80 protein-coding genes and 1 pseudogene are annotated in these 107,196 nt (G+C 53.2%); 39 read left to right on the forward strand and 42 right to left on the reverse strand.

Features of this window, described 5'->3' with window-relative positions; genetic code table 11:
* Positions 1-139 precede the first annotated feature (139 nt).
* Complete coding sequence (locus GW579_RS16870; RefSeq protein WP_420821548.1) at positions 140-8,683, reverse strand: GH36-type glycosyl hydrolase domain-containing protein; 8,544 nt, start codon at positions 8,681-8,683, stop codon at positions 140-142.
* Positions 8,684-8,991: 308 nt separating this feature from the next.
* On the opposite strand from GW579_RS16870, the gene GW579_RS16875 reads away from it, so the two are divergent.
* A complete protein-coding gene (locus GW579_RS16875; RefSeq protein WP_165060401.1) occupies positions 8,992-10,197 on the forward strand; it encodes a CynX/NimT family MFS transporter in 1,206 nt (401 codons plus the stop codon).
* Positions 10,198-10,282: 85 nt separating this feature from the next.
* On the opposite strand, the gene GW579_RS16880 is transcribed toward GW579_RS16875, so the two are convergent.
* Together GW579_RS16880 and GW579_RS16885 are read right to left on the reverse strand one after the other, a co-directional pair.
* Entirely contained in the window at positions 10,283-11,719 is a 1,437-nt protein-coding gene (locus tag GW579_RS16880) for a glycoside hydrolase family 1 protein (protein WP_165060403.1), read from the reverse strand.
* 19 nt (positions 11,720-11,738) lie between these two features.
* Complete coding sequence (locus tag GW579_RS16885) at positions 11,739-12,668, reverse strand: nucleoside recognition domain-containing protein (protein ID WP_152323912.1); 930 nt, start codon at positions 12,666-12,668, stop codon at positions 11,739-11,741.
* A 179-nt stretch (positions 12,669-12,847) separates the two neighbouring features.
* Between GW579_RS16885 and GW579_RS16890 the strand changes: the two genes are divergently transcribed.
* Together GW579_RS16890 and GW579_RS16895 are read left to right on the forward strand one after the other, a co-directional pair.
* Complete coding sequence (locus GW579_RS16890; RefSeq protein ID WP_165060405.1) at positions 12,848-13,252, forward strand: GFA family protein; 405 nt, start codon at positions 12,848-12,850, stop codon at positions 13,250-13,252.
* Positions 13,253-13,523: 271 nt separating this feature from the next.
* Positions 13,524-14,555, forward strand: a complete 1,032-nt coding sequence (locus GW579_RS16895) for a methyltransferase (RefSeq protein WP_307803488.1) — start codon at positions 13,524-13,526, stop codon at positions 14,553-14,555.
* 102 nt (positions 14,556-14,657) lie between these two features.
* Here the strand turns inward: GW579_RS16895 and GW579_RS16900 are convergent, their stop codons facing one another.
* Positions 14,658-15,032 carry a YebG family protein gene (locus GW579_RS16900; RefSeq protein ID WP_152323914.1) on the reverse strand — a complete coding sequence of 125 codons (375 nt, stop codon included), beginning with the start codon at positions 15,030-15,032 and terminating at the stop codon, positions 14,658-14,660.
* Between the two features lie 160 nt (positions 15,033-15,192).
* On the opposite strand from GW579_RS16900, the gene GW579_RS16905 reads away from it, so the two are divergent.
* Positions 15,193-15,669, forward strand: coding sequence for a GNAT family N-acetyltransferase (locus GW579_RS16905; RefSeq protein ID WP_165060407.1), 477 nt, complete (start codon positions 15,193-15,195; stop codon positions 15,667-15,669).
* A gap of 8 nt (positions 15,670-15,677) precedes the next feature.
* On the opposite strand, the gene GW579_RS16910 is transcribed toward GW579_RS16905, so the two are convergent.
* The 14 genes from GW579_RS16910 to GW579_RS16975 all read right to left on the reverse strand — a co-directional run bounded on the left by GW579_RS16910 (position 15,678) and on the right by GW579_RS16975 (position 34,060).
* Positions 15,678-16,160 (reverse strand): DUF1003 domain-containing protein, encoded by a 483-nt coding sequence (locus tag GW579_RS16910; RefSeq protein ID WP_165060409.1) that lies wholly within the window; start codon positions 16,158-16,160, stop codon positions 15,678-15,680.
* A gap of 147 nt (positions 16,161-16,307) precedes the next feature.
* On the reverse strand, positions 16,308-17,933 hold the full coding sequence (locus tag GW579_RS16915) for an alpha,alpha-trehalase (protein WP_165060411.1): 1,626 nt from the start codon (positions 17,931-17,933) through the stop codon (positions 16,308-16,310).
* A 72-nt stretch (positions 17,934-18,005) separates the two neighbouring features.
* Positions 18,006-19,412 carry an alpha,alpha-trehalose-phosphate synthase gene (gene otsA / locus GW579_RS16920; protein WP_152323918.1) on the reverse strand — a complete coding sequence of 469 codons (1,407 nt, stop codon included), beginning with the start codon at positions 19,410-19,412 and terminating at the stop codon, positions 18,006-18,008.
* The gene (gene otsB, locus GW579_RS16925) at positions 19,409-20,194 is read right to left on the reverse strand and encodes a trehalose-phosphatase (protein WP_420821553.1); all 786 of its coding nucleotides are present in this window, start codon (positions 20,192-20,194) and stop codon (positions 19,409-19,411) included. The genes otsA and otsB overlap by 4 nt, the downstream gene beginning before the upstream one ends.
* A gap of 206 nt (positions 20,195-20,400) precedes the next feature.
* Positions 20,401-20,754, reverse strand: a complete 354-nt coding sequence (locus tag GW579_RS16930) for an SLOG family protein (protein WP_152323920.1) — start codon at positions 20,752-20,754, stop codon at positions 20,401-20,403.
* Between the two features lie 30 nt (positions 20,755-20,784).
* Positions 20,785-22,452, reverse strand: coding sequence for a Na/Pi cotransporter family protein (locus tag GW579_RS16935; RefSeq protein ID WP_165060415.1), 1,668 nt, complete (start codon positions 22,450-22,452; stop codon positions 20,785-20,787).
* Between the two features lie 113 nt (positions 22,453-22,565).
* On the reverse strand, positions 22,566-25,271 hold the full coding sequence (gene mgtA, locus GW579_RS16940; protein WP_165060418.1) for a magnesium-translocating P-type ATPase: 2,706 nt from the start codon (positions 25,269-25,271) through the stop codon (positions 22,566-22,568).
* A 319-nt stretch (positions 25,272-25,590) separates the two neighbouring features.
* Positions 25,591-25,836 carry a hypothetical protein gene (locus GW579_RS16945; RefSeq protein ID WP_152323923.1) on the reverse strand — a complete coding sequence of 82 codons (246 nt, stop codon included), beginning with the start codon at positions 25,834-25,836 and terminating at the stop codon, positions 25,591-25,593.
* Positions 25,837-26,158: 322 nt separating this feature from the next.
* The gene (locus GW579_RS16950; RefSeq protein WP_165060421.1) at positions 26,159-27,379 is read right to left on the reverse strand and encodes a glycoside hydrolase family 5 protein; all 1,221 of its coding nucleotides are present in this window, start codon (positions 27,377-27,379) and stop codon (positions 26,159-26,161) included.
* 194 nt (positions 27,380-27,573) lie between these two features.
* Positions 27,574-28,254 carry an oligogalacturonate-specific porin KdgM family protein gene (locus GW579_RS16955; RefSeq protein ID WP_165060424.1) on the reverse strand — a complete coding sequence of 227 codons (681 nt, stop codon included), beginning with the start codon at positions 28,252-28,254 and terminating at the stop codon, positions 27,574-27,576.
* A 66-nt stretch (positions 28,255-28,320) separates the two neighbouring features.
* On the reverse strand, positions 28,321-30,489 hold the full coding sequence (locus GW579_RS16960) for a right-handed parallel beta-helix repeat-containing protein (protein ID WP_165060427.1): 2,169 nt from the start codon (positions 30,487-30,489) through the stop codon (positions 28,321-28,323).
* A gap of 86 nt (positions 30,490-30,575) precedes the next feature.
* Positions 30,576-32,141, reverse strand: a complete 1,566-nt coding sequence (locus GW579_RS16965; RefSeq protein ID WP_152323927.1) for an MFS transporter — start codon at positions 32,139-32,141, stop codon at positions 30,576-30,578.
* A gap of 389 nt (positions 32,142-32,530) precedes the next feature.
* A complete protein-coding gene (locus tag GW579_RS16970) occupies positions 32,531-33,511 on the reverse strand; it encodes a VirK/YbjX family protein (RefSeq protein WP_165060429.1) in 981 nt (326 codons plus the stop codon).
* A gap of 195 nt (positions 33,512-33,706) precedes the next feature.
* Entirely contained in the window at positions 33,707-34,060 is a 354-nt protein-coding gene (locus tag GW579_RS16975; protein ID WP_152323929.1) for a winged helix-turn-helix transcriptional regulator, read from the reverse strand.
* 122 nt (positions 34,061-34,182) lie between these two features.
* Here GW579_RS16975 and GW579_RS16980 point away from each other — a divergent pair, with 122 nt between their 5' ends.
* Positions 34,183-34,725, forward strand: a complete 543-nt coding sequence (locus tag GW579_RS16980; RefSeq protein WP_165060432.1) for an NAD(P)H-dependent oxidoreductase — start codon at positions 34,183-34,185, stop codon at positions 34,723-34,725.
* A 73-nt stretch (positions 34,726-34,798) separates the two neighbouring features.
* On the opposite strand, the gene GW579_RS16985 is transcribed toward GW579_RS16980, so the two are convergent.
* Entirely contained in the window at positions 34,799-35,881 is a 1,083-nt protein-coding gene (locus GW579_RS16985) for an oxidoreductase (RefSeq protein WP_165060435.1), read from the reverse strand.
* Positions 35,882-36,104: 223 nt separating this feature from the next.
* On the opposite strand from GW579_RS16985, the gene GW579_RS16990 reads away from it, so the two are divergent.
* Together GW579_RS16990 and GW579_RS16995 are read left to right on the forward strand one after the other, a co-directional pair.
* Positions 36,105-37,172: a sugar ABC transporter substrate-binding protein gene (locus GW579_RS16990; RefSeq protein ID WP_165060438.1), complete on the forward strand. Its 1,068-nt coding sequence runs from the start codon at positions 36,105-36,107 to the stop codon at positions 37,170-37,172.
* 9 nt (positions 37,173-37,181) lie between these two features.
* Positions 37,182-38,429 (forward strand): LVIVD repeat-containing protein, encoded by a 1,248-nt coding sequence (locus GW579_RS16995; RefSeq protein ID WP_165060441.1) that lies wholly within the window; start codon positions 37,182-37,184, stop codon positions 38,427-38,429.
* Positions 38,430-38,456: 27 nt separating this feature from the next.
* Here the strand turns inward: GW579_RS16995 and GW579_RS17000 are convergent, their stop codons facing one another.
* A complete protein-coding gene (locus GW579_RS17000) occupies positions 38,457-39,368 on the reverse strand; it encodes a DMT family transporter (RefSeq protein ID WP_152323934.1) in 912 nt (303 codons plus the stop codon).
* 350 nt (positions 39,369-39,718) lie between these two features.
* Here GW579_RS17000 and GW579_RS17005 point away from each other — a divergent pair, with 350 nt between their 5' ends.
* The 8 genes from GW579_RS17005 (at position 39,719) to yjiA (ending at position 52,699) form a co-directional block, all read left to right on the forward strand.
* Positions 39,719-41,164: a DHA2 family efflux MFS transporter permease subunit gene (locus tag GW579_RS17005; protein ID WP_165060444.1), complete on the forward strand. Its 1,446-nt coding sequence runs from the start codon at positions 39,719-39,721 to the stop codon at positions 41,162-41,164.
* A gap of 50 nt (positions 41,165-41,214) precedes the next feature.
* Complete coding sequence (locus GW579_RS17010) at positions 41,215-42,108, forward strand: dihydrodipicolinate synthase family protein (RefSeq protein ID WP_165060447.1); 894 nt, start codon at positions 41,215-41,217, stop codon at positions 42,106-42,108.
* A 181-nt stretch (positions 42,109-42,289) separates the two neighbouring features.
* Entirely contained in the window at positions 42,290-43,642 is a 1,353-nt protein-coding gene (locus GW579_RS17015) for an SrfA family protein (RefSeq protein ID WP_152323937.1), read from the forward strand.
* Positions 43,643-43,646: 4 nt separating this feature from the next.
* The gene (locus tag GW579_RS17020; RefSeq protein ID WP_165060449.1) at positions 43,647-46,634 is read left to right on the forward strand and encodes a virulence factor SrfB; all 2,988 of its coding nucleotides are present in this window, start codon (positions 43,647-43,649) and stop codon (positions 46,632-46,634) included.
* Positions 46,631-49,012 (forward strand): virulence factor SrfC family protein, encoded by a 2,382-nt coding sequence (locus GW579_RS17025; protein ID WP_165060452.1) that lies wholly within the window; start codon positions 46,631-46,633, stop codon positions 49,010-49,012. Before GW579_RS17020 ends, GW579_RS17025 begins: the two co-directional genes overlap by 4 nt.
* A gap of 274 nt (positions 49,013-49,286) precedes the next feature.
* Positions 49,287-51,437 (forward strand): carbon starvation CstA family protein, encoded by a 2,151-nt coding sequence (locus GW579_RS17030; protein ID WP_165060455.1) that lies wholly within the window; start codon positions 49,287-49,289, stop codon positions 51,435-51,437.
* A 79-nt stretch (positions 51,438-51,516) separates the two neighbouring features.
* Positions 51,517-51,720 (forward strand): CstA-like transporter-associated (seleno)protein, encoded by a 204-nt coding sequence (locus GW579_RS17035; RefSeq protein ID WP_165060457.1) that lies wholly within the window; start codon positions 51,517-51,519, stop codon positions 51,718-51,720.
* A 13-nt stretch (positions 51,721-51,733) separates the two neighbouring features.
* Positions 51,734-52,699, forward strand: a complete 966-nt coding sequence (gene yjiA, locus GW579_RS17040) for a GTPase (RefSeq protein WP_165060460.1) — start codon at positions 51,734-51,736, stop codon at positions 52,697-52,699.
* A gap of 17 nt (positions 52,700-52,716) precedes the next feature.
* On the opposite strand, the gene btsR is transcribed toward yjiA, so the two are convergent.
* Positions 52,717-53,436 carry a two-component system response regulator BtsR gene (gene btsR / locus GW579_RS17045; RefSeq protein WP_152323942.1) on the reverse strand — a complete coding sequence of 240 codons (720 nt, stop codon included), beginning with the start codon at positions 53,434-53,436 and terminating at the stop codon, positions 52,717-52,719.
* Complete coding sequence (locus GW579_RS17050) at positions 53,430-55,118, reverse strand: sensor histidine kinase (RefSeq protein ID WP_152323943.1); 1,689 nt, start codon at positions 55,116-55,118, stop codon at positions 53,430-53,432. The genes btsR and GW579_RS17050 overlap by 7 nt, the downstream gene beginning before the upstream one ends.
* Positions 55,119-55,355: 237 nt before the next feature.
* Here GW579_RS17050 and fbaB point away from each other — a divergent pair, with 237 nt between their 5' ends.
* The 4 genes from fbaB to GW579_RS17070 all read left to right on the forward strand — a co-directional run bounded on the left by fbaB (position 55,356) and on the right by GW579_RS17070 (position 60,785).
* Entirely contained in the window at positions 55,356-56,405 is a 1,050-nt protein-coding gene (gene fbaB / locus GW579_RS17055) for a class I fructose-bisphosphate aldolase (RefSeq protein WP_152323944.1), read from the forward strand.
* 108 nt (positions 56,406-56,513) lie between these two features.
* Positions 56,514-58,199, forward strand: coding sequence for an Hsp70 family protein (locus GW579_RS17060; protein WP_165060463.1), 1,686 nt, complete (start codon positions 56,514-56,516; stop codon positions 58,197-58,199).
* Between the two features lie 4 nt (positions 58,200-58,203).
* Positions 58,204-59,466, forward strand: a complete 1,263-nt coding sequence (locus GW579_RS23770) for a hypothetical protein (protein WP_206738951.1) — start codon at positions 58,204-58,206, stop codon at positions 59,464-59,466.
* Complete coding sequence (locus GW579_RS17070) at positions 59,397-60,785, forward strand: hypothetical protein (protein ID WP_235937409.1); 1,389 nt, start codon at positions 59,397-59,399, stop codon at positions 60,783-60,785. Before GW579_RS23770 ends, GW579_RS17070 begins: the two co-directional genes overlap by 70 nt.
* A gap of 36 nt (positions 60,786-60,821) precedes the next feature.
* Here the strand turns inward: GW579_RS17070 and amyA are convergent, their stop codons facing one another.
* Together amyA and proP are read right to left on the reverse strand one after the other, a co-directional pair.
* Positions 60,822-62,303 (reverse strand): alpha-amylase, encoded by a 1,482-nt coding sequence (gene amyA / locus GW579_RS17075; RefSeq protein WP_165060466.1) that lies wholly within the window; start codon positions 62,301-62,303, stop codon positions 60,822-60,824.
* Between the two features lie 123 nt (positions 62,304-62,426).
* The gene (proP, locus tag GW579_RS17080) at positions 62,427-63,929 is read right to left on the reverse strand and encodes a glycine betaine/L-proline transporter ProP (RefSeq protein WP_152328060.1); all 1,503 of its coding nucleotides are present in this window, start codon (positions 63,927-63,929) and stop codon (positions 62,427-62,429) included.
* 293 nt (positions 63,930-64,222) lie between these two features.
* Here proP and GW579_RS17085 point away from each other — a divergent pair, with 293 nt between their 5' ends.
* Both GW579_RS17085 and GW579_RS17090 read left to right on the forward strand, forming a co-directional pair.
* Complete coding sequence (locus GW579_RS17085) at positions 64,223-65,404, forward strand: oligogalacturonate lyase family protein (protein WP_165060469.1); 1,182 nt, start codon at positions 64,223-64,225, stop codon at positions 65,402-65,404.
* Between the two features lie 6 nt (positions 65,405-65,410).
* A complete protein-coding gene (locus GW579_RS17090) occupies positions 65,411-65,731 on the forward strand; it encodes a cupin domain-containing protein (protein ID WP_152328058.1) in 321 nt (106 codons plus the stop codon).
* A 106-nt stretch (positions 65,732-65,837) separates the two neighbouring features.
* Here GW579_RS17090 and GW579_RS17095 read toward each other — a convergent pair whose 3' ends face one another.
* From GW579_RS17095 to GW579_RS17105, 3 genes are all read right to left on the reverse strand, one after another.
* Positions 65,838-66,476, reverse strand: a complete 639-nt coding sequence (locus GW579_RS17095; RefSeq protein WP_120508856.1) for an RpiB/LacA/LacB family sugar-phosphate isomerase — start codon at positions 66,474-66,476, stop codon at positions 65,838-65,840.
* A gap of 58 nt (positions 66,477-66,534) precedes the next feature.
* On the reverse strand, positions 66,535-67,296 hold the full coding sequence (gene kduD, locus GW579_RS17100; protein ID WP_152328057.1) for a 2-dehydro-3-deoxy-D-gluconate 5-dehydrogenase KduD: 762 nt from the start codon (positions 67,294-67,296) through the stop codon (positions 66,535-66,537).
* A gap of 360 nt (positions 67,297-67,656) precedes the next feature.
* Positions 67,657-68,553, reverse strand: a complete 897-nt coding sequence (locus tag GW579_RS17105; protein WP_054888144.1) for a LysR family transcriptional regulator — start codon at positions 68,551-68,553, stop codon at positions 67,657-67,659.
* Between the two features lie 132 nt (positions 68,554-68,685).
* Here GW579_RS17105 and GW579_RS17110 point away from each other — a divergent pair, with 132 nt between their 5' ends.
* The 4 genes from GW579_RS17110 to GW579_RS17125 all read left to right on the forward strand — a co-directional run bounded on the left by GW579_RS17110 (position 68,686) and on the right by GW579_RS17125 (position 71,790).
* Positions 68,686-69,666: an aldo/keto reductase gene (locus GW579_RS17110; RefSeq protein WP_054888143.1), complete on the forward strand. Its 981-nt coding sequence runs from the start codon at positions 68,686-68,688 to the stop codon at positions 69,664-69,666.
* A gap of 70 nt (positions 69,667-69,736) precedes the next feature.
* On the forward strand, positions 69,737-70,510 hold the full coding sequence (locus GW579_RS17115; protein WP_054888142.1) for an SDR family NAD(P)-dependent oxidoreductase: 774 nt from the start codon (positions 69,737-69,739) through the stop codon (positions 70,508-70,510).
* 10 nt (positions 70,511-70,520) lie between these two features.
* Positions 70,521-70,832 (forward strand): putative quinol monooxygenase, encoded by a 312-nt coding sequence (locus GW579_RS17120; RefSeq protein WP_054888141.1) that lies wholly within the window; start codon positions 70,521-70,523, stop codon positions 70,830-70,832.
* Positions 70,833-70,905: 73 nt separating this feature from the next.
* On the forward strand, positions 70,906-71,790 hold the full coding sequence (locus GW579_RS17125; protein ID WP_054888140.1) for an aldo/keto reductase: 885 nt from the start codon (positions 70,906-70,908) through the stop codon (positions 71,788-71,790).
* Between the two features lie 44 nt (positions 71,791-71,834).
* Here the strand turns inward: GW579_RS17125 and GW579_RS17130 are convergent, their stop codons facing one another.
* Entirely contained in the window at positions 71,835-72,185 is a 351-nt protein-coding gene (locus tag GW579_RS17130; protein ID WP_338105858.1) for a LysR substrate-binding domain-containing protein, read from the reverse strand.
* A 185-nt stretch (positions 72,186-72,370) separates the two neighbouring features.
* Here GW579_RS17130 and GW579_RS17135 point away from each other — a divergent pair, with 185 nt between their 5' ends.
* The gene (locus GW579_RS17135) at positions 72,371-73,807 is read left to right on the forward strand and encodes a cation:proton antiporter (protein WP_165060472.1); all 1,437 of its coding nucleotides are present in this window, start codon (positions 72,371-72,373) and stop codon (positions 73,805-73,807) included.
* A gap of 115 nt (positions 73,808-73,922) precedes the next feature.
* On the opposite strand, the gene GW579_RS17140 is transcribed toward GW579_RS17135, so the two are convergent.
* Positions 73,923-74,570, reverse strand: a complete 648-nt coding sequence (locus tag GW579_RS17140) for a recombinase family protein (protein WP_165060475.1) — start codon at positions 74,568-74,570, stop codon at positions 73,923-73,925.
* A gap of 167 nt (positions 74,571-74,737) precedes the next feature.
* On the opposite strand from GW579_RS17140, the pseudogene GW579_RS17145 reads away from it, so the two are divergent.
* Positions 74,738-77,724, forward strand: a pseudogene (locus tag GW579_RS17145) (Tn3 family transposase).
* Positions 77,725-77,909: 185 nt separating this feature from the next.
* Here the strand turns inward: GW579_RS17145 and GW579_RS17150 are convergent.
* The gene (locus GW579_RS17150; RefSeq protein WP_095925761.1) at positions 77,910-78,266 is read right to left on the reverse strand and encodes a helix-turn-helix domain-containing protein; all 357 of its coding nucleotides are present in this window, start codon (positions 78,264-78,266) and stop codon (positions 77,910-77,912) included.
* Positions 78,267-78,677: 411 nt separating this feature from the next.
* On the opposite strand from GW579_RS17150, the gene GW579_RS17155 reads away from it, so the two are divergent.
* Positions 78,678-79,850, forward strand: coding sequence for an efflux RND transporter periplasmic adaptor subunit (locus GW579_RS17155; RefSeq protein ID WP_165060596.1), 1,173 nt, complete (start codon positions 78,678-78,680; stop codon positions 79,848-79,850).
* 16 nt (positions 79,851-79,866) lie between these two features.
* Positions 79,867-83,019 (forward strand): efflux RND transporter permease subunit, encoded by a 3,153-nt coding sequence (locus GW579_RS17160; RefSeq protein WP_152328056.1) that lies wholly within the window; start codon positions 79,867-79,869, stop codon positions 83,017-83,019.
* Positions 83,020-83,115: 96 nt separating this feature from the next.
* On the opposite strand, the gene GW579_RS17165 is transcribed toward GW579_RS17160, so the two are convergent.
* Positions 83,116-83,601, reverse strand: coding sequence for an RrF2 family transcriptional regulator (locus GW579_RS17165; protein WP_165060477.1), 486 nt, complete (start codon positions 83,599-83,601; stop codon positions 83,116-83,118).
* 400 nt (positions 83,602-84,001) lie between these two features.
* Here GW579_RS17165 and GW579_RS17170 point away from each other — a divergent pair, with 400 nt between their 5' ends.
* Complete coding sequence (locus GW579_RS17170) at positions 84,002-84,271, forward strand: DUF3761 domain-containing protein (protein WP_165060480.1); 270 nt, start codon at positions 84,002-84,004, stop codon at positions 84,269-84,271.
* Between the two features lie 86 nt (positions 84,272-84,357).
* On the opposite strand, the gene ompC is transcribed toward GW579_RS17170, so the two are convergent.
* From ompC to GW579_RS17185, 3 genes are all read right to left on the reverse strand, one after another.
* On the reverse strand, positions 84,358-85,467 hold the full coding sequence (ompC, locus tag GW579_RS17175) for a porin OmpC (protein WP_165060483.1): 1,110 nt from the start codon (positions 85,465-85,467) through the stop codon (positions 84,358-84,360).
* 615 nt (positions 85,468-86,082) lie between these two features.
* Entirely contained in the window at positions 86,083-86,271 is a 189-nt protein-coding gene (locus tag GW579_RS17180) for a hypothetical protein (protein WP_152328052.1), read from the reverse strand.
* Between the two features lie 153 nt (positions 86,272-86,424).
* Entirely contained in the window at positions 86,425-86,835 is a 411-nt protein-coding gene (locus GW579_RS17185) for a hypothetical protein (protein ID WP_165060486.1), read from the reverse strand.
* Between the two features lie 228 nt (positions 86,836-87,063).
* Between GW579_RS17185 and GW579_RS17190 the strand changes: the two genes are divergently transcribed.
* Complete coding sequence (locus tag GW579_RS17190) at positions 87,064-87,843, forward strand: (S)-acetoin forming diacetyl reductase (RefSeq protein WP_152328050.1); 780 nt, start codon at positions 87,064-87,066, stop codon at positions 87,841-87,843.
* Positions 87,844-87,907: 64 nt separating this feature from the next.
* On the opposite strand, the gene GW579_RS17195 is transcribed toward GW579_RS17190, so the two are convergent.
* From GW579_RS17195 to GW579_RS17210, 4 genes are all read right to left on the reverse strand, one after another.
* A complete protein-coding gene (locus GW579_RS17195) occupies positions 87,908-88,774 on the reverse strand; it encodes a helix-turn-helix domain-containing protein (RefSeq protein WP_165060489.1) in 867 nt (288 codons plus the stop codon).
* Between the two features lie 35 nt (positions 88,775-88,809).
* Positions 88,810-89,145 carry an SMR family transporter gene (locus GW579_RS17200; protein ID WP_152328048.1) on the reverse strand — a complete coding sequence of 112 codons (336 nt, stop codon included), beginning with the start codon at positions 89,143-89,145 and terminating at the stop codon, positions 88,810-88,812.
* Entirely contained in the window at positions 89,138-89,836 is a 699-nt protein-coding gene (locus GW579_RS17205; RefSeq protein ID WP_206738953.1) for a TetR family transcriptional regulator, read from the reverse strand. Before GW579_RS17205 ends, GW579_RS17200 begins: the two co-directional genes overlap by 8 nt.
* Positions 89,837-89,928: 92 nt before the next feature.
* Positions 89,929-91,527: a tannase/feruloyl esterase family alpha/beta hydrolase gene (locus tag GW579_RS17210; RefSeq protein WP_235937410.1), complete on the reverse strand. Its 1,599-nt coding sequence runs from the start codon at positions 91,525-91,527 to the stop codon at positions 89,929-89,931.
* A gap of 313 nt (positions 91,528-91,840) precedes the next feature.
* Here GW579_RS17210 and GW579_RS17215 point away from each other — a divergent pair, with 313 nt between their 5' ends.
* The gene (locus GW579_RS17215; protein ID WP_152328047.1) at positions 91,841-92,008 is read left to right on the forward strand and encodes a YhfL family protein; all 168 of its coding nucleotides are present in this window, start codon (positions 91,841-91,843) and stop codon (positions 92,006-92,008) included.
* Between the two features lie 209 nt (positions 92,009-92,217).
* On the opposite strand, the gene ovoA is transcribed toward GW579_RS17215, so the two are convergent.
* Positions 92,218-94,359 carry a 5-histidylcysteine sulfoxide synthase gene (gene ovoA / locus GW579_RS17220; RefSeq protein ID WP_165060600.1) on the reverse strand — a complete coding sequence of 714 codons (2,142 nt, stop codon included), beginning with the start codon at positions 94,357-94,359 and terminating at the stop codon, positions 92,218-92,220.
* Between the two features lie 145 nt (positions 94,360-94,504).
* Complete coding sequence (locus tag GW579_RS17225; protein WP_420821549.1) at positions 94,505-95,620, reverse strand: tyrosine-type recombinase/integrase; 1,116 nt, start codon at positions 95,618-95,620, stop codon at positions 94,505-94,507.
* 390 nt (positions 95,621-96,010) lie between these two features.
* On the opposite strand from GW579_RS17225, the gene GW579_RS17230 reads away from it, so the two are divergent.
* The gene (locus GW579_RS17230; RefSeq protein WP_165060491.1) at positions 96,011-97,558 is read left to right on the forward strand and encodes a methyl-accepting chemotaxis protein; all 1,548 of its coding nucleotides are present in this window, start codon (positions 96,011-96,013) and stop codon (positions 97,556-97,558) included.
* A 62-nt stretch (positions 97,559-97,620) separates the two neighbouring features.
* Here the strand turns inward: GW579_RS17230 and GW579_RS17235 are convergent, their stop codons facing one another.
* Positions 97,621-98,169 carry a GNAT family N-acetyltransferase gene (locus GW579_RS17235; protein ID WP_165060494.1) on the reverse strand — a complete coding sequence of 183 codons (549 nt, stop codon included), beginning with the start codon at positions 98,167-98,169 and terminating at the stop codon, positions 97,621-97,623.
* Between the two features lie 150 nt (positions 98,170-98,319).
* A complete protein-coding gene (locus tag GW579_RS17240; protein ID WP_165060497.1) occupies positions 98,320-99,867 on the reverse strand; it encodes a methyl-accepting chemotaxis protein in 1,548 nt (515 codons plus the stop codon).
* 867 nt (positions 99,868-100,734) lie between these two features.
* On the opposite strand from GW579_RS17240, the gene tssB reads away from it, so the two are divergent.
* Genes tssB through hcp form a run of 6 tightly spaced genes read left to right on the forward strand, consistent with a single transcriptional unit; the run spans position 100,735 to position 107,071 of the window.
* Positions 100,735-101,232 carry a type VI secretion system contractile sheath small subunit gene (gene tssB, locus GW579_RS17245; RefSeq protein WP_152328043.1) on the forward strand — a complete coding sequence of 166 codons (498 nt, stop codon included), beginning with the start codon at positions 100,735-100,737 and terminating at the stop codon, positions 101,230-101,232.
* Positions 101,233-101,260: 28 nt separating this feature from the next.
* Positions 101,261-102,805 carry a type VI secretion system contractile sheath large subunit gene (gene tssC, locus GW579_RS17250; RefSeq protein WP_152328042.1) on the forward strand — a complete coding sequence of 515 codons (1,545 nt, stop codon included), beginning with the start codon at positions 101,261-101,263 and terminating at the stop codon, positions 102,803-102,805.
* A gap of 15 nt (positions 102,806-102,820) precedes the next feature.
* A complete protein-coding gene (tssK, locus tag GW579_RS17255) occupies positions 102,821-104,173 on the forward strand; it encodes a type VI secretion system baseplate subunit TssK (protein ID WP_165060500.1) in 1,353 nt (450 codons plus the stop codon).
* A complete protein-coding gene (tssL, locus tag GW579_RS17260) occupies positions 104,170-104,859 on the forward strand; it encodes a type VI secretion system protein TssL, short form (RefSeq protein WP_165060503.1) in 690 nt (229 codons plus the stop codon). Before tssK ends, tssL begins: the two co-directional genes overlap by 4 nt.
* A complete protein-coding gene (locus tag GW579_RS17265) occupies positions 104,856-106,547 on the forward strand; it encodes an OmpA family protein (RefSeq protein WP_165060506.1) in 1,692 nt (563 codons plus the stop codon). Before tssL ends, GW579_RS17265 begins: the two co-directional genes overlap by 4 nt.
* A gap of 32 nt (positions 106,548-106,579) precedes the next feature.
* Positions 106,580-107,071: a type VI secretion system effector Hcp gene (hcp, locus tag GW579_RS17270; RefSeq protein WP_101079103.1), complete on the forward strand. Its 492-nt coding sequence runs from the start codon at positions 106,580-106,582 to the stop codon at positions 107,069-107,071.
* Positions 107,072-107,196 lie beyond the last annotated feature (125 nt).

The following is a 107,196-nucleotide window of genomic DNA, read 5'->3' on the forward strand; positions in this document are numbered from 1 at the left end:
AAAATTTAAATCATTGATATGAGCGTGATCAGGCCCGTAAAAATTATTCTAAGACAGGATTTGTGTTTGTACAAAAAAGCCCCGCTAAATCCGGCAACAAGGCGGTGCCTGTTGCCGGACATTTATTCAGACCGCAGATTTATTCGTTTTTAGCCCCCCTTCCCAGTTCAACGTCAACGTGATGATCCTGCCCGTCATCGGTGAGCGGGATCTCATCATTCGCCAGCAAGTTGCCGTCCAGCGTCACGCGATATTCTTCCGTACTTTTGCGCACGGTAATCAGATAACGGCTGCTGCCTTGCTGGTATGCGACGCTGATTTCCGGCCAGTTTTCCGGAAGCTGGCTGTGAATGGAAATGGTGTCGCCTTTGCGCGTGATCCCCAGCAATGATTCGGTGATCAGGCGGTACGTCCACCCGGCGGAACCGGTATACCAGCTCCAGCCACCGCGTCCGCTGTGCGGCGCGACCGAATAGATATCAGCGGAAATAACGTAAGGCTCGGCTTTGTACCGGCCAACCGCCTCTGCGGTCAGGCTGTGATTGATCGGGTTGATCTTCGCCATCAGTTCCCAGGCACGCTCAATATTGCCCTGTTTCGCAAAGGCCATGACTGCCCAGATAGCGCCGTGCGTGTACTGGCCTCCGTTCTCGCGGACACCCGGCAGATAGCCGCGAATATAACCGGGGTTCGGGCCGTTGCCGTCGAAAGGCGGCGTCAGCAGTTTGATTAAACCAGCGTCATTGTCGACCAGGTATTTATCTACTGACTGCATGGCGCTGGCGGTGCGGTCAGGCGTTCCCGCACCGGAAAGCACCGACCAGCTTTGGGCGATGGCGTCGATCTGACATTCGTTATTCAGATGCGAACCCAGCGTTTGTCCGTCGTCAAAATAGCCGCGCAAATACCAGTCGCCGTCCCAGGCGTGATCGTTGAGATTTTGTCTGAGCCGCGCAGAGTGTTCACGGCAAAGCGTGGCGACCTCTGCGTCCTGACGCTCTTCCGCCAGCGCGCCATAACGTTGCAGAACGTCATAGAGGAAGAAGCCCAGCCAGACACTTTCGCCGCGTCCGCCCAGCCCGACCAGATTCATGCCGTCATTCCAGTCGCCTGCGCCCATCAGCGGCAGGCCGTGGTCACCCAGCTTCAGCCCGTATTTCAGCGCGCGGACGCCGTGCGCCCACAGGGTTTCCTGCGTGTTGCTGACCAAAGGTTGTTCATAGAAAGATTCCTCGCCGGGAGCCAGCAGACGCGATTCGAGGTATGGCACGATTTCTTTTGCCACCGCGCCATCATCGGTCACGGCAATATAATGACTGATTGCCAGCGGCAGCCACAGATAATCGTCCGAGCAGCGCGTGCGGACGCCATTGCCGGTCGGTGGATGCCACCAGTGCTGGACGTCGCCTTCAATAAACTGCCGCGAGGCGCACAGCAGGATCTGCTCGCGCATACGTTGTGGCGCGGCATGCGTCAGCGCCAGCGTATCCTGCAACTGATCGCGGAAACCAAACGCGCCGCCGGACTGATAATACCCGCTGCGCGCCAGTATACGGCTGGCGAGGGTCTGATAAATCAGCCAGCCGTTAGTCAGTAAATCGACGGATTTATCCGGCGTGGTGATCTGAATTTTATCCAGCACCTGATGCCAGTGATGATGAACGCGATCCAGCTCAGCCTGTGCTGCGCCTTCCTGGAAGAACTGATGGATCAGCGCTTCGGCGTCTCCGGCGTTTTGCCCCAGACCCAGCGCAAAAGTAAAGGTGCGCTGATCGCCGTCAATCAGCGTGGTCGCTGACTGTACCGCGCCGCAAGGATCAAGCATTGCGCCGGTTTTATCCGACAGGCGCTGCGTCTTCATTGCTGCGGGTGATGCGGCGGAACCTGTTCTTCCGAGGAATTCACGGCGGTCGCCGCTCACGGAACAATGTGCGCCGGTCACGGCAAAAAAGGCCGTGCGCGGTGAGCCGTTGCTGGTGTAATGATTGGTCGCCAGCACGCCGCAGCCCTGCACAACGTGTGCCGCCGAGGTGACAATATGCATGGCTGATTTCACCCGCAGATCGGCCATCACCCACTCGACGTAACCGGTCACCGAAAGCCTGCGCGGCCTGCCGGAAACGTTGGTCAGCGTCAGCATGATCAGTTTGACCGGTGCGTGCTCAGCGACCAGCACCGTCATTTCGCTGCTGATCCCCCGTTCGGTATGCTCGAAAACGCTGTAACCAAAACCGTGTCGCGTCACGTAGCCGCCGGGTCCGCGCACGGGCAATGGTGCCGGAGACCATACGCTGCCGGTCTCTTCATCGCGCAGATAAAACGCTTCGCCGGAACTGTCGCTGACCGGGTCGTTTTCCCACGGTGTCAGGCGGTATTCATGGGCATTTTCATACCAGGTATAAGCCTGACCACTTTCCGAAATCACCGAGCCAAATTCCGCATTCGCAAGCACGTTCGACCATGGCGCAGGGGTATTTGCTCCGTCGTTGAGGACTATCTGATATTCACGCCCGTCCGGTGAGAATCCACCCAGTCCGTTGAAGTAACTGAGGTCACGTGGAGGAGCCGTGACCGGCTGATTGTCGTTTAGCGTGCGTACCGGCAGCAAAGCGGGCAGTGAAACATGCGGTGGCTGCATGCGCTGATTCAGCTGATCTGCCAGCGACCCGCGGCGGTCGTCGATCACTACGCGGGCGACGCTTATCAGCAGTGTGCGGTCGTCCTGCGTCATCTGTTCGCCATTACGGACAAAAATGCCGCCCGGAATATCGGTCTGGCTGGAACCCGCGCCGGACGCGACCAGGCTGAGGATCTGGTTTTGCAACGCCTGCTGGTAGCCGCCGGAATCATTACACAGAATCACCAGATCGACTTTCAGCCCTTTCAACCGCCAGTAATGGTGCGCACGTATCAGCAACGTCACCAGCCCGATATTTTCATTGCTGGTCATTGTCAGCAGAACCACCGGCAAATCGCCGGAAAGCGATTGCCCCCACAGGCCGGATTGCCCGCGACGGTTAGCGCTGACCGCCTGCGCATCGCCGCGCATTTCCTGACTGGCGAACAGAATGGCACCGGCCAGCCGGTTAAACAGTCCTGCGTCTTCCTCGGTGGCATTCAGCTGACGCAGCACCACCTGACTGTGCGACCAGGTGATTTCAAATACCCGATCAGCAATATGGTGATCGCGGTATTTTTCCAGCAACGCCAGACTTTGCAGGCGGGTGTCGGCAATCCCGTAAACCATATCGATGATGACCGGTACACCGGGTTTCAGGCGGATGCGCTGACGGATTGCCATCACCGGATCCAGCACCGCTCCGGCGCTGTTACTGAGTGCCCCGGCACGGCGTAATGCCTGCGGATTGGAGGCCGTATTGCCGCGCCCGATAAACTGCGCGCGGTCAGTTTCAAATGACGTTTCCCGCTCGACGGAACCGTGGATCGCCATCATGTGGAACATCCACGGGCACTGTTCTTCCGGCTCGCGCGGGCGGCGATGGCACAGAATCCCTTCCTGCGCGGGCATCAGTTCAGTCTGCACAAACAGATTGCTGAATGCCGGATGCGCCGCGTCATTAGCCGCTGGTGCCAGTACGACTTCGGCATAAGTGGTAATTTCCAGCTCACGGGCATGGCGGCCATGATGCGTGACCGTCATCCGGCGGATTTCGACATCATCTTCCGGTGAAACCACGATATGCGTCTGCATTGTCAGCGAACCGTGAGTGCGGCGGAACTCGGCACCGGCATCGGTCAGTACGGCGTGATACGTGCCCTTTTGTTTGCCGAGCGGCTGCCATGTATTGCTGGTGACCGTGCCGGATTCCGGATCACTCAGATAACAGAATATCCCCCGGTCATCGCGCGTCGCATCTTCCCGCCAGCGGGTCAGCGTCAGGTCTTTCCAGCGGCTGACGCTGCCGCCCGCCTGCGTCACCATCAGATGATAATTCGTATTGGAAAGCAGCTGAACTTCCGGCGCCGGGCTGTCGGCGTTGCTGAATTCGCGCAGCTCGATATTTACTTTTTGCAGCGTGCTGTCGTGGGATTCGAAATGACGGCGCGGGCTGTAAAGCTCCACGGCGTCCGGTACGCGTTCCTGCAAAAGCAGGCGCGCAGACTGGAATGCCGCATTCGCCGCAAAGCGCGCGTTCATGGGCGCATCGAGCAGCACATTCGCCAGCGCCAGAAAACCCATGCCCTGATGGTGAGCCATGTACGAGCGCACCACGATGTAAATCTGCCCGCGGATCAGGCGAGACGGCGTGTAGTCGAGCGCGTCATAAAAACCGTATTCGCCGCGTGCGCCGCGATTTTCCAGCTCAGCCAGATTGAGGCAGGCTTCCTGTGGCCGGATCATCAGCGCCATCAGCGTGGCGTAAGGCGCGACGACCATGTCTTCGGCGAGCCCGCGTTTCAGCCCGAGGCCGGGCACGCCAAACGCGTGATACTGATAATTCTGGTTGAGATCAAACGCGGCATACGCGGACTCCGAAATCCCCCACGGAACCTTGTTCTCTCTGCCCCAGGCAATTTGCCGGTCAACGGCGGTCTGGCACATCTGCACCAGCAGCGTGTCCGGATACGCAGGCATGACCAGCTGCGGCATCAGGTATTCAAACATCGAGCCGCTCCACGACATCAGCGACGGTTGCTTGTCGATCACCGTGAATAACCGGCCCAGCGCGAACCAGCTTTTTTGCGGCAACTGATTGGTGGCAATGGTGACGTAATTGGTGAGGCGGATTTCCGACGGCAGCAGATCGTATTTCCCGCTGTCCATTTTATGCGCGTCGCAGTTATAGCCGACGGTCAGCAGATGAGTGTTTTTGTCGTAGAGGAACTGGAAATCCATGCGCGCATGGTCGTTCAGGCGTTTCTCCAGCTCACGGATGATGTCAAGCCGCTGACGCGCCAGCCCGATCGCGCGGGATAAATCCGGCTGCGTTCGTGCATCCTGTTGCGCCAGCCATTGCAATGAAGGCAGGACGCCGCTTTGCACTTCCGGCGAAAACGCACCATAAAACTCAGTCCACTCTTCCAGACCGGCGTCAATTTGTGCGGCCAGACGTTGCAGCCAGACGCCATCTGCAGGCGTGATCAGCGCGTGCATTTCCCGCAAAGGATCCAGCGCCTGCACGTTTGCCGCAGTCTGCGGCATCAGCTGGCGGAGTTTGTTCAGCACCGGCATTGGCGTCTGCTTTTCGGCCATTTGCAAGGTATCTTCCAGCCCGGTCAGCCACCGTCCGATATCCATCGCAGGCTGCGTGCGCCACAACCGTATACCGGTGCTGAGCGTCAGTAAATGCCCGGCCAGATTGCCGCTGTCCACGCTCGAAATGTAGCGCGGATTCAGCGGTTCAAGCGTGCGCGTGTCGTACCAGTTATACAGATGACCGCGATAATGCTCGAGTTTGTCGAGCGTATCCAGCGTCAGGCTGGTGCGTTCCAGCACCTCTTTTTGCGTGAGGTAGCCGAAATCCCACGCGGTAATATTGGCCAGCAAAGAAAGGCCGATATTGGTGGGTGACGTGCGGTGTGCAATGGTGGGCTGCGGGATTTCCTGGAAGTTATCCGGCGGCAGCCAGTTTTCAGTTTCCGTGACGAAATCTTCGAAGAAAGCCCAGGTCTGGCGCGCAGTCTGGCGCAGGAAAGCGTGTTGCAGAACATTGAGATCCGGCATCTCACGTTTTGCAGGCTGACTGAGCCAGCACAGAATGCGCGGCGCCAGAAACCACAGAATGCCCAGCGGCAGTGCGAATGCCAGCAGCGGCAGATGGGAATACGCCGCCACTAAAATTACCGCCACACCGGCCAGCGGGTTGGCCCACATCCGGCGATAAAAATATTCCGGAGAATGCGCCCGGCTTTGTGCGCCAATACTCACGCTCGCCCATTCGTGCAGTTTGCGATGGCTGACGTTCAGCCGCCACAGCGTCAGCAAAATTGCCTGTACGGAGTAAACCGCTTCGTGCGGCAAAGTCATCAGGTGCAGAAAAATACGCGAGACCCGGCTGACGGTGGCAGAAAATACGCTTTTCAGATGCGGGATCAGCGCGCGTCGCGGGCCTTTATTGAACAAATCCAGCACCAGCGCAACCCCTGCGGGGAACAGCAACATAAAGCTGATAAAACCGAACCAGTAAAGCTTGTTGGGCACCAGAATCAGTGTGCTGAAAATGAGGATTAATAAGGCGGGCGCGACCAGACTGCGGCGCAGGTTATCAAACAGTTTCCAGCGTGAAAGCAGGGTCAGCGGATTGCGGGCGCGCTGGCCGTCTTCCTGGGTCACCCGCAAACCCAGCCAGTTCAGAAGCTGCCAGTCACCGCGGATCCAGCGGGTTTTACGCGCCACATCCGCCAGATAATGGTCAGGATATTGCTCGTATAACACCACATCGCTGAGCATCCCGGAGCGGGCGTAACAGCCTTCCAGTAAATCATGGCTGAGCACCAGATTTTCCGGGCAGGTATTTTCCGTGGCCTGAATAAAGACATCCACGTCGTAAATGCCTTTCCCGACAAATGAGCCTTCGCCGAATAAATCCTGATAGATATCGGACGACATGGACGAGTACGGATCGTTTCCCGGCACGCTGCTGCATAACGCGGCGTAACGTCCCTGCCCGTTTTCCGGGATTTCTTCCGCCAGCCGTGGCTGGAGAATGGCGTAACCGGAAACCACCCGCTGAAGCTTTTCGTTGTAGACCGGATGATTCAGCGGATGCGCCATCGCAGCCACCAGCTGATGCGCCGTCGCGCGCGGCAGAACCGTATCGCTGTCGAGCGTAATCACGTATTTCACCTGCCGCAAATGTTCCTGCGTGCTGCCTTCAATCAGCGAGAACGGCTGGCCCTCATCGCGCAGCCAGCGGTTCAGCGCGTTCAGTTTACCGCGCTTACGCTCATACCCCATCCACACGCCCTGCGCCGTATTCAGTTCACTGTCGCGATGCAACAGCGAAAACCGTGCGCCCTGCGTGGCGGGATAACGGCGGTTCAGGGACTGGATCTGGCGGGTGGCGTAAATCAGCAGCGCGTCATTTTCAGGATTATCGCGTTGAGTGCTGTCATGGAAATCACTCAGCAGCGCGAAATTCAGGTGCGCGAGCATGTTGCCGATGTAACACACCTCGAGGCTGTTAATCAGCGCATCAATATTTTTCTGGCTGCCCAGCAGACAGGGAATGACCACCAGCGTACTGGCGTTTTCAGGAATACCCCCGGCGAATTCCAGACGCGGCAACGGTTGCGGCGTGCGGCTACGGGTGGTGATTTCACTGAGAAGATTAAGCGCAAACTGGCTGGCGACCAGCACCACCGGGATCAGCAGCGCCCACCAAAGCCAGTGCAGCGCCGGATGTGCTGAGCGGTAAAGCGCATCGGCGGTAACGGCCGTGGTCAGCAACAACAGACTGCCGAGCCACGAAAGCAGTGGCGTCTGGCTCAGTCTGGCGCGTATACGGGTGATCAGGGAAGAACGGGCGTTGAGATCTTTCTCTAACGTTTTTCTCCCGGCATCAATCAGATAGTAGCCGACGTGTTGTTGCTGATAAGAACCCGTTGCCTCGCGGGCCAGAGCTACGGCGCGGGCGGCGACAAAGGCTTCGTCATGACGGGAATTGCGTGAGAGACGTTCAATCTGATGGCGGTAATTATCGCGGGTATCAAAATGCATCAGCGGATAAATCCCGGCCGGGTCGCCGTGCAACGTCTGCTCCACCACGCTGAGATTTTCGGCAAAATCAGCCCAGTCCATTTCGGTCAGCTGGCGTAAACCCATAATGCTGTTGCTGACAGAAAGCTGATTAGCGGCCAGCTGCTGGTTAAATTTGTCGATCACTTCACGTTGCGTCAGCCCGACTTCGCTAAGGCGTTGTTCCACCCAGGTCAGCGGCAGCGCCAGCATCGAGCCATGCCCTTGTAAGCGGCGCACCAGTTCGGCGACAAACGCGCTGGTGCGCGGCGGATTGGTGCGCGCCATATCGGCGATAATAATGATCTGACCGGACGGATCGTTTTCAGCGCTGTCTTGCAATTTATTGACCCAGTAATCGGCCAGATTGCGTTCCTGCTGGGCATTCGCCACTTCAATGCTGACGCGGCGCAGATTCTCAATCAGCGCCAGCCGCAGCATGCCGGGAAATGCCCACAGCTCGCCGAGCGTCAGCGGTTTGACGCTCTGATAGGTGGTAAAAAATCGGGTGAGCGTGGTGACATCCAGAAGCCCGTCACTGTGGCTGACGACTTCCGTGGCGATGTCATATATACGCGGGCAGAAATGTGGAGCGCCGAGCGACGGCAGGCCTTTGCCGAAGTTTTTCGGCAGCAACTGACGTACCAGGCGGATTTGTTCTTCAATCAGATAAAAGTTATCGAGCAGCCATTCACCGGCCGGCGTGATGCTCGCTTTCTCTCCGTTGCTTAAAATCAGACAACTTCGGGTCAGGACTTTTTCATTATCATCGAGGCGTTTAAGCAGGTAATACGGGAGTTTTTTACCGGAGAGCTTGTGCGAGAGCGCCAGTTTCCCGCCGTAGCGTTCCATCTGATCTGCCGAAAAAAGCTCCGTGCGGATCGGCACCGGTTGCTCCAGCGCGCTGGCCCGGTGACGCCGCGTGATTGAAATAACAGGCGGTGCGCGTTTGCTTTTGAACCAGTTAATGACAGTCTTTTTCACATCTTCATACCATACGCGGACCCAAGAAGGCAGTTGCCTGAGCTGCGATTAGAGTTCACATAAAAAGGAGAGAGGGTAAAGGTCAGGGAGGCAGAACGGGTTTATCACCCGCAGCGGGCAATACTTTTCATACTAGTCTTTTTAGTGGTAGTCAGTGGGTTTATTTTCCACATCACAACATATTTACAGAGCGGACATCTCTGTGTAATATCGCCGCCAGACATCAGGGTGCCCGCCCTTTTGCGTAAGCGTTAACGTCAACCAACGCACTTTCTGCAGGATAATCCTGCTCATTGTGCGGTGTATTTATGACTCAGCCTCAGACGTCGTCGGCGCGTCCTTCGTTTATTGCCAATTCTGCTTTTTTCCTGTTTCTTATCCTGCTCACGGCAGCGAATTTACGTTCCCCGATCACCGCAACCGGTCCGGTTCTGGCAGATATTTGCGCGACGTTTGGACTGAGTGCTTCAGCCGCCGGGCTGCTCAATTTTATCCCTTTGATCCTGTTTGCGGCTATTGCGCCGCTGGCTTCCTGGTGCGGAAATAAAACCGGACTGGAGAAAAGTTTATGGGTCGCGGTTTGCCTCATCACGCTGGGCTCTGTGGTGCGCGTGATGCCGTATGCCAGCGGATTGTGGGCCGGCACCGTGATCCTCAGCACCGGGATTGCTGCGGCAAACGTGCTGCTTCCGCCGTTAATTAAGCGCGATTTTAAACTCCATACGACCAAATATATTGGCCTGTATGCCTCAACCATGGCGATTACTGCCAGTCTTGCCTCCGGCATCGCGGCTCCTTTGCAGCACACCAGTGGTTTTGGCTGGAGATTGTCGCTCGGCATCTGGATTGTTCCTGCCCTTATCGCCACCGTCGCCTGGCTGCCTCTGTTGAAAAATACGCAACCGCGTGAATTATCGCGTCAGCAGGCGGCGCCTGGCCGGTTGAAATCACCGTGGAAATCCATGCTGGGCTGGCAGGTTTCTTTGTTTATGGCGCTTCAGTCGATGGTTTTTTACACCCTGATAGACTGGTTCACGCCTTACGCCAGTTCACACGGCATCAGCCAGGAAAGCGCGGGCTGGATGTTATTTGTCTATCAGGCGGTGGCGATCGTGGCCAATCTGGTCTGCATGACGGCGCTGAAAAAATACCGGGATCAGCGCGGGATCAGTTTTATCGCCTCACTGGCCATTTTCACCGGATTAGCCGGGCTGCTGATCTTCCCTGCTTTGCCCTTGTTGTGGCTGGTTATTGCCGGTCTTGGCGCTGGCGCTTCCATGGTGATTTGCCTGTCGTTATTTAATCTGCGGGCGACAGACCACCGCCAGGCAGCGGCACTTTCCGGGATGGCGCAATGCGTGGGGTATGGCGTGGCGGCGCTGGGGCCGTTAGTTTTTGGCATGCTGCACGAAGTCAGCCACAGCTGGACGGTGCCTTTGATTGTGCTGACGGCAGTTAACGCGCTACAGCTGGTGATTGCCCCGCTTGCAGGTCGCGCTAAACATATCGGGTAAACGGACGTCACTTTTAAAATTTGTTGTTAAAAAATTCAGGCGGATTTCTCCGCCCGTTTTTTTCGTAATTTGTCACATCATCGTTTTAGCTGATATCTGCGCCGTTGGTGGCGATCACTTTCTGATACCAGTGGAAAGATTTCTTCTTGTAACGGTTGCCGGTGCCGGAGATTTTGTCATCGAGATCGACATAAATCAGGCCGTAGCGTTTGCTCATCTCGCCGGTGGACATACTCACCAAATCGATACAACCCCATGGCGTGTAACCCATCAGATCCACGCCGTCTTCAATGGCTTCTGCCATCGCAGCGATATGCTGGCGCAGGTAGTTGATACGGTAATCATCGGCGATAAAGTGGTTTTCATCCGGCTTATCGACGGCACCTAACCCATTCTCAACAATAAACAGCGGCTTTTCATAGCGGTCGTAAAGCTGGTTCAGCGCGATGCGCAGGCCCACCGGATCGATTTCCCAGCCCCAGTCGCTGGCTTCGAGGAACGGGTTACGCGCGCCACCGAGCAGGTTGCCTTGCGCGGACACCGCCTCGGGATTGGTTTTGTTGATGGTTGAAGACATGTAATAGCTAAAACCAATGTAATCCACCGTGTGCTGTTTAATCAGCGCCAGATCGTCCGGCTGAATGTCCAGCACGACGCCCTGCGATTCCCATAAACGTTTGGCGTAGTACGGATATTTACCGCCCGCCTGCACGTCCGCGCAGTAGAAGTTAAACGCCTGTGTCTCTTTCAGGGTTTCCAGCTGGTTCACCGGATTGCAGTCATAGGCGTAATGGGTGGCGAACAGGATCATGCAGCCGATCTGAATCTGAGCATTCGTTTCGCGGGCAATTTTGACCGCCAGGCTGCTGGCCACGAACTGGTTATGCCATGCCTGGAATTTGGCCTGAGCTTCCAGCGCGCCGGTTTTGACCGTCAGCCCCTGGCTCATGATCGGGAAATGCGCCGCACTGTTGATCTCGTTGAAGGTCATCCAGTATTTCACTTTATGACCAAATCGCGTCAGCACCGTGCGGGCAAAACGCTCGAAGTGGCCGATCAGTTCACGGTTTTTCCAGCCACCGAATTCGGTCGCCAGATGCAGCGGCATTTCGTAGTGGGAAAGGGTAATTACCGGCTCGATACCGTGCGTGATACAGGCGTCAATCACCTTGTCATAGTGCGCCAGACCGGCTTCGTTCGGCTGTTGTTCAATGCCATCTGGATAGATGCGTGTCCAGGCGATAGAGAAGCGGTAACATTTGAAACCCATTTCCGCAAACAGGGCAATATCTTCCTCAAAACGATGATAGTGATCGATGCCCATGTGGTTCGGATAGGTGTATTTTTCGGTATCCAGCGTGAAATCAAATTCTGCTGAAGAAACAATGCGTAACCGGTCTTTACCGCCGGGAATGGCATCAACAATCGACAGCCCTTTGCCGTCCTGATCGTACGCCCCTTCAACCTGATTGGCCGCTGTCGCGCCGCCCCACATAAAGCCTTGCGGAAACTTCTCTTTCATAAAAAACTCCCTTGAACAGTCAAAATACCAATGCATGAATAGTGCTGCGAATGAGGATGCCGATGATCGCGCCCGGTAGCGCAAAGCGGAACAGCCGGACGAAGCGGCTGGCGATCCCCAGAAAAATACCGATACCGGGTAAATCGAGCGTCTGGATCAGAAAACCACTGGAAGCATTGACCTGCTGCGGGGAAAAAAGCCCGCGATGAATCAGGTCAGACACCACGCCGTAATAGGCGGTGCCGCCCGCAAGCATTTTGGTCAGCGCGGGCAGAACGTACACGTCTGAAATACTGAAATATCCCAGCACTGGCCCGAGCAGACGGGTCAGAAACTCAATCGCCCCGGCTTCTTTTAAAATACCGACGACGGTCAGCGAGAGGATCAGCATCGGCACAGAACCCAGCGCCAGACGGATTGCATCCGACCCCGCGCCGTTAATGATGGCGATCAGCCCTTTGCCGGCCTTGTCTTCCAGCGGATTACCTTCACGTTCCGGTGCGGTGGCCGAAAGACGACGGCCAAACAGATAGTAGGTCGCACTGGCTGCGCCGAGTCCACCGACAATAGAAATGATAATCGCCGCGCCCCAGTGCAGGCCGTAAGGAATAAGCGGATAAAACACATTGCCCTGCCCCATGGCAAAAAGCATGGCCAGCGTGGCGGCGAGATGGCGGTCGGACGTCCCTCTCTTTTCCATCAGCGCCAGTGACGCCAGCGGTGCCGCGAAACTCACAAAATTCAGCTGGATCAGGGCAAATACTGCCATACCCGTGACGCCAAAAGGGCGTAAAACCGGCGTCACCAGCCGGACAATCCCGTCGAGAACGCCACGAACTTCCAGGTACTTCATGATGATCAGCATGACCACCATGATTGGGATCAGCGTGTAAAGCGCCACGTTAACTGAGGCTTTCCCCGCCGAGAGAATGATCCCGATAATGTCCATTACCCGCTCCGCAAAAATAAATTGCCAGTAACATAGCGCCAACCTGACGTGTTGTCATGCGGTTGAGCAATGATAAAAAAGCGGCTAACGTAACTGAACGCCTGTCAGCTTCTATGAAAACAGTCAACACGGTAAACCGGCTAACCCGCTCATTTGCCGGACGATCTCAGGAGATTTCCATGTCAGATAAAGTGTCCGCCCAATGTCATTGCGGTTCGGTTGTCTTCAGCGCCGTACTGACTGATGGCTATAACAACGTGCTCCGCTGCAATTGTTCGTTCTGCCGTATGCGCGGGGCGGTCGTCGTCCCGGCTCAGGAAGTGGATGTGATCAAGGGCAAGGACTTGCTTACCGAATACCGGTTCAACACCGGCGAAGCAGCCCATTTCTTCTGCTCAGTTTGCGGGATTTACACCTTCCACCAGCGCCGTTCCAATCCTGAATTCTATGGCGTTAATGTCGCCTGTATCGAAGGCGTATCGCCGTTTGATTTCCCGGTGGTCAGCGTCAGCGACGGCATTAATCATCCAAAAGACGGCGGTAAAGGCGGCGTGGCTGGATATATTCGTTACGAGCCGAAATAAATACGAGACGAAGTAATCTGGCTCTGAAAACTAACAAAAATGGCGTCCCGGTAACGCCATTTTTATTTTATCAAATAAAGTCGCGTCCCGTTTAAATGACAGCGGCCCGTTATCTTTACGGGTTTATCTTTTCTGAATTTACCCTGACATTGTTGTTTCTCTTTTTCTGTCCTAATGTTTTTCCCGAGAATAATTTCTCTCTATGGACAAATAAAATTGCAGCGTAGTTTTGCAAATTTATTCGCATTTCAATTTTGCGTGGAGAATTATTGTGACTAACACAACTGTTGCTATTTCAGAAAGTGATTCAGCGGCTTTGCATTTATTAGAGCAGGCAATGGGATATACCTTTCAGGCGTCACTGCGCGCCGTGGCGGAGTTATGCGTTGCTGATTGTCTGGTCAAAGGCCCTAAAACGCCCGATGTACTGGGCAAAGAACTGGGCGTCAACCCGCGGCAACTCTACCGTGTAATGCGGATGGTGGCGTCTAAGAATATCTTTAAGGAACATGAAAACGGTGAGTTTTCCCTGACGCCTTCCGCCGAATTCTTACGTTCAGACGTCCCCGGTTCCCTGCGTGCGGCAGTATTAATGCTGACGCATGAAACACTCTGGCTTCCGCTCGGAAATGTTATAGAAAATATTCGCGGCGAATCCGCCTTTAAAAATCGTTACGGTATGAATTTCTACGAGTATTGGGCTCAGGAAAGTGCGCATGACGGTATTAATGATTTTGACCGGGGAATGTCGTCCATGTCTTCGATTGAAAATAACTTCATCGTTCGGAGTTATCATTTCCCTGATAAATCAACCGTCGTGGATATTGCCGGTGGCATGGGCGGATTATTATTAAAAGTGTTGCAACATAATCCGACGCTGCACGGTATTTTATTCGATCAGCCGCAGGTCTTGCCTAAAAACCGTCTCAGCGAGCTGGGCGATGATTCCCGCTGGGAATTGCATCCCGGCAGTTTCTTTGAATCCTGCCCGACGGCGGATTTTTATATGTTGAAATACATCACGATGGACTGGCCGGAAGAACAGGCGCGCAAAATACTACGCACCTGCCGCAATGCCATGCACGCCGGTTCGAAGCTGCTTATCATGGAACCGGTCATTCCGCGCGGAAACGCCTGGCACGGCGGCAAGGAAGTCGATCTGCTTTTGCTGGCAAGTTTTGATGGCGGGCAAACGCGTTCCGAAGATGAAATCAAAGCGTTGCTGGCGGATGCCGATCTCAAACTGAACCGCATTATTGATACAGGTTGCTACGTCTCGATTGTTGAAGCGGAAATTCGCTGATTTCTGGCGGGAGAACGTTGCGCAAATGCAGTGATAAAGGGGCACGCGGGATATTGCCAGTGTGTGCCCCTTCTGTTTCCGTCGCTCTTTATGGCAAAAAAGTCAGGCGGCTTTCACTGCGCGGGCTTTTTTCGGTGCAGGTGCTGCTTTTTCTTCCGTTTCTGCATCCGCTTCGACGTGTTCCACGGCTACAGGCTCTGCGGTTTCTTCAGTGGTCTCGTCAGCAACGACCGCTACGGTTTCCGGTAATTTACTGGTGCGCAGGATATGCTGAACGGCATCTTTTTGCTCAGCGAGGTGCAGCGCGATATTTTCCGCCAGCACTTCGTCAATCTCAAGCCCGCTCTGCGATAACCACTCGGTGAAGGTATCTGCCATATCGAGCATCTTGTCGTAAGCGTCTGCATCTTTTTTATTGGCAAATGTCATTTTCTCTTCACCTTTTCTGACGACAACAAATTTTGTTTCAACAGCCATGACTCGCTCCTTATACTGTAATTATATACAGCATATTAATGATGAGTGCAGGATACAGCATTCAGCCAGCTTTTTACAGCCCGACTGTATGAAATCTCGACCGGCCTGCGCTACATTCGTACGGTGATCATTAAAACAACCGAAACTCGCGGAGAATACAGTGACAGCAACCGACGTATGCCAGTGGACAAAAGGCGCATTCCATATCACCACGGATAAAACCGCGCAGGATATTCCGGCGATCCATCGTTACCTGACCCGCTCAACGTGGGCTGCCGGAATTGACGAGCAAACCGTGCGCGATTCCGTTGAAAACAGTCTCAACTTTGGTCTGTTTGAAGGCGAAAAACAAATCGGTTTCGCCCGCTTTATCACTGATTACGCCACCTTTGCTTACCTGTGCGACGTCTATGTGCTGGAAGACTATCAGGGTAACAACCTCGGCGGCTGGCTGGTCGAATGCTGCCAGTCGCATCCGGTTTCCGCGCGCCTGCGCCGCATGGTGTTGTTCACCACCACCGCGCCCTGGTTGTATGAAAAATTCGGTTACGAACCGGTAAACAGGCCGGATTATGCGTGGGCGATAACCCGGCCTGATATTTATCGAAAGAAAAGTGACTTGAATGAGGACGTGTAGCGTTTTGTTTACCGGCTGGCCAGCTGCGTTGTCAGGGTTTCAATCCGCTCGGCCAGCTCTTTGGTCAGCGAGGTCAACTCTATGTTCTGCTGGACTAAAACCAGTAACTGGGCGGAATTTTCTTCAGCCACAGTCTGACGTTTTGCCATCGCATCATCCAGATCTTCACGGTGCTGAGCATCCGTCAGCGCGTGTGCCTGGTCGCGTTCGGCCTGACGGGTCTGCGCCAGTAAAATCAGCGGTGCCGCGTAAGCTGCCTGCAAACTGAAGGCCAGATTAAGAAGAATAAACGGATAGGGGTCGAATTTGGATAGCCCGGAGATGTTCAGGTAGATCCAGACTGCCACAATCACTGTCTGCGCGATGAGGAACGTCGGCGTGCCAAAGAACCGGGCGAATGCTTCGGCTTTGAGAGCGAACCATTGTTCACCAAACGTGTGACTGTGACCTTTCAGCGGGCGATAAAAACGGAATTTTTTGACGGGCTGCATCGTGTTGACTCTCATGTTTCGGTGAAAACGGCTTACGACGGGGCTTAACTCTATCGCTATTTTGCCGCTTCCCAAAGCAGTGAGAGTCCTGGCAGTATTAACATACCGTCAATGAAACGGTTGTTCCTGCACTGGCGCGTCAGACCTTTACTCGTAATTCTCGCCATACAGCCCGATCAGGCGGCGGACAACGCCGTTGGTCCAGCCGAAACCGTCCTGAAGCGGATATTCGCCGCCGCCCCCTTCGCGCGCGGCGCTGCCGGAAATGTGGTATTTCTCAATCAGCTTGTGATGTTTCTGATAAAACTGATTCACCGTTCGCAGCCAGCTGCGGGCGATTTCGTCGCCCAGCGCGTCATTGCCGTACAGCTTGAAGCCCTGGATCGCCATCCATTGCAGCGGTGCCCAGCCGTTCGGTTTGTCCCATTGTTCGCCGGTTTCAAACTCCGTGGCCAGCAAACCGCCGGAAGTCAGCAGCCGTTCGCGTACCACGGCGGCGACCCTTTCGGCCTGTCCGTGCGTCGCGAGCCCGACAAACAGCGGCACCACGCTGGCGGCAGAAAACAGCGCCAGTTGCTGACGATGCCAGTCGTAATCGCGGAAGCATCCGTCTTCGTCATCCCACAGATAGCGGGTAATGGCGTCGCGGCGGATCTCCGCTTTCTGCCGGAACAGCGCCTGCGTCTCCCGGTTGCCTTTCAGGCCGGAGATATTCGAAATTGCGTTTTCCAGTTTGTAGAGGAACGCGTTCAGGTCGACCGGAATGAATTGTGTGGTGCGGATACTCGCCAGTCTGTCCGGATCGCGCAGCCAGCGTGAGGAATAATCCCAGCCGGACGCCGCACCGGCGCGCAGATCACGGTAAACTTCATTAGCCGGGCGGCTGGAATGTTTCGCCGTCTCCACGTCTTCGCGCCACGATTCATCACGCGGCGTATCCCTGTCGTCCCAGTAGCGGTTCAGCAGCGTGCCGTCTGGCAGGCAAACCACGTGACGGTATGCCTGATTGGGCATCAGTGATTCCGCGCCGTCCATCCAGAATTCGTACTCTTTCAGCAGATGATCCAGATAACGCCGCGCACCGCGCACGCCGTCCTCCTCGAACAGTTCGACCATCAGGGCAAATACCGGCGGCTGTGAGCGGCTGAGATAATACGTCCTGTTGCCGTTGGGAATATGCCCGTACATCTCAATCATCCAGGCAAAGTTGTCTGCCATGGTGCGCAGCAGATCATTGCGGCCGCTTTCTGCCAGCCCAAGCATGGTGAAGTAAGAATCCCAGTAATAGGTTTCGCTGAAACGCCCGCCCGGCACGATATACGCCTGCGGCAGCGGCAACAGCGATGACCACGGCACATGGTCTTCCGGCTGGCGCGTCAGCACCGGCCAGAGTTTATCGATGTGCTCTTTCAGGGAGTCACCCGGATCGCTGACGTATTCATCGCCGTGATGTGCCGGTAGCGAAAAATGCGCATCAACAAAGCGTTGCAGATTAAAACCGGGATGATTTTTTATCCGGCGGTAGCGCAGCAGAATGTCCAGCGGATCCATTTTCGGCGGGCAGTCCGGGAAGGTTTTGCTGTCTTCAAACAGGTGCGAAGACTGCACGGCGGTAAACAGTTCCATGTAGCGATCCGCCGGGGTCAAAGCATCAGATGGCGGCAGGCCTTCGATCATTTCCGGTTCCGGTTCGGCATCCATCATCCGGTCCAGGATCAGCTCAATCGGTTCCAGGTCAGGGAATTCGTTGGTCTGTAATTTAGCGTTTTGCATATGCGACAAGCCTCTGCATTGCGTTAAAAATGACACAGCCCTTATTCAGGGCTGTGTTTAGAGAAGTTTTTCTCAGGCGACGGCGTTGTGCGCAACGTCATGGGGGGAAATGGCCAGCAAATCCTGCAAATAGCTTTCACCCCAGTGCGTAATATCGTTTTTACGCAGTACTTCCATCATGTCGTTGTAGCGTTCACGGCGCTCTTCCAGCGGCATTGTCAGTGCCTTATCGAGCGCGGCGGCCACGTCATCACGGTCATACGGGTTGACAATCAGTGCCGCCGTCAGTTCATTCGCCGCACCGGCAAACTGCGACAACACCAGCACGCCCGGGTCTTGCGGATCCTGCGCCGCGACATACTCTTTCGCCACCAGATTCATGCCGTCGCGCAATGGTGTGACCAGCCCGACGTCGGTCAGGCGGAACAGTTTCATCAGCAAACTGCGCTGGAAATGCTGATTGAGATAGAACAGCGGCGTCTGGTTCAGGCTGCCGTATTTCCCGTTGATGCGTCCGACTTCGGTTTCAAGCTGATGACGCAAATCCTGATACGCCTGCACATCGCCGCGCGACGTCGGTGCTATTTGGGAATACCGCACTTTGCCGCGATGCTGAGGGAATTTCTCCAGCAGTGCCTCGAACGCCAGAAAACGCTCCGGCAGCCCCTTGGTGTAATCCAGACGTTCGCAGGAAATAATGTTTTTCGCCTCGCGCAGCTCGCGTTCCATGGCGGCCATTTTCGGTGGCAGCGGCCCTTCCGCCATTTTGCGGATGCTGTCCGGCGCAATGCTGATCGGATAAACCCCGGTCTGGAAGGTGTTGCCGAACGCCTGATGCAGACAGGTATCGGAGGGCTGCAAAGTCGTCAGTTCGCCGAGATTATCCAGAAACGCCTGGCGGTCGCCTTCGGTCTGGAAGCCCAGCAAATCGAAATGCGACATCATCTCCAGCAGTTCGTTATGCGTCGGCACGGCATTAAAAATTTCGGGTGTAGGGAACGGAATATGCAGGAAAAAGCCGATGCGGTTTTTTACGCCAAGTTTGCGCAGCGCGGCGGCAAAAGGAAGCAAATGGTAGTCATGGATCCACAGAATATCGTCAGGTTTTATCAGTGGCTGCAATCTTCTCGCCAGCAGATCATTGACGCGGCAGTAGCCTTCCCAGGCTTCACGCTGGAAATCCACCAGGTCGATGCGGTAATGAAGCGCTGGCCAGAGTACGGCATTCGAAAACTGGCAGTAATACAGATCATAATCGTTTTGATTGAGCGGAACCGAGGCGTAGGTGATGCCATCCTCTTCCACCAGACTGAGATCATCTTCCTCTTCGCCGGAGATTTCACTGATTTCTCCGTTCCAGCCAAACCACAGCCCGGACGTGTTTTTCAACGCATCCATAATACCGACGGCAAGCCCACCCGCGGATTTCGACCCGTCAGGAATAGCAATACGGTTAGATACGACAACCAGGCGGCTCATAATGTTGTCTCCTTATTATTAGTGATGGTTAAGTGACGTTGTAACGCTTCCAGCCACTGATACACATCGCTGACGCGTCCCAGACGGTAGCGTGCATGGCTGGAACCCTCTCCGACTTTCACGGAAATACCCTTCATGGCATTGACGACCTGGAAGCCCTTTTCATCGGTCAGGTCATCGCCGACAAACACCGGAATACGCCCGGCGAACGGCGCCTGCTGCATAAACGTCGTGATTGCGGAGCCTTTATCGTTGCCGCGCGGCTTAATTTCCGCCACGCATTTTCCGCGCTGAAGCATCAGGTCGGGATACGCAGCGACTGCCGATTCGGCCAGTTGCAGAACCTGCTGCTGAAAAGCCGGTGCCTGACGATAATGCAGGGCAAACGCCATGCCTTTGGCTTCAAGCAGCGTTCCCGGCATTACGGCCATTCCCTTTTCAAGCTGCTTTTGCAAGGCATGCGCCACATCCTCAGGCAACGTCACGCGGTGCAGATTCCCTGCGGCGTCGCGCAGTTCGGCGCCATGCACGCCCGCAGCCGGTAACCGGAGCGGCGCGGAAAGCTGGTCAAGCTGTTCAACCGGACGCCCGGAGATCAGCGCCAGTGCGCCTGAAGTGGCCGCAGCCAGCGTTTTCAGGTTATCGCGAACGGAAGCGGGAATGGAGACGTCGTCCGGCTCGGCGCAGATTTCGGCGAGCGTGCCGTCAACATCAAAAAAGAAAGCATATTTCCCGCCACTGAGGGCGGGGATCGGGGGCGTCTCTGTGGTGGTATCCTTCAGTTCTGTGGTCAATTTTATTCTCCTGTATACGTAGCCGGTTGCGCTGAATCGTTGTCACTGTTAACAGAAACAGCGCGGCGCAACCTCTCTACAATTGAATAAATATAACCTCTTATAAAGCATTTGCCGGGACTATCAGAATAATCCAGAAACCGGTTTCCCGAACATTGGGGAAAAATTGCGCGCCTGCTCCGGTGTTTTTGACGTTACAGATACTGTTCAATTTCAATCACTTTAATTCCTTTGCTTTTCGCCAGCCCGATGCAATCGGCGGTATCCTCTCCGCCAGAAAATGCCAGCATAATATCCGGGCGGCTGTCTTCTAACATGAAAATATTCCGGCGGATTTCTGCATATTTACCGTGCGCCGCCCAGTTGGCGGGATAGCGCACGATATGAACGCCCGCATCCCGCGCCCAGCGCTCGATTGCGCCGCCGGAGGACTGATGCCCGCCGTGGATCAGTACATGGATATTTTGCGATTGCGAATATAAATCCAGCACCCGCGTTAGTGTACTGATACCCGCATAAAAACGGCCTGAACAAATAAGCACTCTCATAAAACTTTCCTGTTGTTTTTATTATGGGATTTACACGTCTGCGTTATTTTCAACCCTGGCCCGTAATTCATCTCCGCGCCGGTCAATAACCGGATAAGCCACGGCGGCAATATGATGATGTACGCGCCGGTAATCGCGTAACACACGCTGGAAAATATCGCCGGATTCCGCCCACGCATTTTTATCATCGCGCAGCTTTTTAAAATGCTCACGGCTGGCGGTGGCTTCAATCTGGCGAATCACCTCTTTTCGCGCCACCAGCTGATGCGCGGCGCCGTGGTCTTCGCCCAGAAATGCGGTCACGGCCAGACGCTGGCTGGTGAGGATTTCCGTATGCAGCAGCGCAATATTGTTGCGCTCAAACTCACTGAACGTCTCGCCGCGCCGCGTCCTGCGGGCAGCCAGTTCCGCCAGGCTGCTGGAGAGAATGTCACCCGCATGTTCGACGTTAATTACAAACATCAAAATTTCCTGAGCACGGTCGGCATCGGCGTCGCTCAGTCCGTCGTGCGCCAGATCGGCCAGATACGCCCGGATCGCCGCACTCAGCATATCCAGAGAGTGATCCAGCTGACGTATTTCCGTGCGGCTGCCCTTCTCCGGGGTCTGAAACAGTACCTGCAACCGGTCGAGCATTATGTTGAGCATGTCGGCTGCGCGCAGGGATTCACGCACGGAATTGGATAAACCGATGTACGCGATATCCAGCCCGGTTTCGTCAAGGTACACGGGCATACCCGGATCACCGGCACGCGCCTCTTCCGGGAAAAGCCGCTCAAGCAGGCGGGCGACCGGCGCGGTCAGGCCGATAAATACCAGCGCCAGCACGGCGCTGAACGCGGTATGAAACCACACCACCAGCTGCGGCAGGGGCAGCGCTAAGTGGTCTGCAAGGCGCGCCAGCAGAGGCATTAGGGCCAGTGCTGCCACGCAACCGGCGCAGCGGATCAGCAGATTGCCCACGGGCAGACGGCGGGCGACGGCTTTGCCGGCATTCAGCACCGGCGGCAGCGCACCACCGATGTTCGCGCCGAGCACCAACACCATGGCGGTTACCGGCGTCATGACGCCCGTCGCTGCCAGAGAGGCGATCAGCAAAATCACCGCCACGCTCGAATGGCAAACTAACGTGAGGATCACCGCCACGGACAGCGCGATCAGCGTATCGCCCTGTAACCCGGACATCACGGCGCGGAATACCGGCGTGGATTCGATGTGTCCGAGCGTTGCGCCCAGCAGGCTCAGCGCCAGCAGCATCAGCCCGAGGCCAATCATCGCGCAACCGGCGCTTTCAAAGCCGGTATGGTCGCGCATTTTAAAGACGATAAATCCGCTCAGCATCAGCAACGGCACCGCGATCGCGGTGTTGAAACTCATCAGCTGAACCACCAGCGTCGAACCGACGTTGGCACCGAGCATCACGGCCAGTGCAGGCGCGAGGCTCAGCGTTCCGGCGGCGGTAAACGAGGTGGCCATCAGGCTGACCGCGGTGCTGCTTTGCAACAGGCAGGTAATGCCCGCGCCGGACAGCAACGCCATCCCGCGATGTTTAAGATGACGCCCCATCCAGTGGCGTAACGGTGTCCCGAATCCGCGTTGCAGCGCGGAGGAAATCATGTGGGAACCCCACAGCAGCAGGGCAATTGCGCCTGCCAGGTTGATCAGTAAGGTGGTGCCAGATTGGGTTGTTGCAAACATAATCGCTCCCCTTTTTCAGGGTTGTCATTGTGAAGCGTGGTGCTATTTTCAGTCTTAAAACGGTGCCGCAAAACGCTGCGGCACCGGTCAGGTTTTAATGAAAAATCAGGACATCAGAACCACTGTTTAAAACGACGGATGTAGAACGTTTTCATGCCCTGTGCGACGCAGCAGTAGGCCAGCAGCGTACCGGCCAGCCACGGGAAGTATTGCCACGGCAGCGCCTGTAACCCGACGATCGGCCCCAGCGGAGAGAACGGCACGTAGATACCCACGGCCATCACCAGCCCGGTCATCAGCATCACCGGCCACGCCGCCGTGCTCTGGATGAACGGGATTTTCTGGGTACGCAGCATATGCACCACCAGCGTCTGGGACAGCAGCCCTTCCACAAACCAGCCGGACTGGAACAGCGTCTGCATATGTTCACTGTTGGCGCTGAACACGTACCACATCAGGGCAAACGTCGTCATGTCGAAAATGGACGATGTCGGGCCAATCCACACCATGAAACGGCCAATGTTTTTGGCATCCCATTTACGCGGTTTTTTCAGGAACTCCTTGTCAATTTTGTCCCACGGCAGCGCCAGCTGGGAGATGTCGTACATCAGGTTTTGCAGCAACAGCTGAATCGCCAGCATCGGCAGGAACGGGATAAACGCACTGGCAACCAGGACGGAAAACACGTTGCCGAAGTTGGAACTGGCGGTCATGTTCAGGTATTTCATGATATTCCCGAACGTCTCGCGCCCTTTCAGCACGCCCTCTTCCAGCACCATCAGGCTTTTTTCCAGCAGGATAATATCGGCAGATTCTTTGGCAATATCCGTACCGCTGTCGACGGAAATCCCGACGTCCGCGTCACGCAATGCCGGTGCATCGTTGATACCGTCACCGAGGAATCCGACCGTGTGGCCGTTGGCCTGCAACGCTTTCAGCACCCGCGATTTTTGCAGCGGCGTCAGTTTTGCAAACACCGTGCGCTCTTCCACCAGCTCACGCAGCGTGGCGTCATCGAGGCGTTCAATCTGCGGCCCGAGCAGCGGTTCACCCGGTTCTAATCCCACCTGATGACAGATGCGGCTGGTCACGACGGCGTTATCACCGGTCAGCACTTTTACGCCCACGCCGATATCACGCAGCGCCGCAATGGCCGGGCCGGCAGATTCTTTCGGCGGATCAAGGAAGGTCAGGAACCCCTGCAGGATCAGGTCGTGCTCATCGGTTGTGCCGTACTGTTTTTTCGCCTCACTTTTGCGGATGTCGCGGGTCGCCACCACCAGCACGCGGAACCCTTCCTGGTTGTAGTCATTCGCCAGCGCCAGCAGTGCCTCACGGCGTGCCGGAGTCAGTTCCACCACCGCGCCGTTTTCCTGCATGTGGGTGGAAATACTCAGCATCTCTTCTACCGCACCTTTACAGATCAGCAGATGATTTTCCTTCGCATCCTTCACCACAATCGACAGACGGCGGCGGACGAAATCGAACGGCATTTCATCCACTTTGCTGTAACCCTGAGGCCGCGTGAATGGTGAAACGCCATTCTCGGAGAAGTGCAGAACCGCCTGGTCCATCAGGTTTTTGATGCCGCTCTGGTGATAACTGTTCAGCCACGCCAGCGCCAGCACGGATTCGTCTTTTGCTCCTTTTGTGTCGATGTGGTGCTCAAGAATGATTTTGTCCTGCGTCAGCGTGCCGGTTTTATCGGTACACAGAATGTCCATCGCGCCGAGGTTCTGAATGGCGTTCAGACGTTTGACGACCACTTTGCGTTTTGCCATCGCCATCGCGCCCTTCGCCAGATTGGCGCTGACGATCATTGGCAGCATTTCCGGCGTCAGCCCGACGGCGACCGCGACAGCAAACAGCAGCGCGTCCCACCATTCGCCTTTCATGATGCCGTTGATCAGGAAGACCACCGGTACCATCACCAGCATGAAGCGGATCAGTAGCCCGCTGACGCTGTTCACGCCGCGATCAAACGCCGTCTGCACGCGGGTGCCGACAATGGCTTTCGCCAGCGAGCCAAAATACGTTCTTGCCCCGGTCGCCACGACAACGGCCTGCGCCGTGCCGCTGACTACGTTGGTGCCCATGAAACAAATGTTGGGAATATCCAGCAGGTTTTCATTTTCCGCACTCACGTCGCTGGCCGATTTTTGCGCCACGTCGCCCAGCGTGTCGTACTTTTCAACCGGCAACGCTTCACCGGTCAGCACGGCCTGGCTGATGAACAGATCCCGCGATTCAATCAGACGGACATCCGCCGGGATCATATCGCCCGCATAAAGCTGCACGATGTCGCCGACGACCAGTTCGCGCATCGGGATTTCACGCAGCGAACCGGCTTTTCCCATGCGGTCACGGCGCAGCACCGTGGCCGTGGTTCTGACCATGGCTTTCAGCGCTTCAGCCGATTTCGCCGAGCGATATTCCTGCCAGAAACGGACAAGCCCGCTCAGCACCACCATCGTGCCGATGATGTAAACCCCGGTAAGATCGGTTTCTTCTCCGGCGCGCAGCGGGAACCAGAAATCGGTGAAGAAGCTGATGACGGCCAGCACAGCTAACACATAGATGAACGGGTTGTTAAAGGCTTTCACCATCTGAATCAACGCGTGAGGCGGCTTGTCGTGGGCGACTTCGTTGTAACCTTCTTTCTCCAGACGTGTGGCGGCACTGGCTTCCGTCAGGCCGTCGCGTGTGGCGTTAACATTAATCAGCGTAACCGCGACGCCGTTTTTCGCTTCCTGCGCGGCACGCATGGAGAGCGTCTGTTGTTTCTTTTTTTCTTGTGTGGTGTTGTTTTGTACAGTCATGGTGGTGCTCCTGTCGCGCAACAATAGGGGCGTAATATCTGTAAGCCTTATTTCAGGCCGCAGAATATTGCCCGTATCGTCGAAACGATCGGTATTTTCATTTATTTTATGCAGGGCTGTTCGCTGTTTATTTTAAGATAAACAGAACAAGCCTTATTGTGTGTCTATTATTTCTGCTTCAGGTTTCGCCGGGCGGAATTATTCTCTGAAATAATTTAGTCGAACCCGTTCAACGGAATTAAATCAGCGATATTCCTGCCGGGAAACGATCAGGCAGTAATAAGGACGAGATCCAGCGCGGGATAAACCACGGGCTAAATCAGGCGGGGGAAAACCGACTTTGAGGTTCTTCGCTGTCAGCCATGATGCAACGCTGTTCGAGCTGGCCGGTCACAGGACTGACGCGCCAGGTGGTCACGCGAAGATTCATGTTACTGATTTTAGAAGAAAAAATTGAATGCGAGTCTTTGCCACGCGCAGACAGAACCCTGTCTCGGGACGGACGGACGCGCAGAAGTGATGTCAGGGTTTTGACATCGGGATAAAGGATTGATTTGAAGTTCATAACACACCCCGGGACCGTAAACACTCAGGTTGAGGTGAGGTAACACAAGAGCATCAGGCTCTGGCGAGGCGCACCCAAACGATGAAATGATCACAGTCGATTTCATGTTTAATATTCCGAAGCGCCGGTTCAGCGTCATTCGGGAAGCTACTAGATACAGTGTCCATTAGTCTCTTATGTTAAGTGAGGAAAGGCCGCAACTTCCGGCAGGTGCAATTTACGCATGCTGTATATTATTGTCAACCCGTAAACCGCTATTAAAAGTGTTCGTTTATATTTGGGCGAGGTTACGGCGAAATATAAACGAACATCAACAACCTTATTATTTCGTCGATGGCAGACTTTCTGCCAGCCTGCGGCTGATCGGTTCGAACTCCGGCGTTGCGCGGCGTTTCAGATTGTCTGGTTTATTTTGTTCAATCGCCTGCCAGTATGACCACGGGACTTTGCCTTTACCCAGTTCGTAATCCATCGCGTCCCAGCTGTCTTCGCGAAAACTGTAAAACGCCCAGTGCGCCTGATTTTTATCGAGCACGGAAAGAACGTCATTCAGATACTGACGGCAATCGTTCAGCATCCTCACGCAACCAAACTCACCGGCGACCATGCGGCTGGCAGAAATGCCCCGCTGTTTAGCCCAGTCGAAAGGTTGCTGAAGATAATCCGCCACGCGTTTTGCATCCCATCTTTCAGGCTTCCCGCTGAAAGGAACGTCGCCCGGATACGTAAAAGGCCGGTCGCGTTTGAGATTGGGTCCGCTGGTGGCTTCATAGGGTTCATACATGTGGAAACTGTACAGCACGCGCGCATCTTTGAGTGGTCCCGGCCAGTAACCGAAACTGTCGGCGGCAGCGTACCAGCCGCTGTCCACCATCACCGGTGTGACCGGATCCACCTCGCGAATGGCCTGAATCAGCAGGGTATAAAACGCCGGTAAATCACGCGCGGTGCCCTGATGCTGCTGATACCAGCGCTGCATATCGGCCTGTGACGCATGTTCCTTCACCCCGCCATTTTTCTCCGGGGCAGGTTCGTTGATGAGATTATAGGCCGCTACGCCGGGCGTATCTTTCAGCGCCCTGGCAAGGTCACGCCAGAAATCCGCGCTCTGCTGCCAGTATTTTTTATCCTGCCAAAGCCGTCCGTCAAATTTGTTGCCGTTGTTCTGCGACCAGCGCATCCCCGGCAGCGACAGCGGCGTGATCACCACTTTCAGCCCGGCGGCGTGTGCACGTTTGAGCGCAGTTTTCAACGTGGCCAGATCTTCCGGCACCAGCCCCTGATAATGGTCGGCGTCTCCCAGCAGGAAATCACGCTGTGCGGGTTTCCATTTGTCGTAAGACAGGCGCACCCAGCTTGCGCCATAGCCCCGCAACGCCGAAAAATACGCGTCGTCCGGCGGCAGGCGGTTGAAACTGTTGCCGCCATATTCAGGCGTATTCCAGAAAGCGATTTCATCGGCGGCGCGGGCTGGGGTTGAAACCAGGATGCTGAGCAACAAGGCGGCTAAGGACAGTTTTGCAGGTTTAATTTTCAGGGTCATAAATTCCGTTTCATCAGTCAGTTTTTTGATCCGTAGTGACGTCATCATCTACGTGAATGCGACACACTAGCGAAATCATGGCAAAACCGCATGCTCCCTCACCGGAAATTTGAACGGGCGCACGGAGTGAAACGAAAAATGCCGGTCAGCGCAAACTGACCGGCGGCATATTCAGGCATTAATTCCGGTATTTATCAGAATGAATATTGAATCCCTAAACGGAAACGCGTCTGACGTTCATCGGTGGTTTTTCTGACAGAAACATCACCGACCTGAACATACGGCGTCCAGTTTTTATTGATATTGTAAGCGACCTTCAGATCCTGCTCATAATCCCATTTATCGTTGTCATATAAAATCTGGTCGCTGTGCTTATAAATATAGTTATATTCAAATCGCCAGCCGGCAAGACGATATCCCAGCCAGATTTCACCGCGATTGGTTTTACGGTCTTCGGTATTTTCTTTGGTATAACGGGTATATTCGTAACGATAGCGCGCATTAAAGTAAATGCCGCTGTCGAAGGTATATCCGGCAGTTAAAAACGGTTTGTAGATGCTGCTGTCAGAGCTGGATTCGAGCGTAAATCCCGGTTGCAGGAAGAACGCTGGCGTCACTTTATACTGATAGCTGATGGTGCTTTCAGTGCCGTTATCCACCAGATTATTAAAGGGTTTGTTCGGATTGTCACCGCCGGATTTCCACTTGGCTTCCAGTGAGAAACCGAAGCCATTGGCGAACCGGTGTGAGACTAACGCCCTGTCTTTATGTTGTTTACTGTCATCGAGCCATTCATGGCGAAGGTCGATCGTCACGGCCTGGCTGCTGGCGCTGGCCAGCAGCAGACCGCAGATCAGCAGTCTGTTATTTTTCATTTTTAAAGTCCCAGAGATATTGAGTTTTTTATTTTATAAGTAATGCTTGTTATTCATTACGCCGCTTTATTTTTGTTTCAAAAAGTCAGCGTAATTAAATCCGCCGTCAGAAAAACGGGTAACCGGATCCGGCAGCCTGAGAGAAATAAACTCTCCCGGCGTAATTTCTTTACTCAGCGTATTCACGCTTTTGTTATTCAGATAAAAATAATTACTCTCATCGATATTACCGCTGACAGAATCGTCATATTTGCCCGGCCTGGTGCGCACCGATATGTTGTCTTTGAATACGCCCTGCTTATCCGCGGTGGTGTACGGCGACGGACGGAACAGGAAATTGAAGCGTTTGTTGTCCACTGCGCGGTTGCCTTCCACGTAAAGCGCGCCGGGGTTGAAGTTGTCGGTGAAGCCGTCCATTCCGTTTTCCACCGCCACGCTGTTCAGCACGCGGTGCGCCACCGGCAGGCCTTCTCCGCCGAGCTTAAATCCGTTACTGCCGTTGTGAACCGACAAGCTGTTTTCGATCGTGACGCTGCCGTTCGGGCCGTCCTCGATTTTATTGAACAGGTCGAATCCGTCATCCACGTTGTCATGTGAATAGCAGTTCACCAGCCGGTTGCCCTCGCCCACGCGCATTTTCACTGCAAAACCGTCGGCATTTTTACGCCCCGGATCCTGATTTCCCCAGGATTCAGAATTGCTGATGAGGTTATGGCTGGCCCACAACGCCCGGCCAATACCGTCCGGCGAAGCCACCCAGATGCCGGTATCGTCGGCATGATGGGCTTTAACGCGGTCAATATGATTATGACTTCCGGCAATATGAAAACTTTTCTGCGTGACCGTAATGCCCTGCACGTTCCAGAAACTGGCCTCGAGTTTTAATCCGTTAAACACCGCATTTTCGCCCAGCGGACGCAGCGTTTTCTGTTTTGCCAGAGTGCCGCTGGCGGTGGCCGGGATCACACTGGCCGGATAGTCACCGTCCGCCAGCCACAGGGTTCCGCCTGGCGCTAACAGATTCACCGCGCTGGCGAAATCCAGCGGATGCGCCTGCGAACCGTCGTTTTCAGCCGTTCCCTGCGGCGAGACATAAAGTGCATCAGGATTGCTGACCAGCGCCATACGAACCGCAAATTCCTGCGTCAGCGGTTTTCCGTTTTCCGGCGTAAACGTCACTTTCAGTGTGGTGGAAGGCTGCCCTGCGTGGAACGGCACGACAACCACTTTGCCGCCCTGAACGGTTTTCTGCCGTAACAGCGGTTTATTCGCTTCATCTATCTGCAATAGTCCGTCGCTGTTGGTGCGCAGCTGAAATACGCTGTCGCGGCGCGCGACGACCGGCGAGGACATGAATTCAATGCGCGGTTTCAGTGACGGTGTCACGTAAGCCGCCGAAGGCAAGGAATGCGCTTCGCTGAGTGTCAGCTTAGCGTGACTGACCGTGATCCTGGCATTGCGAGAAGCGAAGAAACCGACGTAATACCCGGTTTTATCGAGCTGCGTGACCCGGTCTGCGCCTTCAACGGATTTTACCGTCCACTGGTCGCTGCCCTGTGGCGCATAGGCGACATCAAAACCGCTGTCCGTTCGCGTCAGCCGCAGTGAGAAATGTGCGGGCGTGGTCAGCGGATGGTATTCCTCGCGCACAATGCCGATCCCGGTATTTCCCCACGGCTGTTTGACGCCCTGCCGTGCAATCAGTACCACGACCGGCGGTTTATCGCCCACTGCCATCACGCTGTTCATCACCATATTTGAGGCTGCCGGTAACTCCTCAATGCCCGGTTTGGTGACGGGCTCGCGCGGTGCGCCGAGAATGTCGCGCACCAGTAATCCCGCACCTTCCTGACCCGCCGGTTTTGCACCGTTTTCCGGGCCAAACTGATCGAGCGTGATATCGGCTTCCAGCTGGAAATTCGACTCGGCGGGCAGACGCGTATAAAAATAGGTCAGGCCGTCGTGGCTGTTCCCCACTTTTCCGCCGCGACTTTCCAGCGTGAACGGCGTGGTCAGCGGAACACCCGTTTCGGGAACGGGCTTGTTATCCGCCAGACGCACTTCGTTCATGCCGATTTTTTCCGGCAATACGTTGGTGGCGAAATTGACGTCTGTGGACTGACCAAAAGTGATGCTGTGCCAGCGCAGATTTCCCGGTTCAGGCAATGCGGCGGCTACGCTGTGTGCGCTGATCCCGAAGGAGAGCGCGACCACAGCCAGTTTGTATTCCCACATAGATTTTCTCATCCTTAAAAAATACGGGGTTGCTGGCCGGTTATCCCGGCCAGCCGGTGAGTTCAAAATACAGGGTGACGCTGAGATTACGGCTGTTGCGTGGTGCCGGTCAGCGGTTTAGGCACGTCCACACTGACGGCGGGCGTGTTGAAGATTTTGCGGCACACAGCGCTGTTGCCCCAGCATTCCTCATACGGATGGCCGATCAGATCTTCCATGACCGCACGTGCGTCTGGCTTGATATGGCCGATGGCGCCACCCGCTTTGATACGCGCCACTTCGCCGAGCACCACCAGATGCGTTTTACGGTTCAGTTTCATTTGTTTACTGAACACCATCGCCATCAGCGCAAGGCCAATTACGCCAATGCAGAACACCAGCGCAATCGCCATCACCGCGCTTTCGGGCTGGGTATGTGATTTGGACTGGAAGCCGTAGAAGCTCAGGATGGCGCCCATCACAAACACAATCACCGAGCGCATCAGCTTGCCGGAGAAGGTCATCGCACCCGCGTAGATCCCTTCGCGACGACGGCCGGTAAAGGCTTCATCCACATCGGCCAGGAAGGTGTATACCGTCCACGGAATGTAGTAAACGCCGCCGGTGCCGATACCGAAAATCACGGTAATGGTCAGCATCGCCACGGTTGCGTACTGCTGCGGCAGGTGCAGGAAATGCAGCAGGCTGTAGCAAAGGACGGAGAACACCACAATTCCCAGCGCCAGAATATAAGGCTTGCTGAAACCGTGTTTCACACAGATACCAATGAAAATCGCGGTAGAGAACAGTTGCAGTATAGAGTTCAGGCTGCTCAGCCCGGCGACCATGGCCGGGTCATATTGCAGCACGAAAATGATGAAGTAGGTAAAGACCGACGCGAACAGCCATTCCGCACCAAATCCGCACAGATACATGCCCAGATGTTTACGGAATACGCGCAGGTGGAACGTCGATTTCATATCACGCACCAGCGTCAGCATGGTTTTGCCGAGGCTCATTTTGGTGTCGTCAACCGGCGTAGTCTCTTCCACCGGGCGTTCCCAGGAAGACAAATACAGCAGGCCGATGGCAACGAACAGGATCACCCCATACGTCAGCGCCGTGAAGAAGAATGGCTGCGCGGAGTCTTTGCCGTAAATCAGGATGAACTGGCCGGGAATGAAAGCCGCAAGGAAGTTTGCCACTTTACCGAAAATCGCCTTGTAGCCGGTCAGTTTCGAACGGGCTGAAAAGTCGGTGGTCATTTCAGTGGCGAGCGTTTCATACGGTACCATGACCGAGGTATAAATCAGCTCGAACAGCACGTACGTAGACAGGTAATACCAGAATCCGAAGCCTTCGACCCACAGGAGCGGATAGAACATCATCAGCGGTACGCCGAGCAAAATGAAGAAACGGCGGCGGCCAAAGCGTTTGCCGAGGCGCGTTTTACCAAAGTTATCCGAGAGGTAACCCATCAGCGGGTTACTGATGGCGTCAATAATGCTGGCAACCGAGAAGATGGCTGAAGCCTGAAGCAGCGTCAGGCCGCAAAAGGTGGTGTAGAAATAAAGCAGCCAGATCCCGGCAATCGCCAGTGCCCCGCTGCCCAGCAGATTTCCACCGCCATACGCCAGCTGATGTTTAAATAAAATGGGTTTTTCTGTGTTCATGTGTCGTTCCGCCAGAGAGTTTATAAATATGAACCGCTGTTTCGTTTTTATAGAGATAGCGTTTTATATAGGCGGAATGAATGAATTGATGTGAATCAGTTCACATTTGAAAGCGCGGCGGGTGATTTGTCAGGCAATTTTGCGATACGTGTAACATTCCCGTCCATCAAAACATCACAATTCGCGAGAACGTTCATTTTGCATTAGTTTGGAGTGGAATGGTTTGCTGACTATTATTAATTAAAATCAGGCTGTTAACTGGTGAAAAATCTGAGGATTTCTTTTCACCTTAAAGTGAAAGGTCATGCATGAAAGGAATAAAACAGGCCAGTCCCTGGCCATATTGCCTGCTACAGCGGGTCATTCTGATTCATAAATCGCCTGGAAAATCAGGCTTTCAGCAGTGACGCTGTGCTTTCACCGAGTTCATCCAGCAAGGTATAGCGTTTACGGTATTCAGAACGTTTTTTGCTCGGGAGTTCTTCCATGGTTTTGCGGGGCAGTTCGAGCGGAACGTCATATAACGCGGATGAATACACCGTCGCGCTGATGGAATCCCAGAATTCGTTATAGCTGGCGACAAACACATTTTTCTTCCGGTGACGATAACGCAGGCTGCGGAAAACATGTCCGGTATCGCTGACGGCAAGAATGCGTTTCACACCGGTAATTTCTGCAATGCGTTGCAGGCTTTCGAGTAACAGACGTTTTGGAAACAGTCCGTAGCAGGATTTGGTCGCCTGTTTAATCACTTCATGCGGCGTTGAACGGTGCGCGCCCTGGAAACCTCCTACTACGATCGTCGGCCCTTCCGGGCGTTGCACCACACTGAACGTCAGTGCCGCAAGGCGGGTTTCATTCATGTACAGGAACATGTTGGCTTCACCTTCACGTTCTGATTTGCCGATGGAACCCAGCACAACACGGAAATTTTCGCCGTCTTTGCCTGTAAATTGCGTGACGGTGTAACCGCCAACGCTCAGCAAAGCATTTTTTAGCGTCGTATTGCTGAGGCTTTTAACAAATTCGTAGTGATCGACCAGCGCATCCGCACGCCCGGCGGACGGCAAACCGAGATACAGATAGGGCTTGTGAATTTTGTTGGGCAATTTTGTCTGTACGCTCAGCGCTTCCTGCCAGACCGGCTCTGCGGCCATCTTGTCGAGCACCTTCAATGTATCCAGCGGGTGCAACAAGGTTCGTACGGCGTATTTCACGCGAAACATACGGTTTTTCCACAACGCATCCGGGGTCCGCGCGCCACTCAGCAGATCCATAAACAGACTGAATCCACTGGTTTTTTTAATGTTTTTTCCAGCGGAGTAACTTCCACTGAGGGATTCTGTTTCGTTAAGGGGTGAGTGTTCCATGATTGATTTCCGGTGCCTGAAATAATCACGGTATCACCTGATTTTTAAACAATTTTACAACGTGGATTTAAAGAAGACCGGGGGTTTGGGAATATGTGCTGACCGTTTAGCTGCGGTTTACTTTACGCTTTCTTTACACAGCAACCCGCTTTTTCTGCACATTCATCGGTTAGGAAACATGACGCGATTAATCCGTCAGTTCAGCCGGTCAGTGCTGTGGACGTTTCCCCACTCGCACATCATGTCTAAAACCGGGATCAGCGACTGGCCTCTTTCAGAAAGGCTGTATTCCACTTTGGGCGGAATTTGTGGATATTCCTTTCTGATGATCAAACCGTCGCTCTCCAGCTCTTTCAGTGTGAGGCTGAGCGTTCTGAATGAGATTCTGCCCAGACGGCGTTTTAGCTCATTGAAACGCACCACAGGCGTATCCCCGGTCAGCGAGTAAAGGATGATCATTTTATATTTCCCGCTGACCAGCGAAAGCGTGTAAGCGAACCCCGTTTCTTCCTGAAGCTCGCAGGAAATAGCGACCGCTTCTTCATTCATTACGCTATCCTTTTGTATAGTACCTATCATAAGTGACAGTATTGTACTTTAAATTAAAGCTCCCTATGATGCAAACATCAAGCAGACGCTGAAATACTTCATCGAATAAAGGGAGATATTATTTGAAAACGCTCATTGTGGTTATTCATCCAAATCTGAATGAATCTGTTATCAATAAACGATGGTTCCAGGAATTAACGCAATACCCCGATCTCTATACAGTCCATAATCTTTATCAGGCTTATCCTGACGGGATTATTGATGTCCAAAAAGAACAGCAGTTAATTGAGCAGCACGGCAGTCTTGTTCTGCAATTTCCGCTGTACTGGTTTAACAGCCCGCCGCTGCTGAAACAATGGCTCGATGAAGTCTTCACCTATGGCTGGGCGTACGGGTCCACCAGCGGGCACAAGCTCAGAAACCGTAAGTTTTCTCTGGCCGTGAGCGCCGGTATTAAGGAAGAGGATTTTGCGCCTGAAGGACGTTATCAGCATTCGTTAAAAGAAATACTTTTGCCTTTCGAAATGACGGCCAGATATGTGGAGGCAAATTATCATCCCTTCTATGCTTTTTACGGCGCAGAGTATGAAGTATCGCCAGAGGAATTAGAGAATAGTGCAAAAGGTTATCGTGATTATCTTCAGTCTTTAGCATCAGTTTTATAAATTCAACCCGGCAAATGCCGGGTTTTTATTTGCGGAATAATAAGTCGCCGCCGCGCGACTTATTATCCATAAATTAAAAGTTTTCCACAAATTCAAATGCCAGACGCAGCTGTTCTGCATTCGGATTTCCCGGCAACAGATGAATAGATTCTCCAGCCTGCAAGGTGCGTTCAAGCAGCCGTGAGATCTGTGCTTCGTCAAGAATATCCACCTGCAACTGCGCCAGACTGACAGGCAGGTCCAGCACGCGGTACAGCGCCTTCAGCTGTTGTACGACTTCCGGCTGATTGAGCAGCGCGCTCTGCACCAGGATGCCGTAAGCCACTTTGGTACCGTGCAGGAAAGCATCAGTCTGTGGCAGCGCCGTCAGGCCGTTATGCACTGAGTGTGCGGCAGCAATGCGGGTATATCTGTCACCTAATCCCCCAACCAGCCCGCCACCGGCAATGATTGCGTCCAGAACGTTGAGGAAGGATTGCGTCAGCTGATTGTCGTCCTGCGCTTGCAAAGCCGCTTCACTTTCGTTGAGCAGAACGTCACGGATCGTCAGCGCCGTGTTCAGGCCGAGCCGCACCGTTAAAGGCAGAATTTCCGGTTGCGGGCTGAGCACCACCGCTTCATACCATTTCGCCAGCGTATCGCCGATACCGGCCAGCAGATATTCTTTTGGCGCACGCAGAATAATGCGCGGTTCCACCAGCACCAGATGGTTAGCGTCGTTGAAAATTTCATAGCGCAATGCCTGCCCTTCATCGTTGTACCAAACGGAAAGCGGCGTCCAGGCAGCACAGGTGGCGGCGATAGTAGGAATGGCAACAACCGGTAATCCGAGGCGACGGGCCACGACTTTCGCGGTATCCAGCACCGCGCCGCCGCCGATCCCAATCACGACCTGACGGTCTTCCCCGCCAATAGCCGCGATGCGCCGGACTTCTGTTTCGCTGCAATGGGTGCTGAACAACACACGCTTCGCCTGCGATGCGCTGAAGGCTTCGGGCAGATAGTCCTGCGCTGCCGCCAGTGCGCGTTCGCCGTAAATCCACAGCGCGTTATCCAGTTGTTGCGGCGAGTAAAACTGCGTCAGACGATCAATCGCACCGGGAAAAGAAAAGTAGTTTGCGGGGCCGGTAACCACGCGGATATCAGTATCACTCATGGGGAAATCCTTAAATTAGAAGCTGTTAACATCCTACGCCCGGACATCCGGATGGCTAATAATCTTTGGCATTAACTTATGCCTTTTAGTTCGTTGCCAATCACTACCCTGTCATCAAAACTCGGACAATCAATTCATTAACGTATTCTAAAAGTCTCCCCAAAGGCCTGCATGAATTGTCTTCCCGTTTGAATGATGATTAACCACACACAGGGTAATTGAAATGAAACTGTTCTCCTCTTCATTGCTGGCATTAAGTTTGTTGTCGGTCTTTCCTTCTTTTGCGGCAGACACCGCCGCGATACCAAAAGCCATTGCCGATCATAAAGGGCCGGTGCGCATTGCGGTGATCCGCAATCTGGGCTCGGACGATAACACTACGCAATTTGTCTCCGGTGCGATCCAGGAAGGCCGCAAGTTAGGTTTTCAGGTCAGCACGTTTCTGAGTAACGGCGATGACGCCAAATTCCAGGATTTCGTCAATCAGGCCATCAGCCAGAAATATGACGGCATTATTTTGTCTCAGGGACGCGATCCGTACTCCACCGAATTGCTCAAACGCATTACCGCCAGCGGCATCGCAGTGTCGGTTTTTGATACCGCCGTCAGCGGTGACATTCCCGGCGTAACCGTGACGCAGCAGGATGATGCGTCGTTAACCGAAATGTCCGTGGGCCAGCTGGTGAAGGATTTCAACGGCAAAGCCAATATCGTCAAACTGTGGGTCGCCGGTTTCCCGCCAATGGAACGTCGTCAGGATGCTTATAAAAAGCTGCTGAAATCCCAGCCGGGAATTCATGAACTCGAATCCGTCGGCGCGGTGTCTTCGGACGTTCAGGGCGATACGGCCAACAAAATTGGCGCGATTCTGGCTAAGTACCCGAAAGGCAAAATTGACGCCATCTGGGGGACGTGGGATGCGTTCAGTCAGGGCGCGTATAAAGCCTTGCAGGAAAATGGCCGCACGGAAATCAAACTCTACAGCATTGACATTTCCAATCAGGATATCGGCCTGATGCGTGAGGCAAACAGCCCGTGGAAACTGAGTGCGGCGGTCGATCCGAAACTGATCGGCGCGATTAACCTGCGTCTGGTTGCCAATAAAATTGCCGGCGAGAAAACGCCTGCCACCTATGATTTCAAAGCTTCTGCCATTCCGCAGGCATTGCTGACCAGCAATCCGGACGCCGTCAACGTCGCGTCGCTGGCGAAAGTCATTCCGGGCTGGGGTAAATCGGATGATTTCATCGCCCCGTGGTTCGCCACCCTCGAAGCCAAAAATAAGAAATAAGGCCGGAATATGACAACTCAATCTCTTCCGCAACCGGAATACAGCCGCAACATGCGGCTGATCGGGCACAGTGACCAGGGTGGAAAACCTGACGGCGTGCAGGTAATGGTTCACCGTGGTTATGCCTATATCGGCCATATGGTGTCGCAGGGTTTTTCTATCGTGGATGTCCGCGACCCGAAAAATCCGCGCCCTGCCGGTTTCGTCGCGGCACCGCCGGGCACCTGGAACGTACATTTACAGGCACACGACGATTTACTGCTGGTGATCAACGCCCGCGACTTGTTTGCCGACGTGCGTTTCGCCGATGAAAAAGTGTATTACACCCGTTCCGTCAGCGAGACGGTCAAAGGCACTCAGCAGCGCGGCTGGAGCGCCGGTGTGCGGATTTTTGATATTTCGACGCCCGATCAGCCAAAAGAGATAGGATTTCTCGGGCTTGAAGGCATCGGCGTTCACCGCATCTGGTATGTCGGCGGGCGCTGGGCTTACGTTTCAGCACTGATCGACGGTTACAGTGATTACATTTTCCTGACTATCGATCTGGCTGACCCGCGTCACCCGCAGGTGGCCGGACGCTGGTGGTTACCGGGGATGCATACTGCGGGCGGTGAAACGCCGGACTGGGCGGAAGGCAAACGCTACGCGCTGCATCACGCGATCATCAGCGGGGATACGGCCTATGCCAGCTGGCGCGACGGCGGCCTGACGCTGCTGGATATCAAAGACCGGGCTGCACCGCAGCTGATTTCACACCGTAACTGGAGTCCGCCATTTGGTGGCGGTACGCACACCGCGCTGCCGTTGCCGGACCGGGATTTGCTGATCGTGCTCGATGAAGCGGTGCTGGATAATCAGGAAGACGGTGAGAAGCTGATCTGGGTATTCGACGTGCGCGAGCCGTCCTGTCCGGTGAGTATTTCCACATTTCCGCAGCCGGATGAGCGGGATTATGTCAGCAAAGGCGCGCATTTTGGCCCGCACAACCTGCATGAGAACCGGCCGGGCAGCTTTGTCAGCTCGACACTGATTTTCGCCACTTACCAGAATGCCGGTGTGCGCGCGTATGACATCACCAATCCGTATCAGCCGAAAGAGACCGCTGCGCTGGTGCCGGCGGCTCCGGCCAAAATGATGGATACCCGCCCCGGCAGGCCGCAGGTCATCCAGTCCTGCGACGTGTTTGTCGATGCGCAGGGCATCATCTACAGCACCGACTACAACGGTGGCCTGTCCATCATTGAGTATCTCGGTTAATGCTGCGCCGCGTCTGAATCTGCCAGTTTAAGACGCGGCGATTTTCTTTTCCGCCACCTTCTTCCCCGGGCTGAGTACCAGCCATACCGCCAGACAAATGAGCACACCGCCCGCAAAGAACCCTTCCGACAGCGTTTCATTGAGCAACAGATAGCCCCACAAAATACCAAACGGCGGGATCAGAAACGTCACGGTCATGCTGCGCAGCGGGCCGATATCGGCAATCAGGCGGAAATACAAAATATACGCCCAGGCCGTACAGACGAAACCGACCGCCAGCACGCACAGCCAGACCACCGGTTGCGCCCAGCTGACCGGCGCACCGGTCGCGGAGGTGTACACAAAGAACGGCAGCAGGAACAGCGTTGCGCCCAGCTGACTGCCGGTCGCTACCAGTTTCGGATCCAGCCCGCCGCGCTCGGAAATCCAGCGGCGCGTCAGGAACCCGGCCACCGCATAACAGCTGGTCGCTATCAGACAGGCGATCACGCCCGCCAGCAGCGACGACACGGACTGCGCCGTGCCGGTGGCGGTCAGCAGCGTAATGCCGAATAACCCCAGCAGCACGCCGAGCGCCTTTTTGAGCGTCACGCTTTCATGGAAAAACAACCCGCCCACGACCACCCCCATCAGTGGCGTCGTGGCATTGAGAATGGCCGAATACCCGGCGGGCAGCCAGCGCGCGGCCAGGCAGTACATCAGAAACGGCAGCCCGGAGTTGATCACGCCGAGCAGCAACGCACTGCGGAATTTCCCCTGATATTCCCGTGGTGTGCGTAGCACCGCCAGAATCACCAAAAGCCCGACAAACCCGAACAGCACCCGTAAAAACGCGGTATTGATCGCCCCGAACGCCGGAGACGCCACACGCATAAACAAAAAGCTCCCGCCCCAGATAGCCGCCAGCAACAATAAACGGCAATAATCGCCACTTTTCATTCATTTCTCCTTTTAGATATGGGGTGATGTAGTTTTTTATTGCACCCTGATTCCCGTATTTGTTACGGGCGACCTGAATTATGTCAATGAGTGTAGCGAATGTGTTAACGGCCCATCCCTCTTTTTCTTGCTTTCTAATTCCGCATAAGGTGCTTTGCTACAGCAAGACCTTTCCCGCGCCGCCTCCAGATACACAGACGCCGCTTTCCTGCCGCACTTCCTGCCTAAAACCGCTCTTTTTGATCCTCCGCAGATCTATAACCGGCGCAAAGGTGTGTGATAGGTTTAATACTTATCATCTATCTTTCGCTGCGCCTTGCAGCGCCTTTGTGGTGTCCGGGACAGAATAAATGAGCCAGAGTAAATCGGGTGCGTCAGAACATCCGCAGGGAGATTCCGCGGTTAACTCAGGAATTTCCGTTATTGCTTTATTGGTTGCAGCCGCTTTCTTCATGGAGTTTATCGACGGTACGGTGATTGCCACCGCGCTACCGCAAATGGCCCTGTCGTTCGGCGTTTCGGCGGTGGATCTGAATGCAGGGATGAGCGCGTATATGCTGACGCTGGCGGTGCTGATCCCGGCCAGTGGCTGGGCGGCGGAGCGCTTCGGGGCGCGCAACGTGTTCACCTTTGCGCTGGGCGTGTTTACGCTGGCTTCCCTGTTTTGTGCGCTGGCGACTAACGTCAGTGAATTTATCATTCTGCGTATTATACAGGGAATTGGCGGGGCCCTGATGGTGCCGGTCGGGCGTCTGACGGTGCTGAAAACCACGCCGAAACCACAGCTGATTAAAGCCATCGCCACCCTCACCTGGCCTGCGCTGGTCGCGCCAATCCTCGGGCCGCCGCTCGGCGGTTTTATCACCCACTATGCTTCCTGGCACTGGATTTTCTACATCAACGTTCCGCTGGGAATTATCGCGATGATGCTTGCGTGGCGTCTTTTCCCGCAGGAAAAACCTGACCAGCCGAAGCACTTCGATAAACCGGGTTTTCTGCTGACCGGCATGGCGATGCTCTCGCTGGTGACGGGGCTTGAACTGATCAGTCAGGACCACATTTTATGGATCACCGCTATTGCGCTGCTGGTGGTGGGCGTTGTGCTGTCTGTTCTGGCGTTACGGCATCTGCAACATGACCCCGCGCCGATGGTACATCTGGGTTCGCTGGCGATCCCGACGTTTCGCATCAGCATGGGCGGCGGTTCGCTGTTTCGTGTGACGATCAGTGCCGTGCCTTTCCTGCTGCCGCTGATGTTGCAGGTGGGTTTCGGGATGGATCCTTTCCATGCCGGGCTGCTGGTTCTGGCGGTTTTTGCCGGGAATCTGGCGATGAAACCGGCGACTACGCCGCTGATCCGCCGTTTCGGATTCCGGCCTGTGCTGGTGGTGAACGGATTACTGAGCGTTTTCTCGCTGCTGTTTTGTGCATTTCTGACGCCGGGAACCCCCGACTGGCTGGTGATGTTGCTGCTGTTTCTCGGTGGCCTCAGCCGTTCGATGCAGTTTACCGGCATCAGCACGCTGGCATTTTCTGATGTTCCGGCCAGACAAATGGCCGATGCCAATACGCTGTTCAGCACGGTTTTGCAGCTTTCCGTCGGGCTGGGCATTACCGTCGGCGCGCTCGGTACGCGGCTCGGCGAACAGCTGATCGCTGCGATGCACTGGGATTCAATTCCCGGCCTGAGTTTTAAAGTCGCGTTCGTGGTGATTGCAATCCTCACACTCATTGGCTGGCTGGATATATTGCGGCTTAAACCTGACGCCGGTGTCGCGGTGTCCGGCAAAAAGTGAATGATGACGCTATGATTACCCGGGCTATTTAACTTCTTTTGGAGAGACCGATGTTCACAGGATTAAGCGCTTTTCCTCTTACGCCGCTTTCGGTAAACGGCATTGACGAGAACTCTTTTGTCCGGCTGATTAACCGGCTGGTCAGCGCAGGCGTGGATTCCATTGGTGCGCTGGGTTCGACGGGCAGTTACGCCTATCTGACCCGCGAAGAGCGCGCCCGCGTTGCGCGTCTGGCGGTTGAAAATGCGGGTGATGTGCCGGTGATGGTCAGTATCGGTTCTGTGCGGACCTCTGATGTGTTACGTCTGGCTGAAGATGCCCAGCAGGCGGGCGTGAAGTCGGTATTACTGGCACCGGTGTCGTACCAGAAACTCACCGAAGAGGAAGTGTTTACGCTGTATGAAACGGTGTCCCGTAACCTGTCGGTGCCATTGTGCGTTTACGATAATCCGAATACGACTCACTTTGAGTTCTCCGACGAGTTGTATGTACGCGTCGCGCAATTACCGCACGTTGCCAGCATCAAAATCCCCAACCTTTCGCCGGATCCGGTCGCAACCCGCCAGCGTCTGGATGCGCTGCGCGCCTTACTGCCGGCACATATCGCACTGGGCGCTGCGGGAGATCTGGCCGCAGCAACCGTGCTGACACAGGGCGGCGACGTCTGGTATTCAGTTATTGGCGGTTTGTTCCCGGAAATTCCGGTCGCCATTGCCCGCGCGGCGAAAAGTGGGAATGCGGAGCGCGCTCAGGCGTTATCGGCGCAGCTTGAGCCGTTATGGGTGTTATTCAGAAAACACGGCAGTGTCCGCGTCGTGGCCGCCGCCGCCGAATTACTGGGCATGGTTTCTGCGCCCTGCCTGCCGTTACCGCTAAAGTCTCTGGGCGGCGATGATCGTCAGCGTCTGGCGGCCGTACTCGAACAACTGGGTTTGCAGGCCTGATTTTGATGGCGGGCGTTTGTCCCGCCGTTATTCCCTTCTCTGTTCCCACGGCATAAACAGCCACCCTTTTTGTTGCTTATTCCCCCGTTTGATTTCGCTTAAATCCCCTAAAGTGTCAGCATCATGAACCTTTTCTGCCTGTTTTCTTCCGCAGCGCAAAACCAATAAAGGCTTTTCAGGCGTGGCAAAATCATTTTTACGCAGTGGCAGTCTCAACGACATCCTTGCGCTGGGCGAAAACGGGCAACCGGTTTACGCCTCAGCCCTGCAATTACGGGAAACCTTACGTCTGCGTAAACAACCCGCAATTGCCGATTGTCTGGCTATTCCGCAACTCAATGAAGCCGGTGACCGGCTTGACTGGTATTCACCGCGCGAAGGCAAAGTCGTGTCGTGGGCAGCGGCCACCGATGCGGCCCGCGCCTCCGCGCTGCGCCAGCTCGAAAACTGTCTGGATGCCGTGGCGCAAATCAGCAAAACGGCGAAAGCCTCTGAAAAATCCGCGAATCAGTTTTTCGGCTCCCTGCTGGAAAAGGCGTTTCGTTTCCCGGATCAGAACCACGTTTATCTGGTGGGCGGCCAGCCGGTACTGACGTTCTGGGGCTTTGTCAGTCTGGATAACACTCATAACGCCGACCCGTTTGCCGCTTTGCGTAATACGCTGAAAGCCGAAGAACCGCTGCCGACGCTGTCGCTCGCCGCCGAAAAACCGCGCGTGCAGGAACCGGTCATCGAACTGCCTCCGGCACCGCGCGTGATCAAAACTATTGAAGCCCGCGCCGCCGAACAGGAAAACGCAACACCTGAACCGGTCACTGCGCCGCGCCGTAAAAAATCACCGCTGATCTGGGCATTGCCGGTCGCGGCGCTGGTCTTCGCCGGTTCTGCTGCCGCCTGGTTGTATTCACGCGCACCTGAGCCAAAAGTGGAAACCGCCAAAACCGAAGCGCCAAAACCGGCGGCTGAACCGGTCGCGATTGCGCCACCACCGGTCGCAACGGAATTGAAAGCGCCGGAACCGGAGGTTGCGAAACCGGCTCCGGCCGCCCTGCCGGTGGCTCAGGCTGCGGTGGTTGTTCCTGCGCCTGAACCGGTGGCAGAAGCCGAGAAGAACCCGGTCGTTGCTGAGCCAGCGCCTGCACCGGTCAGCAAAAACTCGCTGGTGCTGCCAGCGGACGCCGTAAAAATCGGTTCAACCAAATTCCTCAACGGTAACTGGACCGCCATCGTCGATATTAAAGATCCGGTGACAGGCAAACCGCCGGTGCTGCGTTATCAGATTAAACAAGGTCAGGGAACGGTGAAAATCACCTACGGCGCGGGTGTGACTTGTCACGCTGAGACGGGCGCGGGCCTGATGCAGTCGGGCAAGCTGGTGATCAACAGCCGCTACAGAGCGAAATGCAGCGACGGTTCCCGTTATCAGATGCCGGAAATCAGCTGTACTCAGGGCGCCACGGGCGCGGCGGTGTGTCAGGGGCGTTACAACGGTGACACGGTTTACCCAATTACCATGAAGCGCGAAGGTAAATAACAGCATGCTGGCAACCATTACAGATTTTAAACAGACCATTTTTAAGCAAGCCGTGACCCTGATTCAGGACAGCGGTATTCAGTTTCTCGACTTCGCGCTCAAACCGGTGTGGGATGATGCGCTGCCTGCTAAATTCGTGCGCAAAAGCGCCAACGGCCCGCTGCTGCGCCTGGATTTCAACCCGCAAAATGGCCGTCATTTCTTACCCGGCGTGGACGGCGGTGCACCAGAAGTGGTGCGGCCTGAATTCAGTTTCCCGCTGGAACAGTCGCTCAAATTGCTCGATCAGATCTGGCTGCCGTTGCCGTTCCTGCGTTTTAATCCTCCGCGCACTTTTATGGCGGGCCCGGATAACTGGGCGCGTGTGCAAATCCGCGCGCTCGATACGCCGGAAGCCGATGGCAGTACGCACCGCGTGGTGGTGGCGTTTGATACCCGCGTGACCGAAGGCGATGAAGAACAGGCGCTGCTGGCTCCGACGCCGGACGACGTGAAAAACGGCATTAACTTTGCGCTGGCGTGGCACAACGAAGAGTTGCCCGAGTTTCTTGACCAGACCTGGGTAGACGGCTGGCTGCGTGAAGTCTTTACCGAGCAGGCGGCACTGCGCGAAGACCGTGAGGCGCGCAATATCAAAGTGGCGCTGCGCGAATTTGAATATCAGGCGCACTATCTGAACCTGCTGGAAATGCTCGGCAGCCAGCTGAGTATTCCGGAGCTGAAGATCAACGGCGCGACGCTTCAGGAACCGGCGATCAACGTGGATCTTATCCTCGACGTCGGTAACTCGCACACCTGCGGCATTCTGGTTGAAGACCATGTTGGCGAAACTGACGGGCTGAAACAGACCAGCGAACTGCAACTGCGTGACCTCTCACAGCCGCATTTTCTCTATAACGAGCTGTTTGAAAGCCGTGTGGAATTTGCTCAGGCGCGCTTTGGTAAACCGAACTTTTCCGTTGAAAGCGGCCGTGACGATGCGTTTATCTGGCCGTCAATTCTGCGTGCCGGGCGTGAAGCCAGCCGTCTGGCGCTGCTGCGCGAAGGCACGGAAGGATCGACCGGAATTTCCAGTCCGCGACGTTATTTGTGGGATGAAGACAGTTACACGCCGGGCTGGCGTTTCAGCCAGGGCGGCCACGGTACGGTGCAGGAGCCGGTGGCGGCGGCAATGCCGCTGACGTTCCTCATCAATGACGAAGGTCAGCCGCTGTCTGACCTGCCGCCGGAAGATCGCCTGCCGGTGTTTTCTGCTCATTACAGCCGCAGCTCGGTGATGACGCTGATGCTGTCCGAACTGCTGGCGCAGGCGATGATGCAAATCAACAGTCCGGCGCAGCGCATCCGCATGCTGCGCTCGTCCGCGCCCCGCCAGATCCGCAATATTATTCTGACGCTGCCGTCGGCAATGCCGAAACCTGAGCGCGAAATTTTCCGCCGCAGAATGCAGGAAGCGATTGGTCTGGTCTGGAAATCTATGGGCTGGCATCCGTCGGATGACGGTTTTAAAAATCAGACCGATAAAGCCAAAAGCCGCATGCCGGTGCCCGATGTGCAGATGGAATGGGACGAAGCGACCTGCGGCCAGATGGTGTATCTGTACAACGAAACGCAGGTGAACTTCGGCGGTCATACCGGCGAATTCTTTGCCAGCATGGCGCGTCCGGACCGGGAACTGGCCGACGATGAACCGGTGGGTAAAACCCTGCGCATCGCGTCGATTGATATTGGCGGCGGCACCACCGATCTGGCGATTACCCAATACTGGCTCGACGACGGTATGGGAAATAACGTCAAAATCACCCCGCGCCTGTTGTTCCGCGAAGGATTTAAAGTCGCGGGCGACGATATTCTGCTCGATGTGATCCAGCTTTATATTTTACCTGCGCTGCATGCCGCGCTGAAGAAAGCCGGGCTGGCGAATCCGGACAGCCTGATGACGCGCCTGTTTGGCAGTGAAGGCCGCATGGACGGGCACGCGACGCTGCGTCAGCAAAGTACGCTGCAAATTTTCATCCCGCTGGCTCATGCCGTGCTGGAAGTTTACGAACGTTTTGATCCGCTGGACACGCACGCGGAAATCGATGCGCCGTTTGGCGAACTGCTGGGGCAACATCCGACGCAAAAAGTGCTGGATTATCTGCACAGCGAAATTCAGCGCGTGCTGCCTGCCGGTTCCGCCGTTTTCGATATTTTACAGGCTCCGCTGGTGCTTAAACTCAGCAAACTGCACAACGAATTCTTATCTAACCGCATGAGCATCACGCAGAATCTGCGTTCGCTCTGTGAAGTGGTGTCGCTGCACGATTGCGACGTGCTGTTGCTGACCGGCCGCCCTTCGCGCTTCCCCGGTATTCAGGCGCTGTTCCGCCATCTCCAGCCGTTACCGATTAACCGCATGCTTTCGCTTGACGGTTATCACACCAGCGGCTGGTATCCGTTTAACAAACAGGGGCGCATTGATAACCCGAAATCGACGGCGGCGGTAGGTGCGATGCTGTGCCTGCTGGCACTGGATTTACGGCTACCGGGCTTCTATTTCAAGGCCGGTGATTTCCAGCCGTATTCCACGGTGCGTTATCTCGGCATGCTCGACGGTAATCAGGTTCTGACCGACGACAATGTTTGCTACAGCGATATTGATCTGGATGCGCATGATTACAAGCTCGACAGCGCCGCCAGTTTCCGTATCCGTGGCGCGATTTGTCTCGGTTTCCGTCAGCTGGAAAATGACCGCTGGCCTGCGTCGCCGCTGTATACCTTGTCGATTGCGGAGCCGGAACTGGCACGTAAAGTGGCTGGCGACAGCGTGCTGCGCGTAAAACTGGCCGTTAAAAAAGGCGAAGATCACCCGACACCGGAATTTTTCGACATCGCCAGCGCGGTGCTGGATAACGGCACCAAAGTGCCATCTCATCACCTGCGGCTCAGGCTGAACACACTGGGCGAAAGCCATTACTGGATCGACAGTGGGAGCGTATTCGTCTCATGACAACAAGCATGACAGTTTCAACCCCGGCACCGGCGCTGACCACCAACGAATTACAGCGTCAGTTTGCGGCCGCTGCCGCGACAATGGGCGACGCGCTGGAGTGGGTGGACACCACCCGTGAACAGGCACCGCGTCTGGATCTGGAAGCCGACCGTTTGCGTCTGCAACTCAAACGTTGCCGCGACAAAGCACAGCGTCTGGCGCTGGCGTGCGAACTGCCACCTGCGCTGGGTTTCTTCGGGCATTCTCAGGCCGGGAAATCCTATCTGATTTGTTCTCTGGCGGCCGGAAACTATGGCCGTCTTGAAACCCGCCTCGGCGGCGTGACGCTTGATTATCTGACGCAGATTAATCCGGGCAACCGCGCCGCCCGTCTGGCGACCCGCTTTACGCGCCAGGTGGATGTGAGAGACCGCGCTTTTCCGGTGCGCATGTTGCTTCTCAGTGAAGCCGACCTGGCGCGCATCGTGACCCGCGCGTTCGAGCCGGACGCCAGTTATCACGTTCCCGATACGCAGCAGATCACCGAGCATCTCAATAAGCTGATGATGCACCGCCAGCCAGAGCCGGTAGAAGGCTTTACCAGCGAGCAAATGATGGGATTATGGGATTCGATGATCCGTCTCGACGCCCGCCGTTTCCGTCATCTCAACGCACATTACTGGCCGGTGGCCGTGAAGCTTGCGCCGTATCTGAACGTTGACGACCGCGCACGCCTGTTCTCTTTGCTGTGGGGCAATACGCCCGCATTAACCGCTGCTTACCGTCATTACGCCCATACGCTGCAACATCTCGGCAGTGCGCAAAGTCTGCTGGCACCGCTGAGCATTCTGGTGGATGACGCGATGCAGCCTGCGGACGGGATCTTCAGCCCGTCGCCGACCTGGGATATTCAGGTGCCGGTCTGCCCGCAGTTTGGTGAAGAAACCGGTTCACAGGTGACGTTGTCACTGGCTGAACTGACGCTGCTGGCCTCCGAAGTGCAAATTCCGCTGCTTTCGCCGCCGCGTGAAGTGCTGTTCGAACAGACCGACCTGCTGGATTTACCGGCGCAGAGCGCGCGGGCAGAAGACGGTACAGACGACGAAAAAGACGCCCTGTTCCGCGCCAAAATGGCCTATCTGCCCGAGCGTTATACCGACCGCCACGAAATGAATATGCTGATGGTGTGTACCGCCGCGGATAAACGTGAAGACGTGGTTGCCGTTGGCCGCACGCTGGAATACTGGGTCAAAGAAATGCAGGGTGAAAACACCCAGGTTCGCGGCCGCCGCAAGCCGGGGCTGGTCTGGGTGCTGACGCCGTTTGACCGCCGCATGACTGAATCGGTGCATTTCGATGAAGCCGTGCAGCGTCATGTCGGTAATCCGGGCGATGCCTGGGGCGCATTGCTGGCGATGGACGAGCGCGGCCTGCAACGTATGGCCGATTATCTGGTAGCGGAAATTCGCCCGGAAATCCGGCTGAACCGTCTCGCAGAACTGCGTGACGAACTTTACCGCGAGCTGGCGGATAACCTGCTGGGGCGCTGGTTCCAGAAAGGCGAAGTGGCTGACCCGGCGAAAAAGCAGCATACCGTTCAGACCGTGATTAAAGCCTTACAGACGCGCACCGGCGTCCACGGCGAATTGCTGGAAAAACTGCTGCCCGGCCGCGATGAGCTGCACAGGATTTATCACGAAATTTCCGGGCAGGACGCCGGAACCGACCCGCAGGATCAGACTGCCGCCGAAAGCTTTGGTATCGGCATAGACATTGATTTGTTTGCCGAGCAACAGGATGTGCAGCCGTGGCAGGAAAAACAGGATGACGGCGCGGCGTTTGCGCGTCAGGTGCAGCGTTACTGGATAAACCATCTGCGCGGTTTACCGGAAAATGAACCGCTGATCGCTCTGCTTGGTGTGGCGAAACCGACCGTAGAGTTGCTGATGGAAGAGCTGATCACCGCCAGTTTCCGGCTGAATATGGGGGAGGCGCTGGTGCAGTCACTGGGCGGAACCTTGCCTGCCGGTGCGCGTGAACATGAACATCACGCCGACCGGCAGGTTTCCCGCGCGCTGACCGTGCTCGGTGATTTTGTTGCGTGGCTCGGCTATGAAAAACTCAGCGAAGCCGAACGCCCGGAAAGCCGCATCAATAAGGGCAATAAGATTTTCGCCAAGCCGCAGAAAAACGTCGCCAGCTGGAAATCTTCCCGCAGGCTGACCAGACTCTCCGCAACGCCGACCAATTCGACCGCGTTTTACATTTACGACTGGCTGGTCGGATTGCAGGAAAGCATCATGCGTAACGCCGGTTACGCCGCGGGCGGTGAAATTCCTGCGCAACAGCGCGAACAGTTGGAACGCCTGCTCGGAAAATTAGCCGTTCCGGCCTGAAAATAACCCGTCACAGGGGCAAAACGCCTCTGTGACGCGGGTTTGCAGTGAGATCTAAATCACAAAATTCAGTGGGTTAGCGCGACATCAAAACCGCTTACCGCCTCCAGTAACCGCTTAGCTCCCCATACAACCGCTTAACCACTCTTTCCCCCGTTTGGCGGTGAAATTCGCCATCCTGTGTCTGGCAAAAAAATAGTGCCCTTCTCTTATAAAAGCTCCTCTCAAAATCCGTGAGGGGCATTTGTTGGCTATTCTGACAACCAGGTTTCCTATGAATACAAAATCAATATTCAAGCATATACCCTGGATGATTCTGGGAATCATCGGTGCTTGCTGTCTGGCAGTCGTTGCCTTACGGCGAGGTGAACATATCAGTGCGCTGTGGATTGTGGTGGCATCGGTTTCGGTCTATCTGGTGGCCTACCGCTATTACAGCCTCTACATCGCGCAAAAAGTGATGAAGCTCGACCCGACGCGTTCAACGCCCGCGGTACTTAATAACGACGGACTGAACTATGTGCCGACGCACCGCAACGTGCTGTTCGGCCACCACTTTGCGGCCATTGCGGGCGCAGGTCCTCTTGTCGGGCCGGTTCTGGCGGCGCAAATGGGCTACCTGCCCGGCGTGCTGTGGCTGCTGGCGGGCGTGGTGCTGGCAGGGGCTGTACAGGATTTCATGGTTCTGTTTATCTCCTCGCGCCGTAACGGGGCGTCGCTCGGCGAAATGATCAAAGAGGAAATGGGGCCGGTGCCGGGCACCATCGCCCTGTTCGGCTGTTTCCTGATCATGATTATTATTCTGGCGGTGCTGGCGCTGATTGTGGTGAAAGCGCTGGCGGAAAGCCCGTGGGGGGTGTTTACGGTCTGTTCGACGGTGCCCATCGCGCTGTTTATGGGCATTTACATGCGCTTTATCCGGCCTGGACGCGTGGGTGAAATCTCGGTGATTGGCGTGATTTTGCTGATTGCTTCCATCTGGTTTGGCGGCGTGATTGCCCATGACCCGTACTGGGGCCCGGCGCTGACGTTTAAAGACACCACCATCACCTTTACCCTGATTGGTTATGCGTTTATTTCCGCGCTGCTGCCGGTCTGGCTGATTCTGGCGCCGCGCGATTATCTGGCGACATTCCTGAAAATCGGCGTGATCGTCGGGCTGGCGATCGGGATTGTGATCCTGAATCCGGAACTGAAAATGCCTGCGATTACGCAGTACATTGACGGCACGGGTCCGCTGTGGAAAGGCGCGCTGTTCCCGTTCCTGTTTATCACCATTGCCTGTGGTGCGGTGTCCGGTTTCCATGCGCTGATTGCTTCCGGCACCACGCCAAAACTGCTGGCCTGTGAAACTGACGCGCGCTTTATCGGTTACGGCGCGATGCTGATGGAATCTTTCGTGGCGGTGATGGCACTGGTTGCGGCTTCCATCATCGAACCGGGTTTGTACTTTGCGATGAACACCCCGCCAGCCGGTCTGGGCATTGTGATGCCAAACCTGCATGAGCTGGGCGGCGATAATGCGCCGATGATTTTGGCACAACTGAAAGATGTGACGGCGCACGCGGCGGCCACGGTGAGTTCCTGGGGCTTTGTGATCACTCCGGAACAAATTCTGCAAACCGCTAAAGATATCGGCGAACCTTCCGTGCTGAACCGCGCGGGTGGCGCACCGACGCTGGCGGTGGGTATCGCGCACGTCTTCAACAAGATTGTGCCGTTTGCCGATATGGGCTTCTGGTATCACTTCGGGATCCTGTTCGAAGCGCTGTTCATCCTGACTGCGCTGGATGCCGGTACGCGTTCCGGACGCTTTATGTTGCAGGATTTGCTCGGCAACTTTATTCCGTTCCTGAAAAAAACTGATTCACTGGTGGCCGGGATTGTGGGTACTGCCGGTTGCGTGGGCCTGTGGGGATATCTGTTGTATCAGGGTGTGGTCGATCCGCTGGGCGGCGTGAAAAGCTTGTGGCCGCTGTTCGGGATCTCCAACCAGATGCTGGCGGCTGTCGCCCTGGTGCTGGCAACCGTGGTGCTGATCAAAATGAAACGCACTAAATACATCTGGGTCACCGTGCTGCCTGCGGTCTGGCTGCTGATCTGCACCACCTGGGCGCTGGGTCTGAAACTGTTCAGCACCAATCCGCAGATGGAAGGCTTCTTCTTCATGGCCAGCCAGTATAAAGCCCGTATCGCCGCTGGCGGCGCGGACCTGACTGAACAGCAAATCAGCAACATGAACCATATTGTGATCAACAACTACACCAACGCCGGGCTGAGTATTCTGTTCCTGATTGTGGTGTACAGTATTATTTTCTACGGCTTCAGGGCATGGTTGCAGGCGCGTAAAACCGATCAGCGTACCGATAAAGAAACGCCGTATGTGCCGGTGCCGGAGGAAGGTATTAAACTCTCCAGCCACTGATGATGTTGTGTTACTGCCCCGCACTCGCGGGGCTTTCCCGCATATAGCATGGCGGCCAATACTCTCAAAGGAGCGGCTTGTGTTCGATAATTTAGGCGCGGCGAAGAAATACCTCGGTCAGGCGGCGCGCATGCTGGTGGGGATCCCGGATTACGATACCTACGTGCTGCACATGCAGACCAATCATCCGGATAAACCGATGATGACTTACAAAGAATTTTTCCGCGAACGCCAGCAGGCCCGCTACGGCGGCGACGGCAACGGCGGGATGCGCTGTTGTTAACAGGAATGACGTTATGACACCCATTGCGGTCACGGTTTTAACCGGTTTTCTCGGCGCAGGCAAAACTACCCTGCTGCGCCAGATGCTGCATCAGCAGCACGATTACAAAATTGCAGTCATTGAAAATGAGTTTGGCGAAGTGGCGATCGACAGCCAGCTGATTGGCGATCGCGCGACGCGGATTACCACGCTGACCAACGGGTGTATCTGTTGCAGCCGCTCGAACGAACTGGAAGACGCGTTGCTGGATTTGCTCGACGGTCTGGATGGAGGCGACGTGCAGTTCGACCGGCTGGTGATTGAATGCACCGGCATGGCGGATCCGGGGCCGATTTTGCAGGCGTTTTTCGCCCATGAAATTATCTGCGAACGCTATCTTCTCGACGGAGTCATCACGCTGGTGGACGCGGTTCACGCGCAACAACAGCTGGATCAGTTCCCGCTGGCGCAGTCGCAGATTGGTTATGCTGACCGGATTTTGCTGACGAAAACCGATGTGGCCGGTGACAGCAGCGAGCTGATTGCGCGGCTTCAGCGGATTAATGCCCGCGCACCGGTGTATCCGGTGGTGAACGGCGATATCGATCTGGCGCTGTTGTTCGACACGCGTGGTTTTATGCTGGAAGAAAACGTGGTGGTCTCAAAGCCGGTTTTCCGCCGCATTGTGAACCGGCAGGAAAATACGATTTCATCCATCGTGGTGGAACTGGATTATCCGGTGGCGTTGCAGGCGGTATCCGGCGTGATGGAAGGTTTACTTTCCGGTTTTGCAGACAGCCTTCTGCGCTATAAAGGGATGTTGTGGATTGAGGATCAGCCGTGCCGCCTGCTGTTTCAGGGCGTTCAGCGGCTGTACAGCGCCGACTGGGACCGCACGTGGGAACCGGACGAAACGCCGGTCAGCCAGCTGGTGTTTATCGGCGTGGCATTACCGGAAGCCGAAATTCGTCAGGCATTTGACGGGCTGAGACCCGTCTGAACCGCCCGCCCTGACACCTAAAGCCCGACGGCTTCTTTCAGTGTTTTCAGATAGCGGCGGCTGACCGGTACGGTCTGGCCGTCGCGCAATAACAGCTCCGCCTGATTGTTATCTTCCAGGCGGATCTCTTTAAGATAATCCATATTCACCAGATATTGCCGGTGACAACGTAACAAGGGCGTGCGGCTTTCCAGCGTGCGCAGCGTCAGTTCCGTAAACCCTTCCTTGCCGTCCTGACTGGTCACGTAAACGCCGCTCATCCGGCTGCTGACAAACGCCACCTCTTCCATCTGCAACAGCCAGATCCGGCTGTGGCCGCTGCACGGAATGAATTTCAGCGACTGCTGGCTTTCCGGCAGTTGCGAGATTTCCTGCACCTGACGTTCCTGCCGCAACCGTGCCAGCGTTTTCTGTAAACGTGGCGGCTCAATCGGTTTCAGCAGGTAATCAAACGCGCACTCTTCAAACGCCTGCACCGCGTATTCATCAAACGCGGTAAGAAAAACAATATGCGGACGATGCCGGTGGTCGAGCATTCCGGCCATTTCCAGCCCGCTGATGCGCGGCATCTGAATGTCCAGAAACAGGACGTCCGGACGCAATTTATGCACCGCGCCGATGGCTTCAATGGCGTTGGCGCATTCGCCGATGATCTCGATATCGCCTTCGTCCCGAAGCTGAATCCGCAGGTTCTCGCGTGCCAGCGGCTCATCATCAACAATCATCACTTTCAACATGCGGGTTCCTCGATCGGCAGGCGCAACGTAACGCGGGTGAAAAGATCCGGTTCGCAGCTGACGGCGATCCCATAGTCATCGCCAAAGCGGGCGCGCAGGCGTCTGTCCACCAGACTCATGCCCAGCCCGTTGCTTTCGGTGCGCGGCTGATATAAACCGGCGTTGTCCTCGACCTCAACAACGACGTTTTGCCCGTCACGACGGGCGCGGATGGTAATTATACCGTTGCCGAGCAATTGAGACGTGCCGTGCTTAATGGCGTTTTCCACAATCGGTTGCAGGGTAAATGCAGGCAGATTCTGAGCCGAGAGCTGGTCCGGCACCTGAAGTTCGACGTTCAGCCGCGAGGGAAAACGCGCCAGTTCGATTTGCAGATAGGCATTCACGTGCTCGATTTCGTTGGCAAGAGTGACAATTTCTGAAGGACGTTTGAGGTTTTTGCGAAAGAACGTCGAGAGATACTGCACCAGTTGCCCGGCTTTATCGCTGTCGTTACGGATCACCGCCATCAGCGTGTTGAGCGCGTTGAACAGGAAATGTGGGTTCACCTGTGCGTGCAGCAGTTTGATTTCCGACTGTGCGAGCAGCGCTTTTTGTTGCTCGTATTTCCCCGCCAGAATTTGCGCCGACAGCAACTGCGCAATGCCTTCGCCCAGCGTACGGTTGATCGAGCTGAACAGCCGGTTGCGCGCTTCGTACAATTTGATGGTGCCGATCACCCGCTGATTTTCGCCCCGCAGCGGGATCACCAGCGTCGAGCCCAGTTTGCAGTTCGGGTGCAGCGAGCAGCGGTAAGGCAATTCGTTGCCGTCGGCGTACACTACTTCGTCCTTTTCAATCGCGCGCCAGGTATAGGCGGAAGATATCGGTTTACCGGGCAAATGGTGGTCATCGCCCACGCCGGTAAACGCCAGCAGTTTCTCACAATCGGTAATGGCGACGGCGCTGATATCCAGTTCCTGATGCAGAACCTGCGCCACTCTCATGCTGTTTTCTTCGTTAAATCCCTGCCGCAATATCCCTTCCGTCGATGCCGCTACCCTCAGCGCGGTGGCGGAAAACGCCGACGTGTATTTTTCAAACATCGCGCGTTTATCCAGCAGGATGCGCATAAACATCGCCGCGCCCAGCGTGTTAGTCACCATCATCGGCGCGGCAATATTACTGACCAGATGCAGTGCGTCGTGAAACGGCCGGGCAATCAGCAGGATAATCAGCATCTGCACCGTTTCAGCCACGAACGTAATTGCGCCAGCGGTCAGCGGATTGAACAGCATATCGGTGCGCCCGCGACGGATCAGAATGCTGTGCAGCAAACCACCGAGCAGCCCTTCGGTAATGGTGGATACCATGCAACTGAGTGCCGTCATGCCGCCCATCGAGTAACGATGTAACCCCCCGGTCAGCCCGACCAGTCCGCCGACAACCGGACCGCCCAGCAGCCCCCCCATCACCGCGCCAATCGCACGCGTGTTGGCAATGGAATCTTCAATGTGCAGGCCGAAATAGGTGCCCATAATGCAGAATACGGAGAACGTGATGTAACAAAGCAGCTTGTGAGGCAGACGGACGGTGACCTGCATCAGTGGGATAAAAAGGCGGGTTTTACTCATCAGCCAGGCGATAACCAGAAACACACACATCTGCTGTAACAGCAGTAAAACTAAATTGAACTCGTACATGCCCGACATCCGCAATCAGTGAAGCGCATACGATAGCGCGTTCAGCGAAACGTTTCTTTGGCACGCGCCAGAAAAACGAAATCGATTTATTACTTTTTTGTATGTGGGGGCTTGCTTCAGCCTTCAGCATCTAATGTGCAAGTTGGCCGGAATCAAAACGTTAGTCTACTTTGTCTACTGTAAGGCAGGTTCATTCATCGCTCTGAACCCTGTTCAGAGCCCGAGACGGAGTTCGTTATGACTGATATCTCTAAGGTTTTAGGTAAAGAAGCCGATTCCCTGTTGCAACATCGTTGTTCCACAATTACTGCTGAGCAGCTTAATCTTCCGGGGGCTGATTTTGTCGATCGCGTAATGATTGATAATAACCGCTCGCCGCGCGTGCTGGCTGCGATGCAAAATCTGTATAACACCGGCCGTCTGGCGGGAACCGGTTATCTGTCGATTCTGCCAGTCGATCAGGGCGTCGAGCATTCCGCAGGCGCATCATTTGCGGCAAACCCGCTCTATTTTGACCCGAAGAATATTGTCGAACTGGCACTGGAAGCCGGTTGCAACTGTGTGGCCTCGACTTACGGCGTGCTGGCTTCCGTGTCCCGCCGTTATGCCCACAAAATCCCGTTCCTGGTCAAACTGAACCACAATGAAACGCTCAGTTATCCGACCCAGTACGATCAGACGCTGTACGCCAGCGTGGATCAGGCGTTTGAACTGGGCGCGCAGGCCGTCGGCGCAACCATTTATTTCGGTTCAGAACAATCCCGCCGTCAGATTGAGGAGATCTCCGCCGCGTTCGAACGGGCGCATGAGCTGGGCATGGTCACGGTGTTGTGGGCGTATCTGCGCAATCCGGCGTTTGTTAAAGACGGCGTGGATTATCACTCCAGCGCGGATTTGACCGGTCAGGCGAACCACCTTGCGGCCACCATTGGCGCAGATATCGTGAAGCAAAAGATGGCCGAAAATAACGGCGGCTACAACGCCGTGAAGTTTGGTTATACCGACGCGCGCGTCTATTCCAAACTCACCACCGATCACCCTATCGATCTGGTGCGTTATCAGCTGGCGAACTGCTACATGGGGCGCGCCGGTTTGATTAACTCCGGCGGTGCGGCAGGCGAAAACGATATTCAGGAGTCGGTACGTACGGCGGTGATTAACAAACGCGCGGGCGGAATGGGGCTGATTCTGGGGCGTAAAGCGTTCAAGAAATCCATGAAAGATGGCGTGGCGTTAATCAATGCGGTGCAGGATGTGTATCTGGATAAGAAAGTGACCATCGCTTAACCCGGACTACAAAATCCCTTAAGTATTCTGTAAATTTGGCCGATAGAGACGTTTCGTCGTCAGACGCTTCTTTCGGCCATTCTCAGTTTATTTTCGGGAGCAATACGGATGTTGATAGGGATAGATTTAGGCACGTCAAACAGCGCGGTTTCCATCTGGCAGGACGGTCAGGCCGTTCTGATACCGAACGCCTACGGGCACAATCTCACGCCTTCGGTTATCGGGCTCGATGATAACGGGCACATTCTTGTCGGCGCACCCGCTCACGCCCGCCTCTTTACTCACCCCGGTCTGACCCTCTCCAGTTTTAAACGTTTCATGGGCACCGACCATCATTTCCGGCTCGGACATCAGTCTTTTCGTGCAGAAGAGCTTTCCGCCCTGTTGTTGCGCAGCCTGAAAGCCGACGTCGAGCAACACTGCGGTTGTAAAGTCGAACGCGCCATCATTACCGTTCCCGCCTATTTCAATGACATTCAGCGTAAAGCCGTGAAAACCGCCGGTGAGCTGGCGGGTTTACACGTCGAACGCTTGCTGAACGAACCGACCGCTGCATCGCTGGCTTACGGGCTGGCGAATCAGCAGGAGCAGAAGTTTCTGGTGTTCGATCTGGGCGGCGGCACTTTTGATGTCTCGATCATCGATATGTTCGAAGGCGTCATTGAAGTGCGCGCCAGCAGCGGCGATGTATTTCTGGGTGGCGATGACTTTACGCGCAGCCTGGTCAGCTGGATGCTGGCGCAATTCCCGCAACTCGAGCAGGAAGACACCGGTTTACACGGCCGGCTCGTCACATTGGCGGAGCGGGCAAAGCGCCAGCTGACGACGCAGGACAGTACGTCCGTCAGTTATCAGCATGAAGGCGAAACGCTGAGCTGGACAATCACGACGGAGATTCTGGCGCAATGCTGTGAAAGTGCGCTGGAACGAATGAAAAAGCCGGTGATTCAGGCGCTGCGTGATGCGAAGTTTTCCGCCGATCAGGTGGATCATATTGTGCTGGTGGGCGGCGCGACGCGGATGCCACTGGTGCGACAGGCTGTCGCGCGTTTGTTTGGCCGTTTCCCGCGTTGCGATCTTCAGCCCGATGAAGCGGTTGCGCTGGGTGCGGGAATTCAGGCCGGGCTGGCGATGCAGGATCAGGCACTTGACGATATCGTGCTGACTGACGTGATGCCCTTCACGCTCGGTATTGAGATTGCGCGCCGTAAAGGCGAAGGCTATGAGACGGGGCATTTTATGCCGTTGATCGAACGCAATAGCTTTGTGCCGGTGAGCCGGGTGGAATCCGTCCGTACGATCACCGACCAGCAAAAAATGCTCGAATTTTCGATTTATCAGGGTGAAGGCCGCCGTGTTTCCGACAATATTCTGCTCGGTTCCTTATCGCTGGATGTGCCGCCACGCCCTGCCGGTGAAATCACCGCCGACGTGCGTTTTACCTATACGCTGGACGGCATTCTTGAAGTGGAATGCAAAATCGATCATAGCGGTGAGATGCAAAAACTGGTGATCGAAAAATCCCCCGGCTCGCTTACGGCGGAACAAATCTCCGCCAGCCTGATGAAACTGGAAAACATCAAACAGCACCCGCGTGAGCAACTGGTTAACCGCCAGCTGGTCGCCGAAGCCAATGCGTTTTACGAACAAAGTCTCGGAGAGCAACGTCAATATATCGCCGATCATCTTTACCGCTTCGAAAGCGTGCTGGACACGCAGGATGCCCGGCAAATCGCTGAAGCCCGCAAGGAAATCGAGGGACTGATCGCGTATCTGCGCAGGGAATGGGAGTAAACGGATGAGCATCTGGTCAGTCTTAGACATCGAACCTACTGACGATCTGAGCGTTATCAAGCGCGCGTATGCCCGGAAACTGAAAAGCACACGTCCAGATCAGGATCCGGAAGGCTATCAGCAACTGAGGGAGGCGTTCGAGCAGGCGAAGGCGATTTCCAATGTCCGCGGTTTACATGCTGCACAAGATCCTGCTTTTACAGAGCTGACGGAGCCTGAATACAGTGCGCCGTTTTCGCAACAGCAGATCCTCAGTCAGGTTGATGAAATGGTGACATTGCTGCTTGCCGATGCCACCGCCGGTTTTGAAAGGCTGTACACCTGTTTGTCTGAAGGTCCTCTGGAAAATATTCACGCCCGCGAGTTGTTCAGCCATTTTCTGGCAGAGGAATTGGGCAAACGTGAAGGTGTTACCCGTTCTGTGCTGATCAACGTGGCCGCCATGATGGGATGGGAAATCGAAAATTTCAGACCTGAAGGGATTTCCGCGGACCAGTTATGGGCGATTTACACGCAGACTGAAAACACAGAGGCTTCACAATACTGGGATTCCCTCGCAAATGAATCTGAGAAGTCCCTGCAGGAACATGAACGATTTCAGTTGCTGAGCGTTGAGGGCAAAAAGCTGCCTTTCATGGCGAGGTTACTTCCGGGTTATGTCGGCCAGCTACGTAAGACGGTAGAAGAAATCAGCACGTACCATCCTGTATTGCTGGAGCGGGTTAATCCGCAGTTGCTCAAAACGTTATCCGGGCTGCGTTTAGCTTTGGACTGGAGTACAGCTTTTTTAATCGTGTTCTGGGGAATGGTGATCGCTATTGGAATTCGCCATGACGAACATCCGCTGCGCGATGTGTCGATTATTATTTCCGTTCTACTTATCTGTACGTGGGGCAAAAGCGAGCTACAGCGTAAGTTCAGGCATTCGCAGAACGTTGTAGCGATATTCGAAACTCTGCTTTCGCTACTCATCTTTGGTGTGTTTGCTAAAATTTTCAGCGGCTTGTATGGGCAACTGCATTTCATGTACGACGACCCGGGGCGTGGTCCGGCACTTTTTGGCATGCTTGCCGCTTTCGTACTTTTCCTCATATGGGCAATTTGTCCGCGATACTGGCGCTGGTACAACCTTATCAGCAATAGCCTGACCGCATTTGTCACATTTCCATGGCAGCAGGCAAAAAAAACTGGCGTGATATGGCGCATCGTCATTTGTGCCGTGATGTTATTCCTTTATTCGTGGCTCGTGACCTGGGCGGTGGCATGAACAACCCATACATCTGGTCAGTCTTAGACATCGAACCTACTGACGATCTGAGCATCATCAAGCGCGCTTACGCGCGGAAACTGAAAACGACGCGGCCAGATCAGGATCCGGAAGGCTATCAGCGGCTGAGGGAGGCGTTTGAACAGGCGAAGGAGTACGTGGACCGTCCTTCGAAGAGTGACGTTGTCACGGAAATTCTGAATGAATCGCCCTCTTTCACTTTACGGATGCCGGTTCACATTGAACCTTTAAAAGAGCTCACGTCGGGTATCGGTGATGCGCTGGAGCAGGAGTTAGAGGCATTAAGGCAGGTGACTGCAATCATCGATGTCATGATGGAAGATGAAACCGAAGGCCTGAACCTGCTCAAATCCGTGCTATCCGGTGAGCTTTTGCAAAATCTGCGTCTGCGGGAAGTGTTCAGTCAGGAACTGGCTGCACAGCTGAGTGAGCGCGAAGGATTGTATTCGGCACTGCTTATCCGTGTTTCAGAGGTCATGGGCTGGGATATTGACCATTATCAGCCGGGCGGCATACCCGCGCATCGTCTGGCCGCGCTTTATCGTCAGATTGAAAATACGGGCGCGAAGTATTACCTGGCTCAGTTGCAAAATAAATATCAGAAATCCGCACTGGATCGGCGACGGCTGAGGTTGCTCACTGTCGAAGGCGCTACGCTTGCGTGGTGGGCAAGGTGGATGCCTGATTTTCTGAAACCCCTTTATGAGGAACTCAGCCATATCAGGATGCATTACCCTTCACTCGTGCCGCAATTAAACTCGCAACTGGTGAAAGCGCTTGATGAATCACGCACAGCGATGAGCTGGGGCACGCTATTTCTGGCTGGTTTCTGGCTTTTACTGACATTGCTTGCGACCCGCGAAGACCCTGACAAGTGGCGTGACCGGATCCTTTTGATCGCGATTATCGGCGTTTATACGCAGGGCTACAGTTTTCTGGAAAGCGTTCTGCGTGACCGGCCCCGGAGCCTGAAGGTTGCGCAAGGCGGACTTTCGCTGCTCGCCCTTCTGATTTTAGTGAAAATGCTGTTGGGCTTTTTCGACGCTTTCAAACCAGAATCTGGCCATCTTCAAATTTTGCTAACCGATTACGGCGTGATGAGCGTTGTCGGTTTCTGTGTCCTCTGGATGATGGCGCCGAAGGCCTGGAAATGGTACCAGGCTCCGCTTAACGCCATGATTATTCTCGTGGTGTTCCCGTGGCAGCTGATGAAAAAATCAGAAGGGATTGTGGGCATTGTGTCATTTGTTTTGCTGCTGGCGATGTATGCCTTTTTGATTGCTTTGGGGATCCGCTGAAAAACTAACAGGCTGGCATTGCACCAGCCTGTCTTTTCACTCCGCCAGAACCCAGACGCTGACGCTGCCTGCTTCACAGAAGAACTGCCCCGTACCGTTTTCGTCGGTTTCGATGATGTCTTCGCGGTGTTCCAGTAAATCGCGCCATTTCTTATGCGCGAAACCGTCGCCCAGTTTGATGGTCTTTTCTCCGCCTTCCCCGTTTGACATCACCACCACGCAGCCCGGATGCTCTTCGGTCCCGCTGCGGCTGAACGCGATACAGTTCGGATGATCGAGATAATCGGTCTGAACGCCCCACGCGTATGTCTGGCGGGCTTTGATCAGCGTTTCCAGTTGTGGGATCGCAGGCAGTTCGATGGTGTAATTATTGCCGTCATCCCCTTCATCTTCGTAACTTGCGCCAATCAAATCCGGGTAAAACACAATTGGCACACCCTGCTCACGCAGAAGGATTAACGTATAAGCCAGCGGTTTGAACCATGGCTCAACTGGCGCTTCCAGCGACTGTAGCGGCTGCGTGTCGTGGTTGGCGACCAGCGTGACCGCGTGTGACGCATCGGCGGCGACCAGCGTGTTGTCAAAAATGGTGGTCAGATCGAAATCCGCGCCCTGCTTCGAGGCATGATGGAAGTTCAGCTGCAACGGTGCATCGAACAGCATGGTTTTGCCTTCCACCTGATGGATGTAATTTTGCAGCGTGGGCACGTCGAACGACCAGTATTCGGCCACCAGATACATCGGCTGTTCGGATTCAGCCTGAATATGATCAATCCACTCTTTATAAAACCAGGCCGGGATATGCTTCACTGCGTCCAGCCTGAACCCCGTGCAACCGGTTTGTTCCATGATCCAGCGGCCCCAGTATTTGAGCTCTTCGCTGACCGCGTTATTGCGGAAATCAACGTTGGCACCCATCAGATAATCGTAATTCCCAAATTCGTCATCGACCTGGTCGTTCCAGCCACCGCCGGTGTAATCGTTGATGATTTTGAAAATGCCGTTTTCATCCGGGTTTTCAATATGATCGACGCCACTGAAGCAGTGGAAATCCCAGACAAACTTGGAATACTGCCCGTTTCGGGCGGCGAAGATGAATCGCGTCCAGGCATCGGCTTCGATGATGTCGTCGCTGATATCTTCACGGTCATCCATATTGACGCGGTTAACCTGCACGCGCTCTTTTTCGTCAGCGCCCATTTTATGGTTGAGCACCACATCGAGAATGACGCCAAGCTGATGGTGTTTCAGCGCCTGAACAGCCGCCAGGAATCCCTCTTTGTCGCCGTACTTGGTGGCGCGTGAGCCTTTCTGGTCAAACTCGCCCAAATCGAATAAGTCGTAAGTGTCATAACCCACTGAATATCCGCCGGAACCGCCTTTATATGCCGGGGGAAGCCAGGCAGCTGTGATTCCGATTTCGGCCAGCCACGCGGCTTTTTCTGCAACCTCAGGCCACAATTTGCCGCCATCCGGGTAATACCAGTGGAAGAACTGAAACAACGTAGGATTCTGCATACAGGATTTCCATTAAGATGACCGGGAAATGAAGTATGGAGCAGGATTAGAGAACTGCGAGGTAAAGGGCGAAAAAAAAGCCGGTCAGGAGGTGACCGGCTTGTGTTTTGCGTCAGCGCTGAATCAGTTGATTTCAGGATGCTGCGCGATCAGGTTCTTTCTTTTGGCTTCGAGTTCAGCAATCTGCGCATCAATATCTTCAATTTTATGTTCGATATTGTCGTGATGCTCCTGAAGGATTTCACGGGCTTCTGCGCGGTCAGACGCGGCTGGCGTTGCGCCTTTCAGCGGACGGTTCGCGGTTTCTTTCATGAAGATACCGGTCACCAGGCCAATGACGGAAATGACCATCAGATAGTACGCAGGCATGTACAGGTTGTTGGTCGCTTCCACCAGCCACGCCACGATGGTTGGTGTCAGGCCGGCAATCAGCACGGAGACGTTAAACGCAATGGCCAGCGCGCTGTAACGGATGTGCGTCGGGAACATCGCCGGTAAGGTGGAAGCCATCACGCCGATGAAGCAGTTCAGCAGCACCGCCAGAATGAGTAACCCGAGGAAAATCAGGCCGATCACATCACTGTTAATCAGAATGAAGCACGGAATTGCCAGAATGAACAGGCCGATGCTGCCGATAATGACGAAGGGTTTGCGCCCGAAACGGTCGCTCAACATCCCCATAAACGGCTGCACAAACAGCATACCGACCATGATGGCGATGATAATCAACACGCCGTGGTCTTCAGAATAATGCAGGCTGTGAGACAGATAACTTGGCATGTACGTCAGCAACATGTAATAGGTGACGTTGGTGGCGATCACCATGCCGACGCAGATAATTAGCGGTCTCCACTGTTTGGTGAGGATTTCGCGGAAAGAGACTTTCGGCGGCTCGGCAATATCTTTGCGTGAGTCGCTGTCGATTTTATCCACGTGCTGCTGGAATGTCGGGGTTTCTTCCAGCGCATGGCGCAGGTAAATCCCGATCAGGCCCAGTGGTGCGGCGATGAAGAACGGAATACGCCAGCCCCACTCGAGGAAGTTCGCGTCACCGACGATACTGGAGATCAACACCACGACGCCCGCACCGAGAATAAACCCGGCGATGGAACCGAAATCAAGCCAGCTGCCGAGGAAGCCACGTTTTCTGTCCGGAGAGTATTCCGCAACAAAAATCGCCGCCCCGGTGTATTCACCGCCGACGGAGAAGCCTTGTGCCAGTTTCGCCAGTAAAAGCAATATTGGCGCCCATATGCCGATGGTGGCATAGCCGGGTATCAGACCGATACAGAAGGTACTGACGGACATGATGATAATGGTGACGGATAACACTTTCTGGCGGCCAAATTTGTCGCCCAGTGCGCCGAAGAACAGACCGCCCAGAGGTCTGACGAGGAAGGGAACCGAGAAGGTTGCCAGTGCTGCAATCATCTGAATGCCGGGATCGGCACCCGGGAAAAACACCTGACCTAAAGCGAAGGCCACAAAGCCATACACACCGAAATCAAACCATTCCATCGCGTTGCCCAGCGCGGCGGCAGTAATGGCTTTCTTCAGTTTTTTGTCGTCAATGATAGTAATGTCATTGATTTGCATCGGTTTAACGCGTTTCTTTCTTAATCTCATCTTTTACATCCCTTTTCCAAAATACTCCACTGTGTCAGCGTGAGATATTTTTGTTCGTACCCTTTAACTATTTCAGGTATCAATAATTATTCAGCAAGCCATATCATTATAGAGTGGTTTTCCGCTGAGGCAAAAGGCGGCCATTTTGTGATCAGCTTTACACTTTTGTTTTCCCCTGCCCCCGTTTTACCCTGCCAGATGGTAATGTGTTTTCAAATTAATGAAACTGCATTTTAATTAATGAAAAGGAAGCCAGAACAGCGGCTAATTTCATGCTACTGATGGGGTGAATCATGGCTAAAGGTTCTCAGATTCAATTCAATTTCCACACCGTTCAGGATCCTCAGACCGGTACCCGTGTGACGCGTTTAACGCCTCACGACGTTCTGTGTCATCGCAATTATTTCTATCAAAAGTGTTTTACGCGTGATGGCAATAAGCTGCTTTTCGCCGGGGAGTTCGACGGTAACCGCAACTATTATCTGCTGGATCTCACCACACAAAAAGCGGTTCAGCTGACGGAAGGTGCAGGCGATAACACGTTCGGTGGTTTTCTTTCACCCGACGATCAGTCGCTGTATTACGTGAAGAATGAGCGCAGCCTGCAATGCGTCACGCTGAAAGATTTCAGCGAGCGGACAGTTTATCGGGTGCCTGAAGAGTGGGTGGGGTACGGAACATGGGTGGCAAACAGTGAATGTACCCGTCTGGTCGGCATTGAAATCAGCCGCAAGGACTGGACGCCGCTCACCGACTGGTCCATTTTCCAGACGTTTTATCACAGCAATCCGCATTGCCGCCTGCTGGGTGTCGATTTGCTCAGCGGAAAATCCCGTGTCATCCACGAGAGAAACGAATGGCTGGGTCACCCGATTTATCGTCCGTTTGATGATAATACCGTCGCATTCTGCCACGAAGGCCCGCACGATCTGGTCGATGCGCGCATGTGGCTGGTAAACGAAGATGGCAGCAATGTGCGTAAGGTGAAGGAACATGCGCCAGGTGAAAGCTGCACCCATGAATTCTGGGTGCCGGATGGATCGGCGCTGATGTACGTGTCCTACCTCAAAGGCCAGCACGACCGCCATATCCGCCGGTTTGATCCGCAAACCGGGGAAGATATTTCCCTGATGACGATGCCGGCCTGTTCGCATCTGATGAGTAACGAAACCGGATCGTTGCTGGTGGGCGACGGATCCGGCACGCCGGTGGATGTGCAGGATATCGCCAGCCATACGATTGATAACGACCCGTGGCTGTATATTTTTGATGCCGTGTCCCGCCGGTACGCACCCCTTGCGGCACATAACAGTTCCTGGCGAGTGCTCGATGGCGATCGTCAGGTAACGCATCCGCACCCTTCTTTCTCGCCGGACGATCGTCATGTGCTGTTTACTACCGATCACGAAGGGCTTCCGGCGCTGTATCTGGCCGAAATCCCGGCTTGCCTGCTCAGTTCATTACGCAAGGACTAAACGACGATGTTTATTTATAAGAAAGATATTCCACTCCAGGATCTGGGCGACGGCGTGGGCCGTCGCGTTCTGGCGCATGGCGGCACGATGATGGCGGTGGAAGTCTCATTTGAAACCGGAGCCATCGGCCCGATGCATAATCATGTGCATGAACAGCTGACCTACGTGCTGTCGGGGCGTTTTAAATTCACCATCGGCGAGGAAACGCACGAGGTTTCAGCAGGCGATACGCTGTATAAAAAACCGTACATAATGCACGGGTGTGTATGTCTGGAAAAAGGCGTGTTGTTAGATACCTTTACGCCGCAGCGCCAGGATTTCCTCTAAACCGCCAGCTTTTGAGCCGTCTCCAAATATTTAGGGTTAGATGACTGCTAATAAAAAACCGGTACTCACTGAGCACCGGTTTTTTATCGCCTGAAAGAAACTGAAATTACGCGAGGATTTCACGTACGAAGTTTTCGATCTCTTTGTTCTGGCAGTTTTCAAAGAAGCACTTCTGGAAACGTTCACCGGTGACGGCGGTTTTCACCAGTTCCGGATCAATGGCCCGCAGCGTATCCAGATAGTTTTCTTTCACAACGGCGGCTTTTACCTGATTCAGGATACCGGCGTTGCGCACCTGAGGTTCTTTACGATCTGCCGGATAACCCTGACCTTTCTCGCCGGTAAAAGCTTTCTCGAAGATGAAACGAACGTTAAGCTCTGCACCCCAGCCAAAACCTTTGGCAAATGGCAGGGACAGCGCGTTACCGTTGTTGATTTGCGCGAACAGGAAAGCATCCGCCGGATCAATACAGTAACCACAGTTCACACCCGGATGGATGTTCAGGGACATCAGCGCGCCCTGTCCGGTGCCGCAGCCTGCGACCACAAAATCGACCGCTTTGGAGTTGAGCAAAATGCTGGCCATGATGCCCAGATGGATGTAGGTCAGGTGATGATCCTGTTCGTCAGACATGCCGACGTTGTAGACCGGATACTCTTTTTCAGAAGCCACAGCGTTCAGTTCTTTCAAAATGATCGCGTTTTTAGCGGCCTGACTGTTTTCCATCATCAATGCAATTTTCATGAGATTTCCTCGTTGTGGCAGCGGATTTCTCCACTGCGCAAGTTGAATTGTGGCGGGATTAACGCGCCAGCCAGCCGCCATCGACGGCAATAGTGTAGCCATTAATATAGTCAGAGGCCGGAGACGACAGGAAAACGACCGGCCCCATCAGGTCTGACGGTAAACCCCAGCGACCGGCCGGAATGCGGCCCAGAATTTCTTCGCTGCGCGCTTCGTCGGCACGAAGTTGCTGGGTGTTATTGGTCGCCATATACCCCGGCGCGATGGCGTTCACGTTGATATTGTGTTTCGCCCATTCGTTTGCCAGCAGGCGGGTCACGCCCATCACGGCGCTTTTTGACGCGGTATAAGAAGGCACGCGGATGCCGCCCTGATAGGAAAGCATCGACGCGATGTTAATGATTTTCCCGCCGGTACCCTGCGCGATGAACTGTTTTGCAACGGCCTGAGACATGAAGAAGACGGATTTGATGTTCAGGTTCATGACGTCATCCCAGTTCTTTTCGCTGAACTCGATGGCGTCTTCACGACGGATAATCCCGGCGTTGTTGACCAGAATATCCAGATGCCCCATTTCGGCGACGGCACGTTCGAGCAGCGCCGGGATCACTTTAGTGTCGCTCAGATCGGCGGTCAGGCTCAGAAAGCGACGGCCGGTGGCGCCCACGCGTTCGATGGTTTCAGTCGGTTCAACAATGTTGATCCCCACGATGTCACAGCCCGCTTCTGCCAGACCTACGGCCATACCCTGACCCAATCCGGTGTCACAGCCGGTGACAACAGCCACTTTTCCCTGCAAAGAGAAATTATCCAGAATCATGATGTTTCCTTTTTTCATAAAACGGAGGCGAATACGCGATTCCGTCGGACGTCTTGAATGATGTCGGGCACGGCCCGGCGCCGAAGTAATGGAGCGAGTTTAGCGTCAAAATTCGCACAACTCAACAAATTGAAACATCATTTCATTTTATGTGAACTTTGATGTTGATTTTTGTTGGGTTGATCACGTCCTGACTATTGCAGGCACAAGAGGAGACTGGCTGATGCCCAAAACGGGTCAAGGACTCAGTGAAGGGTTCCGTTTGGGAAACGGAAAATATTGTACGTTTAGGTTAAAATTAAACCACTTTCGACCACCTTCAATGTGACTGGATATAAAGCAATTTTCACGTGATTCTTATTAAACTCGATTCAATTTTAAAGCATTCAATATCAGTTTAAATGCAGGTAATGCCTGTCTTCTGCTCGGGTAATAAAGGTGGTAGCCAGGTAATATGGGTGACCAGTCCTCAAGAACCGCCACCAGTCTCCCTTCTCTTATATCTTTCTGCACCACATCTTCCGGGGCATACGCCAGCCCATATCCCTCCAGTGCTGCAGTTAATAACTGGGGTGAGGTATTGAAAATCATCTGACCGGGAACCTGTACCCGTAATTCTTGCCCTTCTTTAGTGAACTCCCAGGCAAACAGGCCGCCGTGTGTTGAAAGCCGTAGATTAGCGCAGTTGTGTGAGGTCAAATCGTGTGGTGTTTGTGGTTTAGGGTATCGGGCAAAATAGTCAGGAGAGCCGACAACCACCATACGGAAATCAGGTGAAATTCGCATGGCAATCATGTCCTTAGCAATTTGATCGCCGATGCGCACACCCGCATCGAAACGCCCCGCGACAATATCAATTAGTCCATAGTCAACATTGATTTCAAGCGTAATATCCGGGTATTCCCTCAGCAGTTTTGAGAGTTTTGGCCAGAGGATCGTGGTTGCCGCGTGGTCATGAGAGCTGATGCGTATCGTGCCACCCGGTTTTTCCCGTAGCTCTCCCAAAGTCGCAAGCTCGGTTTCAATTCCGTCGTAGTAAGGAACCAGATTCGCAAGAAGCCGCTCTCCTGCCTCTGTTGGCACCGCACCCCGAGTTGTCCTGGTCAATAGACGGATCCCCAGCCTTTCTTCTAAACCACGAATGCTATGACTGATTGCAGATTGTGAAACGCCCAGATGTGCTGCGGCGCGGGTGAAGCTTTTTTCGCGCGCGACCGTAATGAAAACGGCAAGATGATTAAAGTCTGTATGGTTCATTATGAATTCACTTCATATCGGTTATCTAAGTATGCCACTTCTGTAATGCTGCTTCATCCCCTAAAGTAAATACACGCCACCTAATCAAGCAGTGCTTGTGAGGCGTTCAAATCCACAAACAGGAGACTCAACATGCAGAAGCGACAATTAGGTAACAGTGGTTTGGAAGTATCGGCAATCGGTCTGGGTTGTATGGGACTGACTTTTGGTTACGGCCCTGCAACTGACAAAGCTGAGGCCATCAAGCTTATCCGCGCAGCTTATGAACGTGGCGTTACGCTGTTCGATACCGCAGAGGCGTACGGTCAGGTCAATGAAGAAATGGTGGGTGAGGCAGTAGCACCTTTCCGTGACCAAATCGTTATCGCGACAAAATTTGGTTTCAAGGACGGTAACGCCGCGGCGGGCCTCGACAGCCGTCCTGAACGTATCCGCATCGTGGTTGAGCAGTCCCTTAAACGTCTGAAAACAGATTATATCGATCTCTTTTACCAGCACCGTGTTGATCCTAATGTGCCAATGGAAGATGTGGCCGGTGCCGTGCGTGACCTTATTCAAGAAGGGAAGGTGAAATACTTCGGGATGTGTGAAGCAGGGGTCAAAGCTATCCGTGACGCACACTCTGTTCAGCCACTTTCTGCACTGCAAAGTGAATATTCAATGTTCACCCGTGAGCCTGAGCAGGTCATTATCCCAACACTGGAAGAACTGGGTATTGGCTTCATTCCTTTCAGCCCGCTGGGTAAAGGCTTCCTGACAGGAAAAATTGATGGCAATACCGCCTTTGCCGAAGGTGATGTGCGAAATAGTCTTCCGCGTTTTGCTGATGAAGCCCGTCAGGCTAACCACAATCTGGTGACGCTGATTGGGGAAGTCGCCAAACGTAAACAAGCCACACCGGCACAGATCGCTCTGGCCTGGTTACTGGCCAAAAAACCATGGATTGCACCGATCCCTGGCACAACTAAACTCCATCGCCTCGAAGAAAACGTTGGCGGGGCAACGGTTGAACTCACCAGTGCCGATTTGCAGGAAATTGCTGACGTATTGGCAAAAGTTCCCGTTCAGGGCGAACGCTATACCGCTGCAATGATGAAATCCATCAACCGCTAAGCCTCGCTTTTTCACCGGCGGCAGGATGTCGCCGGTCAGATCCCATATTCATGTTTGAGAGGACAACATCATGACGACTCAATCTCTTAAAGGCCGTATCGCACTGGTCACTGGCGGAACAACCGGGCTGGGTTTCGGTGCGGCTAAACGGCTGATTGAACACGGCGCTACAGTCTATATCACTGGCCGCCGCCAAAATGTACTGGACGATGCAATAAGCAAATTGGGCACTTCAGCGAGAGCGATACGCGCTGATGTCTCGAGTAAAGAAGACATGTTGCGGGCGGCCGCAACCATTAAAACTGAGCAAGGACATCTCGACATTCTGTTTGCTAATGCGGGCGGTGGTCACGCCACGCCGCTTGAACAACTGACTGAAGAACAGATCGACAGTGAACTGAGTACCAACATTAAAGGTGTTGTACTAACTATGCAGAGCATGCTGGACGTGTTGCGTGACGGTTCTTCTGTGGTTCTAAATGCGTCGATTACAGCAGATATGGGACTACCTGGATTTGCTGTTTATGCTGCGACCAAAGCGGCCGTACGTTCTCTGGCTCGCAGCTGGACCACGGATCTTAAAGGTCGCAATATTCGGGTCAACACAATAAGCCCGGGTGTGGTGCCGACCGAAGGTTACAGCAACGAACAAAAAATGAGTGATAGCGATATTGCCTCTTACGCAGAGCGTGTTTCGACAGAAATTCCGGCCGGACGCGTGGGCACTGCGGAAGATATCGCTGATGCGCTGATCTTCCTCGTGTCCGATTCAAGCACATACATCCGCGGTATTGACCTGATTGTCGATGGTGGGATGACGCGTGTTTATGCAGGTAAAAATTGAGGATATGGGAATGCAGAAAATAAAATCAGAAGAACGTCACATCATCTGTGAACTGCGATGCAAGCCTGAGGATCGTGAACACGTTAAAGAACTTGTTCTTAAATTTGTTGAGCCAGCACGCCTGGAAGCAGGTTGCCTGTATTACGATCTCTATCAAAAAATCGATGAGCCCGACACGTTTTATATCATTGACGGTTGGGTCAACCAGGACGCGGTAACCAGCCATGCCGAAAACCCGCATGTCGCAGAAGTCATGATGGAGCTGAAGCCGCTGCTCACCTATGGACCCTCTATCAGCCTCAGTACCCGCGTCAGCGACTGATTAAAATCACCTCATCTTTATTACTGTTGATGGCATCACGTATGCCATCAATACAACGATAAACGGTACTCATATGAACGGTAAAAATCCTTATATTACGTTGAATAACGGCGTGAAAATGCCTGCACTCGGATTGGGTGTCTTCCAGTCCAAGCCTGAAGAAACCACAGAAGCGGTGAAGACGGCGTTGAATGCCGGTTACCGTTTGATCGATACAGCCGCAGCCTATTTTAATGAACGTGAAGTCGGAGAGGGGATCCGACAGTCGGACGTTAACCGCGCGGATATTTTTATCGAAACCAAGTTATGGATCACTAACTACGGTTACGAACCCGCGCTGCGCGCCTTCGATGTCAGCCTGAATAAATTGGGTATTGAGCAACTGGATCTCTGGTTACTCCATCAGCCTCTGGCGTCAGAGTTTGATAAGACCATTCAGGCTTATAAAGCGGCTGAAAAGTTGCTGACTGAAGGACGAGTGCGTGCTATTGGGGTATCAAATCTCACGCCATCTGAGCTAGACAGGCTGATTGCCGAAACCGACGTCATCCCCGCTGTTAATCAGATCCAGGTTCATCCGTATTATTCACAGGCTGAATGGCGTACGGCTAACGACCGTTACGGTATTCTCACGCAATGCTGGTCCCCGCTGGGAGGTTCTTATACCTACAACAATGCAGAGAAAAATCCTTTCGAAGATAAGGTGATCACTGACATTGCGAAGAAATATTCGAAAACGCCAGCACAGGTTATTCTTCGCTGGCATCTGGATCACGGTTTCTCCGCCATTCCAAAATCCGTTAAACCGCACCGGATTACCGAAAACTTCGACGTGTTTGATTTCAGACTCTCATCCGATGAAATCGCAGCGATTGATGCACTTGAAACTGGCGTTCGTGGTGGTCCGGACCCCGATTCATTGGATCTGGCCACCTATGGTTTCAAAATACCGGACTGATATATGTCTTCAATGACACGGGCGCGTAATTGCGCCTTTTTTATTTACTGGGAGTGACGGAGGCAGTCGACAATCACCTGAAAACCGGCGGAGAGTTGCCGTTGGCTGGGATAGTAAAGATGATATCCCGGAAATGTCGGACTCCAGTCTTCCAGTACTTTAACAAGATGCCCGTCATCTACATCCGCCTGGATAACATCCTCAGGGACAAAGCAAAGACCATGTCCTTCTTTCACCGCAGCCAACAGCTGCGGCAATGTATTAAATGTCAGTTGGCCAGGTTCATGTAGTCGTTGACTGTATTGGCAGCCGTTCTTCACGCACAGAGTCAGCTTCGCTTGTGCAGGCAAGCCAGGCTGGGGCAGTACAAACATCGGTATTAACAGTTGCTGCACAACTCGCGCCGGAATTTTCCCGCGAACCAGGCAAGACAATACTGTCCATTATTTCCGACGTTCTGAACCGGTCATAACTTACCTAAAAAACTAACGGTCAATGGAAACTCACACCGCAAGCCGTGAATTTTTACGTCAGATATAGATAATTAATAATAGTACGTATTTTCAGGAAGAAACTACTCATGCAGAATTTTGAAATTATCCTCGTTTTGTTGCTGGGAGCAGCCTTACTTTCATTAGCCGCCGGAAGGTTAAAAGTTCCCTATCCGGTTTTTCTGGCTTTATTGGGAGCCGCGATTGCTGTTATTCCCGGGATCCCCGTTTTCAGTCTTTCAAGTGAGTTAATCCTGGCTTTACTGGTAGCGCCGGTTCTGCTGGATGCCGCTCATGATATTTCGTTTCGCGACCTGCGACGAAATAAGCTCCCGATACTCTCTCTGGTCGTTGTTGCAGTAGGATTGACGTGTATTGCTGTAACATTTATCGCAAAGGCTTTTTTCCCTGACATGCCCTGGGCAGCGGCTATAGCTCTTGGAGCTTTACTTGCTCCGACTGATGCCGTAGCCGCAATCGCTGTAATGAGGCAGATTGAATTACCGCACAGAATCAAAGTCATTCTGGAGGGTGAGAGTCTCTTTAATGATGCTTCTTCGTTATTAATTTATGGACTCGCGGTACAGACCCTGGTCACCGGTTCATTTCATGTGGCGGATGCACTGACGGCCTTTCTGCTTGTAGCCGTCGGGAGTGTGTGTGCCGGTTGGATTTTAGCCAAAGTTATTGTTCGTTTACTGCAACAAATTCAAGACCCGGCTACATCGACCGTTCTGCAATTTGTCACAATTTTTGGTGTATGGGTCCTCGCTGAACACCTTCATTTGTCCGGTGTTATTACTGTGGTTTGCTACGGTCTGACTGCAGCCAGAGCGCCGTCATCTTCCATGTCAGCCCGCGTCAGGATTATTTCATTTGCGACTTGGGAAACGGTGACTTTTGTACTGAATATTTTAGCTTTTGTACTGGTGGGATTGCAGCTTCGCGATATTCTCCCTTTGATCCGGCCTGAGTGGGTTGGAATAGCATTCATCAGTCTCACTGCCGTAATACTGGTACGCGTTCTTTGGGTCTTCTTGTATCACTTTTTATATGTACGTGGCCTGATTCGCCCTGCACCCGGCGTCAGCCTGGGAAGAGATGACTTAAAAGAGGGGATTGTTGTCGGCTGGTCAGGTATGAGGGGGATTGTTACGCTGGCAGCAGCACTCGCATTGCCTGATAGATTTCCATATCGTAATTTCATCCTACTTGTCGCGTTTGTGGTGGTTCTTGGGACGTTGTTGCTTCAGGGACTAACACTCAGGCTTTTATTGCGTTTGCTAAATTTACCCTACGACGATCAATCAGAAGCGGAAACTAAACTGGCCAGAGCCTATGTATTCGGAATAATGCGCACTGATGCTCCTTCAATTTCTGATTCGAAAAGTATGACTCCTGACAAAAATATTCTGTTGGCCAGGGAGACGCTCGATGATTTACGTAAAAGTGAAAAAATTGGTGACGGGGTATACCGCAAAATAGAACAGGAAATTGACTGGCTGGATTTGAGCAATCGAAAGTGATGAGTGCGGCGCTCAGGGTAAAGATATTTCATCTTGGGCGTCTAAAAACAGGATTGCAACTCGCTAACTGGGAATTATATTATATTTTTATCCCTTGTGTGGCGTAGTCATGCAACTATTCTATTTCTGATTGGCTTTTCCGGTGCAGAGCCTGGATTCTACATATCTGAGAGGGACTGTAACCCGTTGCATCCGCAGTTTCCCTGATACTCAATTTTTTTACCTGACGGTAGTACAGCACTTTATGGTGGCGCTCCTTATCAGCCTGTTTACCACGATATTTACCCAGATTATGCGCCCGTTCAATCCCCTGTTTCTGCCGCTGGCGGCGACTCAGCCAGTCCTTATGCGACATTGCGGCCATCAGATCGATTATCATGTTATTGATGGCGGTTATTACTGCGCGGGTAATCGGGTCCGCCTGCGAAGGGTCTTTATCCGACAACGCCTGCCATGAGGTAGGAACATCCAGGCTGACAATCCGCAGCTCATATTGTTCGATCTTTTTTTTCAGCGTCATCCAGTCACTGTTGCTAAGGCGTGTCAGACGATCTATCTGCTCGATCAGCAAAATATCATTGCGGTGACTGTCCATAAGTAAGCGCCCCAGCTCCGGGCGGTCGAGTTTTGTACCGCTGATATTCTCCCGGTAGTAACTGGCTATTTTATGTCCCCGCTCCAAGACGAACTGCTCCAGCATCTCTTTTGCCCGATCAGCGAACTGATCTTCGGTCGATGCCCTCAAATAAGCTCTGATGAACATTTTTTCACCGTGTTGTCGCATTTAGGTTATTGCATTAATAGTATCGCATATAGGTTATGTCATTCATCGCGTACCGTCACGTCTTGGTTATGGTGTCAGGGTGTACCCTTATGCGATAACTCTCTTTGTTAAAAATACCGCATGGAATAATTTACGAGGAAAACTATATGGCAAGGAGGCAGATTCTTTCTCTGTCGGAAAGAGAATCATTACTGGCATTACCGAACGATGAGTTAACGCTGACACGGATGGCGTATTTCAGTGAGCAGGATCTGGCATTTATTAATGCTCACCGTAAACCCGCCAGCCGGTTTGGTTTTGCCGTTCTTCTCTGTTATCTGAAAAATATCGGGTTTGCTCCGGATAAAAAATCGCCCCCATCGGCAGAATTAGTCAGAGTCATCGGTACCCGCCTTAAACTTTCAGCAGAACTTTGGCAGGAATATATTTCCGGCCGAGATACAACCCGGCGTGAGCACCTGGGAGAACTTTATCGTTATCTGGAACTGAAGGCCTTTAATGGGGAGCTTCAGAAAGAATGTGTCCAGTATCTGCTCCCTAAGGCCACCAGGACAGATCGGGGCATGCTTATCGCAGAGGAATTACTGAAGTACCTGCATCAGCGGCGAATTATTGTTCCTGGTATTGATGTTGTGGAACGCACCTGTGCTGAAGCGATGACTCTGGGTGATAAAGTGGTTTATATCACGCTGAATGAGCACCTTAACGCCACGCATAAATCAGCCCTTGATGCGCTACTAGTAACAGCCGAAAAACAAATTTCTCGTTTGACGTGGTTGCTTCAGCCTCCGGGGAAGATCAATGGAAAGAATGTCCTGCAACATATAGACCGCCTTAACGCCATTGAAGCATTGGCGCTACCGGAAGGCGTGGAGAGAACCGTTCACCAGAATCGACTGCTGAAACTGGCGCGGGAAGGCCGCAAAATGAGCAGCCGGGATTTAGCTGATTTTTCCCCTGTTCGTCGATATTCAACGATGGTCTGTGTACTGACTGAGGCCAGAGCCACAATCATTGATGAAATTATAGAACTGCATGAACGTATACTGCGCAGTATGTTCAGCCGGGCAAAACGTCAGCAAGCCGAACGCCTCCAGAAAACAGGTAAGCTGATACAGCAGAAATTACGCCAGTATGTTTCCGTCGGACAGTCGATCCTTGATGCACGCAACGCAGGCGAAGATCCTCTGTATGCTGTTGAACAGATATTATCGTGGGAAGATTTTGCCGCCAGCCTGGAGGAAACCCGGCTCCTTGCACGTAAGGATAATTTCGAACCGCTTCATCTTATTACCGAAAAATTCAGCACGCTGCGTAAATATTCGTCCCGATTATTATCGGCACTGCAACTGAGGGCCACTCCGGCCGCCTTATCTCTTAATGATGCCCTCGATACTATCCGTGAAATGTATCGTAAGCAGCTAAGAAAGATTCCCTCATCAGCGTCACTGGATTTCATTCCTGAGAGCTGGAAAAAGATGGTGATCACCCCTCAGGTATTGACCGGCAATACTATGAAATTTGCGCAATGAACGAGCTGAAGGGAGCGCTACGGGCCGGTGATATCTGGGTCCGGGGTTCCCGGCGCTACAAAAACTTCGATGACTATCTTATGCCAGGATTCGATTTCGAAAAGTTATTAAATAATAATCAGTTAAATATATCTGTCGAAACCGATTGCGAAGCTTACCTTAAGGCAAGGCTGACGCTGCTGGCCTCCCGCCTGGAGGAAGTTAACGCAATGGCCGTTACCGGGGATCTTCCCGATGTGGGTATTTCAGATAAAGGTCTGAAGATCACCCCGCTGGATAACAGCGTTCCTTCCACAATATCACCACTGGCCGACCTGATTTACAACATGTTGCCACACCCAAAAATTACAGAAATACTGGATGAAGTTGAGCAATGGACAACCTTTACGCGACATTTTACCCATCTAAAGAACCCGCTTACCCGCCCGCAGGATAACCGTTTGCTACTTACCACCATCCTGGCCGACGGCATCAATCTGGGGCTGACCAAAATGGCAGAGTCCTGTCCGGGAACCACGCGAGCTTCGCTGGAAAACATGCAGGCATGGTATATCCGCGATGAAACGTACTCTGCTGCACTGGCTGAACTGGTTAATGCCCAGAAGTCACGCCCGCTGGCGGCATTATGGGGAGACGGTTCAACTTCATCTTCTGACGGCCAGAATTTTCGGGTTGGCAGCCATGGTCGCTATGCCGGTCAGGTCAATCTGAAGTACGGTCAGGAGCCGGGAGTACAGTTTTATACGCACATTTCTGACCAGTACAGTCCGTTTTACACCAAAGTCATCAGCCGTGTTCGTGACTCCACCCACGTACTTGATGGCCTGCTATATCACGAAAGTGATCTTGAAATCACGGAGCATTACACCGATACGGCAGGTTTCACGGAACATGTTTTTGCGCTGATGCATCTGCTGGGATTCGCTTTTGCACCAAGGATCCGGGATCTTCATGACAAGCGGTTGTTTATTCAGGGGAAGGCTGATAAATATCCTGCTCTTCAGTCAATTATTTCCACAACTCCGCTGAATATCAGAGAGATAGAAACCCATTGGAATGAAATTCTGAGGCTGGCGACCTCAATAAAGCAGGGAACGGTGACCGCTTCTCTGATGCTGAAAAAGCTGGCCAGCTATCCTAAGCAGAATGGGCTTGCTAAAGCGCTGAGGGAAGTCGGCCGCATTGAGCGAACACTGTTTATGCTGGACTGGTTCCGTGATCCTGCATTGCGACGCCGGGTTCAGGCCGGTCTGAACAAAGGAGAAGCCCGCAATGCCCTTGCCAGAGCCATCTTCATGCATCGTCTGGGTGAAATAAGGGATCGTGGTCTGGAAAACCAGAGTTACCGCGCCAGTGGCCTTACGCTGATCACCGCCGCGATCACATTGTGGAATACCGTATATATGGAAAACGCCATTAACCAGCTGAAAAAGAAGGGGCTACAACTCAATGGCCAATTGCTGTCACACTTGTCTCCGCTGGGCTGGGAGCACATTAATCTGACGGGAGATTACATCTGGCGAAACAATAAAAAACTGGCTGAAGGGAAGTATCGTCCTTTGCGACCAGTTGATGTCAGTCAGTACAAAAAACAACCTTAACGTACAATATTTTCCGTTTCCCAAACGGAGCCCGTGAAGAATGTGCAGCAGAAAGCCTGCCGGATCGGTGAGCGTGGAGTTTTAATGGGATTGGAATAAAAGATTGGGTAGAAAATTCACTGCCCGACGAAAGCCGGGCCAGTGGTACACGCCGTCTCAGGGAGAAGAGAAAGCGGAGAGGAAACTCAGTGCAGACATCCCTGACATTCTGTTGCCAGACTCAGGCCCCGGCGCCAGTCGCCCGGTGTTTGTCCAAACTGGCGCTTGAAACTGCGCGTAAACGACTGTTGCGAATCAAAGCCCAGCGAAATCGCCACGCTGACAATAGGTTCGCCACTGCTTGCCAGCATATCGGCGGACTTCTTCAGTTTTTTCTCACGAATATATTCACCCATCGGCAAACCGGTGTGTTCTTTGAACATCCGTTGCAGATACCAGCGTGAATACCCTGCCCGCTTGGCGACGGTTTTAATATCCAGACGCTCTTCCAGGTTGTGATCGATCCAGTCGATCAGGTCGTGAATGAAATCCTCGGTTCTCATGGACTTTCTCTCCGGCTTTTTTATTGTTCGGCGCCCCCCGGGGCAGCTCGTCTTTTTATAAAGTGACGCAGTTTTGACTTAAATGCAAGTTTTACTATTGCATTTAATTCCTCGTTACGGGATAGTCCACTTCCCCGAAGTAAACGTTCTGTAAAATAGCACAGAAAGTGTAACAGTATTTCTTGCACTTTAGTAGCGGCATCCCTACAATCCCCTCGAACTAACTGTATCTGACATTGATACATAATTGTGCTGATGAACGGCATAAGCCCCAAAAAAGTCAGATCAGGCAAAGGACGTTACCCGGAGGACAGGCCGGTGTATTGCCTGGCAGCACTTACTTCACTGGAAATAAAAATAATGATGAACCTGCAAAAATCACAGGTTAATGCACGCGGCCGCTCCGGCGGCATGCCTTTGACGTTGCGTCTTTCCGGGATTGCGCTGGTTGTTGCCCTGCTTGCCGGGTGCGATAACAGTGTGGCGCAAAATGCCGCTCCGCCTGCCCCGCAGGTCAGCGCGGCAGATGTTTTAATCAGGCAAATCAGCGAATGGGATGCCTTTAATGGCCGCGTCGAAGCCGTTCAGAGCGTTCAGCTGCGTCCGCGCGTGTCGGGTTACATCGACAAAGTGAATTATCAGGAAGGACAGGAAGTCAAAAAAGGTCAGGTGTTATTCACCATCGATGACCGGACTTATCGCGCTGCACAGGAACAGGCTCAGGCCGAACTCGTACGCGCCCGCAATCAGGCCGGTCTGGCCCGAAGCGAGTCCGCGCGCACCGAAGCGCTGATCGGCACGCAGGCAGTTTCTAAAGAAATCGCTGAGCAGCGCCGTTCAGCCGCGTCGCAGGCGCAGTCAGATGTTCTGGCCGCGCAGGCGCAGCTTGATATGGCGCAGCTCAATCTTGATTTCACCCGCGTAACCTCGCCGATTGACGGGCGCGCCAGCCGCGCCATGATCACTACCGGTAATCTGGTGACAGCCGGTGATACCGCGAGCGTACTGACGACGCTGGTTTCCCTCGATACCGTGTATGTCTATTTTGACGTTGATGAAGGCACGTTCCTGCGTTATCAGGCGATGGCGCGAGACGGCCAGCGCAGCAATAACCCGCAAAACCGCCTGCCGGTTCACGTTGGTCTGGTTGGCGAAAATGGCTATCCCCATCAGGGCGTGGTCGATTTCACCGATAACCAGCTTAATTCCGGAACCGGCACTATCCGTATGCGCGCCCTGCTTGATAACCGCGACCGCACGTTTACGCCGGGCCTGTTTGCCCGCGTACAACTGCCGGGCAGCGCGCAGTTCAACGCCATGCTGGTGGACGATAAAGCCGTGCTGACCGATCAGGATCGCAAGTTTGTTTACGTGGTGGATAAAGACGGCAAGGCGCAGCGTCGTGATGTGGAACCCGGGCGGATGTCCGGCGGACTTCGCATCATTCAGAAAGGCCTTGAAGCCGGTGATCGCGTGATTATCGACGGCGTGCAAAAAGTCTTTATGCCGGGAATGCCGGTAAACGCGAAAACCGTCGCTATGGCGGCCAACAGCGTGACGCCTACTCCCGCTGCAGTTCAATAAAAGAGAATCCTGACTCATGGACTTTTCCCGCTTTTTCATCGACCGGCCAATATTTGCGGCTGTTTTGTCGATTTTAATTCTGGTCACCGGGGCGATTGCCATTCCCCTGCTGCCGGTCAGCGAATACCCGAATGTGGTGCCGCCGAGTGTGCAGGTTCGCGCTGAATATCCGGGCGCCAACCCGAAAGTGATTGCTGAAACCGTGGCGACGCCATTGGAAGAAGCTATCAACGGCGTTGAAAACATGGTGTACATGAAATCTGTCGCCGGTTCAGACGGCGTGCTGGTGACGACTGTGACCTTCCGTCCGGGCACTGATCCGGATCAGGCCCAGGTTCAGGTGCAGAACCGCGTGGCGCAGGCCGAAGCGCGTCTGCCGGAGGATGTGCGCCGTCAGGGCGTGACCACGCAGAAGCAGTCGCCGACGTTAACGCTGGTGGTGCATCTGGTGTCGCCGAACGGTAAATACGACTCGTTGTATCTGAGCAACTACGCCACGCTGAAAGTGAAAGATGAGCTTGCACGCCTGCCGGGTGTCGGTCAGATTCAGATTTTCGGTGCGGGTGAATACGCGATGCGCGTGTGGCTCGATCCGAACAAAGTCGCGGCGCGTGGTCTGACGGCATCTGACGTCGTGAAAGCGATGCAGGAGCAAAACGTGCAGGTTTCTGCTGGCCAGTTGGGCGCAGAACCTATGCCGAAAGATAGCGATTATTTGCTGTCTATCAATGCGCAGGGCCGTCTGAAAGATGAAGACGAATTCGGCAAAATCATCCTGAAAAGTGGTGACAATGGCGAAATCGTCCGTCTTCGTGACGTCGCACGTATCGAAATGGGTTCCGGCAGTTACGCCCTGCGCTCGCAGCTCAATAATAAGGATGCGGTCGGGATTGGTATCTTCCAGTCGCCGGGCGCGAATGCGATTGATTTGTCCGACGCCGTGCGTGCAAAAATGGCCGAGCTGTCGACGCGTTTCCCGGAAGGTATGACATGGCGCGCGCCGTATGACCCGACCGTGTTTGTCCGGGATTCCATCAGTGCCGTGGTTCATACGCTGCTGGAAGCCGTGGTGCTGGTCGTGCTGGTGGTGATTCTGTTCCTGCAAACCTGGCGTGCGTCGATCATTCCGTTGCTGGCCGTACCGATTTCGGTGATCGGGACATTCAGCATTTTGTATCTGCTCGGCTTCTCGCTTAACACGCTCAGTTTGTTCGGGCTGGTTCTGGCGATAGGGATAGTGGTCGACGATGCCATCGTGGTGGTGGAAAACGTCGAACGTAATATTGAGGAAGGTTTAGCGCCACGCGAGGCCGCGCATCAGGCCATGCGGGAAGTTTCCGGGCCAATTGTGGCGATTGCGCTGGTGCTGTGCGCGGTGTTCGTACCGATGGCATTCCTTTCCGGCGTGACCGGTCAGTTCTATAAACAGTTTGCGGTGACGATTGCAATTTCTACCGTGATTTCAGCCATCAACTCACTGACGCTTTCCCCTGCTCTGGCGGCGTTATTGCTGAAAGCGCACGGTGCGCCGAAGGATATGCCCTCGCGTCTGATTGACCGGTTATTTGGGTGGATCTTCCGGCCGTTCAACCGCTTCTTTAATGCCAGTTCGCATAAGTATCAGAATGCGGTATCGAAAACGTTGGGTCGCCGCGGCGCGGTATTTGGTGTTTACGTTCTGCTGCTTTGCGCCGCGGCATTTATGTTTAAAGCGGTGCCCGGCGGGTTTATTCCGACGCAGGACAAACTGTATCTGATTGCCGGTGTGAAAATGCCGGAAGGGTCTTCCTTGTCGCGCACTGATGCGGTGATCCGCAAAATCAGCGCTATGGGGTTAAGTACGGACGGCGTAATTGACGCGGTGGCCTTCCCCGGCCTGAATGCGCTGCAGTTTACCAATACGCCAAATACCGGGACGGTATTCTTCGCCCTGAAACCGCTGAGCGAACGTACCCGTACGGCGGCGCAGATTAACGCGGAAATCAATGCCAAAATCTCGCAGATTCAGGAAGGGTTTGCCTTCTCGATTATGCCACCGCCGATCCTCGGATTAGGCCAGGGGTCGGGTTATTCGCTCTACGTGCAGGATCGCGCGGGGCTGGGTTACGGTGCGTTGCAAACGGCGATCAATACGATGTCCGGTGCCATCATGCAAACGCCGGGAATGGGCTACCCGATTTCCTCTTATCAGGCCAACGTGCCGCAGCTTGATGCACATATCGACCGTGATAAAGCCAAGGCTCAGGGCGTTTCACTGGATGAGTTATTCAGTACGTTGCAGGTTTATCTCGGTTCGTCGTACATCAATGACTTCAACCGTTTTGGCCGTACCTGGAAAGTGATGGCACAGGCCGATGGCCAGTTCCGTGACAGCGTGGAAGATATCGGCAATCTGCGTACACGTAATGATAAAGGTGAAATGGTGCCAATTGGCAGCATGCTCAACATCACTACCACCTACGGACCTGACCCGGTAATCCGTTATAACGGTTATCCGGCGGCAGATCTGATTGGCGATGCTGACCCGCGCATTCTCTCTTCGGCGCAGGCAATGACCGAGCTGACCGCGATGTCGAAAAATCTGCTGCCAAACGGGATGAATATCGAATGGACGGATCTGAGTTACCAGCAATCTACTCAGGGCAATGCGGCGCTGATCGTCTTCCCGATGTCTGTTCTGCTGGCGTTCCTGGTGCTCGCTGCGTTGTACGAAAGCTGGACGCTGCCACTGGCGGTGATCCTGATTGTGCCAATGACGATGCTTTCCGCGCTGTTTGGCGTCTGGCTGACCGGCGGCGATAATAACGTCTTCGTGCAGGTCGGGCTGGTGGTTCTGATGGGACTGGCCTGTAAGAACGCTATCCTGATTGTCGAGTTCGCCCGCGAACTGGAAATGCAGGGCAAAGGGATTATCGAGTCCGCCCTCGAAGCGTGCCGCCTGCGTCTGCGCCCTATCGTCATGACGTCGATTGCGTTCATCGCGGGGACCATTCCGCTGATTCTCGGCCACGGTGCCGGTGCGGAAGTGCGTGGCGTGACCGGGATTACCGTGTTCTCCGGTATGTTAGGTGTGACTCTATTCGGGCTGTTTCTGACGCCGGTGTTTTATGTCGCACTGCGCAAGCTGGTGACGCGTAAGAAAGTGGTGCTGGAAACGCAGACGGTCTGATAACACTGGACTAAATCCAGACAGCAAAAAGCCGGGAAATCTCCCGGCTTTTTTATATTTGAAATTCACGCTACGAGTAAAAATGCTTTCTGCGGTTTACTTGGAGCAGGAAACATTCTCTGCGTGTTCTGCGACCAGATCTTTGGTGCATCTGTACTTGCCGCCGCGTTCGAACTCCGCCAGCGCATCCGCCACGGTATGGTGGGCTAAAACCTGAAGCGAGGCTTCTTCGGCTTCGTTGACGATATTTTTGAAATATGTACAGGCATTGGCGCTGACCACGCAGCGGGCCGGAACATCAGGCCGCGCAGCCCAGAGGCGCTTATCTTCAATGACCGCGCAGTAAATATCGCGCAGGGAGATTTCTTCCGCCGGACGTCCGAGATTAATAGAGCCGGTACGACCAAGAGTGGAAACAATAATGCCGTGCTGAGTCAGCGGCACCATCAGTTTGCGGATAAAACTGGAGTTGGCTTCCAGACCCGTTGCTAAAATCGCACTGGTGCAGCGCTGTCCAGCCTTTTGGGACTGAGCGATACAAAACACCATCTGCATAGCTGTCGGAAAGCGATAATCTAACATGTCATTGTCCTGAGAAACCAAGTCTTAGGTAAAACACCGTATCACAGAGAAATAGCCCTGTACGTGATCTGGTCAATAATATACCAAATACTCCATCGGTTGTACATGCGATTTATCAATAGATTTCAATCATGTAGAGCACAAATCGCTTAATAATCAACCCTGGTTATTTATGGTTTTCACCTCTTAAAATTCAAGCGCTTGAGAGATTTTTCAGTAGGATCAGGCAAGGATTTGTCGTCTTTTTATACGAATCTTAACCAAAATTTTACGCGGGCAGGAAAATGGTTAAAGCACCTCATTTACACACGTCATTAATGGTTAAATATCAGGATTGCATCGCTGTAAACGGAGAGTACGCTTTGCGCACACTTTCTTATCACCGGATGATAACAACATCATGCGATTATTCGCTTGTTTAATAATCACTGGCATTCTGCTTTTTCAGCCCGCACTGGCAAAACAAACTAATTCACAGGATAGCGAACTTATAGAACAAGGAGATTATATTAATTCTGACGGGCAAAGCGTCCATAAACCGGCACACAGTAAATCTGGGAATGTCCCAGAAGGCGCGTCTGCGCAATGTCGTGACGGAACTTATAGTTTCAGTACACATCATCGCGGAACCTGTTCGCGCCATGGCGGTGTTGCGCAGTGGTTAGAATAATAAATATTCCTATGGATTTAAATGTAAAAAAACCCATCCGGAGATGGGTTTTTATTGCTCCTAATATTCAGGTTAACGCTGAATAATTAGAACTGGTAGACCATGCCTACACCAACAACGTCATCGGTAGAGATGCCCTGGTTTGTATAGAAGTCATCATCGTTGTCCAGCAGGTTGATTTTATAATCAACATACGCAGACATATTTTTGTTGAAGTAGTAGTAAGAACCGACAGAAACGTATTTAACTAGATCTTTATCGTTGTCTTTACCGCCGTTGCCGTTTTTAAGATCTTTACCTTTAGATTGCAGGTAGGAAACTTCCGGGCGCAGACCGAAGTCAAACTGATATTGTGCGGTTACTTCAAAGTTCTGAGTTTTATTTGCAATATCGCTGTCACCATATGGCGTCATATTCCGTGTTTCGGAATACATGGTGGCCAGATAAACGCTGTTAGCATCGTATTTCGCGCCAATCGTCCAGACGTCAGCTTTATCCCCACGGTTGTCAGCAGACTGATCATTGGTACGGTCAGAAGAGGCATACGCTGCACCAACGCTGATGCCCATACCGAAATCATAAGTCGTGGATAACCCGTAACCGTCACCATTTTGATGTTGTACATCGCGATGGTTGTTTGTACCTTCTGAATCATTGGTGCCGTCGTTTGCGCCCTGATATTGCACTGCGAAATTCAGGCCATTCACTGCGCCAAAGAAGTTAGAGTTACGGTAAGTTGCAACGCCATTAGCACGGCCGACCATGAAGTTGTCGGTGTTGGTGTAAGAGTCACCGCCGAACACTGGCAGCATATCGGTCCAGGCTTCAACGTCGTATACTACGCCGTAATTGCGGCCGTAATCGAATGAACCGTAGTCACCGAATTTCAGACCCGCAAAACCCAGACGGGTTGCGTTACCTGAAGTGCCGTTATTTTCAGTGTTGTTCGCCTGAACGTTATATTCCCACTGGCCGTAACCTGTCAGTTGGTCAGAAATCTGAGTTTCACCTTTAAAGCCTACGCGGACGTAAGTTTCGTCACCGTCGTCGCCAACGTTGTCGGAGAATTGATGACGCGCATCGACTTTACCGTACAGGTCAAGTTTATTGCCGTCTTTGTTATAAATCTCAGCTGAATGCGCTGCGCCTGCCACCAGTAATGCTGGAATAATAAGAGCCAGTGCTTTTAATTTCATGACGTCATTCCTTTATCATTTAATTGAATACTTAAATTTATTATATGTACTTTATTAATGAGTTGGTGCTCGCACTAATACTACCTATATAGTTCCCTTGTTTTGTAGGAGAATTATTGTTTTTGGCTTTATTATTTATTGCTAAATATTTCAAAGACATTTAATTATATGTTCTGTGAATATTAAAAACCAAACCATATAAATAATATATTTAAAATAAATAATAACTTCGTGGTAAATTAATTCCCGAGTTGCAGAATCATCACTGCAATTCAATTTCCCCTTCCTTGGTTTTAATTATTCGCATTAACTTGCCGTGATCCCTGTCAACGGCCTTATTATTGCCCCGCCTGACTGCGGGGCTTTTTTTTTGCATAAAAAAACCCATAACCGGCGAAAGTTATGGGCTCAACAAATGAGAGAGAACTAAAATTTCTACGACGAGGTCAGAGAGACTTTCCACAACAACCTTCATACCTGATGCTACAGCTACGCTGTCCACACAACGCAACGGCAACACCAACTATTCAGGGTACAGCTTTGCACTATCAGGAGAAGATTCGCCCGTTGCACAGTTCATTCCAATAACTGAAGCGCAATAAGCGAATATAACGGTCACGAGCGGCGAAACCACGCCGGGTCTGTGTTCCCCACATCAATGCCGTAAAGGCAGCCTGTAGCCAGAAAACTCTCCAGCAGACGCGATGTGTCCTGCGTCTTTTCTTCAGTCTGATCCTTCACCTTGCGATGAGTGATGCGCTGCCATAACGAGCGTTGCTCAGTAGTTTGTGCAGTCGTTGACATACAGGCCTCCGGTTGAACATTACGTCTGTTTAAAAAATCAGACAGACATTGTCTGCCGCTGGAATGACTTCAGTTAACCGTTTCTGCAGTGCGATTTGAACCAACGATTTATGCTTTGCTTTCTCATTAATAGAATAAAGCAGAATCCCTTCCCTATTCCCTCAGCCAGACACCTTCACAGAACAGTTTTGCACAAGCGAGGCTGTTTTGGTGGCGCTGCGCCGGGCTGGCCGCCTGATGTGCGAGCTGTACCAGCATGCCGGTGAAACACTGTGCCAGAAGTTCAGCCGGAATATCGTTACGAAAGAGTTTGTCCTGCTGGCTGAACGCCAGATTTTTTGAAATGACAGCGGTGAGCATCGCCTGAGTTTCCGGCCCTTCCGGGGGTAACAAAAAAACGCTCTGTGTCAGATTGTTATCTTCAGCCAGAAAGTTCAGCAATTTGCGAAAACTCAGCGCCATGCGATCCAAAACCTGATTCTCAGCTACCTGGGGTGCTAACTGTAGCGATTGCGCCAATACGGTCAGGCGTTCCCGGAAAGTTGCACTGTTTGACTCTGTCATTCCAACATCCTTTATTGCGTTCGGTTCATGCATTCTACCCGACTCCGTTCGAAATTCTGACGCTCACTGACTATTAGTGTGAGTACAGTTAATTACGGTGGCTAACATTTGCACATGCAGACTCAGAGGCGTAAACCAGTACGGAGCTCACGCAAAGGTACCGGGCTGGTCTGGCCGTGCCTTGCGCGCAGCACCTGAAAAGAAACCGAATACATAGAGGATAGTGGTATGTCTAAAAATGGAAAAGTGGCTTTAGTAACAGGTGGCGGTCAGGGGATTGGCCGTGCAATTGCGCTTCGTCTGGCGAAAGATGGATTTGCTGTTGCGGTTGTGGATTACAACGGGGAAACAGCGAAGAAAGTTGCCGAAGAAATTAATCATGCCGGCGGTAAAGCAATTGCTCAGCTGGCAGATGTTTCAAACCGCGAACAGGTTTTTGCCGCCGTTGAGGCTGCAACAAAACAGCTCGGCGGTTTTGACGTCATCGTGAATAATGCCGGGATCGCGCCGACAACGTTGATCGAAGACATCACGCCGGAAATTGTCGATAAAGTCTATAACATCAATGTGAAAGGCGTTATCTGGGGGATCCAGGCGGCGGTGAAAGCGTTCAAATCCCTGGGGCATGGCGGCAAAATCATTAATGCTTCTTCTCAGGCGGGCCATGTCGGTAACCCAGAACTGGCTATCTACAGTTCCAGCAAATTTGCCGTGCGCGGGTTGACACAAACCGCAGCGCGCGATCTGGCTTCTCTGGGAATTACCGTAAACGCCTATTGCCCGGGCATCGTGAAAACGCCGATGTGGGAAGAAATTGACCGCCAGGTTTCTGCGGCCGCAGGTCAGCCTGTTGGCTACGGTACGAAGGAGTTTGCGAAAAACATCACCCTGAAACGTCTTTCAGAGCCAGAAGATGTCGCCGCCTGCGTCTCCTACCTTGCAGGCCCGGACTCCGATTATATGACCGGTCAGGCGTTACTGATTGACGGTGGTATGGTCTTTAATTAACGGGATGTATTTTCCTTGCAAGCCTCTCATTCGGGAGGCTTTTGTGTTTTTGCAAGTGAAGAAATCAGTGTCGGGCCAGCGGAATGTAATATTCGCAAGTCACACCGTTTAGTGCAGATTCGCGGGAGTATTTTTCCAGATCCGGCTGCATGATGAATTCCAGACCAAGCGTCGGCAAAAATACTGAATACAAATACAGTATGAAATCATTCAGGCGGCTGAGATCATAAGGATAACGGATCTTCAGATAACGGCTGGAGGGCACCATAATGTCATGGTTATCGCTGATCTTCACTTCATGAGCGACCGTATAATCCATCTGTAATGCATTGGCGACTTCATCATTCGTATCAGGACGACAATCGGATAAGCCCCAGACCGGCGCGAGGAGTGATTCCGGCGTTTCCAGATAGCGTAACAGTTCGGCACGATGTACGTGATTTTTGGCGTTAAACAGCGCTTCAATCGGATAAGAATGCGTTGAAGTCTGGCCCTCGAATGCCATTTCCGGCAATTCTACAATTTCATATTCAGGCGGTGGAAACTCATCCACGGTCAGCGGTGCCGTGATGCCACTCATGGTCCACGATGCATTCCGGCGGTACATTCCCGGCGTTTCAGCAAAGTTCTTTTTGAACGAACGGGTGAACGTCTGCTGAGAATCGTAAGAGTAATACAGCGAAATATCGAGGATCGGCATATTGGTCAGCCGCAAAGCAATCGCGGCCATCGTCAGACGACGGTCACGAATGTATTTGCCCAGCGCGAAACCTGTTTTACTTTTAAACAGACGCTGAAGATACCAGGGAGAATAACCGGTTTTCTTCGAGGCTTTTTCCATGGTCAGACGATCACTTAAGTTGACTTCGATCCAATAGAGTAACTCTTTGATCAAGTCATCATGGAAATCAGGTTTTTGTTCGCTCTGCAAAATGAACTCCCTGTGCTGCGATAAAGTCGCCATAGTTAGTGCGCGACCGATTTTGAAAACACGTTCACGACAATCACGCCCGCGATGATAAGCCCGAGGCCAATCATTGCCGGGGTGTCCAGCTTTTGCCCGTAACCAAACCAGCCAATGGCGGAGACCAGGACAATACCAACGCCGGACCAGATCGCGTATGCAATACCGGTCGGCAGGGTTTTCAGGGTCAGAGACAATAAAAAGATGGCAATCGTGTAGCCCAGCAATGTGACAACGCTTGGCCACAAACGGGTAAATCCTTCAGAACTTTTCAGGCTGCTGGTCGCAATAACCTCGGCAATAATCGCCAGGCCGAGCAGCAAATAAGTTTTAAACATCAGAGGTTTCCTTACATCCAGCTTCACTGACATACAACTCATTCTGGATGGCGCGGTGTAAATTGTATTCCGCACACTGACTGGTTAACCCGAGCGTTTCTAGACGCGACATGGCATCCATGCTGCTGCTCAGACCAATCAGCCTCCAGGATATATGCTCCGGGGATTCGCCTTTGGAAAATTCCCCTTTCTGGCGACCGAATTCAATCGCATCAGATACCAGTTCGTGCCAGTCGGCCACAGACAGCGCAAAAGCTGCTTTCATCAGCGGCTCTTGTTCAGTCAGCAACATGGCCTCATGCCAGAGCGGAATAGCCATCAGCGACTGATCATCCTGGGGATCAATCAACAGCAGGTTGAGCCGTTCCCGGGCGGTCATCTGCTGACTTCTTTCCAGTAACTGTTCTTTCAGGATCTTCATCACCTGCGTATAGGCTTGCGCGCGAAGTTCTCCTGCGCTGGAAAAATGATGATGAACCTGACCGGTTGCGGCCCCCGCTTCCTGAGCAACACGGCGCACCGTGGTGGCAGCCAATCCTTCATAGCGCGCAACCCGTGCGGCGGCTTCAAGAATGGTTGTCTTGCGCGCTTCTTTACAGAGATAGGCCACTTGAAAAATCCGAAGGTGAAGAGACAGCAGAGGATAATGCCAAGAGTTGGACGGATGTTCAAGTTTTTTGAGAACGTTCATTCACCTGTGATTATATATAGGTAAATTAGCTTGCATTGGATCAGAAAGGAGTACCCGCTATATGGTGAATATTCATACAGTGGCCGGTGTACTTAGTCAGTTGTACACACGAAACTCGAAGCAGATTTTATGTCTCCCTGCCCTTTATATTTGGGAAACTGCGGATATTCGCACAGCGGCATTTCACGACCGGCAGTGGCTTTATTGGTATCAATCATAATCTGCTGGCCAGGATCGATGCCGTGATCCACCCACTTATCGAGCGTGCCGAGGGAATCCCAGCTCACGCGGAACGGGCCGCTGCTATGGGTAAATCCGGGGGCAAGATAGAATCGCGCAAACTGATGCAATTCTTTTTCCCCAAACCGCGCTTTAAGCTTCTCGTAATAAGCCAGCGTATTTCCCGGTGGCACCGCCATGTCTGCCGTGCCGTGCATCAGCAGCAATTTTCCACCGTGCTGAACGAATGCGCTGATATCTGCATTGTCATTATCGACCTGAGACGCCAGTTCTTTCAGCCGTGTTGAATGTTGCGCGGGATTAAATTGCAGGGAATCATAATCCGGCGAACGCATGACTTCATACCGCACTGCCTGATCGCCCATCATATATGGAAAGGAAATGATGATGTTCGATGAGGCCGGTTTTGGCTTATCAGCGCCCGAGCCGAACACGCTGACCAGCGCAGGGGCATCAGCGCCCAGCAAAATCGGCCAGGGCGCAAAGTGATCGCCGGTGGGTAAATTCACACCCAAGGACACCGGTTTACTCAGCATTTCCACCAAAGGTAATTGCGCATCCGAAAGGCAAAGGTCACCGTTATCCTTGCCATCGTGACAACGTAACCTTTCCGGTTTAAAGGCTGCCCTGCACGCGTCCACATTGGCGACAATGCCGTCGGTCAGCCCGTCCAGTTTGTCACAGGCACTTAAAACGGAATTGGATATCAGCGCGGCTTTTGCCGGTGAAATCCAGGCTCCCGGCGTGTTGTAAACAGCCTGTCCGATACGAATTCCCGCCATATGCAGTTCGACAACGTTGTAAACCGGATGGATCGCAATAGCGCCGTCGTAATCGAGCGGATACCGCTGAATGGCGGCCAGCGCCTCATGGCCGCCCTGAGAGTTGCCCTGAAAATAGAGACGCGACGGTTTTCGGCCATAAGCCTGTTCAATAAGTGCCACCGCCACGTCGTGCGTTTTTTTAATCTGTGCCCCGGCAAAATTATTCCAGGCTTCCTCATTCAGCGTAAATGATGCGTCGGACACCCCACCCTGATGGCCGGAATCGCTGCCAAAGGTGGCATATCCTTGTTTCAGAGCGCCGGGTACGGACGCGGGCGCGAGCCGTGCGGTATCTGCCCCTTTTATGGCACCATCGAATCCCCCGCCGCCAAGTTGAAGCGCCTTGCCATTCCAGACGAGTGGCAGATAAAGCTGGAACTGGATATCTGGCGCTTTCGGATCAACCGGTTTGATTTGCCCTTCGAGCTTGCAATGAGTTTCCACGGGCTGACCGGCAATCGCGACGGTCGTTATGACGGCCCCCCGCGTCGGAAGCCCAATGCGCAAAGCCGGAATATGCGTATTTTTCATGGCAACACATTGTGCTTCGGTCAATCCTGAAACGGATGCGGCGGAAACAGTACCGGCGATAAGCATTAAAAACAAACCAGGCAGAATCAATTTCATCAGAAGACGTATGTCCTTAAGTCGCAGTAACGGCAGTGTGTCACTAAATCAGTGGCGATTGAAGCCCTGTTATTCCGTGAAATGTAGCTGGATTTGAAATTATTATTCCACCTAAACAATATTAATTATCTATGCGCCAATATGCAAATATACAGAAGAGTAATAACAAACTGATTTAATTGAATAATCTCATTAAATAAAATGAATAAACGAGATGTTTTATTTGTATGCGCAGACTTTTCCGGCGTATATTGCTGTCGTCGTCAGGTTCCTGAACGGCACTAATTACACTATTATTTTTAAAGGGATTTACATGAAAAATGTCATCAAGTTCGCACTTCTTTCTGCCTTAGTTGCCACTCTTTCTGGTTGTACCGGTAGCGTTTATAATAAAGAGAAAAACTGCGACTACACTTACTTACTTCACCCGGCCATTTCAATTTCTAAAATGATTGGCGGCTGTGGCCCGACGGATAAATAATCACACTTCGTCACTTTTACGCTGACCGCCCTTTTCAGGGCGGTTTTTAAAACCTAAATTTAGTTACAACATTCTTAAAGTTCATCAAATAAAAACAGTGGAAACTTCAATTCCTGCGTCAGATGCATTCTTGCAGGATAAATGTCCAGATAAAAAAACGGCCAATTTTCGTGACCGTTTGATATTTGTTGACTGAAATCAGCAAGGTTTTATCGCTTACGCCACAACGTAAGTTCTGCCAACGTGTGTTGGAATTTGCGGGCTGTTTCGCGGATAACAAACGGAATATCCTGCGGTGCCTGAATTTCTTCAAAGTCGCTGGCCAGCAGACGACGCAAAGCCTGATGCGTTGTCACCGCTTCTCCGTTCTCGCGGAAACCGCCAAGCCAGTTTTGCTTCGGCGTGAATTCTTCCAACCAGGTATACGGCGAGGACAACATCAGCACCCCGCCACTGCGGATCATCGGCGTGATATCTTTCAGAAAACACGCGGGTTCACGCAAACGGTCCAGTAAATTCGCGGCCAGAACCAGATCATACAGTTCGCCCTGCGGCTTCAGGTTACAGGCATCCCCCTGCACAAAACTCACGCGCCCGGTTTGCTCTGCATCGATATTCACTTCAGACAATGAGGCCTGACAATAATCGACCAGCTCACCCTCTTCCGGAATAACATAACGACAGGCTTCGCCACGAGCCAGCGCTAAAGCAACATCAATAAATCGGGCCGAATAATCCATTCCGACAACAGAATCAAAATGTCGTGCCAGCTCGAAACTCGCGCGTCCGGTCGCACAACCTATGTCCAGCGCCCTTCCGCGTAAACCGACATTTTTCACTGCAATATCAACCAGTTGCTCAGCATAATTAGGCACATCGAAATGACGCGGCCCGTACTGAAAATCCAGATACTGCGCGATCAGGCCGTCCGTTTCGTAAGGATTCACCGTCTGTATTTCCTGATGACCGGATATCACATACCGGAAACCGGCGTGCTGGAAAAAGTGACGACGAAACGCATAACGCGAGGATTTCAGGGCTTCATTACCGGTAGAAATCCAGCTTCCGCCTTTAATCATCGAATGTTTGCCGTCAAACGTTGGCGTGGAAAAGTCATCATAAAGCGGATGCACGCGGAAACCTTCAAAGCCGCTGATCGGCGTGGACGCCCATTGCCACACATTCCCCACGATGTCGAAGAAATGCCCCTGCGCAAAATGGTCGACCGGGCATGACGACGCCCACCAGGCGAGGTTGATATTCCCCGGTGCAGTTTCCCAATCAGGCTGGTCCCCTTGTACCTGATTTCGCAAAATCATCCATTCCGCTTCCGTCGGCAACTGCACAGATTCGCCCGTTTGTGCCGCCTTCCAGCGACAAAATGCTGCCGCTTCCAGCTGATTCACTTCAACCGGCCAGTCCCACGGCATTGCCACTTCTTCGGTCATTAACCGAAGTTTCAGTTGCTCCGGTTCGGTTGCCGAACCGACCCAAAAAGTCGGCATTTCGGCCTGAGCAAAGTCCCGCCATCCGGCGCCTTCTTCATCCCACCATTTTGTGTCCTGATAACCGCCGCTTTCTACAAATGAGAAATACTCTGCGTTACTGACCAGCATTCTACTGGCGCTAAATGCCTGAATTTTATGTGTTACAGAACCGTATTCATTATCCCAGCCGAAAGTGTCGTCCTGCTTACCTAGCGTGACAACGTCACCTTTTATCGCCAGCGTTTCGTTTTCTGGTACGGTCTGACGGTCATGCCGGGCAATGTCGCATGCGGGCCAGTGCGGCTGCGGGGTGACCCAGCTCACCGGCAACTGACGGATCAGCACGCTGGAGGTTTCCAGATGAATACGTTCATGCTCGATGCCCATCAGAATCACCCATGCCGGGCTGTCCCAGCCAACGGGAAGCGTCAGCGGCATCGACTCAATAATGCCGAGAACTTCTTCGCGAACTTTATCGCGGTATGCCCGTAAATTGCTGACAGTGGGCCAGTTATAATTCTGATCATCGAGATCGTCCCAGCTCATTTCGTCAACGCCGATTGCCAGCATCGCCTCGATATGGGAATCGATACGTTGCGGGATCAGCCCCGCCGCCATGAGTTTATTGATGTAAAAAGTAGCGGTATGGCCGAAATAGAAAATGAGGGGATGCCGCAGTGAAATCGCTTTAGTGAAATATGCACGTTCGTCGGTCAGGCAATCAAACAGGCTTTCATAGAGCTCCCATGTCTGAATAAAGTAAGCGCGAATTTCCTGACGCTTTTGTTCCGCGGTTCCGGTACTCAGCAGGATTGTCCGGGTCGGTTCGGGTAAACCGGCTAAGTTCGATTGTGGTGAATGCATCATAATTTCCTTAATCTTCTGGCAACGACGAACAATATCCAAGTGTAGCAGTTCAGCTTTGCAAACCGTGCCAGCGAAGGTTTGGGGCGTTGCCCGGCACGTTTACAGATGAAGATGAATGAGCCTGAAATTCATTTAAGTGACGTTATCTTTCCATATAAAGCAGCGAAATTTCCGGAAGTTCCAGAGACTCGCCTTCATATTTGTGGCGTAAATCGAAGTAATCCGGGGCGTCAATAATGCCCTTTATATTGTCAGAAAATGCTTCGAGCGCTTGTTTCATCTGCGGTAAATAGTCGTGAGTGTCGTAAACCCTGTCGATGCCTTCCAGCGAGTGATTCATAATTTTGCGGGCAACATCGTTGGGGACATTGAGGGACGATAATTTGGAACGTGCAGTTCTGCGTAAATCGCGGGTCGAAAAAGCATCGATGCCCAGGCCACGCTCGGCGCGCAACATCCGACGGATCACCTGCGTAATTGCGCCTCTGGATAACGGTTTCTGTTCATCTTTCGGGGAAGGAACCAGCCAGACACTGTCTTTCGGGCTGGCATCTAATAAGGCATTGATGCAAATAATCGCCAGCGGCGGCAGAGGCAGACTGTGATCGCGAGCTGATTTGTTTCGTGTGCCCTGCCGCCAGACGCCAATTCGCAAATTAAACTCGTCTTTCCGCGCGCGGATCACTTCATCCGGCCGTCTTGCGGTCAGCAAACACAGACGTAATGCCCACCGACATTGTTCTGAAATATCCCATAAATCAAGACCATGCCAGAACACCCATATCTCAGCATCGGTCAGCGCCCGTTCGCGCGGCGGTGTGTTACGGCCACCGACATCACGGCGTTTCATGGAACTCAGCGGCGAATGTGCCAGATAACCCTGTGTTTCTGCCCAACCAAAGAATTGCTTACACAGCGCAAAAACCCGTTTGGCTTCCGAAATTTTCCCTTCGGCCAGCAAAATATTGAACAACCGGTTCAGACGGAGGCGCGAAATTTTGTTTAGCGGAACATCCCCGATCACCGGCAGCACATGTTTCATCAAAGAAGAGACGGCGATTTCCGGACGACGTCGGGTCAGCATCAGCGAAAGTCGGATCCAGATATTGATCACCTGCCGGACCGTCGCATTACCCTCTTCGTCAAAATCGTCCAGTTTCGCCAGCGGTGTCATTTTGACCTGCTGAAGATAGGCCAGAACGTGGCGGCCTACATTTTCGGCGGCAAAATCCGCTTCGACTTCTGTTCCTGAAACCACATTGCCCGCCCGCTGAATTCCATCAGAAAAATCACAGTGCGCAGTTATAGCAAGCCTGCGAAACAGAGGCAAAATGTTTGTGACTCCAGACCTATTAAGTCTGGAGTCACAGAAAGAATGAATAAAGAAAAATGAAGGAGTTATGACGGAGATTGGCGCCTGAAGCATTGGTTATAAAAACAGCACACATAATGATATAGCGCATATTTTCGACTGAACACATCGTTGTAGCTTATAAATTGGCGAAAATATCTCCCGTTTTGCCACCTGAATACATTAATTTCAATAACGTGCTTTCAGCCCTAAAGAAAATTTTGGTTATGCCGACATCTAAAGAGTTAAACCTCTTTTATCTCCTCCAAATCGCAGTCTGGCCATGGAAATGTCACTATGCGCAATAATCAACCTGTATCACAGCGGGAATATCAGTACCCGGACGACGCTACATTGATGTCAACGACTGACGCCGACAGCCATATTACCTATGCCAATGATGCTTTTATTGAAGTCAGCGGTTTTGCCAGTGAAGATATTATCGGTCAGCCCCACAATATTGTCCGGCATCCCGACATGCCGCCGTCGGCTTTCAAAGATATGTGGGCCACATTGCAGCAAGGTTTTCCCTGGACGGCGCTGGTAAAAAACCGCCGCAGAAACGGCGACCATTACTGGGTTCGGGCAAACGTGGTGCCGATTATTCGTGGCGGAAAAACCAAAGGCTATCTTTCTGTCCGGACCAAACCTACCGCGACCGAAATTTCTGACACTCAGGCGCTGTATGAGAAAATGAATCGTGGTGAACTGAACAACCGCCGGTTGTTCAGGGGCCTATTGATCCGCACCGGCATCACCCGTCCGTTCTCAATTTTAAAAACACTTTCTGTTCGCGGACGGATCCGCAGCGGGCTCTTTGCTTTATTCCTGCTTAACTCTCTGGCAGTTTCCACACTCACTGCGTTGCCATCGGCACAGTTGTATTCGGCGTATGCGCTCAGCACTTTTTTTGTTTTGCTTTTAGGCTTCTGGCTTGAATGGCAAATCACGCGCCCGGTCGAACAACTTTGTCATCAGACATTGCGGGTTGCCAGCGGGGCGAGTCATACGATCACGCCGATGGAACGCGTCGATGAAATTGGGATGACGCTGCGCTCGGTTGGCCAGCTCGGCTTGATCTGCCGGTGGATGGTGGACGACGTTAACGATCAGGCACACAAAGTTCGCACCGCCAGTGAATCTCTGGCAAACGGAAACGAAGCGCTGAGTCAGCGGACTGAACAGACCGCCGCGAATGTTGGCGAGACTGCCGCCGCGATGAATGAAATGAGTGCGACCGTTGAAAGCAATACGCAAACGGCCGCCGAAGCCGATAAACTTTCGCTGACTGCCAGCGCCGCAGCTGAAAAAGGCAGTAACGCAATGCAGGGAGTTGTCGGCACAATGCAGGAAATCACTGACAGCTCGCAACAGATTGCGACCATCACCAATGTGATTGACGGCATTGCATTCCAGACCAATATTCTGGCGCTGAATGCGGCAGTCGAAGCTGCCCGCGCCGGAGAACAGGGAAAAGGATTTGCGGTGGTGGCCGGTGAAGTTCGCAGTCTGGCGCAACGAAGTGCAAGCGCCGCCAGCGAAATCAAAAGACTGATCGACACCAGTGTGGAGACTGTTGTATCGGGATCAAAGCAAGTCGATCAGGCCGGTAAAACGATGGCGGAAATTGTTTCTCAGGTGAGAAATGTCTCGTCGCTGATCGGGCAAATCCGTAACGCTACCAGCGAACAAAATCTGGGATTACTGGATATCGCCAAAGCCATCGAGGAACTCGACCGGATCACTCATCAGAATTCCCTTCAGGTTCAGGAAGGCGCACACGCTTCCACCGGTCTGAAACGACAGGCCGACCGGCTGGTGGAAGCCGTCGGCGTCTTCAGATAATTTGTTGAAATTCGATCACGTTCAGCACCAGATACGGAGATTTCGCCGAATTTGGTGCTGGGTTATTTCCCGACTATGTTTCTGACCTCCCACTCTGACGCCAGCAAAGCATACAAATATTCACTGCACCATTCCCCTTTCAGAAAGCAGTTTTCCAGGAAACATCCTTCCCGCCGAAATCCTGCTGACTCGAATAACCGGTAACTGCCGTGATTGCGGATATCGGTAACGGCGTACACGCGGTGCTTTTTAAGATGGTCAAAAAGATATGTCAGCAACAGATTTAATGCGCTCTTTGCAATCCCTTTTCCCTGCCATTTCGGATCAAGCGTTATGCCCAGTTCCACCTGGTAGTCGTCGACAAAATGCAGCCCGAAATCACCCACCATGCCGGATTCAGCGTGTTCGATCGCAATCTGAAACCAGTTATCCGGCGTACCAAAAGGAATTTCATTCATCTGTTCAAACAACAATTCCGCCTGCGGACGGGTGAAATATTCCCAACTTTGATAACGGGCAACAGCGGGATCCTGGCGATAACGGGTGAAAGCGTCGAGGTCGTCATGTTCAAAGTGACGCAGACTGAGTAAAGGTGAGGCCAGTAAAATCATAGCGTTTGCTCGTGAATATATAGGATAATTAATCCGTTATATCAAAGTGTTATTCATTGTGAAACAGTTTCCGTATCAATAAAAAAGCCGGACAAGATTTTCCCTGTTCGGCCTGATTTATCATAATTCCCGATCAGTCCGCTGCCGGGCTCAGGCGTTCGTCAGCCTGAATGCAGAAACCGAACGGGTCAGATGAAGCACCTGCTCTTCCAGTGAAGCCGCCGCCGCCGCCGATTCCTGCACCAGCGCCGCATTCTGCTGAGTCACGCCGTCAATTTCTGTCACGGCCTGCTCAATCTGACTGATCCCCCGGCTTTGCTCATCGGACGCCGTCGAAATATGTTCCATCAGAACATCAACCTGCGTAACCGACGAAATGATTGCCGAAATAGATTCGCCGGTACGGGACACCTGATCCGACCCTTCCTTTATATTGGCAACCGATTCAGAAATCAGACTTTCGATTTCTTTTGCCGCCACCGCACTTCGCTGCGCGAGACTGCGCACTTCGCTGGCGACCACTGCAAATCCGCGACCCTGTTCGCCAGCGCGTGCGGCTTCAACCGCGGCATTCAGCGCCAGAATATTGGTCTGGAAAGCGATGCTGTTGATGACGCCTGTAATGTCTTCGATCTTTTTAGAGCTGCTGTTAATGCGCCCCATAGTTCCGATCACGTCCTGCGCCACCTTCTCACCCGCGCGGGCATTTTTTACCGCTTCGCGCGTCAGACCGCTGGCCCGGCTGACGTTTTCGGTATTTTGTTTTACCGTCGCGCCCAGCTCTTCCATGCTGGAGGCAGTTTGTGTCAGCGCCGCGGCCTGTTGTTCGGTACGCGAAGCCAGATCGATATTGCCTGCGGAAATTTCTTGCGACGCATGCGCGACGGTATGGCTGGTGTCACGTACCTGCCCGATAATTTGGGTCAGGGACTGGCGCATATGTTCCATCGACTGCATCAGTTCTTCAATTTCACTGCGGGAACTGTTTTTAAACGGTACCGGCGTATCGAGATAACCTTCTGCAATTTTGCGGCAATGATCGCGCGAGCTCAGCAGCGGAGTCAGAACAAAGCGCTTGAGTAATAACAACACACTAATAATGATGATCAGGAACAGCAAACCAAACGCAATCGTCAGCCCGATACCGAACTTGAAATTGCCCTGCGCGTCGCTGTTAAGATTTCTGGCGTACTGCTCATGCAGCGCCAGCACTTTATCCAGCACCACTTCGTACTGATGGTCCAGCTGTACCACCGCCGGGATCCGCGCTTTGAACTGCGCCTGATCGCCCGCTTTCGCCGCGTCAATCAACGGTTCGATCCCGTTCTGACGATAGTCCTGATAAGCCGTGCGGTAAGCCTCCGCCAGTGCATTTTCGCCCGGTAGTTTTGGTGCATTTATGTAAGCCTGAAATGCGGCGTCCGCTTTTCCCATCACTTCACTGACGCCGTCCAGAGAAGTAGCAGACGGCTGGCCGCCGTTGTTTTCAATCTCCTTCATATATTCCATCACGCGAACACGCGAGGTACGGCTGTGGTTGATCGGGTCAATGATGGAAAGCACCACGCGGATTTCTTTATTCACGTCATCCAGAGACTGATTGCTCTGCGTCAGCAACCAGACGTTTGAAATCATGCTGGTAAAAAAGAGAGCAAAAAGAACAACTAAAACAAGCAAAGAAGACTTTTTAAGCGACATCAATACATTCTCAAAATGGGGCTGGAGTCTGTTTATCGGCAATTTGCACCAGATGTTTAACATTCTCATCGCCCTATCTGAAATTTGCGGCAGGATGATCGGTGTCTGCAATGGCTTCAGCGGGGTACACGACAGACTAAATCTGACTATTCAGAACAAGGCGTTTTCCCTATTTTTGAAATGATCTTTCACGCCCCGATTAAGAAATATGTGATCAACCTCTTTTAAACGCGCTTTAACAGTCAATTTTTCTGACGGCCAGAAATCCGTAAATTACTGGGGGGGGTAAATATAATCACACCGATGAACAATAAATTCATACGGCATGAATAATTCACCACGCGAATATTCTTAGGAGAATAGGAGGAAAAATCTTATATTTGTTCTCTTTTCTCACCCTGTGCCAAATAAAAATTCATTGCGAAACGTTATATATTTTTTGAGGGTGGGTTACCCATTCTTAAGAAATTTCTTACGCCCCTCAACTTGTAAAGAAAATTACTAAAGTCCGAAAGCCTTAGCGCATGCGGCCCGCGGGGTTACATGAAGAAAATTCCTATATATCAATAAAATGATCTGTATCTTGCCATATCAAAATTTGTAACATTTATTTACATATTTAGTTTTACTTAAAACACCTAATGTTTCTAAAATGCCGTCAACAGGTACTTATCTGAAATTTTCTTTCCAGATAAATTCAAAAACACACTGCAAGATGTTCCCAAAAATATTTTGTCTCGCTTGTGACCCTGATTTAGTTGCACACCGACGTGCATAAAAAGGATGTTTTTTTTGGCAGGGTTGCCAACCTTTCATTTATTTATGGATTCATTGGCAGCGTTTATCACTCCACAGTAAGGGATAGGCATGTCTAATAGCTTTCAGGAAGAAATACCCAAGGCTCGCGTCAATATTAAACTTGATTTACATACTGGCGGTGCCCAGAAGAAAGTCGAATTACCTTTAAAATTAATGGTAATGGGCGACTACAGCAATGGCAAAGAGACCCGTCCATTGTCAGAGCGTGAAAAAGTTAATATCAACAAAAATAACTTTAACAGTGTTCTGGCCGACTTTGGCCCGTCGCTCAACCTGACCGTTGAAAACACCCTGGCCGGCGATCGCAGCGAAGAAAGCGTCAGTCTCAACTTCAGAGAGATGAAAGATTTCGAGCCTGAACAGGTTGCACGCCAGATCCCACAACTGCGCGCGATGCTCGCTATGCGTAATTTATTACGTGACCTCAAATCCAACTTATTAGACAACGCCACTTTCCGCAAAGAACTCGAAGCCATCCTGAAAGATGACAATTTGAGCGATGACCTGCGTGCTGAACTGGCTGCTCTGGCTCCCCAGAATTCTTAACCCTTCCTGAACGGATTAACCCGAGACTATGCTGATGTCTGCTACTGAAAACAGTCAAGAAAGCCGCACAACCGTGCTGGAACGTACCGACGCAGGAAGTGTTTATGCGTCATTGTTTGAAAAAATCAATCTGACTCCAGTTTCTGCACTGGGTGATGTTAATGCCTTCCAGGATGATCAGGCGCTGTCTGATGTCTCTACGGATGAACGTGTCACAGCGGCAGTTCAGGTCTTCCTCGAACGCCTGAAACAGTCCGGTCAGAAAGTTGAACGTCTGGACAAAACCTTGCTGGACGGCCACATCGCGATGCTCGACGAGCAAATCAGCCGCCAGCTGGACGAAGTTATGCACCACCCTGAATTCCAGCGTATGGAATCCGGCTGGCGTGGTCTGAAGTTCCTGGTAGACCGTACTGATTTCCGTCAGAACGTAAAAATTGAACTGCTGGACGTTTCTAAAGGCGACCTGCGTCAGGACTTCGAAGATTGCCCGGAGATCATTCAAAGTGGCCTCTACCGCCATACCTACATCCAGGAATATGACACACCGGGCGGCGAGCCAATCGGTTCTGTGATCTCCAACTACGAGTTTGACGCCAGCCCGCAAGACGTCGCGCTGCTGCGCAATATCTCCAAAGTGTCTGCTGCGGCACATATGCCGTTTGTCGGTGCTGTCGGCCCTAAATTCTTCCTGAAAGATTCCATGGAAGAAGTGGCCGCCATCAAGGATATCGGCAACTACTTTGACCGTGCTGAATACATCAAATGGAAATCTTTCCGTGACTCCGATGACTCCCGCTATATCGGTCTGACCATGCCGCGCGTGCTGGGTCGTCTGCCATACGGGCCGGACACCGTGCCAGTTCGCAGCTTCAACTACGTTGAAGAAGTGAAAGGCCCGGATCACGAGAAATACCTGTGGACCAATGCATCTTTCGCGTTTGCAGCGAACATGGTGAAAAGCTTCATCAAAAACGGCTGGTGCGTACAGATCCGCGGCCCGCAGGCTGGCGGTGCAGTCACTGATCTGCCAATCCACTTGTATGATCTGGGCACCGGCAATCAGGTGAAAATCCCGTCTGAAGTAATGATCCCGGAAACCCGCGAATTTGAATTCGCCAATCTCGGCTTCATCCCGCTGTCTTACTACAAAAACCGTGATTACTCCTGCTTCTTCTCCGCGAACTCCGCACAGAAACCGGCACTGTATGACACGGCTGATGCTACCGCGAACAGCCGTATTAACGCGCGTCTGCCGTACATCTTCCTGCTGTCACGCATCGCCCATTACCTGAAACTGATTCAGCGTGAAAACATCGGCACCACCAAAGACCGCCGTTTGCTTGAGCTTGAGCTCAACACCTGGGTGCGCTCACTGGTGACTGAAATGACCGATCCTGGCGACGACCTTCAGGCTTCTCACCCGCTGCGCGACGCCAAAGTGACCGTAGAAGATATCGAAGATAACCCGGGCTTCTTCCGCGTGAAACTGTACGCCGTACCGCACTTCCAGGTGGAAGGTATGGACGTCAACCTGTCATTGGTTTCTCAGATGCCGAAGGCGAAAGCGTAAAAGGCCGGAGTGGTAATGAAAATTGAACGTCCCCTGTGGACACGCGGCGTGCTGGTTTCGCCGCAGCAGTTTCAGCAACAGGCATCTCTCGAGGCCTGGACCAACGAATGCATAGCGCAAATGGGCACCCTCCATCCGTGGGGGGTGCTCCATGCCACATTTGAGCAGAATGCCCTCGCACAAGGCCGCCTGAAGGCGGAACGTTTGTGCGTACGTTTTCAGGACGGGACGTTAACTGACACTGATTGTGCCGATTTACTGCCGCCGACCTTAACGCTCGCGGCGAGTTTGCCTGCGGAAATCTCTGAGGCTGTTGTCATGCTAGCCATGCCGCAGGTTTACGCTAACGGCGGCAACTGCCTGCAACCTGATGAACGCGCCGAACGTCCAGTGCGTTACCGTCAGGCATGGCGTGATGTGCAAAATCATTACGGCGATGACAAGAAACAGGTCGCAGTGATGACGCATGAACTCACTTTGCGCCTGGACACACAGGAAAATGGGGATTATCAGGTCTGCCCGGTGGCCCGATTAGTGCGTGACGCCCAGGGACACTGGACGCAGGATATGCGATTTATTCCTCCTCTGCTTAGCCTGCAAGCCAGCCACTGGTGCAGTGAGCAACTGGAACTGCTGATGGTGCAGTTGCGCGCGCGTCTGGTTCGTCTGATGGGCATGCGCCGTGAAAGTAACGCCCGTATGGCCGATTTTGCCGTCGCAGACGTTTCACTGTTCTGGCTGCTGAACGCGCTTAACGGCGCGGAGCCGGTGTTGAGCAATTTTCAACGTTATCCGCAGGTCCATCCCGAGCGTCTGTATCAGGAACTGGCCCGTCTGGCGGGTAACTTGCTGACCTTCTCGCTTGAACATGATGTCACCGCTATTCCGGTGTATCAGCATGATCGCCTGACGGCCGTCTTCCCGCCACTTTTTGCCTTGCTCAATATTCTGCTGGAAGCCAGCCTGCCTTCACGCGTTGTCGCGATTGAACTGGTTCACGAACCGCGTGTGAATCAGTGGCGCGGTGATCTGCACGATCCGCGTTTGCGCGAAGAAGTTGATTTTTACCTGTCGGTGCGCTCTACCCTTTCTTCTGCTCAGTTGCAAATCCAGTTCCCGCAACTATGTAAAGCCGGTGCACCAGATGACGTTGGTAACGTGGTGAACGTCGCATTAAGCGGCATTCCGCTACAGCCGCTGAGCCATGTGCCCGCAGCAATTCCTCTGCGTCTGGAAAACCAGTACTTCTCCCTCGATCTCAACCACCCTGCAGCTAAGCAAATGATGGACGCAGGTGCCTGCGTATTCTACGTACCGGGCACACTGGGCGACATCCAGCTTGAACTGTTTGCGGTACTGCGCGCATGAGCCCATCCATGAAAAGAGAAACCACGACGGTCGATATCGACGCGTTGCTTGCTGACACCTGGCTTCAGGTCATCAGCCTGCGTCAGGGCATGATCAGCGCAGAAGGTGAAGGCCGGATTTTCTGGCAGCGCTGCGTGGCCGATATCGAACGCGTCCAGCAGGCGTTGCACGACGCCGACGTCAGCGAGCAAAGTTGTCAGCACATAAAGTACGCCCAGTGCGCCATCCTCGATGAAACCGTCAAGGGCCGCAGCGTCCAGGACGATACCTATTACGTGTGGTGTAACACCCCGCTGCAGGCGCATTTTTTCAATACACTGGATGCGGGAAATCAGCTGTATGAACAAATGCGTACCGTCCTGCGCGAGCCTGCGCCGGACACTGCCGTACTGACCTGTTTTCACCGGGTGCTCATGCTCGGATTCCTCGGCGGTTACAAGAGGGCTGAAGTCACTGAACGCGAACAACTGGTTGATGAACTTTCGGCCCGTGTGCCTCCGTTCAGTTTCACGCCGTCGCGCCCGGTGCTGGCTGTCGGAGCATCACGCAATCGCCTGAGCGTCTGGTTGCGCTACTGGCCGGTGCGCCTGGGTCTTGCCACCTGCGTGGTAGCCCTGTTGTGGTGGGGACTTGATCACTGGCTGTCCGGCCTGTTGTCTACCCTGCTACCGGGAGCGGTGCAATGAGTCCGAGGTGGCAACGCAGTTTATGGCTGTGGTTCGGCATTCTGGTGGGAATACTGTGTCTGGTATTCCTGCCTTTCTCACCCGTAATCCGCTGGCTGGCCACCGGGATGGTTATCATCGTCTGTGTGATCGGAATGTGGCGTGCTGGACGTCAGCCTGCTACTGAACTCACCAATTTGTTGTCCGACGGGCTGCCGCCCGAAAAATACCGCCTGCCGGTAGTGCTGGTATGCGGTAACGCACTGCCGGCACTGTTTGGTACCGGTACCGTTCAGCAGACAGCACAGGGTTGCTGGCTGCGGGTTGATGATATCAGCACGCTTCGTCAGTTTACGCGGCAACTGCTGTGGCAGCGGCCAGAGTGGGCAAAGCAACTGGCTGTGATGGTGTCGGTAGATCCGCAGGCACATGCGGATGAGAAAGCGCTGGCCACGATCTTGTATGAACTGCGCTGGCAAATGGTGCAACTGCGCCGGGACACGCGCCGCGCCGTCCCGTTGTTGTTAGCCAGTACGGTCGCAACCAGCCTGACGGACAGCCCGCTCTGGCTATCACAACAGCATACTCAGGCAGTCACACTTTGGCCCGCGGTCACCCAACCTGAAACGCTGGCCAACTGGCAGCGGATGGAAGGCAACGCCGGGCAACCTGCGCGGATAAAACAGACGCTGCTGTTCAGCCAGATCAACAACTGGGTGGCAGCGCTGGTCTTGCCCGCGCTGCAGGCCCGTAACGATGACGTTGCCTGCGTCTCCCCGCAGCAGGTGATCCTGCTTCAGGTGCCTGGGCTGAGTTCTCTGAAACCTGCATCACTGTGGCAACACTGGCTGTCCGCGCATACCGCGCTGACGCACGCCAGCGGCTGGCATCCGGCGGCGCATGCTGACGGCGCCACCCTGCCCTTCCCTGACTTTGTTCTTGTGGATTTACCCACCGGGAATGGCGTGTCTTCACGTCGCCGGGCACTGCGTCACGGTGTGACGTTACTGACACTGGCCGCCGTGGTTGCTCTGTGCTGCAGCGCCTGGCACAACCGCCAGCTTCTACATCGTGTGGCCTTCGATATCCGCCATTACTACGACATCGCAATGGACGATTACGTACCCAAAGCAAATGCCGTTGACGTTCTGCGTCAGGATGCAGCTCAGCTTGATGACTGGTTCCGCAACGGCGAGCCGCTGCGTCTCGGTCTGGGGCTGTATCAGGGAGAACGCCTGCGTCTGCCACTGCTGGCAGCGATTAAAAGCTACGTTCCCCCGCCACCCCCTCCACCACCCGTTGAGAAAGACACACCGAAAACTGTGCGTCTTGATGCCTTGTCACTGTTTGAGACCGGCAAATCCGACCTCAAACCGGGTTCCCTCAAAATGCTGGTGAACGCGCTGGTCGACATCAAAGCCAAGCCGGGCTGGCTGATCGTCGTCGCCGGACACACCGACATTACCGGAGACGCGAAGGCCAATCAGGTTTTATCCCAGAAGCGTGCGGAATCATTGCGCGACTGGATGCTCTCCACCAGCGATGTTTCCCCGACCTGCTTTGCGGTTCAGGGCTACGGCGCAACACGCCCGATTGCAACAAATGATACCCCGGAAGGCCGTGCAGCTAACCGTCGTGTCGAAATCAGTCTGGTGCCGCAGGCAGACGCCTGCAAGGCAACAGCAACCCCCGATTCATCAAATGATTGATGGATGCTCAACCTAGAAATGGAGAACTACCCATGGCAATTCCTGTTTATCTGTGGCTGAAAGACGACGGCGGCGCGGACATTAAAGGCTCCGTAGACGTAAAAGATCGCGAAGGCAGCATCGAAGTGGTTGCGCAGGAACATAACCTGTACATCCCGACCGATAACAACACCGGCAAACTGACGGGTACCCGTATTCACACCCCGTTCCTGTTTACTAAAGAAATCGACTCATCCAGCCCGTATTTGTACAAAGCAGTGACCACCGGTCAGACCCTGAAATCTGCTGAGTTCAAATGGTACCGCATCAACGACGCTGGCCAGGAAGTGGAATATTTCAACACCAAGCTTGAGAACGTCAAACTGGTGAAAGTCGCACCAAAAATGCACGACATCAAAGACCCGGCTAAAGAGAAACACAATCACCTCGAAGCGATTGAGCTGCGTTACGAAAAAATCACCTGGACTTACAAAGACGGCAACATCATTCATTCCGATTCATGGAACGAACGTACCACCGCGTAATCCCCTACAGCAGACGGTTCGCCGTCTGCTGTTTTTGTTGTTTCCAAAACTGCCCTGCTTCCCGGACGGTTTCGTAAACACCAAATAATTCGGACATCGACCTTATGGGCCTGGGTTCCTGCAAA

It is taken from the genome of Rahnella contaminans, from assembly GCF_011065485.1.
GTDB lineage: Bacteria > Pseudomonadota > Gammaproteobacteria > Enterobacterales > Enterobacteriaceae > Rahnella > Rahnella contaminans.

Coding starts and splice junctions, on each gene's coding strand:
- GW579_RS16875 (WP_165060401.1), top strand. CDS start 8,992: ATGACTCAGCCTCAGACGTCGTCGGCGCGTCCTTCGTTTATTGCCAAT.
- GW579_RS16880 (WP_165060403.1), bottom strand. CDS start 11,719: ATGAAAGAGAAGTTTCCGCAAGGCTTTATGTGGGGCGGCGCGACAGCG.
- GW579_RS16885 (WP_152323912.1), bottom strand. CDS start 12,668: ATGGACATTATCGGGATCATTCTCTCGGCGGGGAAAGCCTCAGTTAAC.
- GW579_RS16890 (WP_165060405.1), top strand. CDS start 12,848: ATGTCAGATAAAGTGTCCGCCCAATGTCATTGCGGTTCGGTTGTCTTC.
- GW579_RS16900 (WP_152323914.1), bottom strand. CDS start 15,032: ATGGCTGTTGAAACAAAATTTGTTGTCGTCAGAAAAGGTGAAGAGAAA.
- GW579_RS16910 (WP_165060409.1), bottom strand. CDS start 16,160: ATGCAGCCCGTCAAAAAATTCCGTTTTTATCGCCCGCTGAAAGGTCAC.
- GW579_RS16915 (WP_165060411.1), bottom strand. CDS start 17,933: ATGCAAAACGCTAAATTACAGACCAACGAATTCCCTGACCTGGAACCG.
- otsA (WP_152323918.1), bottom strand. CDS start 19,412: ATGAGCCGCCTGGTTGTCGTATCTAACCGTATTGCTATTCCTGACGGG.
- GW579_RS16930 (WP_152323920.1), bottom strand. CDS start 20,754: ATGAGAGTGCTTATTTGTTCAGGCCGTTTTTATGCGGGTATCAGTACA.
- GW579_RS16935 (WP_165060415.1), bottom strand. CDS start 22,452: ATGTTTGCAACAACCCAATCTGGCACCACCTTACTGATCAACCTGGCA.
- mgtA (WP_165060418.1), bottom strand. CDS start 25,271: ATGACTGTACAAAACAACACCACACAAGAAAAAAAGAAACAACAGACG.
- GW579_RS16945 (WP_152323923.1), bottom strand. CDS start 25,836: ATGAACTTCAAATCAATCCTTTATCCCGATGTCAAAACCCTGACATCA.
- GW579_RS16950 (WP_165060421.1), bottom strand. CDS start 27,379: ATGACCCTGAAAATTAAACCTGCAAAACTGTCCTTAGCCGCCTTGTTG.
- GW579_RS16955 (WP_165060424.1), bottom strand. CDS start 28,254: ATGAAAAATAACAGACTGCTGATCTGCGGTCTGCTGCTGGCCAGCGCC.
- GW579_RS16960 (WP_165060427.1), bottom strand. CDS start 30,489: ATGTGGGAATACAAACTGGCTGTGGTCGCGCTCTCCTTCGGGATCAGC.
- GW579_RS16965 (WP_152323927.1), bottom strand. CDS start 32,141: ATGAACACAGAAAAACCCATTTTATTTAAACATCAGCTGGCGTATGGC.
- GW579_RS16970 (WP_165060429.1), bottom strand. CDS start 33,511: ATGGAACACTCACCCCTTAACGAAACAGAATCCCTCAGTGGAAGTTAC.
- GW579_RS16975 (WP_152323929.1), bottom strand. CDS start 34,060: ATGAATGAAGAAGCGGTCGCTATTTCCTGCGAGCTTCAGGAAGAAACG.
- GW579_RS16985 (WP_165060435.1), bottom strand. CDS start 35,881: ATGAGTGATACTGATATCCGCGTGGTTACCGGCCCCGCAAACTACTTT.
- GW579_RS16990 (WP_165060438.1), top strand. CDS start 36,105: ATGAAACTGTTCTCCTCTTCATTGCTGGCATTAAGTTTGTTGTCGGTC.
- GW579_RS16995 (WP_165060441.1), top strand. CDS start 37,182: ATGACAACTCAATCTCTTCCGCAACCGGAATACAGCCGCAACATGCGG.
- GW579_RS17000 (WP_152323934.1), bottom strand. CDS start 39,368: ATGAAAAGTGGCGATTATTGCCGTTTATTGTTGCTGGCGGCTATCTGG.
- GW579_RS17005 (WP_165060444.1), top strand. CDS start 39,719: ATGAGCCAGAGTAAATCGGGTGCGTCAGAACATCCGCAGGGAGATTCC.
- GW579_RS17010 (WP_165060447.1), top strand. CDS start 41,215: ATGTTCACAGGATTAAGCGCTTTTCCTCTTACGCCGCTTTCGGTAAAC.
- GW579_RS17020 (WP_165060449.1), top strand. CDS start 43,647: ATGCTGGCAACCATTACAGATTTTAAACAGACCATTTTTAAGCAAGCC.
- GW579_RS17025 (WP_165060452.1), top strand. CDS start 46,631: ATGACAACAAGCATGACAGTTTCAACCCCGGCACCGGCGCTGACCACC.
- GW579_RS17030 (WP_165060455.1), top strand. CDS start 49,287: ATGAATACAAAATCAATATTCAAGCATATACCCTGGATGATTCTGGGA.
- yjiA (WP_165060460.1), top strand. CDS start 51,734: ATGACACCCATTGCGGTCACGGTTTTAACCGGTTTTCTCGGCGCAGGC.
- btsR (WP_152323942.1), bottom strand. CDS start 53,436: ATGTTGAAAGTGATGATTGTTGATGATGAGCCGCTGGCACGCGAGAAC.
- GW579_RS17050 (WP_152323943.1), bottom strand. CDS start 55,118: ATGTACGAGTTCAATTTAGTTTTACTGCTGTTACAGCAGATGTGTGTG.
- fbaB (WP_152323944.1), top strand. CDS start 55,356: ATGACTGATATCTCTAAGGTTTTAGGTAAAGAAGCCGATTCCCTGTTG.
- GW579_RS17060 (WP_165060463.1), top strand. CDS start 56,514: ATGTTGATAGGGATAGATTTAGGCACGTCAAACAGCGCGGTTTCCATC.
- GW579_RS23770 (WP_206738951.1), top strand. CDS start 58,204: ATGAGCATCTGGTCAGTCTTAGACATCGAACCTACTGACGATCTGAGC.
- GW579_RS17070 (WP_235937409.1), top strand. CDS start 59,397: ATGGCGCATCGTCATTTGTGCCGTGATGTTATTCCTTTATTCGTGGCT.
- amyA (WP_165060466.1), bottom strand. CDS start 62,303: ATGCAGAATCCTACGTTGTTTCAGTTCTTCCACTGGTATTACCCGGAT.
- proP (WP_152328060.1), bottom strand. CDS start 63,929: ATGAGATTAAGAAAGAAACGCGTTAAACCGATGCAAATCAATGACATT.
- GW579_RS17085 (WP_165060469.1), top strand. CDS start 64,223: ATGGCTAAAGGTTCTCAGATTCAATTCAATTTCCACACCGTTCAGGAT.
- GW579_RS17090 (WP_152328058.1), top strand. CDS start 65,411: ATGTTTATTTATAAGAAAGATATTCCACTCCAGGATCTGGGCGACGGC.
- GW579_RS17095 (WP_120508856.1), bottom strand. CDS start 66,476: ATGAAAATTGCATTGATGATGGAAAACAGTCAGGCCGCTAAAAACGCG.
- kduD (WP_152328057.1), bottom strand. CDS start 67,296: ATGATTCTGGATAATTTCTCTTTGCAGGGAAAAGTGGCTGTTGTCACC.
- GW579_RS17105 (WP_054888144.1), bottom strand. CDS start 68,553: ATGAACCATACAGACTTTAATCATCTTGCCGTTTTCATTACGGTCGCG.
- GW579_RS17110 (WP_054888143.1), top strand. CDS start 68,686: ATGCAGAAGCGACAATTAGGTAACAGTGGTTTGGAAGTATCGGCAATC.
- GW579_RS17115 (WP_054888142.1), top strand. CDS start 69,737: ATGACGACTCAATCTCTTAAAGGCCGTATCGCACTGGTCACTGGCGGA.
- GW579_RS17120 (WP_054888141.1), top strand. CDS start 70,521: ATGCAGAAAATAAAATCAGAAGAACGTCACATCATCTGTGAACTGCGA.
- GW579_RS17125 (WP_054888140.1), top strand. CDS start 70,906: ATGAACGGTAAAAATCCTTATATTACGTTGAATAACGGCGTGAAAATG.
- GW579_RS17135 (WP_165060472.1), top strand. CDS start 72,371: ATGCAGAATTTTGAAATTATCCTCGTTTTGTTGCTGGGAGCAGCCTTA.
- GW579_RS17140 (WP_165060475.1), bottom strand. CDS start 74,570: ATGTTCATCAGAGCTTATTTGAGGGCATCGACCGAAGATCAGTTCGCT.
- GW579_RS17150 (WP_095925761.1), bottom strand. CDS start 78,266: ATGAGAACCGAGGATTTCATTCACGACCTGATCGACTGGATCGATCAC.
- GW579_RS17155 (WP_165060596.1), top strand. CDS start 78,678: ATGCCTTTGACGTTGCGTCTTTCCGGGATTGCGCTGGTTGTTGCCCTG.
- GW579_RS17160 (WP_152328056.1), top strand. CDS start 79,867: ATGGACTTTTCCCGCTTTTTCATCGACCGGCCAATATTTGCGGCTGTT.
- GW579_RS17165 (WP_165060477.1), bottom strand. CDS start 83,601: ATGTTAGATTATCGCTTTCCGACAGCTATGCAGATGGTGTTTTGTATC.
- GW579_RS17170 (WP_165060480.1), top strand. CDS start 84,002: ATGCGATTATTCGCTTGTTTAATAATCACTGGCATTCTGCTTTTTCAG.
- ompC (WP_165060483.1), bottom strand. CDS start 85,467: ATGAAATTAAAAGCACTGGCTCTTATTATTCCAGCATTACTGGTGGCA.
- GW579_RS17180 (WP_152328052.1), bottom strand. CDS start 86,271: ATGTCAACGACTGCACAAACTACTGAGCAACGCTCGTTATGGCAGCGC.
- GW579_RS17185 (WP_165060486.1), bottom strand. CDS start 86,835: ATGACAGAGTCAAACAGTGCAACTTTCCGGGAACGCCTGACCGTATTG.
- GW579_RS17190 (WP_152328050.1), top strand. CDS start 87,064: ATGTCTAAAAATGGAAAAGTGGCTTTAGTAACAGGTGGCGGTCAGGGG.
- GW579_RS17200 (WP_152328048.1), bottom strand. CDS start 89,145: ATGTTTAAAACTTATTTGCTGCTCGGCCTGGCGATTATTGCCGAGGTT.
- GW579_RS17205 (WP_206738953.1), bottom strand. CDS start 89,836: ATGAACGTTCTCAAAAAACTTGAACATCCGTCCAACTCTTGGCATTAT.
- GW579_RS17210 (WP_235937410.1), bottom strand. CDS start 91,527: ATGAAATTGATTCTGCCTGGTTTGTTTTTAATGCTTATCGCCGGTACT.
- GW579_RS17215 (WP_152328047.1), top strand. CDS start 91,841: ATGAAAAATGTCATCAAGTTCGCACTTCTTTCTGCCTTAGTTGCCACT.
- ovoA (WP_165060600.1), bottom strand. CDS start 94,359: ATGCATTCACCACAATCGAACTTAGCCGGTTTACCCGAACCGACCCGG.
- GW579_RS17230 (WP_165060491.1), top strand. CDS start 96,011: ATGCGCAATAATCAACCTGTATCACAGCGGGAATATCAGTACCCGGAC.
- GW579_RS17235 (WP_165060494.1), bottom strand. CDS start 98,169: ATGATTTTACTGGCCTCACCTTTACTCAGTCTGCGTCACTTTGAACAT.
- GW579_RS17240 (WP_165060497.1), bottom strand. CDS start 99,867: ATGTCGCTTAAAAAGTCTTCTTTGCTTGTTTTAGTTGTTCTTTTTGCT.
- tssB (WP_152328043.1), top strand. CDS start 100,735: ATGTCTAATAGCTTTCAGGAAGAAATACCCAAGGCTCGCGTCAATATT.
- tssC (WP_152328042.1), top strand. CDS start 101,261: ATGCTGATGTCTGCTACTGAAAACAGTCAAGAAAGCCGCACAACCGTG.
- tssK (WP_165060500.1), top strand. CDS start 102,821: ATGAAAATTGAACGTCCCCTGTGGACACGCGGCGTGCTGGTTTCGCCG.
- tssL (WP_165060503.1), top strand. CDS start 104,170: ATGAGCCCATCCATGAAAAGAGAAACCACGACGGTCGATATCGACGCG.
- GW579_RS17265 (WP_165060506.1), top strand. CDS start 104,856: ATGAGTCCGAGGTGGCAACGCAGTTTATGGCTGTGGTTCGGCATTCTG.
- hcp (WP_101079103.1), top strand. CDS start 106,580: ATGGCAATTCCTGTTTATCTGTGGCTGAAAGACGACGGCGGCGCGGAC.